The sequence below is a fragment of the Aquimarina hainanensis genome (assembly GCF_042684685.1).
GTDB lineage: Bacteria > Bacteroidota > Bacteroidia > Flavobacteriales > Flavobacteriaceae > Aquimarina > Aquimarina hainanensis.
In genome coordinates, this window is the sequence record NZ_JBHULX010000017.1 from 105419 (window position 1) to 220761 (window position 115343).

The 115343-nt window shown below is 34.7% G+C and carries 103 protein-coding genes and 4 tRNA genes (1 of these 107 cut by a window edge); 32 read left to right on the top strand and 75 right to left on the bottom strand.

What is annotated here, in order from left to right; all coding sequences use genetic code 11:
• The 7 genes from ACFSTE_RS10025 to ACFSTE_RS10055 form a co-directional block, all read left to right on the top strand.
• Nucleotides 1-658 (top strand): PorP/SprF family type IX secretion system membrane protein (locus tag ACFSTE_RS10025; RefSeq protein WP_378298125.1); only part of this gene is annotated, 658 nt, incomplete at its 5' end.
• 14 nt (nt 659-672) lie between these two features.
• Nucleotides 673-2634, top strand: coding sequence for an OmpA family protein (locus ACFSTE_RS10030; RefSeq protein ID WP_254883994.1), 1962 nt, complete (start codon nt 673-675; stop codon nt 2632-2634).
• Between the two features lie 130 nt (nt 2635-2764).
• On the top strand, nt 2765-3283 hold the full coding sequence (gene idi, locus ACFSTE_RS10035; protein ID WP_176029161.1) for an isopentenyl-diphosphate Delta-isomerase: 519 nt from the start codon (nt 2765-2767) through the stop codon (nt 3281-3283).
• Between the two features lie 30 nt (nt 3284-3313).
• On the top strand, nt 3314-3724 hold the full coding sequence (locus ACFSTE_RS10040; RefSeq protein WP_378256514.1) for a 6-pyruvoyl trahydropterin synthase family protein: 411 nt from the start codon (nt 3314-3316) through the stop codon (nt 3722-3724).
• Nucleotides 3725-3821: 97 nt separating this feature from the next.
• On the top strand, nt 3822-4802 hold the full coding sequence (locus ACFSTE_RS10045) for a type I phosphomannose isomerase catalytic subunit (protein ID WP_254883995.1): 981 nt from the start codon (nt 3822-3824) through the stop codon (nt 4800-4802).
• A gap of 31 nt (nt 4803-4833) precedes the next feature.
• The gene (locus ACFSTE_RS10050) at nt 4834-5100 is read left to right on the top strand and encodes a hypothetical protein (protein ID WP_176029163.1); all 267 of its coding nucleotides are present in this window, start codon (nt 4834-4836) and stop codon (nt 5098-5100) included.
• Between the two features lie 58 nt (nt 5101-5158).
• A tRNA-Thr gene (locus ACFSTE_RS10055) sits at nt 5159-5232 on the top strand.
• A gap of 120 nt (nt 5233-5352) precedes the next feature.
• Here the strand turns inward: ACFSTE_RS10055 and ACFSTE_RS10060 are convergent.
• The 5 genes from ACFSTE_RS10060 to ACFSTE_RS10080 are packed head-to-tail and all read right to left on the bottom strand — an operon-like array spanning nt 5353 to nt 11201.
• Nucleotides 5353-6075, bottom strand: coding sequence for a DUF4369 domain-containing protein (locus tag ACFSTE_RS10060; protein ID WP_176029164.1), 723 nt, complete (start codon nt 6073-6075; stop codon nt 5353-5355).
• Nucleotides 6076-6133: 58 nt separating this feature from the next.
• The gene (locus tag ACFSTE_RS10065; protein WP_176029165.1) at nt 6134-7438 is read right to left on the bottom strand and encodes a DUF819 family protein; all 1305 of its coding nucleotides are present in this window, start codon (nt 7436-7438) and stop codon (nt 6134-6136) included.
• Nucleotides 7439-7498: 60 nt separating this feature from the next.
• On the bottom strand, nt 7499-9394 hold the full coding sequence (locus ACFSTE_RS10070; protein WP_176029166.1) for a M61 family metallopeptidase: 1896 nt from the start codon (nt 9392-9394) through the stop codon (nt 7499-7501).
• 3 nt (nt 9395-9397) lie between these two features.
• Nucleotides 9398-10210 carry a Cof-type HAD-IIB family hydrolase gene (locus tag ACFSTE_RS10075; protein WP_378256511.1) on the bottom strand — a complete coding sequence of 271 codons (813 nt, stop codon included), beginning with the start codon at nt 10208-10210 and terminating at the stop codon, nt 9398-9400.
• Nucleotides 10211-10244: 34 nt separating this feature from the next.
• Nucleotides 10245-11201, bottom strand: coding sequence for an alpha/beta hydrolase (locus ACFSTE_RS10080; protein WP_378256509.1), 957 nt, complete (start codon nt 11199-11201; stop codon nt 10245-10247).
• Between the two features lie 203 nt (nt 11202-11404).
• Here ACFSTE_RS10080 and ACFSTE_RS10085 point away from each other — a divergent pair, with 203 nt between their 5' ends.
• Nucleotides 11405-12187 (top strand): S1/P1 nuclease, encoded by a 783-nt coding sequence (locus tag ACFSTE_RS10085; RefSeq protein WP_176029169.1) that lies wholly within the window; start codon nt 11405-11407, stop codon nt 12185-12187.
• Between the two features lie 2 nt (nt 12188-12189).
• On the opposite strand, the gene ACFSTE_RS10090 is transcribed toward ACFSTE_RS10085, so the two are convergent.
• Nucleotides 12190-13050, bottom strand: coding sequence for an AraC family transcriptional regulator (locus tag ACFSTE_RS10090; RefSeq protein ID WP_176029170.1), 861 nt, complete (start codon nt 13048-13050; stop codon nt 12190-12192).
• A gap of 98 nt (nt 13051-13148) precedes the next feature.
• On the opposite strand from ACFSTE_RS10090, the gene ACFSTE_RS10095 reads away from it, so the two are divergent.
• On the top strand, nt 13149-13664 hold the full coding sequence (locus ACFSTE_RS10095; protein WP_368660057.1) for a DoxX family protein: 516 nt from the start codon (nt 13149-13151) through the stop codon (nt 13662-13664).
• 303 nt (nt 13665-13967) lie between these two features.
• On the opposite strand, the gene ACFSTE_RS10100 is transcribed toward ACFSTE_RS10095, so the two are convergent.
• Nucleotides 13968-14819 carry a DUF6503 family protein gene (locus ACFSTE_RS10100; RefSeq protein WP_378256506.1) on the bottom strand — a complete coding sequence of 284 codons (852 nt, stop codon included), beginning with the start codon at nt 14817-14819 and terminating at the stop codon, nt 13968-13970.
• Nucleotides 14820-14948: 129 nt separating this feature from the next.
• The gene (htpG, locus tag ACFSTE_RS10105) at nt 14949-16835 is read right to left on the bottom strand and encodes a molecular chaperone HtpG (RefSeq protein WP_378258936.1); all 1887 of its coding nucleotides are present in this window, start codon (nt 16833-16835) and stop codon (nt 14949-14951) included.
• Between the two features lie 331 nt (nt 16836-17166).
• Here htpG and ACFSTE_RS10110 point away from each other — a divergent pair, with 331 nt between their 5' ends.
• On the top strand, nt 17167-18174 hold the full coding sequence (locus ACFSTE_RS10110; RefSeq protein WP_176029173.1) for a 3-oxoacyl-ACP synthase III family protein: 1008 nt from the start codon (nt 17167-17169) through the stop codon (nt 18172-18174).
• Between the two features lie 787 nt (nt 18175-18961).
• Here ACFSTE_RS10110 and ACFSTE_RS10115 read toward each other — a convergent pair.
• Nucleotides 18962-21319: a TonB-dependent receptor domain-containing protein gene (locus tag ACFSTE_RS10115; protein WP_176029174.1), complete on the bottom strand. Its 2358-nt coding sequence runs from the start codon at nt 21317-21319 to the stop codon at nt 18962-18964.
• A gap of 578 nt (nt 21320-21897) precedes the next feature.
• Between ACFSTE_RS10115 and ACFSTE_RS10120 the strand changes: the two genes are divergently transcribed.
• On the top strand, nt 21898-22260 hold the full coding sequence (locus ACFSTE_RS10120) for a CoA-binding protein (protein ID WP_176031105.1): 363 nt from the start codon (nt 21898-21900) through the stop codon (nt 22258-22260).
• Here the strand turns inward: ACFSTE_RS10120 and ACFSTE_RS10125 are convergent.
• From ACFSTE_RS10125 to ACFSTE_RS10135, 3 genes are all read right to left on the bottom strand, one after another.
• Entirely contained in the window at nt 22237-23748 is a 1512-nt protein-coding gene (locus ACFSTE_RS10125; protein ID WP_378256502.1) for a sodium:solute symporter, read from the bottom strand. The genes ACFSTE_RS10120 and ACFSTE_RS10125 overlap by 24 nt on opposite strands.
• 111 nt (nt 23749-23859) lie before the next feature.
• Nucleotides 23860-24546, bottom strand: a complete 687-nt coding sequence (locus ACFSTE_RS10130) for an ABC transporter ATP-binding protein (protein WP_176029176.1) — start codon at nt 24544-24546, stop codon at nt 23860-23862.
• A gap of 431 nt (nt 24547-24977) precedes the next feature.
• A complete protein-coding gene (locus tag ACFSTE_RS10135; RefSeq protein WP_378256500.1) occupies nt 24978-25856 on the bottom strand; it encodes an AraC family transcriptional regulator in 879 nt (292 codons plus the stop codon).
• A gap of 105 nt (nt 25857-25961) precedes the next feature.
• On the opposite strand from ACFSTE_RS10135, the gene ACFSTE_RS10140 reads away from it, so the two are divergent.
• Together ACFSTE_RS10140 and ACFSTE_RS10145 are read left to right on the top strand one after the other, a co-directional pair.
• A complete protein-coding gene (locus tag ACFSTE_RS10140) occupies nt 25962-26687 on the top strand; it encodes a phytanoyl-CoA dioxygenase family protein (protein WP_176029178.1) in 726 nt (241 codons plus the stop codon).
• Nucleotides 26688-26691: 4 nt separating this feature from the next.
• Nucleotides 26692-27522: a sugar phosphate isomerase/epimerase family protein gene (locus tag ACFSTE_RS10145; protein WP_378256498.1), complete on the top strand. Its 831-nt coding sequence runs from the start codon at nt 26692-26694 to the stop codon at nt 27520-27522.
• A gap of 7 nt (nt 27523-27529) precedes the next feature.
• Here the strand turns inward: ACFSTE_RS10145 and ACFSTE_RS10150 are convergent, their stop codons facing one another.
• The 5 genes from ACFSTE_RS10150 to ACFSTE_RS10170 form a co-directional block, all read right to left on the bottom strand.
• Complete coding sequence (locus tag ACFSTE_RS10150; protein ID WP_176029180.1) at nt 27530-28000, bottom strand: YdeI/OmpD-associated family protein; 471 nt, start codon at nt 27998-28000, stop codon at nt 27530-27532.
• Nucleotides 28001-28136: 136 nt separating this feature from the next.
• Nucleotides 28137-30566, bottom strand: a complete 2430-nt coding sequence (locus ACFSTE_RS10155) for a TonB-dependent siderophore receptor (RefSeq protein WP_378256494.1) — start codon at nt 30564-30566, stop codon at nt 28137-28139.
• 920 nt (nt 30567-31486) lie between these two features.
• Nucleotides 31487-31570: transfer RNA gene (locus ACFSTE_RS10160), tRNA-Leu, on the bottom strand.
• A 63-nt stretch (nt 31571-31633) separates the two neighbouring features.
• Nucleotides 31634-31706, bottom strand: a tRNA-Lys gene (locus ACFSTE_RS10165).
• 79 nt (nt 31707-31785) lie between these two features.
• Nucleotides 31786-31858: transfer RNA gene (locus tag ACFSTE_RS10170), tRNA-Lys, on the bottom strand.
• A gap of 133 nt (nt 31859-31991) precedes the next feature.
• Between ACFSTE_RS10170 and ACFSTE_RS10175 the strand changes: the two genes are divergently transcribed.
• Nucleotides 31992-32513, top strand: coding sequence for a shikimate kinase (locus tag ACFSTE_RS10175; RefSeq protein ID WP_378256492.1), 522 nt, complete (start codon nt 31992-31994; stop codon nt 32511-32513).
• Here the strand turns inward: ACFSTE_RS10175 and ACFSTE_RS10180 are convergent.
• Genes ACFSTE_RS10180 through ACFSTE_RS10190 form a run of 3 tightly spaced genes read right to left on the bottom strand, consistent with a single transcriptional unit; the run spans nt 32500 to nt 34028 of the window.
• Nucleotides 32500-33000 carry a phosphoribosyltransferase family protein gene (locus ACFSTE_RS10180; protein ID WP_176029183.1) on the bottom strand — a complete coding sequence of 167 codons (501 nt, stop codon included), beginning with the start codon at nt 32998-33000 and terminating at the stop codon, nt 32500-32502. The genes ACFSTE_RS10175 and ACFSTE_RS10180 overlap by 14 nt on opposite strands.
• 48 nt (nt 33001-33048) lie before the next feature.
• Nucleotides 33049-33636, bottom strand: a complete 588-nt coding sequence (locus ACFSTE_RS10185) for a methyltransferase domain-containing protein (RefSeq protein ID WP_176029184.1) — start codon at nt 33634-33636, stop codon at nt 33049-33051.
• Nucleotides 33627-34028: an RNA-binding S4 domain-containing protein gene (locus ACFSTE_RS10190; RefSeq protein ID WP_176029185.1), complete on the bottom strand. Its 402-nt coding sequence runs from the start codon at nt 34026-34028 to the stop codon at nt 33627-33629. Before ACFSTE_RS10190 ends, ACFSTE_RS10185 begins: the two co-directional genes overlap by 10 nt.
• Nucleotides 34029-34116: 88 nt before the next feature.
• On the opposite strand from ACFSTE_RS10190, the gene ACFSTE_RS10195 reads away from it, so the two are divergent.
• Nucleotides 34117-35088, top strand: coding sequence for an FKBP-type peptidyl-prolyl cis-trans isomerase (locus ACFSTE_RS10195; RefSeq protein WP_176029186.1), 972 nt, complete (start codon nt 34117-34119; stop codon nt 35086-35088).
• A 13-nt stretch (nt 35089-35101) separates the two neighbouring features.
• Here the strand turns inward: ACFSTE_RS10195 and ACFSTE_RS10200 are convergent, their stop codons facing one another.
• The 4 genes from ACFSTE_RS10200 to ACFSTE_RS10215 form a co-directional block, all read right to left on the bottom strand.
• Complete coding sequence (locus ACFSTE_RS10200; protein ID WP_378256488.1) at nt 35102-35503, bottom strand: DUF1801 domain-containing protein; 402 nt, start codon at nt 35501-35503, stop codon at nt 35102-35104.
• A gap of 215 nt (nt 35504-35718) precedes the next feature.
• Entirely contained in the window at nt 35719-38583 is a 2865-nt protein-coding gene (locus ACFSTE_RS10205) for a M16 family metallopeptidase (protein WP_378256486.1), read from the bottom strand.
• A gap of 67 nt (nt 38584-38650) precedes the next feature.
• The gene (locus ACFSTE_RS10210) at nt 38651-40825 is read right to left on the bottom strand and encodes a M3 family metallopeptidase (protein WP_378258933.1); all 2175 of its coding nucleotides are present in this window, start codon (nt 40823-40825) and stop codon (nt 38651-38653) included.
• A 19-nt stretch (nt 40826-40844) separates the two neighbouring features.
• Nucleotides 40845-43319, bottom strand: coding sequence for a M14 family metallopeptidase (locus ACFSTE_RS10215; RefSeq protein WP_378256484.1), 2475 nt, complete (start codon nt 43317-43319; stop codon nt 40845-40847).
• Nucleotides 43320-43436: 117 nt separating this feature from the next.
• On the opposite strand from ACFSTE_RS10215, the gene bshC reads away from it, so the two are divergent.
• Entirely contained in the window at nt 43437-45032 is a 1596-nt protein-coding gene (gene bshC, locus ACFSTE_RS10220) for a bacillithiol biosynthesis cysteine-adding enzyme BshC (RefSeq protein WP_378256482.1), read from the top strand.
• A 48-nt stretch (nt 45033-45080) separates the two neighbouring features.
• Here the strand turns inward: bshC and ACFSTE_RS10225 are convergent, their stop codons facing one another.
• The 3 genes from ACFSTE_RS10225 to ACFSTE_RS10235 form a co-directional block, all read right to left on the bottom strand.
• Nucleotides 45081-45782: a hypothetical protein gene (locus tag ACFSTE_RS10225; RefSeq protein ID WP_378256480.1), complete on the bottom strand. Its 702-nt coding sequence runs from the start codon at nt 45780-45782 to the stop codon at nt 45081-45083.
• Between the two features lie 51 nt (nt 45783-45833).
• Complete coding sequence (locus ACFSTE_RS10230) at nt 45834-46037, bottom strand: hypothetical protein (RefSeq protein WP_378256479.1); 204 nt, start codon at nt 46035-46037, stop codon at nt 45834-45836.
• Nucleotides 46038-46226: 189 nt separating this feature from the next.
• The gene (locus ACFSTE_RS10235) at nt 46227-46955 is read right to left on the bottom strand and encodes a dienelactone hydrolase family protein (protein ID WP_378256477.1); all 729 of its coding nucleotides are present in this window, start codon (nt 46953-46955) and stop codon (nt 46227-46229) included.
• Nucleotides 46956-47304: 349 nt separating this feature from the next.
• On the opposite strand from ACFSTE_RS10235, the gene guaA reads away from it, so the two are divergent.
• The 4 genes from guaA to ACFSTE_RS10255 all read left to right on the top strand — a co-directional run bounded on the left by guaA (nt 47305) and on the right by ACFSTE_RS10255 (nt 52284).
• Entirely contained in the window at nt 47305-48834 is a 1530-nt protein-coding gene (gene guaA, locus ACFSTE_RS10240) for a glutamine-hydrolyzing GMP synthase (protein ID WP_378256475.1), read from the top strand.
• 149 nt (nt 48835-48983) lie between these two features.
• Nucleotides 48984-51116, top strand: coding sequence for a LysM peptidoglycan-binding domain-containing protein (locus tag ACFSTE_RS10245; RefSeq protein ID WP_378256473.1), 2133 nt, complete (start codon nt 48984-48986; stop codon nt 51114-51116).
• A gap of 388 nt (nt 51117-51504) precedes the next feature.
• Nucleotides 51505-52038: a DUF922 domain-containing protein gene (locus tag ACFSTE_RS10250; protein WP_176029197.1), complete on the top strand. Its 534-nt coding sequence runs from the start codon at nt 51505-51507 to the stop codon at nt 52036-52038.
• Between the two features lie 21 nt (nt 52039-52059).
• Nucleotides 52060-52284, top strand: a complete 225-nt coding sequence (locus ACFSTE_RS10255) for a DUF3820 family protein (protein WP_176029198.1) — start codon at nt 52060-52062, stop codon at nt 52282-52284.
• An 85-nt stretch (nt 52285-52369) separates the two neighbouring features.
• Here ACFSTE_RS10255 and lysA read toward each other — a convergent pair whose 3' ends face one another.
• Nucleotides 52370-53599, bottom strand: a complete 1230-nt coding sequence (gene lysA, locus ACFSTE_RS10260) for a diaminopimelate decarboxylase (RefSeq protein ID WP_176029199.1) — start codon at nt 53597-53599, stop codon at nt 52370-52372.
• A 288-nt stretch (nt 53600-53887) separates the two neighbouring features.
• Here lysA and sucC point away from each other — a divergent pair, with 288 nt between their 5' ends.
• Nucleotides 53888-55081 carry an ADP-forming succinate--CoA ligase subunit beta gene (gene sucC / locus ACFSTE_RS10265; protein WP_176029200.1) on the top strand — a complete coding sequence of 398 codons (1194 nt, stop codon included), beginning with the start codon at nt 53888-53890 and terminating at the stop codon, nt 55079-55081.
• 160 nt (nt 55082-55241) lie between these two features.
• Nucleotides 55242-55574, top strand: a complete 333-nt coding sequence (locus ACFSTE_RS10270; protein ID WP_176029201.1) for a hypothetical protein — start codon at nt 55242-55244, stop codon at nt 55572-55574.
• A gap of 50 nt (nt 55575-55624) precedes the next feature.
• On the opposite strand, the gene ACFSTE_RS10275 is transcribed toward ACFSTE_RS10270, so the two are convergent.
• Nucleotides 55625-57238: a class I SAM-dependent methyltransferase gene (locus ACFSTE_RS10275; protein ID WP_378256471.1), complete on the bottom strand. Its 1614-nt coding sequence runs from the start codon at nt 57236-57238 to the stop codon at nt 55625-55627.
• Nucleotides 57239-57318: 80 nt separating this feature from the next.
• Entirely contained in the window at nt 57319-57573 is a 255-nt protein-coding gene (locus tag ACFSTE_RS10280) for a DUF1456 family protein (RefSeq protein ID WP_176029203.1), read from the bottom strand.
• Between the two features lie 164 nt (nt 57574-57737).
• Here ACFSTE_RS10280 and ACFSTE_RS10285 point away from each other — a divergent pair, with 164 nt between their 5' ends.
• Nucleotides 57738-58139, top strand: a complete 402-nt coding sequence (locus ACFSTE_RS10285) for a TerB family tellurite resistance protein (protein WP_378256470.1) — start codon at nt 57738-57740, stop codon at nt 58137-58139.
• Nucleotides 58140-58304: 165 nt separating this feature from the next.
• Entirely contained in the window at nt 58305-58748 is a 444-nt protein-coding gene (locus ACFSTE_RS10290) for an Hsp20/alpha crystallin family protein (RefSeq protein WP_176029205.1), read from the top strand.
• Between the two features lie 77 nt (nt 58749-58825).
• Here ACFSTE_RS10290 and ACFSTE_RS10295 read toward each other — a convergent pair whose 3' ends face one another.
• Together ACFSTE_RS10295 and ACFSTE_RS10300 are read right to left on the bottom strand one after the other, a co-directional pair.
• Nucleotides 58826-59230, bottom strand: a complete 405-nt coding sequence (locus ACFSTE_RS10295) for a response regulator (RefSeq protein ID WP_176029206.1) — start codon at nt 59228-59230, stop codon at nt 58826-58828.
• Complete coding sequence (locus tag ACFSTE_RS10300; RefSeq protein ID WP_176029207.1) at nt 59227-60288, bottom strand: sensor histidine kinase; 1062 nt, start codon at nt 60286-60288, stop codon at nt 59227-59229. The genes ACFSTE_RS10295 and ACFSTE_RS10300 overlap by 4 nt, the downstream gene beginning before the upstream one ends.
• 520 nt (nt 60289-60808) lie before the next feature.
• On the opposite strand from ACFSTE_RS10300, the gene ACFSTE_RS10305 reads away from it, so the two are divergent.
• The gene (locus tag ACFSTE_RS10305; RefSeq protein ID WP_378256469.1) at nt 60809-63892 is read left to right on the top strand and encodes an FAD-dependent oxidoreductase; all 3084 of its coding nucleotides are present in this window, start codon (nt 60809-60811) and stop codon (nt 63890-63892) included.
• A 116-nt stretch (nt 63893-64008) separates the two neighbouring features.
• Here ACFSTE_RS10305 and ACFSTE_RS10310 read toward each other — a convergent pair whose 3' ends face one another.
• The 6 genes from ACFSTE_RS10310 to ACFSTE_RS10335 form a co-directional block, all read right to left on the bottom strand.
• Nucleotides 64009-64404 carry a hypothetical protein gene (locus ACFSTE_RS10310; protein ID WP_378256468.1) on the bottom strand — a complete coding sequence of 132 codons (396 nt, stop codon included), beginning with the start codon at nt 64402-64404 and terminating at the stop codon, nt 64009-64011.
• Between the two features lie 11 nt (nt 64405-64415).
• On the bottom strand, nt 64416-64904 hold the full coding sequence (locus ACFSTE_RS10315; protein ID WP_378298128.1) for a hypothetical protein: 489 nt from the start codon (nt 64902-64904) through the stop codon (nt 64416-64418).
• 65 nt (nt 64905-64969) lie between these two features.
• Nucleotides 64970-65548 (bottom strand): Crp/Fnr family transcriptional regulator, encoded by a 579-nt coding sequence (locus tag ACFSTE_RS10320; RefSeq protein ID WP_176029211.1) that lies wholly within the window; start codon nt 65546-65548, stop codon nt 64970-64972.
• A gap of 239 nt (nt 65549-65787) precedes the next feature.
• Nucleotides 65788-66297, bottom strand: a complete 510-nt coding sequence (locus ACFSTE_RS10325; protein WP_176029212.1) for a hypothetical protein — start codon at nt 66295-66297, stop codon at nt 65788-65790.
• Between the two features lie 190 nt (nt 66298-66487).
• Nucleotides 66488-66904 (bottom strand): VOC family protein, encoded by a 417-nt coding sequence (locus ACFSTE_RS10330; RefSeq protein ID WP_176029213.1) that lies wholly within the window; start codon nt 66902-66904, stop codon nt 66488-66490.
• Between the two features lie 2 nt (nt 66905-66906).
• Complete coding sequence (locus ACFSTE_RS10335; RefSeq protein WP_378256466.1) at nt 66907-67833, bottom strand: 2-hydroxyacid dehydrogenase; 927 nt, start codon at nt 67831-67833, stop codon at nt 66907-66909.
• 107 nt (nt 67834-67940) lie between these two features.
• Between ACFSTE_RS10335 and ACFSTE_RS10340 the strand changes: the two genes are divergently transcribed.
• Nucleotides 67941-68360, top strand: coding sequence for an Lrp/AsnC family transcriptional regulator (locus tag ACFSTE_RS10340; RefSeq protein WP_378256465.1), 420 nt, complete (start codon nt 67941-67943; stop codon nt 68358-68360).
• A gap of 16 nt (nt 68361-68376) precedes the next feature.
• Here ACFSTE_RS10340 and ACFSTE_RS10345 read toward each other — a convergent pair whose 3' ends face one another.
• Nucleotides 68377-68784 carry a GNAT family N-acetyltransferase gene (locus ACFSTE_RS10345; protein WP_378256464.1) on the bottom strand — a complete coding sequence of 136 codons (408 nt, stop codon included), beginning with the start codon at nt 68782-68784 and terminating at the stop codon, nt 68377-68379.
• 379 nt (nt 68785-69163) lie between these two features.
• Nucleotides 69164-69652, bottom strand: a complete 489-nt coding sequence (locus ACFSTE_RS10350) for a DUF2867 domain-containing protein (RefSeq protein WP_176029216.1) — start codon at nt 69650-69652, stop codon at nt 69164-69166.
• A 91-nt stretch (nt 69653-69743) separates the two neighbouring features.
• Here ACFSTE_RS10350 and ACFSTE_RS10355 point away from each other — a divergent pair, with 91 nt between their 5' ends.
• Complete coding sequence (locus tag ACFSTE_RS10355) at nt 69744-70364, top strand: TetR/AcrR family transcriptional regulator (protein ID WP_176029217.1); 621 nt, start codon at nt 69744-69746, stop codon at nt 70362-70364.
• Between the two features lie 12 nt (nt 70365-70376).
• Here the strand turns inward: ACFSTE_RS10355 and ACFSTE_RS10360 are convergent, their stop codons facing one another.
• From ACFSTE_RS10360 to ACFSTE_RS10465, 22 genes are all read right to left on the bottom strand, one after another.
• Nucleotides 70377-71621, bottom strand: a complete 1245-nt coding sequence (locus ACFSTE_RS10360) for an acyloxyacyl hydrolase (protein ID WP_176029218.1) — start codon at nt 71619-71621, stop codon at nt 70377-70379.
• 58 nt (nt 71622-71679) lie between these two features.
• Complete coding sequence (locus tag ACFSTE_RS10365; RefSeq protein ID WP_378256463.1) at nt 71680-73791, bottom strand: M48 family metallopeptidase; 2112 nt, start codon at nt 73789-73791, stop codon at nt 71680-71682.
• Nucleotides 73792-74006: 215 nt separating this feature from the next.
• Entirely contained in the window at nt 74007-74546 is a 540-nt protein-coding gene (locus ACFSTE_RS10370; RefSeq protein WP_176029220.1) for an SRPBCC family protein, read from the bottom strand.
• Between the two features lie 485 nt (nt 74547-75031).
• Nucleotides 75032-76063: a hypothetical protein gene (locus tag ACFSTE_RS10375; RefSeq protein WP_378256461.1), complete on the bottom strand. Its 1032-nt coding sequence runs from the start codon at nt 76061-76063 to the stop codon at nt 75032-75034.
• Between the two features lie 74 nt (nt 76064-76137).
• Entirely contained in the window at nt 76138-76566 is a 429-nt protein-coding gene (locus tag ACFSTE_RS10380) for a nuclear transport factor 2 family protein (RefSeq protein ID WP_378256459.1), read from the bottom strand.
• A 171-nt stretch (nt 76567-76737) separates the two neighbouring features.
• On the bottom strand, nt 76738-76908 hold the full coding sequence (locus ACFSTE_RS10385; protein WP_176029223.1) for a hypothetical protein: 171 nt from the start codon (nt 76906-76908) through the stop codon (nt 76738-76740).
• A 171-nt stretch (nt 76909-77079) separates the two neighbouring features.
• On the bottom strand, nt 77080-77463 hold the full coding sequence (locus ACFSTE_RS10390; RefSeq protein ID WP_176029224.1) for a hypothetical protein: 384 nt from the start codon (nt 77461-77463) through the stop codon (nt 77080-77082).
• Between the two features lie 253 nt (nt 77464-77716).
• Complete coding sequence (locus ACFSTE_RS10395) at nt 77717-78376, bottom strand: thiol:disulfide interchange protein DsbA/DsbL (RefSeq protein ID WP_176029225.1); 660 nt, start codon at nt 78374-78376, stop codon at nt 77717-77719.
• A gap of 751 nt (nt 78377-79127) precedes the next feature.
• Nucleotides 79128-79928: an AraC family transcriptional regulator gene (locus tag ACFSTE_RS10400; protein ID WP_378256456.1), complete on the bottom strand. Its 801-nt coding sequence runs from the start codon at nt 79926-79928 to the stop codon at nt 79128-79130.
• Between the two features lie 120 nt (nt 79929-80048).
• The gene (locus ACFSTE_RS10405; RefSeq protein ID WP_378256454.1) at nt 80049-80762 is read right to left on the bottom strand and encodes a 3-ketoacyl-ACP reductase; all 714 of its coding nucleotides are present in this window, start codon (nt 80760-80762) and stop codon (nt 80049-80051) included.
• Between the two features lie 9 nt (nt 80763-80771).
• Entirely contained in the window at nt 80772-81050 is a 279-nt protein-coding gene (locus ACFSTE_RS10410; RefSeq protein ID WP_176029228.1) for a putative quinol monooxygenase, read from the bottom strand.
• Between the two features lie 541 nt (nt 81051-81591).
• Nucleotides 81592-82239 carry an SMI1/KNR4 family protein gene (locus ACFSTE_RS10415; protein WP_378256451.1) on the bottom strand — a complete coding sequence of 216 codons (648 nt, stop codon included), beginning with the start codon at nt 82237-82239 and terminating at the stop codon, nt 81592-81594.
• A 43-nt stretch (nt 82240-82282) separates the two neighbouring features.
• Complete coding sequence (locus ACFSTE_RS10420) at nt 82283-82690, bottom strand: ACT domain-containing protein (protein ID WP_176029230.1); 408 nt, start codon at nt 82688-82690, stop codon at nt 82283-82285.
• A 220-nt stretch (nt 82691-82910) separates the two neighbouring features.
• Nucleotides 82911-83357 (bottom strand): hypothetical protein, encoded by a 447-nt coding sequence (locus ACFSTE_RS10425; protein ID WP_176029231.1) that lies wholly within the window; start codon nt 83355-83357, stop codon nt 82911-82913.
• A 281-nt stretch (nt 83358-83638) separates the two neighbouring features.
• A complete protein-coding gene (locus ACFSTE_RS10430) occupies nt 83639-84100 on the bottom strand; it encodes a hypothetical protein (RefSeq protein ID WP_378298130.1) in 462 nt (153 codons plus the stop codon).
• Between the two features lie 513 nt (nt 84101-84613).
• Entirely contained in the window at nt 84614-85210 is a 597-nt protein-coding gene (locus ACFSTE_RS10435) for a hypothetical protein (protein WP_378256447.1), read from the bottom strand.
• The gene (locus tag ACFSTE_RS10440) at nt 85191-86090 is read right to left on the bottom strand and encodes a hypothetical protein (protein ID WP_176029234.1); all 900 of its coding nucleotides are present in this window, start codon (nt 86088-86090) and stop codon (nt 85191-85193) included. The genes ACFSTE_RS10435 and ACFSTE_RS10440 overlap by 20 nt, the downstream gene beginning before the upstream one ends.
• 86 nt (nt 86091-86176) lie before the next feature.
• Nucleotides 86177-86578 carry a type VI secretion system tube protein TssD gene (gene tssD, locus ACFSTE_RS10445; protein WP_176029235.1) on the bottom strand — a complete coding sequence of 134 codons (402 nt, stop codon included), beginning with the start codon at nt 86576-86578 and terminating at the stop codon, nt 86177-86179.
• A 636-nt stretch (nt 86579-87214) separates the two neighbouring features.
• Nucleotides 87215-87901 (bottom strand): hypothetical protein, encoded by a 687-nt coding sequence (locus tag ACFSTE_RS10450; protein ID WP_176029236.1) that lies wholly within the window; start codon nt 87899-87901, stop codon nt 87215-87217.
• A gap of 272 nt (nt 87902-88173) precedes the next feature.
• Nucleotides 88174-88365 carry a hypothetical protein gene (locus ACFSTE_RS10455; protein ID WP_378256444.1) on the bottom strand — a complete coding sequence of 64 codons (192 nt, stop codon included), beginning with the start codon at nt 88363-88365 and terminating at the stop codon, nt 88174-88176.
• 559 nt (nt 88366-88924) lie between these two features.
• The gene (locus tag ACFSTE_RS10460) at nt 88925-89689 is read right to left on the bottom strand and encodes a DJ-1/PfpI family protein (RefSeq protein WP_378256441.1); all 765 of its coding nucleotides are present in this window, start codon (nt 89687-89689) and stop codon (nt 88925-88927) included.
• A gap of 106 nt (nt 89690-89795) precedes the next feature.
• Nucleotides 89796-93446 carry a T9SS type A sorting domain-containing protein gene (locus ACFSTE_RS10465; RefSeq protein WP_378256439.1) on the bottom strand — a complete coding sequence of 1217 codons (3651 nt, stop codon included), beginning with the start codon at nt 93444-93446 and terminating at the stop codon, nt 89796-89798.
• 683 nt (nt 93447-94129) lie between these two features.
• Between ACFSTE_RS10465 and ACFSTE_RS10470 the strand changes: the two genes are divergently transcribed.
• On the top strand, nt 94130-94732 hold the full coding sequence (locus ACFSTE_RS10470) for a PAS domain-containing protein (protein ID WP_217704329.1): 603 nt from the start codon (nt 94130-94132) through the stop codon (nt 94730-94732).
• Between the two features lie 283 nt (nt 94733-95015).
• Here the strand turns inward: ACFSTE_RS10470 and ACFSTE_RS10475 are convergent, their stop codons facing one another.
• From ACFSTE_RS10475 to lnt, 5 genes are all read right to left on the bottom strand, one after another.
• Nucleotides 95016-96131: a nuclear transport factor 2 family protein gene (locus tag ACFSTE_RS10475; RefSeq protein ID WP_378256437.1), complete on the bottom strand. Its 1116-nt coding sequence runs from the start codon at nt 96129-96131 to the stop codon at nt 95016-95018.
• A 146-nt stretch (nt 96132-96277) separates the two neighbouring features.
• Nucleotides 96278-97318 carry a helix-turn-helix domain-containing protein gene (locus tag ACFSTE_RS10480; protein WP_378256435.1) on the bottom strand — a complete coding sequence of 347 codons (1041 nt, stop codon included), beginning with the start codon at nt 97316-97318 and terminating at the stop codon, nt 96278-96280.
• A gap of 51 nt (nt 97319-97369) precedes the next feature.
• The gene (locus ACFSTE_RS10485; protein ID WP_176029241.1) at nt 97370-97936 is read right to left on the bottom strand and encodes a hypothetical protein; all 567 of its coding nucleotides are present in this window, start codon (nt 97934-97936) and stop codon (nt 97370-97372) included.
• Nucleotides 97937-97951: 15 nt separating this feature from the next.
• Complete coding sequence (locus ACFSTE_RS10490) at nt 97952-99823, bottom strand: ABC-F family ATP-binding cassette domain-containing protein (protein ID WP_176029242.1); 1872 nt, start codon at nt 99821-99823, stop codon at nt 97952-97954.
• Nucleotides 99824-99962: 139 nt separating this feature from the next.
• Nucleotides 99963-101549 carry an apolipoprotein N-acyltransferase gene (gene lnt / locus ACFSTE_RS10495; protein WP_378256433.1) on the bottom strand — a complete coding sequence of 529 codons (1587 nt, stop codon included), beginning with the start codon at nt 101547-101549 and terminating at the stop codon, nt 99963-99965.
• A gap of 468 nt (nt 101550-102017) precedes the next feature.
• Here lnt and ACFSTE_RS10500 point away from each other — a divergent pair, with 468 nt between their 5' ends.
• Complete coding sequence (locus ACFSTE_RS10500) at nt 102018-102773, top strand: CDP-alcohol phosphatidyltransferase family protein (RefSeq protein WP_378256431.1); 756 nt, start codon at nt 102018-102020, stop codon at nt 102771-102773.
• Nucleotides 102774-102790: 17 nt separating this feature from the next.
• On the opposite strand, the gene lptB is transcribed toward ACFSTE_RS10500, so the two are convergent.
• The 4 genes from lptB to ACFSTE_RS10520 all read right to left on the bottom strand — a co-directional run bounded on the left by lptB (nt 102791) and on the right by ACFSTE_RS10520 (nt 105813).
• Complete coding sequence (lptB, locus tag ACFSTE_RS10505; protein WP_176029245.1) at nt 102791-103531, bottom strand: LPS export ABC transporter ATP-binding protein; 741 nt, start codon at nt 103529-103531, stop codon at nt 102791-102793.
• A 79-nt stretch (nt 103532-103610) separates the two neighbouring features.
• Entirely contained in the window at nt 103611-103967 is a 357-nt protein-coding gene (locus ACFSTE_RS10510) for a carboxymuconolactone decarboxylase family protein (protein WP_176029246.1), read from the bottom strand.
• Between the two features lie 3 nt (nt 103968-103970).
• The gene (tatC, locus tag ACFSTE_RS10515; protein WP_378258931.1) at nt 103971-104771 is read right to left on the bottom strand and encodes a twin-arginine translocase subunit TatC; all 801 of its coding nucleotides are present in this window, start codon (nt 104769-104771) and stop codon (nt 103971-103973) included.
• Between the two features lie 76 nt (nt 104772-104847).
• The gene (locus ACFSTE_RS10520) at nt 104848-105813 is read right to left on the bottom strand and encodes a KpsF/GutQ family sugar-phosphate isomerase (RefSeq protein WP_176029247.1); all 966 of its coding nucleotides are present in this window, start codon (nt 105811-105813) and stop codon (nt 104848-104850) included.
• Nucleotides 105814-106029: 216 nt separating this feature from the next.
• On the opposite strand from ACFSTE_RS10520, the gene recQ reads away from it, so the two are divergent.
• A complete protein-coding gene (recQ, locus tag ACFSTE_RS10525; protein ID WP_176029248.1) occupies nt 106030-108237 on the top strand; it encodes a DNA helicase RecQ in 2208 nt (735 codons plus the stop codon).
• 176 nt (nt 108238-108413) lie between these two features.
• Complete coding sequence (locus tag ACFSTE_RS10530) at nt 108414-109346, top strand: peptidylprolyl isomerase (RefSeq protein ID WP_176029249.1); 933 nt, start codon at nt 108414-108416, stop codon at nt 109344-109346.
• 69 nt (nt 109347-109415) lie between these two features.
• Here ACFSTE_RS10530 and ACFSTE_RS10535 read toward each other — a convergent pair whose 3' ends face one another.
• From ACFSTE_RS10535 to ACFSTE_RS10550, 4 genes are all read right to left on the bottom strand, one after another.
• Complete coding sequence (locus tag ACFSTE_RS10535; protein ID WP_176029250.1) at nt 109416-109976, bottom strand: thioredoxin family protein; 561 nt, start codon at nt 109974-109976, stop codon at nt 109416-109418.
• Nucleotides 109977-110212: 236 nt separating this feature from the next.
• Entirely contained in the window at nt 110213-112723 is a 2511-nt protein-coding gene (locus ACFSTE_RS10540) for a M14 family zinc carboxypeptidase (RefSeq protein ID WP_378256427.1), read from the bottom strand.
• Nucleotides 112724-112834: 111 nt separating this feature from the next.
• On the bottom strand, nt 112835-113224 hold the full coding sequence (locus ACFSTE_RS10545) for a PUR family DNA/RNA-binding protein (RefSeq protein WP_176029252.1): 390 nt from the start codon (nt 113222-113224) through the stop codon (nt 112835-112837).
• A 79-nt stretch (nt 113225-113303) separates the two neighbouring features.
• Entirely contained in the window at nt 113304-115061 is a 1758-nt protein-coding gene (locus ACFSTE_RS10550; RefSeq protein WP_378256425.1) for an ABC transporter ATP-binding protein, read from the bottom strand.
• A 140-nt stretch (nt 115062-115201) separates the two neighbouring features.
• Here ACFSTE_RS10550 and ACFSTE_RS10555 point away from each other — a divergent pair, with 140 nt between their 5' ends.
• Nucleotides 115202-115343, top strand: the 5' end (the start) of a protein-coding gene (locus tag ACFSTE_RS10555; RefSeq protein WP_176029254.1) for a Glu/Leu/Phe/Val family dehydrogenase. Its footprint extends 965 nt past the window's final position; the window shows 142 of its 1107 coding nt (coding positions 1-142); the start codon lies at nt 115202-115204; its stop codon lies off the right edge, out of view.

Consider the following 115343-nt stretch of genomic DNA (forward strand, 5'->3'; position numbering starts at 1 on the left):
TTATTTTGATATTGATTTTTCATATACAATACCTACTTCAGATGTTGGGAAGTTAAGTTTTGGATTAAAAGCAGGAGGTCATTTACTGAATGTAGATTTTCAGCGATTGAGCAAATTTGATGTTAATGATCCGAGTTTCGAAAATAATATAGACAATAAATTTAGTCCTAATGTTGGGATTGGTTTGTATTATCATACCCCTCGTTTTTATTTAGGATTGAGTGCTCCAAACTTATTGGAGACGGAGCATTTTGATGAGAGTGCTACGGTTGGGGGTAATGATTCTTCAGCCTTTGTAGCTAAGGAGCGTATTAATTATTATTTAATTACAGGTCATACGTTTGATCTCAGTAGTGATGTTAAATTTAAACCAGCTTTGCTGACAAAATTGGTCTTGGGAGCTCCTTTACAGGTAGATTTATCCGCAAGTTTTTTATTGTATGAGCGATTGAGTTTTGGAGTTGGTTACCGTTGGGATGCAGCATTGAGTGGTATGGTTGGCTTTCAGGTCTCAGATGGTTTGATGGTTGGTTTTGCTTATGATCGAGAGACTACTGAACTAGGTAAGGCAGTGTTTAATGATGGTAGTTATGAAGTATTGCTTCGATTTGAACTCTTTAAGAAATACAACAGAATGTTAACCCCTCGTTTCTTTTAAAAAAAAAGTGGAAGATGATGAATTTAAATAAGTATTTGGTTTTAGTAATATTAGTATTAGTTCCTAAGTTTTTTATGGCACAGGAACGACAATTAGAAAAAGCAGATTTAAAATTTAAAAGATATGCTTTTATAGACGCAAGAAAAATTTATTTAGATGTTGCAGAAAGTGGATATTCTTCTTCTGATTTATATAAGAAGTTAGGAGATTCCTATTATTTTAATGGAGAGCTGGAAGATGCTTCAAAGTGGTATGAACGCTTATTGTCAGAATATGAGCAGGAAGTAGGTACAGAGTATTTGTTTCGTTATGCACAGAGTTTAAAAAGTGTGCAACGATATGATGAATCTGACCGTATAATGGAAAAATTTAACGCATTGACTAATGCCGATACAAGAGCTTCACATTATATGAGCTCCAAAGATTATCTGAATTTTATAGAGTTGCAATCCGGTAAATTTGATTTGATCAAACTGGGAATTAACTCTAAAGATTCTGACTATGCCCCCAGTTTTACAAATCAGGGGACTTTGGTATTTGCCTCTTCTCGATTTGGTAATCCTATGGTTAAAACATTGCACGAGTGGAATGAAATGCGTTTTCTTGATTTATTTTCTTCTGAAATAGGAGAAGAAAATGAATTGACAAAACCTACAAAATTGAAAGGACGCATCAATACTAAATTTCACGAATCTTCAACTACTTTTAGTAAAGATGGTAAGACAATGTATTTTACCAGAAATAATTATACGAAAAGAAAGTTAAAAACAAATGCAGCAGGAACTACATTGTTAAAACTTTATAAAGCAACATTAGAAGGAGATAAGTGGACTAATATAGAAGAGCTACCCTTTAATGGTGATGAGTATTCAGTAGCTCACCCTGCTTTAAGTGCTGATGGTACAGTTCTGTATTTTGCCAGTGATATGCCAGGAAGTAAAGGGTTATCGGATCTTTATAAAGTAGCAGTACATGAAGATGGGAGTTATGGTACTCCAGAGAGTTTAGGAGATCTTATTAATACAGAAGGTCGTGAAACATTTCCTTATATCAGTGACTCGGGAAGATTGTATTTTGCTAGTGATGGTCATGTCGGATTGGGAGGACTGGATGTTTTTATAGCAGTTCCAGAAGGGAATGGTTTCTCTGTTCCTTATAATGTAGGACGCCCTGTTAACGGACCGGAAGATGACTTCTCTTTTGTATTGGATGAAGGGACGAAGATTGGATATTTTGCCAGTAACAGAGATGGGGGACAAGGAAATGATGATATCTATAGTTTTAAACAAATAGAAGAATTGATAACCAGCTGTAAACAATATGTCAAAGGAACTATTCTGGATGCAGCAGATGGGGCTGTAATACCAGATGCAGAAGTAGTATTGTTAGACGAGAATAATCAAGAAATACAACGAACAGTATCAAATACTTTTGGAGAATACCGATTTGATATCGAATGTGAAACTCTGTACATTGTAAGAGCATTAAAAGATACATATAAACCATCAGAGAAAAGGCTTACTACAGATAAGGTGTTAGAATTTACCCATGATCTCCCTATAACAATTGAAAAAGGAGGCTTAAGTGAAAAAGAAGCTGTGGAAGGAGATGATTTAGCAAAATTATTAGCGTTATCTCCAATTTATTTTGATCTTGATAAATCAAAAATAAGAAGAGATGCAGAGGTAGAATTACAAAAAATTATAGCTGCATTAAAAGAATATCCTCAATTAAAAATCGATGTCAGATCTCATACAGATAGTAGAGGGACTGATGCATACAACCTATACTTAAGTGATAGACGAGCCAAGAGCACCATCGCTTATATTATCAAAAAAGGAGGGATAGATCCTTCTAGAATAACTGGTAGAGGATATGGAGAAACAGCCTTGATTAATTCATGTACTAATGGAACTCCATGTAGTAAGGAAGAGCATCAATTGAATAGAAGAAGTGAATTTATTCTAGTGAAATAAAAAAAGAATATTATTTTTTTAAAAAACACCTTAATTATTAAGGTGTTTTTTGCATTTTGTAAAGGAACTTCTCACTTTTGCTGTTTATGAGTAGAGAAAGCGCAGGAGGACTTTAATAGAACTAATTAGGATGGAAGAAGAAAAGGTAATTTTAGTAGATACAAATAACAAGCAAATAGGATTAATGCCAAAAATGGAAGCACATGAAAAAGCGGTACTCCACAGGGCATTTTCTGTTTTTATCTTGAATGATAATAAAGAGTTAATGCTCCAGCAAAGAGCACTACATAAATATCATTCTCCAGGCTTATGGACCAATACTTGTTGTAGTCACCAGAGAGAAGGAGAGAGTAATATAGAAGCTGGTGTTAGACGATTGGAAGAAGAAATGGGATTTACTACTTCATTAAAAGATACTATCTCCTTTATCTATAAAGCAAACTTTGATAATGGATTGACAGAACATGAATACGATCATGTTTTGATAGGTCAATACGATAAAGATCCGGTAATTAACCCGGAAGAAGTGGCAGCCTGGAAATGGATGCCCCTTGAAGAGGTGAAAAAAGATCTGCAGGAATCTCCAGATTTATATACAGCTTGGTTCAAAATTATTTTTGATAAGTTTTATGAACATATTACCTTATAGTATAAAAAGAGGAAACAAAGCAAGATAAACATGAGAGTAAAAGTTTGTAGAAAAGCCCATTTTAATGCAGCACATCGACTTTATAGAAAAGATTGGAGTGATGCTAAAAATAATGAAGTATTTGGGAAATGTAACAACCCTAATTATCATGGGCATAATTATGAACTTATAGTAGCAGTGACAGGGGAAATAGATCCGGAAACCGGATTTGTGATTGACCTAAAAACATTAAAAGACTATATCAAAACAGAGATAGAGACTCCTTTTGATCATAAAAATTTAAATAAAGAAGTGGAAGAGTTTAAAGAATTAAACCCCACAGTAGAGAATATAGCAGTTGTGATCTGGAATCGATTAAGAGGAAAGATAAATGCTTCATGTGATCTCGAAATAACGCTTTATGAAACTCCCAGAAACTTTGTGATTTATGACGGGAAGTAATTACTGATCGTTTTTTAAAAGACTTTAGTCGAAAAAAAATAACTTTTACCTGAATTTATTTCAAATTGCACGTAACTAATATATGTAAATTAAAAAAATGGAACAAAAAGACCAACTGGATATATTGAAGTTTACTCCGATACTCAAAGAAAAAATTTGGGGAGGAGAGAAGCTAGGAAACTTATTGCACAAAGACTCGAAAAGTAGTTCATTAGGAGAAAGTTGGGAGATTAGCGATGTAGAAGGGAATTATTCTATAGTAGCAGAAGGTCCTTTCAAAGGGAAAAATCTACGGGAATTACAAGAACAATATAAAGAACAGTTAGTTGGAGAAAAGAACTTCAAGCGATTTAAGACTAAGTTTCCGCTGCTGATTAAGTTCATAGATGCCAAGGAAGCTCTTTCTGTGCAATTACATCCAGATGATAGTATAGCACTGAAGAAACACAATTCTTTAGGAAAGACAGAAATGTGGTATGTGATGCAGGCAGATGAGCAATCGAATGTAATTGTAGGGTTTAATCAGGATGTAGACCAGGCATTGTATAAGAAACATGTAGATAATAAGTCTATAAAGGAAATACTCAATTATGAAATAGTAACTCCTGGGGACACTTTTTTTGTATACGCAGGTTTGATTCATGCCATAGGAAAAGGAGTGTTATTAGCAGAGATTCAACAGACCTCTGATATTACATATCGAATTTATGACTGGGACCGGGCAGATGCCAATGGTAATTATAGGGAACTTCATCAGGAAGAAGCCTTAGAAGCGATTGATTATTCGACAAATAAAGAATATAAAGTATCGTACGATAAAAACCAGAAAGGAATAACTGATTTAGTTTCCTGTCCTCATTTTATAACCAATGTTGTTGCTATAGAAGAGAAACAGAAATTATCTCATGAACAACTGGATTCTTTTGTGGTATATATGTGCGTAGAAGGAGAAGCAATGATTAAAGGGCTGGATATATCGCTTACAGTAAGATCCGGAGAGACTCTATTGGTTCCTGCTACAGTAAAAGAAATAGAAGTTTTAACAAAAGGAGTAAAGTTATTACAGACTTATATATAATAAAATAGTAATTTTGCTCAAAAATATAATTATGGCAAATAAAAGAGAGCTTAAGAAGAATATTAATGATGCATTAGGAGAAATTATCTATCATGTCGAAGAATGGGAAAGAAATAATCCTGGAAAAAATACGGAAGCAGGGGAAGCTATTATTGATGAGGCTATAGACGTATTTGATTCTTTGATTCCTAAAGTAAATGCTAGAAAAATAGAAAATCCTTCAGCGCATTTTAAAGCTGTTAAAGGAGAATTAGAAACTGCGGCAGTGAGTTTGATAGAAAAATTAAATTCCCTGTAATTTTTTAAGAAAAGTATTTGCAGATATAAGAACAAAAATTATATTTGCAACCGCTTTTGCCGATATAGCTCAGCTGGCTAGAGCAGCTGATTTGTAATCAGCAGGTCGTGGGTTCGAGTCCCTCTATCGGCTCTTGAAAATTCCTTGTTGATTAAGGAATTTTTTTGTGTAAAAATTATGCTTAAAAAAACGCTCAGAGAATATCTGAGCGTTTTTTTGTTTAGCTAAAAGTGAGAAAGCTCACTTTTAGAATTATTTCTTGGATGGATCTTCTTTTTTCCTTTTCTGGATAAATTCGACGAGCTGCTTCCCGTATAATGATTTCTTTACAGAAGGAGTCAAAGAATTGGCTACAGTGTCAAGGTATTTAATATTTGCATCGAATACTTCGCTAAGAATGATATAAGGAGCAACTTCTTTGTCTTTATTATTTAATGCAAAGTTAATCGTGTATAAATATCGTTGCTTGATGAGGTTTTTATACATTTTATCATTCTTGATCAACTTTTCGTCATCATTTTGTTTGCTCGCTTCAAAATTATCTTTGATCAGCCTCAGGTTTCTATCATTAAATCGTTTGTTGATTTTCTTGAATTCCTGAAACTTGGTTTCATTTTTACCTCCGATTATTTTAATATCCTCTTCAAAATTGCGAACATTCGTAGTGATATTGATCTCTCCTGGTTCAACAAAAAAATCGACTCTGTCATTATGGATGATACCATCATTTTTATCCAGATATAAATAGTGAATTTCAGGTTCATCGACACTTGTAATCATCGTAAACATCGCATTGTCTCCACTGGCTACGATAACAGAATCTACATTAATAAGTACGGTGTCCTGTATTTTCTGAAGATAAATAGTTCCCTTTTTTAGGCCTTTAATATTACCTGTGATCGTTACATTTCCCTTTTTTGGGGAATTACAGCCAATAATAAAAATAAGCAGAAGTAAGGAATAAAGTTGTTTCATTAGTAATTCTTTAATTTAAAAATGTAAAAGTACAAAGATGCATAATTTGAATTAATTATCACCCTCCAGAAGCAATTTGCATTAAGATTGTACAAAGCAAGGCTCCATAAGTTCCTATGGCATATCCAAAAACAGCTAAAAGAACTCCTACTACAGCTAATGAGGGGTGAAATGCGGCAGCGACAACCGGTGCGGATGCGGCAGCTCCAACATTTGCCTGACTTCCTACAGCAAGAAAGAAATAAGGAGCTTTTATAAGTTTGGCAACCCCAATTAATAAAATTGCATGAATTGTCATCCATATAAACCCTACAGCGATTAATCCGGGGTCTTTAAAAATACTCCCTAAGTCCATTTTCATTCCGATGGTAGCGACCAATATATGAATACATACGCTTCCTATTTTACTGGCACCAGCTCCTTCATAGTTTTTTGCTTTTGTAAATGATAATAAAATACCAATGAGTGTTGCCAGCGTAACCATCCAGAAAAAAGTAGAGGTAAATGATGATAAGGATGAGCTTTTATCATTAAACACTTCAAAATTATCGGATAAAAATTGAGAAATGTTATTTGCTCCCCAGTGCGATACTCCTACCGCAGTAAAAGCAATCGATAGAATGATCATTAAGTCTGTCAGAGATGCTTTTCGAGATATATTTTCCGTATAGGTAGCTACTCTTTGTTTTAGGGATTCAATAGCGCTTGTATCGGCTTTTAGCCAGTTGTTTATTGCTTTGTTTTTGCCTATTCCTATAAGCAGTAAAGCCATCCATACATTGGCTACGACAATGTCGACAAGCACCATGGCTCCATATCGATCAGGGTTAAATTGATAAATCTCTAGCATAGCGGCTTGATTTGCACCTCCTCCAATCCAGCTTCCTGCAATGGTTGATAAGCCTCTCCATACAGCATCTGGACCAATACCTCCGACAATTTCAGGAGAAATCCAGGAGATAAATAAAACAGCAATAGGTCCTCCGATAATGATGCCAATGGTTCCTGTAATAAACATGATTAGGGCTTTGGGACCTAAACTAAAAATACCTTTTAGGTCAATACTCAGTGTCATTAATACCAATGAAGCGGGTAATAAATACCTGCTGGCTATATAATAAACATTAGATTGTTGAGGCGTTAATACTCCTTCTGCATTGAATGCTTTCCATTCGGGAGCAATTATTCCCAAAGAGTGAAAAATAGCTGGGAGTAAGTAACAGAGCAATAGGGAAGGGACATAGGTATAAAAAGATTTCCAAAACTTGTTTTGTAATGAAGAGGTGTAAAAAACGATACCTAAACAAAGCATCAGGATACCAAAAACAATAGTATCATTGGTAAATAAGGGAACAGTTTCCATAATTAAAATTTATTTCCTTTATATAATCTTTTGAGTTGTTTCCTTCAGATTACTAATTAGTTACTCATTGATCCATCCTTTTAAAACCTTAATTTGTTTTTCAGTTGGGTTAGAGATTGCTTTTATTGTAGCTTTTTCGATAGAAGGCGGTGTGACAATAGATTCTAAGGTGATTATTTCATTATTCCTTTTAATAACAAAAGTAATATCCTGTCCGTTTTTCCATTTTTTAGAATCACTAAAGAGATCATATATGTTTTTTAAGCTATATTTCTTATCATTAATAGCTAAGAGTACATCTCCTCCTTTAATGCCTATTTTTCTCAGGAAATTATTATGAGAGCAATCTTGTGTAAAGACGACTTCATTAGTCGTTTCTTCTCCTTTGATGTAGGGCTCCTGTTCATATATAAAATAAGAAGCAGCTGTTTTGGTAGTTCCGTATGTAATTCCTGCTTTATTCAGGAAGTAGTCGTATGGAATTGGTGTATTGGTTTCAACATATTTTTCGAGAAAGCTACTAACTTCAGGATATTCTAATTTCTTGATAATTTCGAACAGTTTGTCATCCTCAAAAGGAGTGTCATTACCAAACTCTTGCGATAGTTCCTGGACAAGATCAATAAGTCCTAGGGCTCCTTCGGTTTTCTCTCGTATGATAAGATCAATACACATGGAAATAAGTGCCCCTTTTTCATATACATTTCGGTAATTACTATGATAAGGTTCTTTAAGAATGTTTTGACTCATCTTTGTAAAAGGAATATGATCGTCATATAATTTTGCAGTATTTGTTTTTTCCAGAATTTGCTCAAAAAATTCCTCTTTAGAAATTAATCCCTGATTGATCTGGAATAATACAGAAAAGTATTCAGTAGTTCCTTCATATAGCCATAGATGACGGGACATTTTGGGGTTGTTGTAATTAAAATTATGAATTTCTTCAGAGTGAATACTTAGTGGTGTAATGATATGAAAAAACTCATGAGATACAATATTTTTAAGAGATTCGTTTAAGGTCTTAAGGGGGATTGATTCAGGGAGAACTACTACGGTGGAAGTGTTGTGTTCCAAAGCGCCAAATCCTTCAGCGTCTTGTTGTTTTGATGAAGCCAAGTATAGTAATACACTATATTTTTTTGTAGAATTAATAGTCCCTAAAAAGTTTTTTTGGGCTCGAATCATTCGTTCCATTTCCGGCATTAGTTGTGCAGCTCTATAGGTCCCACTGGGGGAGTATACACTTAACAAAACCTCAATGCCATTGACAGAGAAGATAACTTTGTTAGGTATTGAATACATAATAGGAGAATCTGCCACCTCAGCATACCTCTTGAATGAGAATAGATCGACCTCATATCTCAGGTTCTGATTTGATTCATCAAGTATTACCTTGGAGAGAGACGTAGATGCTTCTAATGCAAGGGGGTGTTTAATGAATAAATTGTATTTTTTTTCTTTCATCCCTCTGAAGTATCCTACAAAAGCATAGAGGTTTAATACGAAGTTTTTATCTCTTTTGATATTAGATCCGGTGGGGGAAAAGATATCATGTGTGTCTTCAGTATCAAATGTGTCATTAACCCAATAAGTGATTTTTTTTAGTTGTTGAGCATTGTTTATTTTCCATCTATTGTCTCCAAACTTTTGAACAAGAAGAGGGTTTCCATTGGCGTCAAATGCTTCGAAGTTATCTATAAACTTGCCATAATTGTTGTTTTGATAGGTTCCCGGTACTATTTTAGGGAGAAAATAACTAATGGTGTCAGAAGTAATATTCGCTGTTTTTACTTCTACCTTTACTTTGTCATTAATAACATTTACCAAATCAAGAGATACAGCAATAGGAGTTGTATCTATTTTTACGGGTTCTATAGAGGTTTTACAGTTATAAAGGCAGATGCTCAGGGTACATAGGTAAATAGTATTTCTAATGAGTTTGATTTGTTTTAACACAGTTTATAGGATGTTTTTTTTAATAAATACTGCCACACCATCTTCTTTCCCGGATAATGTAACTTCGTCGGCAATAGCTAAGGTTTCTTTTTTAGCATTTGCGACTGCTACACCGGTTCCAACCGCTTCTATCATTTCTATATCATTGTAATTGTCTCCAAAAGCAATAGCGTCAGATAACGGGATATTAAAATGAGAATTTAGTAATAGTTTAATCGCCGTTAGTTTAGAAATTGTTTTATGAGCAATCTCAATATACGTTGGTTTTGATCTATATAAATGTAGTGAATCTCCGAAGTTATTTTGAAGAAAATCATACATTTTATCAATATATGACTCTTCTCCCATGCACATTATTTTATGAGCCCCCAGATTGGATTGTGTCCATTCGGTAATAACTTCTTGAGTAGATTTTACAACAGGAGTTACTTTAGTATTATTAGCTTCTCGATTCGCCCAGAAATCCATAGCAGGAACGTACCAGGAATCATTGTTGTAGAGACTGAGGTGTACATTGTTATTCAATGTCTTGTTGAAATGGTTTATTTTCTCCAGCGCAGTAACAGGAATGGTAGTAGAATGAACGATTTGATTATTGATAATAACAAGTCCTCCGTTATAACATATAAGAGGTTGATTAGTAATGCCTAATTCTTCCTGTAAGTGTGTCATAGCACTAGGCATTCTAGAAGATATTAATACAACAGGAATGTTATCTTTTATTCTTTTTATTTCGGTAATAGTAGCTTCTGATAATTCTCTTTCTTTGTTTAGGAGTGTTCCATCTATATCAGAGAATACAATGCGATCTGGCATTATTGTTTGATTTTTTATTAGTACTAAAAAGAGGTTATTGATTCACAAAATCAGAGATTGTATCGATAACGGTCGGCATGATTTCCCTCCATTCTTCATCAAATGATTTTTGATTTTCTAACCGATTACCATTGATCTCTTTTAAAATGTGATTCATTTTTTCAAAAATAACATATTTAGCATTAGGAACAGCATCTCTTAATTTATATGATTCAGAGGGTTCTACATGAATATCTCTATCTCCCTGTATTATCAGGATAGGAATGGTGAGTTTGGAGATTTCTTCTGTAGGAGTATATTTCATCCATGACTTTATAAAAGGTTGTAAGTCTAATTTAAAAATTGATTCTAAAGCGGGGTCATAGGAAGTGGCTCTTCCTGTTTTTTTTAGTTCATCAAAAGCCTGAATCACATTTTTGCTTAATCCGGGAGCTTGTTTCCCTATTTGTTCGATTATGATTTGATCAATAGATTGCCCATTTCCTCCGACAGAAATAAAGGCATCCGTATTTTCTTGTGCGGCGATCATACCAACCAGGGAACCTTGTCCATGCCCCAGAATGATAATTTTAGTGTATTTGTCGTTCTGAGAGAAAAAAGTAACAACAGATTTAGCATCTGATATATAATCATCAAACGAGACTTCGTTTTCCTTAATCCCTAAATGTGTCATTCTAAAGAGCCTTTTGTCATATCGAAAGGTTGCAATTCCCTTTTTTGCTAATTCATATGACAAATTTTTAAACGTATTGTTTTTAGACATTCTGTCATTTCCATCCCGGTTAATGGAACCTGCATCCATGATAAAGATAACAAGAGGAACTTCTTTATCAGCATATGGAGCGACAAGTGTTCCTTCTATAAAATCATCGATTTTTACATATGCAGAGTTAAATTCTTTTTCGTTTTCTTGTGCGTGAGTGCATAAGGGTGAAATAAATAGCGATGCTACAGATACGATTTTTATATAAAATAAAACGGTTTTAATCATTGGTGGGGTAAAAATTTATTGTTTGGTGACTATACATTCTCTTATCTAGCAATATAAAAAATAAGATGATTACTCTATAAAATAGTTTTAATGTTTTTTTATTGTGTAAGCGTTGGTTTTTCTTGTTGATCAGGGAGAGGAAATGATAAAAATTTAACAAGGCTCTAACAGTGCTTTTTCTATATTTGCTCAAACTTATATTTATGAAGCGATCATCTTTTACAGCTACTATGCTATTTGTATTATTTTTTGTGTTTCAAGGAGTAGCAAATGACTGGGGGAAAACAGGGCATCGAGCTACAGGGGAAATTGCAGAGGCGTATCTAAAAAGAAAAACAAAGCGAAAGATAAAGGCATTATTAGAAGGGCAATCTTTGGCATATGTCTCGAATTATGCAGATGATATAAAAAGTGATCAGGAATATAGAAAGTATGGTCCATGGCATTATGTGAATTTTCCGTTTGATAAAAATTACGGAGAAGAAACCCCCAGTGAATTTGGAGATCTGATACAGGCAATTGAGATATGTTCCAGTAAATTAAAAGATGCGGATGTTCCTAGGAAAGAGAAGCAATTCTACTTAAAAATGTTGGTGCACTTTGTAGGAGATTTGCATCAGCCATTACATGTAGGGAGAGCTGAAGATAAAGGAGGAAATGATATTCAGGTACGTTGGTTTACTACCGGGACTAATTTACATAGAGTATGGGATAGTGATATGTTGGATTATTATGGAATGAGTTATACAGAACTTTCTATTACAGCAGATCGTCTATCTAAAAGGGAATTAGAGGAGATAGAAGCAGGGACAATTTTAGATTGGGTACATGAATCGAGAGCTTTGGCTAAAAAAGTATATGCTTCTGCATCTGTAGGGGAAAAACTAAGTTACCGATATATGTATGATTATTTTCCTATTGTTAGGATGCAATTACAAAAAGGAGGGATTCGGCTGGCAAAAATATTAAACGAGATTTTTCAGTAGTATTACTCGAGTTCTATAATTTCTTTTCGGTATTGCTTAGGAGACATAGAGAAGTGTTTTTTGAAGGTTTTGGTCAAATGACTTTCATCGGTATATCCTAGCTGATATGCTATTTCAGCAATCGTGAAATCAGTGTGTTGGAGTCTGTGTTCTACTAGTTTCATCTTGTATTTGGTTACATACTGATGAATTGATTCTCCTGTTTTTCTTTTGAAATATGTACTGATAGAGCTTTGAGACATATTAAAAAGATCCGCCAGATAATTAATTTTTGTAAGATCGTTATCGTACACGTTTTGGCGTATATGACTCAAAATTTGATCAATTTTGTTATCACCTACATTAATATCTCTTTGATTGGAGTTATATTTTTCAGAGATATTACGAACGATGATACTAAGGATAGTACTGATTGCGTTGGATATGATTTCCTGATAATAGATCTTTTCTTCTTTGAATTCTTTAATTACCAGATTGTGAATATCCCAGATGACTCTTCTGTCTTCTTCATGAGAAATCACATCTCCTGGAATGATATTGGGTTGATGCAGTAACTGTTCGATTCGTTTTAGCCAGTATTTTCTGTCGGGTAAGTTTATTTTGCAGGAGAAGAGTAGTTCTGTGAATTTGAAATAAGTAAAACGAGAATGTCGATCTACTTCAAAATGATGAGTGTCTTCCGGGGCAAGAAGGAAAATGTTGTTTTTTTTGTAGTTAATTTTTGTTCCATTAATGATGTGGTGTCCACTGCCACTTTCTATAAATATAATTTCAAAGTAATTATGTTTATGTGGTTCTCCTTCCCATTCGTCACTGGAATATTGTTGGACTACAAAGGTTTCGTGTAATGTGTATCGGTTCATTATCAGTTGCTTAACTTTCAAATGTACAAAATTATTCAAAAAGAAATAGGGGATTTTTTAGCTGTTTTTTGAAAATAAAATTAGGATTTTAGAGAATTATGGTATTCCCTTTTTTTGTACAAGTTATATGCGTAATTATACAAGAAAATACCAGAAATAAGTATAGACATTTGCACCGCGAAATTTTAGAACGTTACTTTTTGAAAATCAGAGTTTACTTGTATACTATAATAAGAGTTTTGTTTGGTGTACTGTTAGTTTTTCATGGAATTTATAATGTTATTAAATATACAGCCTTTTTGGAGCTAATGGAAAAAAGTTTCAGGGTGTCAAATGTATTCGGACTTGGTTTTGTCGAAGCATTTGTTTCTTTAATACCATTTATACAATTCGGTTTTGGTTTGTTTTTGATTCTAGGTTTTTTTACTAGAAATGTTCTAATATTCGCAGTTTTATTGCATGCTTTTTTTATGATTTTTTTATTGGAGACGGGAGTTGAAAATATTGCTTTAATACAATTAATGTTTTTGATAATTTCTGTAGGATTGTTGTTTAAGAATCATTACAACCTTAATTCAATGGATTATACAAGGGATATGTTCATGACCTTGTAGGGGTAAACAAAGAATATAAGGAGGAGAATGCATTATGTTCATGGGTTTGCAAAGAGGTAGCTGCAAACCCATGTTTCCTTTCATACGTTGGTTTTTTATTGGTTTACACGCCTTCTTTTGATAGTAAAGAAGGCGTTTTTTGATAAAAACTATTTCTACTTTAGTGTATGAGGTGTTTCATAAAGAACGAATATAAAAGGGAGCTGTATTTAGCAATATTCCAGTTTATAAAATAATAAAGCCACTCTTGTGGAGTGGCTTTAAATTTATTGGCATCGTCAGGGTGTAATACCCCGAGGCTGTTTATTGTAAAGGGATGGCATCAGGATGAGGAGTGAATAAGGAGTTATCATCTTCTATAAACCGGATATTTGATATGGAAGCATCTCCCAGTTTTTCTTTCAATCCTTCTTTTTCAGACCAGCCATAGAAACCCCACTGAGTAGCAAATGGAACCCCATTTATTTCTTTATACTGTTCGTATTTTATCAGGTGGGGATCTGCTTCTGCTTTGGAAATATCTCCATTATTACCATAAGTGACTATATAAGAAGCTGCTTGTATCTTTTTGTTTTCAGGATGTATAAAGGTGATATACCAGTCATCGGGAGCGTCTCCTGTTCCCTTTTTAAAGGTCAGTTTTGATGTTTGATAAATTGTATCATTCAGCTGACGGTCTTGCTGAAATTCCCATTGGGTTCCCGAGTCGCTTAATTTATATGGGAAGGCAAAAAAATAGGTCCATGTAAACATACCAAAACGTACTCCTTGCTTAGGAGTATTTTCGGGATGTATATAGATACTGTCATTAGTATATAAATGTGTACTTCCGTTTTTATTTTGGATTTTAATTTTAGAGGAGTTCGTAGCCATAGTTATAGTAGCATCCATTCGTACTTTTCCTCCGAATCGAACTGCAATATCAAAACTAACTGCTTTATGAGTTAAAAAAGTATTTTTATGATGTGCTTTTTCTACATCGTTTATAAGTTGTTCTCCTAGCGACAAAGCACCATCACCAATACCTTTATCCGATTCAATCTCTTTTTGATCGACAGTTGTTTTATTTGTTGTGTCTGGTAATGATTGTTCTTTTTTATTTTGATTACAACTACTTAATATTAGTAGTGTAATAAAAATCCATAAATATTTCATGTGTTATAATTTTGTTTGTGTAATAGGTAGGTAAAGTTAGATAAATCTTACAGTGAGTTTTCAAAAAAAAAGCATAAAAAAACCACCTTGTTTATTAAGGTGGTTTAAAAAAGTTAGTACAAATAAAGATTATTTGATCATATCAAAGCTTCTTTTTATAAACTCTGTTAATTCTTCTCCTTTTAATAAATTCTGAGAAAGTTTAGCAAGGTCTAGCGACTGCTTGATTAAACGTTCTTTCTTTTTATCTGTTTTGGTATTAAAGATTTCTCCGACTAGATCATGGTTTGTATTGACAACCAGGTTGTACATTTCTGGCATATTACCAAACATGTTCATTCCACCACCACCGGTTTGCTGCATTTCTTTCATACGCCTCATAAATTCCGGCTGAGTAATCATAAAAGGAGAAGCATTGCTGTCCATTGCCTCTAATTGTACGGTGTATTTATCAGATGGAATAACTTTTTCTAAATCTCCTTTTAGTGTTTCTTTTTCTTCATCTGTGAGTTTAGAAATAGTTTCCTCATCTTTCTTGATCAGATTGTTAATATGATCAGCATCTACACGTACAAAAGTGACATTCTCTTTGCTGGTTTCCAGTTTTTGTATCAGGTGTGATACAATTGGAGAGTCTAATAAAAGAACTTCGTATCCTTTTTCCTTAGCGGTGTTTATATAAGCGTGTTGCTCGTCTTTATTAGAGGCATAAAGGATTACTAATTTGTCATCTTTATCTGTCTGGTTGTCTTTTATCTTTTCTCGTAGTTCTTCAAATGTAAAATAGGTGTCGTCTACAGTTGGATATAATGCAAACTTGTCTGCTTTTTCAAAAAACTTATCTTCAGACAACATTCCATATTCTATCACTACTTTTATATCATTCCATTTTTGCTGGAAATCTTCTCTGTCGTTTTTGAATAAAGAATTTAGTTTGTCGGCCACCTTACGGGTGATATAGCTGGATATTTTCTTTACAGCTCCATCTGCCTGAAGGTAAGAACGAGAAACATTTAATGGGATATCAGGAGAATCAATAACTCCTCTTAGCATTGTAAGGAATTCAGGAACAATTCCTTCTACATTATCCGTTACAAATACTTGGTTTTGGTATAATTGAATACGATCCTTCTGCATATTCATATCCTGTCCCAGTTTAGGGAAATACAAGATACCTGTAAGATTAAAAGGGTAATCAACATTTAAGTGAATGTTAAAAAGAGGTTCTTCGAATTGCATTGGATACAATTCTCTGTAAAAACCTTTATAATCTTCTTCTTTTAATTCACTAGGCTGTTTGGTCCAGGCTGGATTTGGATTGTTGATGATGTTGTCAACTTCTTGCGTCGGAGCTGGATCTTCTTCTTTTGCCCCTTCTGGTTTAGGCAATGTTTCTGTTTTTGTTCCAAATTTGATAGGAACAGGCATAAACTTATTGTACTTAACCAGTAATTCACTGATTTTAGAATCTTCTAAAAATTCAGTTTCTTCTTCATTGATATGTAGTATAATCTCTGTTCCTCTTTCTGATTTGGAATGTGATTCCAATGTGTAAGAGGGAGAACCATCACACGTCCAATGAGCTGCGGGTTCATCTTTATATGACTTGGTGATAATCTCTACTTTATCTGCAACCATAAAAGCAGAATAAAAACCAAGACCAAAATGACCTATTATCCCGGAATCTTTCGCACTATCTTTATATTTTTCCAAGAATTCTTCAGCTCCCGAAAAAGCAACCTGATTGATATATTTTTCAACCTCTTCAGCGGTCATTCCAAGCCCCTGATCTATGATATGAAGCTGTTTTTTATCCTTGTCAATTTTTATTTCGATTATAGGATTTCCATATTCTATTTTAGCTTCACCAATATTGGTTAGGTGTTTAAGTTTTAATGTTGCATCAGTTGCATTTGAGATTAATTCTCTTAAGAAGATCTCATGATCAGAATACAAGAACTTTTTAATTAAAGGAAAAATATTCTCTACAGATACATTAATATTCCCTGTTGCCATTTTATACGGTTTTATATTATTGTCAATTTCTATTTGAAACTCTTTTACGACAAAAAAAATACCATTACTGATTTGCTGCCAAACTGACATCTGATTTTTGTAATTGCGACAGTTTTACATTTTTTTAAGAGGAGGTATAGGGAGTGGTTTTTAAAAAACAGAAGAGAAAATAGCTAATGATTTGTAAATCTTTCAGTTGCTATGCGTGCATATAAAATACATTCTCTTTTTTTTATCAAACTAGTAAGAATATCTATATTGTGATGTCATTTTTTGCAAATGATGTAAGAATTGCCAGTAGTTTTTAGAAAAATAATACTTAAGAAAATATATGTATACTTCAAGAATATCAGGATTAGGAAGCTATGTTCCGGAAAATATTGTAACCAATGATGATTTATCTCAATTAATGGATACGAATGACGAGTGGATTCAGGAGCGCACAGGGATAAAAGAAAGACGTCATATTAAAAAAGGGGATGGTAATAGTACGGCTAAGATGGGGGTTAAAGCTGCGAAGATTGCTTTGGAACGGGCGAAACTAACACCAGGGGATATTGATATGATTATTTTTGCAACCTTAAGTCCTGATATGTATTTTCCAGGGGGAGGAGTGCAGGTTCAGGAGATGATGGGGATGAAAACAATTCCAGCATTGGATATTCGTAATCAGTGTAGTGGTTTTGTTTATGCTATTTCTGTTGGGGATCAATTTATAAAGACCGGAATGTATAAAAACATCCTTATTATTGGTAGTGAAAATCATAGTGGTGGACTGGATATGACCACTAGAGGTCGGTCTGTTTCGGTTATTTTTGGAGATGGAGCAGGTGCGGCTGTTCTAACAAGAAGTGAAGATGCAGGGAGAGGAGTGTTATCGACACACTTGCATAGTGAAGGAGCACATGCCAAAGAGTTATCGCTGATCGGTCCCAGTACAGAAAGATGGGTACCTGAATTGATAGAAGAAAACCCGCAAGAGGAAATCCCATATTATCCTTATATGAATGGACAATTTGTGTTTAAAAATGCAGTAGTTCGTTTTTCAGAGGTGATTAATGAAGGGTTGCAAGCAAATAACTTATCTAGTTCTGATATTGATATGTTAATTCCTCATCAAGCTAACTTGAGGATTTCTCAATTTGTGCAGAAAAAGTTTCAGTTGTCGGATGATCAGGTCTACAATAATATTCAGAAATATGGTAATACAACTGCTGCTTCTATCCCGATTGCTCTGACAGAAGCCTGGGAAGAAGGAAAGATAAAAGAAGGAGACACAGTGGTACTGGCGGCATTTGGTAGTGGATTTACATGGGGAAGTGCTATTATAAAATGGTAGAATAAAAAAACAAGACTAGAATAGAAATGATAAATCGCGATGCAATTAAGCATCGCGATTTTTATATATAGGTTCCAGATTATTCATTATTAATAAACGGTTAATTCAAATAAATCGTAACCTGAAGTTGTATAGTAGACGTATAAAAACGCAAAACATTACAAGTAATTTTATTTTTTTTGTTAAAAAAAAATAGGTTCTCAAAAGGGTGGTTGATAGCGAGTGTTTTAGGTAAAGGGAAAGTATCTTCTTTCGGTCCGGCGAAGCCCTTTTTTAAAGGCTTCGCATATTTTTATCCATAAGAATAATTCTAAAGGCTAATTCAGAATTTATACAACAAACAATTCATTTATATATACGATGCCCAGGATCAGATGTTGCAAAAAAAGCAGAATTTAATTGAATTTTTTTGAAAAAAAATTGATGTAGGTAAACAGCGAGGTATTCTGAATGATATAATAGAATTATAGACTAAAAAAAAGAAGCCCCAAATAGGGGCTTCTCGTATGTCTTTATCTTTTGAAAAGTATATTTTCTCTAAAGGCTAATTCAGAAACAATAACTAATATTTTTACAGATAAAGACTATATAATATTATTGAAAAACTATTTTTTGACTTAGAACTAAGAGAGGAATTTTATACAATTGTATAAATATACCTTCTTGTCTTTAATTCAGATTAATATCTATCCAAAGAATATACTTTGTCTAACAAAATGTAAGGAACTTTGGATAAAGACGGATGAAAATGCGAAGTGTTACAAAAGTACATCACTTTTTTGAAAAATTATAATAATCCTCCTCCTGATTTTTCATTGTCATCTCTACGTTTTCTAGATACTTTTCTGTTTTTACCACCTCCAAATCGATACGACATTCCGACAAAGATTGTTTGTGTTTCAGCTTTAAAAGCTCCGTTTTGTCGATAAGGGTCTTCTCCTTCAAATCTGAATCTCATGGTGTTAAATACATCGTTGTAATTGAAACTAAGAGTTCCTTTTCCTTTCATAATATTATATCTGGCTCCTGCATTTACAAAGTAAAAAGGTTTTGTTTTAAATTGTATTCCCTCCTGATCTCCGCGATAAAAACCAAATAATTGAAATGTTAAATCTTTTGATACCTTGAAATTATTATTCATTCTGATACTATATATGGCTGCATCTACTTCTTTTTGTTTTCCATCAACGATTCCTTTTTGGGTTTGGCTATACAAATCGAAGCTGGCATTAAAGTTCCACCATTTTGCAGGTCTATAGTTTGAGGATAATTCTATACCATAGGCGCTGTTATTGTCAAAATTAGCAAATGTTAGAATTTGTCCATCTTCTACTTCAGGGTTTTTTATTAATGTTTGACTAATTTCATCATTTACTAATCTGTAGAATACTCCTCCTGTGATGGAACCTTTATTGAGTCTTCTTGTGTAATTTGCTTCAATGGAATTCGTGAATTGAGGATCTAATGAAGGGTTTCCTAAAGAAGTAATTCTTGGAGTGCTCCATTCTCGAATTGGGTTTACTTGATTTAACCCTGGTCTGTCCACACGTCTGCTATAGCTGATTTGATAACTGTTTTTTTCTCCCGGAGTATAGGAAATAAAAGCAGAAGGGTATACCGTAATATAATCATCTTCGAATACTTTATTCTCATTGAGAGTTGCTTCTACCTCATAGCTCTCTACACGAGCCCCAATCTGATACGCCCATTTCTCGAATGTGCTGCCATACGTAGCATATAAGAAATGAATATTTCTGTCATACTCATATTTGGAGCTTGGAAAAAAAGTAGAAGCGTATTGGTTATCCGTTCTTCTTATTCTCGCTTCGTATCCTAACTCTAGTTTTGTTGTTTCAGATAAAGGGTTGACATAATCCAGATTGATTGTAGTATTTTGTCGGTCATTATCAATAGTATCTACATACCCCCCTCTATTGTTAAAACTAAAGGCGTCATTCGATTCTCCTTCATAATCATTATAATCTATTTCTAATTCGATATTATGTCCTTCTTTTTCAAAATCGTGTTTGAAATCCAGGTTATAACTAGCACTTGTATTATCTCCATTATTTCGTAGGATTTGAGCAATATTGTTTTCTGGAGCAGACAAGAAGTTAATTTCTGTATCTACATTCGTTTTTCCATCATATATATTTTGATTTGTATATACGGATAAGGTGTTTTTATCATTGATGTAATAATCAACTCCTACTTTAAGCAAGTGAGACTTGTTGTTATCATTAATTAAAAAATCTTGTCGTGTGTTGTCATTTTCCTTGTAAACAAACCCGTAATTCTTACTCTTGGATGCATTTGCTCCATAACTACCATATACGTTGATTTTACCAGATCGATAATTCAAATCAATGTTACTGTTAAAACGGGCATTTTTTCGAACTTTTAATCCCATATTAATATTCCCGTTAAAACCAATATTACTGTTTTTGTGTAGAACGATATTGATAATTCCACTCATTCCCTCGGGATTGTATTTTGCCGATGGGTTAGTGATTAGCTCTATTTTTTTGATAGAAGATGATGGAATCTGTTTTAATAATTGAGAAGCACTTATATTGGTTGGCTTCCCATCAATAAGAATTCGTACATTTTCATTTCCTCTAAGAGCGATATTACCATCCTGATCTACATTGACAGATGGAATGTTATTCATTATTTCTGCAGCACTTCCTCCTGTCGTGGTTAGATCTTTCCCTACATTGATTACTTTTCTATCTATTTTTTGCTCAATAGTAGTTCGTTCTGCTACAATAGTAACATCATCCAGAGATTCTACCTGCTCTTTTAACAGAATCGTTCCAAGGTTGAGGTGACTGTTTTGTTTTGTAATTTGTATCTCCTGAGTATAGGTAGTGTAGCCAATAAATTGTACTTGTAGTGTGTATGTACCTTTTGGGATATCTGCTATAACGAAGGTTCCTCCTTCAGTTGTAATACCTCCACTGATTATTTTTTTTGAACTATCGTTTACTACAATAGTAGCGTAGGGGATAGGTTGTTTTAAATTACTATCGATTACTGTTCCTTTTACAGTTCCTAATATTGCTTCGTTTTTAGGTTGGGCAAAAACTACCAGACTAAAAAGAGAAAACAAAAACAGGAAAACATTTTGATTGATTGCTTTCATTTGTTCGTGTATTTTGATTGATGTTTTGTTATGCATTGTACTATGTATTGCATAATGCAAATTCATAGCTTTTTAGAAATGTTGATCAGACATTTATATAGGATATGACGATTATGCGTAAAGTCCGTTACATCAAAACCCCTTTTTTTAACATTTTTTTTAAGGTTAAAAAAGTAAGTTATTGGTAATTAGTGATTTGTGTGTTTTTGGTGATAAGTTGTATGCAAAAAGAAAAACCGCCTCTGCAGAGGCGGTTTTGTATAATAATCAAATCGAAACACTAACCATCAACTATGAATATAATTTGATTATTAAGTAACTAACTAACTAAATCTATGAAAAATCATATCTTATACCATATAAGACGAGATTACCTTTCTTACGTTACATAGATATTTGTTTTTTAACATATAAGAAGTTTTTTTAACATTTGAGAGGTGTAATTCCTCATTTTATAGATGAAATGCTGGATTATTGTAAGGATGAGAATAGATTAACGACCATTATGTTGCTTTGTATTTAGAAGATAAATTCTTGTAGAATAAAGAGAGATTAACAATAGCAACAAATCATTTTTAATTATGAAAAAAACACTTGTTTTAGGAGCTTCGTTAAAAGAAGACAGGTACTCTAATCGCGCCATTAAAAAATTAATAAATTACAATCATCATACAGTAGCCTTAGGAGCAAGAGAAGGAACTGTAGCTGGGGTGTCTATAGAAACGGATAAACTTCCTTTTGATGCAGTTGATACCGTTACAATGTATCTAAATCCGGAAAATCAGAAGGCGTATTATGATTATATTTTAGAACTTTCGCCTAAACGAGTGTTATTTAATCCGGGAACTGAAAATCCAGAATTTTACGAAAAATTAAAAAATGCAAATATTGCTATAGAAGAGGCTTGTACTTTGGTGTTACTTTCTACGGATCAGTATTAAAACTGAGGACGCTAATAGTCCAATAAAAGTAATCGCTCCATTAATTATTAATATTTCAAAACCAAATTGATAATAGGTGCTGGAAGCAACTTCAGCGGCTTCATTCCAGGTGCTTTTTGTAGAGAGGTAAACAAAAATCTGAAAAGAGAAGTTTATTACTATAGATAATAATACAGAAAAAATACATATAAAAGGAACCTGTCTGTCAGAAACTTTTAATGTTGTGAAAAGCCCAAATGCATATAGACCGAGTAAAGGACCGTATGTGAAACCAGCAAATTTGAAGAGTTTAGCAATTACACTTTCATCAGCTATGGCATATTTGAATATAATTATTACCAGGATGAGCAGTATGGAAAACAGAATATGAATTAATTTTCTGACGTTAACTTGTCGATCCGGAGCTATCCTTTTCTTTATGTCTATAATATCAATACTAAAGGAGGTGGTTAGGGAGGTGAGGGCACTATCAGCACTACTATATGCGGCAGCGATTAATCCAAGGACAAAGAATATGGCGATTCCTATTCCTAGATCACTTTGTGTAGCGATATATGGAAAGAGCTTATCGCGTTGTGCTTCTATTCCATTTTGAGAAGCATATTGTGTAAGTAATAGCCCTAAAGCCAGAAAAACGAAATTGACAAAAGTTAAAACGATTGTAAACCAAAACATGTTTTTTTGTGCATCTTTTAGGCTTCTGCAGGTCAGGTTTTTTTGCATCATGTCCTGATCCAAACCTGTCATAACGATTGCTATGAATGCACCTGATAGGAATTGTTTCCAGAAATATTTACTGTCTTTTATGTCTTCAAAAAAGAATATTTTGGAATTCGGATCATCCATTACATACGCAAGAATATTTGTTCCGTTTATCCCTAGATCTTGAGATACGTAATAAATAGCAACTCCAAGAGCTATAAGCATAAATAGTGTCTGTAAGGTGTCTGTCCATACAATTGTTTTTATTCCGGATTTGAAAGTATATAACCAAATAAGAAGAATGGTAATAATAACTGTAACCCAAAATGGTATATGGAGACTGTCAAAAATGATAGTCTGTAATACATTTGCCACCAGGAATAATCTGAAGCTAGCGCCTATGACTCTGGAAATAAGGAAGAAAGAAGCGCCTGTTTTGTATGCGTATAGCCCAAAACGAGTCTCCAGATAGGTATATATCGAAGTGAGATTCAGTCTATAGTAAAGAGGAAGTAATACAGTTCCAATTACTAGGTACCCCAGTGTGTATCCCAGGACCATCTGCATGTAACTGAATTGAGATGCTTCTACCCAGCCAGGAACAGAAATAAAAGTAACCCCACTAAGAGAGGCTCCGATCATACCAAAGGCAACTATGTACCATGGAGATTGTTTGTTCGCATTAAAAAATGTATCGTTTTCCGAGTTTTTTCCCGTAAAATGAGAAATGATTAATAGTACTATAAAGTAGGAAGCTATTAAGATAATAATGTGAGTGGGTTGCATACAATTTCGTTAATGGAACAAAAAATTATGTACCAAAATACAAATTAATATCTACTAGTATGTATAAATGCTATAAATGATTATTGATGTAGATGGGAGGGGGGTAGAATGTTATTTTTGATGAATATCGCTTTCTATGATACCATCTCGAAGGCGAATTACCCGATGCGCATGTTCAGCGATGTCTTCTTCATGAGTAACAAGGATTACTGTATTCCCTGCAGCATGAATATCATCAAATAGCTGCATGATTTCTACAGAGGTTTTGGAGTCAAGATTTCCAGTAGGTTCATCTGCTAAGATAATAGAAGGCTTATTGACCAGTGCTCTTCCAACAGCGACCCGTTGTCGTTGCCCTCCTGATAACTGATTCGGCTTGTGATCCATTCGATCTGCTAATCCTACATCGGTTAATACTTCTCCTGCTCTTTCTGCTCTTTCCTTTTTAGAAGCTCCTGCATATACCATAGGTAAGGCAACATTATCAAGCGCTGTAGTACGAGGAAGAAGATTGAAGGTTTGAAATACAAAACCTATTTCTTTATTCCGGATGTCAGCCAGTTCATTATCTGTCATTTTACTGACATCATTACCATTTAGCTCATATGTTCCATCGGTAGGAGTATCCAGACAACCAAGGATATTCATAAGGGTGGATTTTCCGGACCCAGAAGGTCCCATAATAGCAATGTATTCTCCATGTTTAATATCTAAATCAATTCCTTTTAATACATGAACAGTCTCTTGTCCAAGTTTAAAATCTCGTATGATTCCTCTGATTTGTATAACATTGCTCATAATTCAAGAACTATTATTTTTTACATTGAGTTAGATAAGAGTACTTCTATCTTTTTACATAGGACGCATTGTCGATAAAGTTGTTACAAATATGTTTTATAAAAATATGGGAATTCTGTTTTTTTTTGAAAAAAAGAGGAGTGTTGGGAATGGTATATAAATTTTTAAAAAACAAAAAACCATTCACCTAAATAAGAAATTAATCTTTAAAAAAGGTGAATGGCTTAACAATCCACATTCTATTTTTTGAGACTTGTGATCTGTGTTTTTCAGATCGGTAAATCGCATAGCTAAAATAGGCTAGAAAGAAGGGAAAAAGAAATAGTTTAGAATTATTTAACGCCTCTGTTTATCTGACCTAAGAGTAGTTTTTCTTTAATCTTTTGATTTTCTATCTACTGTGTGTTTTTATAGAAAATGTTAATGTTTTGTTAGCTGTTTCTTTTAGGGAATAACTTGTGCGAAAGAAGAAAGGATTTGGGAGTGATTCCTGTGAATTTTTTAAAGGAAGTAGCAAAATATTGGGAGCTGTTATATCCTAAGTCAAAAGCAACTTGAGTGACTGATTTTTTTTGAGACAAAAGGATTTTTGCTTTCTCTATTTTTATTCTGTTAATGTATTCTTTGGGGGTAATACCTGTATTTTTTCTAAACCAGGGTTTAAAATATCCGGTAGATACATGAATAAGACTAGCTAGTTCATCTACATAAATAATACGATGAAGATTGTCCATGATGTATTGATTAATGATCTCCAGACGTTCTGATGATGTTTCCTGAGTTGGGGTTTGCGCAAGATTTAATGTTTCTAGAAGTACATGAATCAATAAGTGGTTTATTTTTAATGCTGTTAGTGAGGAGGTAGGATTTTGTAGTTCGGTCATTAACTCCTCTAGTGAGGTTTTAAGGGAATGAGCTCCTTTAAAAATTATATCTGAATTTTTAGTGAGTTGGCTCAAAAGAGAGTTTGTTTGATGAGAGGGAAGGTTGCAGAGCAATCCTTCTTGTTCGTTAAGAGAGACCTGTAGCCAAAATAATTCACCTTTATCTTCTGGATAGGTGCCAGTACTGTGTTGTGTATTAGGAGAAATGATGATAATGTCATTCCCTTTTAATTGAAATAACTCGTTTTTGATGCGATAGAATTGTTGCCCTTTTAGAAAGAAGCATAATTCAATACTATCCTCATGAATGTGATTTTCCAGTTTGGGTTTAGCTTCTGTGTATTTGTAATGCCCGAATTGCAGAAAGCGATTGAATCCAAGTTTGTTTAGGTTGATAACGGTTCTTTCTGCTTTGTTGTTAGGCATATGATAAGTTTGTATAAAAAAGTAATGTAGTACAAATTTAGAAGACTTTAAAGCAGATACTTGTGAAATTTGTTTTTAGAATGTATAAATAAATTTTGGTGTGTTATGAAAAATAGATTTTTGACCTATGGTTTTTCCCATTTAGATGCATTAATATCTATAGATGAGGTGTATGAACTAAGAAGTACGTATAATGAGTTGTTGCTTGATAAAAAAAGGACGGCAGGGTTACGAAGTGATTTGTCAGGAGGAAAAGGAGTAGAAGAGGTAGAGCGAATTACGCAAATAATGAGACCAAGTAGTATCGAAGCATCTTTGTCTCAAAGTATCGCTTATCAGAGAGCTTTATTATGGGCAAAGGAGCTGTTAGGAGAAGATATGGAACTGGATTTTGATATGATGATAAACAAAGCTCCTTATACAGATACAGAAACCCCATGGCATCAGGATGCAGCGTATTGGATAGATATGCCGGATAAGCGTGCGGTAAGTTGCTGGATAGCTTTGGATGATGTGTATGAGGATAATGGTTGTATGTGGTTTAACCCTGTGGGACCAGATGAAGGTGTGTTGACACATAAAGCTTTGCCTAATGGAGGAGCTTTGTATTGTGATGCGGAAACAAATTTAGCACAGAGTATTCCTTTGAACCCGGGTGGATGCACGTTCCATAATGGTTTTGTACTTCATTATAGTAAGGGAAATGTAACGCCGAATCAAAGAAGGGCATTGATCCTTAATTTTAGACCAGCGGACATGATCGCCCTGGAAAGAAAACAAGGAGTAGATCATACAGGAAAAAGAGCATTTAGAAATAAACAGGGAAACTAAACGAATGGAGATTAAATTTATTTATCCTAGATGGGGGAGTGGAGATGTAAATTGGACTGAATTTTTTAAAAAAGTAAAAGAGGCAGGGTATGATGGCGTTGAGATAGACCTGCCATTGCGAGGAATCGAGAAATATGATGTCCTGAATCGATTAAAAGATTACGAGTTAGAGTTTGTAGGACAGCATTGGGAGACTAAAGATGTGAAGTTTTCTGATCACAAAGAGAATTTTAAAAGACATTTGTATAACTTAGTGGAAGCAGAACCTTTATTTGTTAATTCTCATACAGGAATGGATTTCTTTTCTTTTTCGCAAAATGGAGAATTACTGTTGTTAGCCGAAGAAATTGAAGATGAAACAGGGGTTCGAATTACTCATGAGACACATCGGTCGAGGTTTTGTTTCGCAGCTCATATAGGAGCGCTGTTTCTAAAAGAATTTCCTTTTCTGAAACTGACAGCAGATTTTTCGCATTGGTGTTGTGTAGCAGAATCTCTTTTAGAAAATCAGAAGGTTTCTGTAGAAAAAGCTATAGATCATAGCTTTCATATTCATGCTAGAGTAGGTTCGTCTCAGAGTCCACAAATCATAGATCCGAGAGATGAACTTTATAAAGAAGAGTTTACTGTATTTATGGGGTGGTGGAATAAGATAATAGATAAGGCATTATCCAGAAAAGATGATTATATAACAATTACTCCAGAGTATGGTCCTTTTCCGTATACATTATATGCTCCTAATACTACACAGGCTTTAGGGAATCAATGGGAGATTAATGAATTTATCCGAAAGGAAATTATGCTAAAGAGAAAACAAGTTCTTGGTAGTGTTTGATGTGGTTTTAGTGACAAGCTAATTCATCCATCATTTGTAAAATACGGGCTGCTTTTGTTTCGTCTTTTTTTGCAGAATAAATCCAATCTAGATAAGACTTTTTAGTTCCTTCTTTTAGGGATAAAAACTTTTGATAAATATCGTTAGATTCGTTTTGTAAACATTGTGTAATCTCATCAGGGATTAGAAGTGTCGTAGTATCTTTGAATAAACGTATTCTAACATAGTCACCGGCGGATTTATTTATTTTTTTTCGTATTACAGCTTTAACAGGGAGGAATAATGTGGTGTCTCCCATAGGCATTAATTTATGGTGTTGTAATTGATAATCGTCAATAGTGCCTTTTACTATAACCCACCCAAATGGAGTTGTTTTGTCAGGTTTTATTTCTGGTAAATGTGCGTAAGTCCATCCTCCTTTTCCTGGGAATTTCTGCAATAAATAGGTGTTGTCTACTAATGGGATTTCGTTATTCATCCTTGTTTTGAATTGAAATTCTACACTAAAAATAAAGGTTCTTTTTCTAAGAAATAGTAAATGAAATAAAAAAAACACCATGATGTCATGGTGTTTTCTTCATTATAAACTAGATAGTGCTCACTATGTGAGTGTGTTAGAATCTGTATGTTAAAATTGTGCTTATAGTAGCTGGGTTGATTCGGTTGATAAAAGCGGTTCTGTAAGCGTTAAATCCGGTTTCATTAAAAACATTGTCAACTAAGAAGTCGATGTTAAAATGTTCATTGATCCTGTAAGAAGCTTGTATGTTAACGGTTGTGTATGCTTCTAAGTCAAACGGTTTTACTCCAGGTTCAACTCCGGCATGAGTATAGCTTCGAGACCATACATTATGAGGGCGTTCTCCTAAGTAGTATGCTCCGACTCCTAATGATAATCCTTCAAGTTTATTTTCAAAACTATAACGTGCCCATGCATTAGCAGTATGTTCAGGGGTGTTTAATGGTCTGGAGTTAAAGTAATATGCCTGGTGATCTTTGTATTTGGCATCTAGATATGAATATCCGGCGATAAGTTGTAGGTTGGGAAGTACACGACCTATTAGTTCTACTTCTACTCCTTGTCTTACATCTTCTCCTCCTTGCTGATAGTATCCTAATCCATTACCTGCATCGTCAACAACCTGTAAGTTTAGGTTTTTGTTTTGTGCTAGGAATAGGGTAACATTAAATCGCAATGCTTCTTCCAGCCATGTAGATTTGATTCCTGATTCGAATTGATCCCAACGTTCGGTACCTAATTCTTCTCCATTATTATCTGTGTAGAATGAGGTTCTTGGGTCAGAGCTGCTGGCATAAGAACCAAATACTGTGATGTTTTCTGTTGGTTTTACATTAAAACCAACTAATGGGTTTAGTGCGTCATCTGTTTTGGAGCCACTTAACTGGCGTCCGATAAAGTTACCCCGGGTTCGTTCCATGGATGTATATCGCAATCCTAAAAATACGTCTAACCAATCAGTTACTCCTACTTTATCTTGAATGACAAAACCATATGATTTAAACTGAGATCCAGAGCCTCTGTCGGGATTAGCAGCAACAAGAACCCCTTGTGGTAACTCATTTGGGATTTTTGTAAAAACATCAATGATATCTACATAAGACCTGTCTCCCGGGTATGTTACATTATATGGAGTGCTGTTGAACTCGGAAGTTCTGTGGTCTACACCAATCTGGAAAGTATGTGATAAGAATCCGGTTTTAATATTTTTTCCGACTACATCAATTTGAAGTACGCTATTGTTATCGGCTCTTTCATCAGCATAATACGTTCTATATCGTTGATTAGAATCCAGGGCAGGTAATTGTTGTCTGGTACCTGTTGTAAGGTATGAGCTTTCTGTGTAAAGATCCAGTTCCGAGGAAAAATAACCAGCTTTCAAATCAATTTTATCAGTCAGTTTTCTGTCAAAACGGATTGCGTAAGTTGTGTTTTTTGTGTTTTGCCTGTCTGAAGCAAATCCTACAAATTGGTCGTTAGGTAATTTGTAGATGTTATTGGTGTCGTAACCTCCTAAGTTGATTGTTCCCTGATCAGGAGTTCTTCCATCTGTCAGATAATCCATTTCTACAATTATAGTTGTTTTGTCATCTGGTTTCCATGCCAGAGATGGATTGATGTATAAGCGTTCAGAGTTAACCCGTGTTCTGTAGCTATCTGCTCTGTCATAGGCCCCATTGATTCTAAAAGCAATGTTTTGTTTTTCGTTTAGGGGACCATAGAAGTCAAAAGCTGGTCGGACTCTGCCAAAACTTCCTGTTCTAAAACTGATTTCTCCTCCTTCGTGGAATTTAGGAGTTTTTGTAGCAATATTAATTACCCCTCCAGCAGATCCGAGGTCGGTTCCTAGTCCTTGACTAATTGCAGAAATTCCTTTCAAAATTTGGATGTTGTCAACTCCAGCCATATCTGTTAAGACTCCCACTCCTCTGAAGTCAGAATTGATTCTAACCCCGTTTTTTAGAATAGGAATTCCTCTAAAACCTCTTAGTGACATACTTTCTTTAGTATTACCATAGGTGGCAAAAGTGTATACCCCGGCTACGTTTTTTGTTACATCGCTTATGGTTAATGCTCCTTGTTGTTCGATAAGTTTGTGAGAAAGTACAGATATACTTTGTAGTTGTTCATTAGGAGCCAATGGTAATCTTGTTAGTGCTTCTATTTTTTCTGCTCTTTTATAGCGATCGCCAAAGACTTCTACTTCGTCTAACAAGGCGTCTTCTGATAATGTAATGGTGATGTTTGTTACAGTATTCGCTGTTACAGAAATTGCTTGTCGTGCGGTTTTATAGCCAATAGAACTTACTATAATAGTATATTCAGAAGCCGGAACATTGTTTATAGAAAAAACTCCGGATACATTAGCTTCTGCTCCAGCACCAGCTTCTTTTAGCTGTATAGTGGCAAAGGGAATGGGTTCGTTGTTCTCGTTAGTAATTAACCCTTCGATACTTCCTGTCTCTTGGGCATAAATAAAGGGGGTACTGCATAAAACAAGAAATGCAAATAGTACTTTTTTCATCTTATTTAAATTTAGACTTATTTTAAATTACGACAAAAGTACTTACTATTTATGGTTTGTTTGGATTAAATACTGTTAATGTTTAACAGTAATTTACAGCTAGCTTAACAGTATCTTTATATGGAGTTGGTTTAGAGTGTGCTAAAAAAAATCACACCCCGTAAAGAGGTGTGATTTCATTAAATACTACTACAACCCAATAAGATATTATTCAACAGAATAATGACCCTATTTATTTTTAATATTTTAAAAACGTCTGGTTCGAATTACAAATTCTAAAAAAAAAACTATACTATATCGATTTAATAAAAACCATTGCGTTTAATCAAGGTGAAGTTGGAAATGGTTTCGTAGAGTAGGAGTACTACTGTTTTTGATATTGAGAAAATATTGATTGTAAGAAAAGTATAATTGGTTTCATAGAGTAAGTAGAACTAGTGTTTGTTATTTTTTATGATTTTGTTGGTTAATTGTTTGATTCAAATTTAATTAGCGATTTTCATACACAGGGAAGTTTCTTGTTTATTAACTTTATTTTAGTAAATAGAGTGTTTTTATTTGTAAAAATTAACAGCTACTGGTTGGGTTGGGTTTGTTAGGTAAATTGTTGTTATTATAGTGTGTTTGACCTACGTTTCTTGTTAAGAAAAAAAGAATGCGAAAAATGAAGAAAAACTAATTAAATGTTAAAAGGAATAAATAAAAAAGCATTTTTCTTTATGTCTTAAGATCAAAAAAATAGGATATTTTCATGGATAGTAAAAATCGTGTTTTGTTTGTGATAAAGGGAAGGTGAACATTTGAAAAGAGGAAGATCTTCGGATGTTTCATTTGTTACAATATCAAATACGTTAACTGTTTGGTATTGTAAATATAGTGTTTGAAGAAAAATGAAAGTCAGATAATTGAAATGTATTTAGTGCCCAGAATGGGAGTCGAACCCATACGCCCTAATGGACACATGGCCCTCAACCATGCCTGTCTACCAGTTCCAGCACCTGGGCAGAATATCATTTTATTGAATATAGATAGTAATTATAGAATTACAATAGAATAATGATATGTTGTGACCGGGCTGGGGCTCGAACCCAGGACCCTCTCCTTAAAAGGGAGATGCTCTACCAACTGAGCTACCCGGTCATTTGATTAGATGTTGTCATCTAAATACAAAAAAAAATATTTTACTGAACTTAGTAAGATATGTTGTAATATCTTGTTGTGACCGGGCTGGGGCTCGAACCCAGGACCCTCTCCTTAAAAGGGAGATGCTCTACCAACTGAGCTACCCGGTCATTCATTCTGTTCCTTGAATGCGGGTGCAAATATACTATCATTAATTTATTTTTCAAGAAAAAAATGACATAAATTTGAAAATATTTTTAAATCGTACTTTTCTAAGTAGAAAATAAGGCTAAAAATTATAGTATGAATATAGTGTTAATCGGTTATATGGGGAGTGGTAAGTCATTGGTAAGTAGGTGTCTGTCGGAAACTATCGGTAGTGAGTATTTGGATCTAGATGATTATATAGAGGCAGAGGAAAAAAAAACAATAAAAAATATTTTTGAGGAGAAAGGAGAGGTGTATTTTCGAAAAAAAGAACATTTTTATTTAAAAAAGGTACTAGGTACCTTCGAAAATACGGTTATTTCTCTGGGAGGGGGAACGCCTTGTTTTTCCGGAAATATTGAAATCATAAACAAATTAGCAGAAGGTCGTAGTATTTATCTTCAGACAGGAGTTGATGAATTGGTGGAACGGTTGTTTGGTGAAAAGAATAAACGCCCTCTGATAGCTCATCTGGATACCAAAGAGGCGTTACAAGATTTTATTAGAAAACATCTTTTCGAGCGCTCGTTTTATTATAATCAGGCAGCTTATAAGATTATTACAGATAAGAAGGCGCTGAATGATATTGTAGCAGAAATTCAGGCTATTTTAAAATAGCAATGTCATTGTCTCCCAAAGTAACTTCTACATGCTCGTGTAAGGATGTTGAGAGAGAGATTCCTTTAAAATCTGCTTTTATCGGGTATTTCTTATGATTTCTATTTACCAAAACAGCAGTTTTAAATTTAGATAGTGGTACATCCAAAAAATGCTTTACTCCGTATATCAATGCTGTTCCTGAATTTAATACATCGTCAGCAAGGACGACAGATTTATTTTTGTATGCTTCAGAGGATAGAGAGGTTACTACAGTATTCTGAGGAGATATTTTATCCATAGTAACCTCGCATAAGGTCACTTTGATATCAGATATTTCTTCCAGAACCTTTTTTAGTTTTTGAGCAAAAATAAACCCATTAACTTTGATTCCAGCAAGTATAATTTCTGTTTCATAGACGTTTGTCTCATATATTTGATATGCGATACGTCTTATTTTGTGCTGAATTTGTTCATGAGTAAGAATGATATTGCTTTCCGATTGCATGCTGAAAAAAATTAAATACTGTGAGCTACAAATATACTTTATAGATTGCTATTCCTTATAGTTTGTAAAGATAAAAAAGAGCTCGTTATTCTTTCTCGGAAGGATAGAATTATAACAAGGAGCTAATGTTTTTATTGTCAGGTGTTTTGAAAATAAAGCCTTGTATTCATTAATGTTTCCCCCAAAAGGAGGTCCGGGCTGATCAAAGTGTCTGGAAAAAAGAACCCCGATGATTTTTCCAGTAGGAGTAAGTAGTTTACTGACTTGTTGGGCGTAGTTTTCTCTTAATTTGGGGTCAAGTGCACAGAAAAAAGTTTGTTCAATAAGTAAGTCGAATTTTCCCTTTAGATTAAAGAAATTATCACAGATTAAATGTGTGTCAGGAAATTCTGGAACTCTAGATTTGAAATTAGAAAGTGCTTCTTCAGAAAAATCGAGTAAATAAGTATTTCTAAAACCATTTTTATAAAGAAACTCGGCTTCATACCCATTACCACCTCCGGGAATAAGAATTGTTAGTGCTTTATTTTGTAGCTGTTCAAAATATTGAGTGATAGGAGGAGAAGGCTGCCCGATATCCCAACCTGTCAATTTATTTTGATACCTATTGTTCCAGTATTCTTGATCTAATCCCATTCCTGATTATTTGTGTTTTCTTCTTTAGGGTCTTCCATCCAATCATCAATATCTCTTCGGTCTTTTTTAGTCGGTCTTCCGGTTCCTTTTTTGCGATAATAATCTTTCGAGTATTTTAATAAGTCTAATTTTTGCAACGATTCTTCTGGAGTAACGTCTTTACGATATATATCGACAAGTTTGGCTCCGAGTCTGCTGTCGGGAGTGTCCAAAACGATTAGTTCATAATTGATTTGGTTTTTTCTTACGGATATTTTATCCATAGGATACACTTCCCGGGAAGGTTTTATAAGGTCTCCGTTAACTCTGACTTTACCTTCTTTACATGCTTTTGTGGCGATACTGCGTGTTTTGAAGTATCGAATACACCATAAGTATTTATCAACTCGCATAAATTTGTTTTAAAATGCGTTTTATATCAAATAATTGTCAAGCAAAAGTACAAGAAAATTGTATCTTGCGCCTTCAAAAAGTAATCAGATGAATCTAAAGAAATATGTTTTTGTAGCTTCACTTGCTATGTGTGGTTTGTATTCGTGTAAAAAAGATGATGATGGAGGAGTCACCATTCAACCACCACGAGATAGAGGAGAACAACAGATAGAAGATGATAAGTTAATACAAGAATATCTGAAAACTCATTTTTTGGTGAATCCTATAGATGAGAATAATAAAGAGGTTCTTTTTGATACGATTCAGGGAGTCAATAGTGAAAAAGAATCGTTATACGCTTCTAAGAACCTAATTAAAAAGACGATTAAAAGATTTGATGTAGAATATACGTTGTATATTCTTAGTTATAATGAAGGTGTTGGAGAACGAGGAAAAGCAACTTTTGCAGATTCTACATTTATTGATTATAAAGGAGAGCTGTTTTATAAAAAAGACATAGCGCCTGATGATCCTACAGGAAGGATATTTGATAGTACAGCAACCCCTTTGTGGTTTGATCTTCCTGGTGTTGTAGAAGGGTTTAGAGAAGCGGCTGTAGACTTTAAAGGAGCTTCTGGTTTTGTAGAAAATCAAGATGGAACAGTAACTTATAATAATGATTTTGGGCATTATACGGTGTTTATTCCTTCGGGCTTAGCGTATTTTTCAGAATCGAGAACAGGAATACCTGTATATTCCCCTATCATGTTTACAGTACAGTTATATGATGTAAATCAAGCAGATCATGATGCAGACGGAATTCCTTCTTTCTTAGAGGATTTAGATAAGGATCGATTGTTAGCTTCCGATCTTGACGATAATACAGATGGAGATCGTGCTTTTGACTATTTAGATAATGATGATGATAATGATGGGGTATTAACAAAGAATGAAATTACCGTAGAAGATAAGAATGGAGATGGTAAGATTAGTGAGGATGAAATTACGTACTATGATGATGACGGAGATGGAGTGAAGAATCATCTTGATTTTGACGATCGGGAAGAAAAAAATAAATAATACTAAGAAGGCTTCAATAGGGAAGCCTTTTTTTATAAGAAAAACTATTGTGATAAGATACGGTGATGAGCTGTTGTAAAATAGCTATGTTGATATCACTTATTTGCTTGATGTATAAGCAGTGTTTTCCTCTCTTGTGCTTTCCTAAATCAGAAAGTAAACCTGGGTAGTTGTGTAATCCAGAAAGAATATAAATCCGAATATAAGGGGAGTGATAAGAAAAACCAGTTTTGAATTGAGAGATCTCCGAACCATCTTTGTGGTTATATGTAGTGACTCCAAATCCAATTATATGATGTTCCCATAATTTTGGGGGATCTTCAGTGATAAATTCCATTAAGGAAAGTAATGTATTACAGTCTTCAATTCTGTCTTTGTCTTGTATACCTTGTATATACTGAGAAATAGATGTCATTGGGTATGCTATGAATATTAAACATGTAATGCTATAAAAGTTGGTATTTATAGTAAACTGCAAAAAAGGAGTATTTCGTATAAGAAATGGTTATTTTCTTAGAGGTGTGTGTAAGTGTTGAAGTCTGCCAGAAGAGAAATTAGTTAATAGTAAGGGGGGTGACGAATAAAAAAAGGTGCTATGTCAGCACCTTTTTTATTGTTAGAAATTTATTTCTATTTCTTTGGAGTTTTGTTAAGCAAGACAGGTGTCCCTAAACCAAGTTTTTCCAATGGCTTTAATTGTGTTTTGGCATCTCCTACTATCAGGTAGAGCATTTTATCGCCATTTAGGTAGGTGTTTGCTAATAGTTTTATATCTTCTACTGTGATATTTTGTACAATCTGTTCTCTCTTCTTTACATAATCGTAAGGGAAATTATATAAGCTGATATTAGTAAGCATCTCTAATTTATCCGTGAGCGTTTCAAATGCTCTGGCATTACTCTTTGTTAAGAAGCTTTTAGTGATATTAAGATCTTCTGTACTATATTTATTACCATAGCTATTCATAATTTCTCGGATTAATTTACTGGACTCATAAGTTACATTAGATCGTACTCCACTGGTAATGGTAAAAGGACCTGGGATTGTACTGCCAGAGAATTGAGAAAATATTCCATAAGTATATCCTTTGCCTTCTCTTAATTGCTGAGTTAATTCTGAAGCAAACCCCCCTCCTCCGAAACGGTAATTCATGATAGTAGCAGGGAAGTAGTCCTTATCAGTTTGTGCCAGTGCAGGAGCACCAAATCTCAATACCGATTGCTTGGCTCCAGGAATATCATAGAAATAGATAGCAGGTTTTTCTATTTTTTTAGGAGCCTTGATTTCAGGGAATATAACCTCTTTAGGTTTCCACTGTTTATTTAGGTCAACCATAGAAGAATTTACCTGTGCTTTAGAAATATCTCCTACTACATGAAGTGTAGTGATCGAAGGAGAGATGTTTTTTTGATAATACGTTTTTAGATCTTCCATTGTTATCAAAGAAACGGATTCCTCAGTTCCCAGATTGTTAAAAGATAAGATATGATTTTCTCCATAAATTAACTTTGCATATTGATTGGCGGCAACACTTCGGGGAATCGCTTTGAACTGTTGAATGTCGCTCAATGTACTTTGTTTAATCAGTGATAATTCTTTTTCGTCCCATCTGGGTTCCAGAATAATTTCCTGAATAAGTTTCATAGTCTTTGTGTAATTCCGGGATAAGGTACTTCCACTAATGACTATTGCTTCATCTCTAGCATATATATTGATATTGGCGCCAAGGCTTTCGATGGCATTTTCTAATGCTTCAGGTGTTTTGTTTTTTGTCCCTTTGCTGAGAAGTTCAGCAAGAAGATTAGAGACTCCGGTTTTTGTTTTGTCTTCTAATAGAAGCCCTCCTTTTATATTCATATAAAAAGCAACCAATGGAACCTCTGAGGTTTCTATTCCGTATACCTTTAATCCAGATGTTAGGTTATCTTCCCATACCTGAGGAACAATAATTTCGGGAGTAGCTCCATATGGGGGTTCTATAGATCGGTCAAATGAAGATGGCGTTTTTTCATAAGAAGCAGTAAGGGTAGGGTCAAAAGCATCTTCTGCTCCTGCAATTATTTTTTCTTCTGTAACTGCTGCAAGTTTGGAGTCTTTTAAGGCTAAATTACGTTGTCTCAGAGGTACAAAACTGGTAGCAATATGAGGTTTGTTTTTTATGTATTGATTATAAACCCTTATGACATCTTCTGTTGTGACAGCTAAAATGTTTTTAATATCTTTATTGATAAACCCAGGATCTTTAGCAAAGATTTGGTATTGTGCTAATTGAAAACCTTTCCCCAGAACACTAGACAGTCTATTGTAAAAGGTGGTTTCCTGACCAGCTTTAATTCTGTTGAGACTCTCCTCTGAGATACCTTCTTTCTCAAAAAGAAGAAATGCTTCCGTAATGGCATCATTCACCTGATTCAGGTTTATATTGTTAAAACCTCTGACAGATACAGAATACTGCCCGGCTAATTCAGAAGTTTCATTATACATGTTGACCGCGGAGGTGAGCTGTTTTTGTTCGACGAGAATTTTGTAAAAAGGAGCTTTTTTCCCCTCAGACAGGTAAGTGGCCAGTACCCGAAGGGGATAAGCATCTGGATGATATTGAGGTACAGATGGCCAGGTTAGGCCTAACTGTGGTAATTTAGCGAAGTTGTCCTCGTAATATAACCTTTTAGTAGCTGTTAATGTAACAGGACGTTTTTCTAAGGGAGCGATATCTTCACCTCTTTTAATCTCATCGAAATATTTATGAACCCATTCTTTTGCTTGTTTACTATCAAAATCTCCAGCAATTGTCAGGGTAACATTATTAGGAGTATACCATTTGTTATAAAAATCTTTTACATCTTGTAGGGTGGCGTTTTGCAGGTCTTCTAGAGAACCGATTACCTGCCAGTTGTACGGATGCCCTTCTGGATATAGGTATTTGTCAATCACGTATGATTCGTGACCGTAAGGGCGGTTGTCAACGTTTTGGCGTTTTTCATTTTTTACTACTTGTTTTTCCTTAGCCAGAACAGGCTCTGTAACTGTATTGATAAAATATCCAAGCTTATCCGCTTCTGCCCAGATCATTTTTTCCAATGCATCTTTGGGGACAGTTTGGTAATAATTGGTGCGATCTCTGCTGGTGGATCCATTGGCTCCTGATCCTCCAATTCGAGCGCTCATTTGATCAAGTCCTCCTTTTCCCAGGTTTTCAGACTCCAAAAACAGAAGATGTTCAAAGAGATGAGCGAAACCAGTTCTCCCTTTTTTCTCCCGTGCAGAGCCTACATGAGCGGTTAATGCTACTGCCACAACAGGATCAGATCGATCAATGTGGAATATTACCTGAAGCCCGTTATCCAAAGAAAAAGTTTCGTAGTCTATATTGAAATCTTTGGAGGTGGATTCTTCACTGGTGGGAGTTTTTTTTTCTTCAGAAATCTCCTTTTTACAACTTGTTGTGATGGTTGTAAAGATAAGAGCAATCAGTAAATAACGAGTTGTTTTCATGATTGAGAAATTTTATGATTTTTTAAAAAGGATACTCCCTTTTTTTGTTGAAAAGGGAGTGTTGAAATTATTTTTTAGGGATAGGAAATCCGCGGTCTTTCATCAATGCTTCAATAGTTGCGTCTCTTCCTCGGAATTGTTTATAAGCTTCTGCGGGGTCCACCGCATTTCTCGGAGAAAATAGATGTGTAACGAGTTTAGAAGCTAGTTCTTTATCGTAGAAACCTCCAGGTGCTTCTCCAAATGCTTCTGCAGCATCAGAAGTAAGAACATCAGCCCACATATAACCATAATACGCTGTAGCGTACCCTTCTCCAGAAAATACATGCCCGAAGTGAGGTGTTCTGTGACGCATTACCAATTCCTTAGGCATTTTTAATTCTTTTAGTGTCTCTTTTTCAAAAGTAGTAATGTCGATATTTGAAGGATCTGCCAGATGAAGTTTCATATCCATTAAAGCAGAAGCGAGATATTCCGTTGTCGCAAATCCTTGATTAAAGGTTGCGGCTTTCTTTATTTTGTTTACTAAATGTCCAGGAATAGGTTCTCCGGTTTTGTGATGAACAAGGAATTTGTTGATAACGTTGTCGGTAGATAGCCATCGTTCCAAAAGTTGAGATTGGAATTCAGTATAGTCTCTTACTCCGCTGTTTAGTGTAGGGTACTTTACATTAGAGGAAAAGAAGTGTAATGCATGCCCAAATTCATGGAAGAAAGTAGTAGCATCATCCCAGGATACTAATACAGGTTCTCCAGGAGCAGGTTTTACGAAATTGGAATTATTAGAAGCAAGTACTGTTTTTTTTCCATCAAAGGTAGTATGACTTCTATAGGTTGTCGCCCAGGCTCCTGATCTTTTCCCTGGTCTGGCAAAAGGGTCTAAATACCAAAGACCAATATGTGCTTTGGTAGATCGGTCCGTAACATCCCATACTTTGACATCTTCATGGAATACAGGAACACTCCCTTCTGGCACAGGAGTGAAATCATAATTGAATAGTTCTCCTGCTACATAAAATAATGCCTGTGTTAGTTTATTGAGTTGTAGATATTGTTTTACTTCGTCAGAATCCAAGTCGTATTTCTTTTTTCGAACCTTTTCTGCATAATATCGGTAATCCCAAGGGGCTATTTTTAAATTATCTCCATTGGTGTCAGCAACATTTTGCATATCGTGTACTTCTTCTTTTACTCTGGCAATAGCAGCAGGCCAGACGGCATTCATTAATTCCATGGCATTTTCCGGCGTTTTTGCCATTCGGTTTTGCAATCGCCATGCAGCATAATTATCAAACCCTAGTAATTGAACCCGTTCTTTTCTCAATGTTAGGATTTTTTTGATAATCTCTTTGTTATCGAATGTATCGCCATTATCTCCTCTGGAGTAATAGTTTTTCCATACTTTTTCTCGGATTTCTCTTTCGGTAGAATACGTAAGAAAAGGAGACATCGAAGACCGAGTATTAGTTATAGCGTATGCTCCTTCTTTTCCGTTGTCACTGGCAATTTTTGCAGCAGCCTTAATCATACTCTCAGAAAGTCCCCCTAACTGATCTTTCGATAAGTAGGTGATATAATTTTCTTCATCTGCTAATACATTATTAGAGAAGGTAGTGTATAGGGAAGAAAGTTCCTTATTAATGGCGGCGTATCTCGCTTTTTTATCATTGTTCAATTCTGCTCCATTCATTGCAAAATTGGTGTATATTAATTGAAGAAGACGCTGTTTATCTGCTTCTAAAGGTTTTTTTTGAGCTTCCTCAAACACTGTTTTTATTCGTTCAAATAAGAGACTGTTTTGAGAAATTTTAGAATAAAAATCAGAAAGCTCAGGAGCGAGTTTTCCTTGGATTTCTCTAAACTCAGGAGAGGAAAGGTTACTGCTTAAGATACTGTAATATGTCTGTACTCGATTTAATTCAGATCCTGCTTTTTCATATGGAATAATGGTGTTCTCGAAAGAAGGAAGTTCTTTGTTAGAAGTGATAATATCTATTTCTTCTAGTTGAGACTTCATTCCCTGTCGCATTGCCGGGATGATATCAGCAAGTTTCATTTTGTCAAACGCAGGAATTCCTCCGTAAGGTCCTTCCCATTCTTGTAGCAAGATATTGTTACTTGTTTTAGTAGTATCTGATTTCACAGGTTCTTCTTTTTTAGTCGTTTCCTGGCATCCTATTGCTAACAGCAGAAAGCATAAGCAAAAGGACTTGAGAAATTGAGTTGTTTTTTTTTGATGCATGGGTTGTAGATTGATGTAATTAGATTCTGAATTTATGGTTATTGGTAAAAAAAACAGCATTGACGAAAAATAGTTTCCCATTTTCCCAAAATGATCTGAAAAGAGGATTGTCTACCATGTAAATAATACTACCATTTCCTAATCGGCACTCCCCAAAGACCAGAGAGTTTTTTAGACCGTTTAAAGCTTCTTTACCGGCAAACCCGGAAACGTTCTCTGGCGTTTTTATATAGGATACATTATATCCTTTTTGTAAGAGTTTATAGGAGTCTTTACCTAGTTTTAGACTAAAATAAGTGTCTGGGTAACCAAAAGCCATAGGGTGTGATGTATCTATTTTTGTTTTGAAAATGCTTCCTGTTATAAAATTAGTTACACTTTCTTTTTCTCTTTGGTCGTATGGAATTAAGTTTCCTAAAGTATCTTTTGATTTTTTAGCACTATGAGGTGTTAGATCATACCCTTTTTGGTTAGAGAAAATTTCCATAGCGTTAGAAATAGCAATTACTTTTCCTCCAGAAGCGATCCATTGTTGTAATTTCTCTTTTGTGTTTTTGTCAAAATATGCACCGTAATAACCATTGGGTAGTATTAAAATATCGTATTGACGAAGATCAGTTTGTTTAAAATAATCTGTATCAATAGCCGTAATAGGATAGTGGAGCTGTTGTTCAAAAAAATGCCAGATTTCTCCGTAGTTTAATGAAGAGGTGCGTTTTCCTTTTAAGACTGCAATTTTTGCTTTGTTAATTAGTTTTACATCCGGAGAGCCAAAGTCAACTCCTTGATTAGCGAAACTTGTTATTGCATTATGAAGTTTTCTTTGATGTTTGTTTGCCAAGGACGTAACTACCTCGTCATAGTTGCTAAGGTTTTTATTGTCGCTTTTCGTGATGATGAGGCTTCCTTTTTTAAAAAAAATGTTGTTATTCGTGAAGTCTTTTTCACTGAAACGCACTTTAATTCCATTTTGCAGTAAATCACTTAAGAAAGAAGCGTCTTGTAAGCTATTCCATTTGCTAATGTATCCCGCGGCTGATGGGGAAGGAGTATTGTGTATGGATGTCGTATTTTTAGGACTATGGGGAATAAGTGTAGTCGAAGCGACAGCATCTAAACCATAAGCATATGGGATGCTCCAGGCAGTAATATCATACGTCAGAGGGTTGGTGAGTAATGCATTGGGTTCGAAAAGAACCTTGATCATTTTTCCTTTGGGTTGATTCGTATTTACAACCAGAGCTCCTTTAGTATTAATGCTTCCTTGTTTATTGGTTGAATACAGGTACCCTTTGACCTTTTCTAATGTTGTATATCCGTATTCAATTTGGTGTTTGTCTAATAGTTTTGTTAATGATTTTAGTTTATCTTCAGCTCCATTAAGTACATAGCTTTTGTATTTTAATGAGGTATTGTCAAAGAATTTTCTAAATTCTTTATTGAGCTTGGAAGCATTTTTAGAAGATATCTCTACAGTAGATAAGCCGGTAGTCGTATGATGAAGTGCCCGATCTTTTAAGGTTAATATATACCCTTCGTCTGTTTGAATACCTAAGCCGGCTCTTCCGTGACCTGCTTGTTCATAGGTCATACCTATAGCCCCCATAAAGGTAGGGTAGGTGTCTCCATAGCTAGGATATAGAAGGTCAAAACGTTCCCGAGTAAAATAAAGCCAGCCTTCTTTATCAAAATAAGTAGCGTGATTCTGACCAATTTGTGTTTGGAATTCTCTTTGCCATGGAGAAATGATCTCATGAAATGGCTCTGCTGCAGGAGCAAAATAATATGGTTCGTTAATTCCCTGTTCATGAAAGTCAACATGTATATGAGGTAACCATTGATTATAGATAGCGAGACGCTGAGAGGATTCTACCTGTGAAGCCCATGCCCAATCGCGATTTAGGTCAAACAAATAGTGATTAGGTCTTCCTCCTGGCCAGGGTTCGTGATGTTCTGAAGCATCTTGATTTGTATTAAATGGAGTGCTCTTTACCTGATTATACCAATTAACATATCGGTCTCTTCCATCTGGATTTAAACAAGGATCTATAATAACTACAGTGTTCTGCAGCCATTCCTTTTTTTTAGTAATCAATTCATACAACGTAATCATCGCTGCTTCCGTACTGGAGGCTTCATTACCATGTACATTGTAGCTTAGCCAAACAATAGCGATTTCAGGAACTGTATAAGTATTGGAGTGTTCCGTGTTCTGTAAGTGACTTGTTCTTATTTTTTCCAGATTTTGGATGTTTTGCTCACTGGATATAACAGCATAAGTTAGCGGTCTTCGCTCATTGGTGGCACCATATGTGTGATATGTGACTAATGGAGAGTTGTTTGCCACGTACTCAAAGTAGTTGATGACATTAGCGTGGCGTGTAAATTGACTCCCTATTTCATATCCAAGAAAATCCTGTGGCGATTGTATCTTGTTCTGAGCGTAAGAAATACAAACAGAAACGACTAAGAAAAATGATAATATTTTTTTCATTAATAGAATTTTAGATCGGTAAAATACTGCCTTAAAATTAGGATATATTTTGTATTAACTAAATTTTAGGATTTGAAAATGTAATCTGCCGTATCTTTAGAACCCAAAAAAAAATTTATGCCTTGTACCAGTATTCCATTTAGAGATACCCATTACTTTTCTTCTTTTATTTGTGATTATTTAGATCAAAAACCCGAACTGAAAGCGTTTTATAATCGATTTCCGACGTTAGAAAACTTTGGGGATCAGATCGAAGAGAAGCAATATCGTTTTTCTGATGCGCATAGGGATATTCTGGCCACTGCACTAGAAAAACAGTATCATGGAGTTGTGACTTCTGAGGCAACTTTGCAGCATATAAAACTGTTAAGAGAAGGTAATACTTTTACGGTAACCACGGGACATCAACTGAACTTGTTTACAGGACCTTTGTATTTTTTGTATAAGATCTTATCTACGATTAATCTGTGTGAAACCTTAAAAAAGCAGTATCCTTCTTATAATTTTGTTCCTGTGTATTGGATGGCTACCGAGGATCATGATTTTGATGAGATTAATTATTTTAGACTTTTCGGAAAAAAAATCCAATGGAATAAAGAAGCAGGAGGTGCTGTAGGGAATTTTACTACTGAAGGTTTGGATGAGGTGTTGACGTTTTTTTCTGCTGAGATTGGAAAAGGAAAAAATGCAATGTACCTAAAAAATCTTTTCGAAGCAGCCTATATAAAACACGATACATTATCAGCTGCAACAAGGTATCTGGCAAATGAACTTTTTTCTTCTTATGGTCTCGTTATTGTTGATGGGGATGACAAAGCGTTAAAATCGATGTTTATCCCTTATGTAAAAAGAGAATTGGAAGAACAACTGTCTTATGAAACAGTTCTTCCTGTAGGGAGAAAATTAGTGGATCAAGGGTATAAAATGCAGGTAAATCCCAGGGAGATTAATCTGTTTTATTTGTCGGAAGGGGTGAGAGAAAGAATTGTAAAGGAAGATCATGTATATAGGGTATTCGGAACCTCTATTCGATGGAGTAAAGAAGATGTGCTTAAGCATGTAGAAGAGGCTCCCGAACGATTCAGTCCGAATGTAATCATGAGACCATTATATCAAGAGGTGATTTTGCCTAATTTATGTTATATAGGCGGAGGAGGGGAGTTGGCGTACTGGTTAGAATTAAAGCAGTATTTTGCCAAGGCAGATATTCCGTTCCCAATGTTGCTGCTTCGAAATTCAGTATTGGTTCAGACGACCAAACAAGCAGAGAAAATAAAAAAACTGTCGATGACTGATCAGGAACTTTTTCTGAAACAACATGAATTGATCAATAGGAAAGTTCGGCAGATATCGAATATAGATATAAACTTTGATGCGCAACGATTGATTTTGAAAGAACAGTTCAAGGAGATGTTAGAACTGGCAAAAGAAACAGATGTGTCTTTTGCTAATGCAGTAAGAGCACAAGAGACAAAACAATTAAAGGGATTGGATGTTTTGGAAAAACGATTGTTAAAAGCCCAGCGTAGAAAGTTGAGTGATCAGGTTGTACGTTTAACCAACTTGCAGAATGCGCTTTTCCCAGGATATGGACTTCAGGAAAGAACAGTTAATTTTTCTGAATTGTATCTGGAGTTTGGAGAAGAGTTAATAAAGGTGTTGAAAGAGACTCTTGATCCTTTGTTGGGAGAGTTCCTGGTTATAAAACAATAACTGCTGCCTTCTTAGAGCAGCAGTCAATATGTGATTTATTATAGAGCTTTATCCTTGTTTTTTAGGATAGATTAATTCTAATTTTTCTTTCCCCTGTTTAATGATTTCTTTTCCTTTGGCAATAGAAGCTTCCAGGGCTTTTAGTTTAGTAGCGACATTGTTTATCGTCGTTTCTTTTTCAGCAATAGCTTCTGGGGTTAAAGCTTCTTCTCCTGTAAGCTCTTTTGCTTTGGCTAATCTGTTTTTTGCGGCTGCAAGCTTTTCTTTTCCAGAAGTAAGCGTAGCATAGCTCTGTTTTAGTTGTTCTTTTTTTTGAGACAATATCGTCTTGACATCTGCGATATGTGCTAACCCTAGCGCTTTTCCCGACAGTCCTTCTTTGCTTTTTCTTGTGATTTCTTCTTTAGAAGCATTAACCTTATCTTTTATGGCTGCCGTTTTATTGGCAGCGTCGTTGATTTTTGTATCGGTTTGCTCTTTGATTTTGTTAATTTTTTCTGAAGCAGCATTCCCAGCTTCATTTATTTTGCTTTCAGCAGCATTTTTAACGTTTTCAGTTTTGGTAGTAAGCTCTTTTGTTTTCTCAGATATCTTCTCTTGGGTATCGGTGATTGCCTTTTTTTCTGCTTCCGTTGCTTTTTTAGTAATTTTCTGAGTGGCTTCTATTGTTTTTTCCTGTGCTTGGATTGACAGACTGTTTAGTATAAAAAAACATCCCGAGAATAGGACTATTGATTTAGTGAACTTCATAATTAATGATATTTTTTAGATGTATTTTAATTGGTGTGGAATAAGAAAGCTTTAGATGCTGTCCAGGTCTTTTAAAACATTTTCAAGTTCTTCTGTTTTAGATAAGATGTCATTAGATACTTCATTTAGCTCTTTCTCTATAGCTTCTACCTTTTCGATAGCAGCTTTCGTTTCTTGTTCTTCTTTTTTCTTGTCAGCACAAGAGATTAATCCGATTAAAATAACAATCAGGGATAATTTGATGAATAATTTCATTTGTTAATCAATTAGTTAGTGAGTAATAAAGTTACGCTTTTATATTGTATTGTAGAAGGAGAAGAGCGCAAAAAACGTACTGAAATGAGCAAAAGAAAAAAGGGTGTGGGGTACCCTTTTTTCTTTTGTGGTTTTTTGTGCAATAAGCAAAGATGTTATTGTGTCGAAACTTGCCTCTGATAGCATGTGTTACCAAATAGTGTTCTGTAACCATGGGATGCTTGAGTTTAAATCTTTGATATAATCAGCAGGTGTTATGTGTTTTTCTGTTTCAACTTCTGTAAAAAGAATGTTACATCCTTTGGATTTTGCATCGATAATATTTTTTCTCGCTTTTGAGATCGGAAAGAATTTGTCTTTAGTTCCCTGGATAACATGTATTGGAGTCGAAAGTTTATTTTTGAATTTAAAATTAGAAGCCATTATGATTAAGGCAGAGAATGTTGTATCGTTGTTCTTGATTAAGTTAATGGCTTCCATAGCTCCTCTACTATATCCGATTAATACAATTTTTTGAGGGTCTACGGATAAGTTTTGAGTAGCAGTGGCGATAAAGTCTTTGATGATTTGTTCCAATTTAGCAGCAGAATGACTTTTCCAGGAGATAGAGGGGCTAAAAATGATTCCGTTAGCATTTTCTAAAGCAGGAGTAATTAAGCTATTTTTAAAATCAGTAAACTTTTTATTTCCTACCCAACCTGGCAAAACGATAAATAAAGGGACTTTTTTGTCAGAAGAGGAAGCAGTGATGTTAAGATCATATTTTCCTTCATATTTCTTGTGGAATTCGGCGATTTTATAAGTAATCGCATCAGAATCATTTGCTTGGATTGTATAGCTTAAGCTTAATAAAATGATTAAAGCAATGAAGAATTTGTTATTGTTATTGAATCCGAAATTTGAAATTTGATAAAACATGATATTAATTTTTGAGGCGTTGTTTGATACAAATATATTATGGGTAACAGCTTCCCAAAGAGGATTCTCGTTTATTGGAAAACCACTGTCGGTGAATGGAATGTTTTTGTAGGTGAGTGTTTTTAACGATATGAAAACCTTAACATAAATAACTTTTTAGAACCTGAAACAAGTCTGTTATTTGTCTCTGAAAGCGTCAGATTTTTGTTTTTTTAAGAAAAGAGGGAAAAATAGCTGATTTTTACTACTGTAAGTTATGAGGAATTATGAAGCGCTGATAAGGTTAAATAAAGTGTAAAAAATATCGGTTTAAGATTTCAGAATTTTTAATTTAATTTTATTTTTGCCTATGCAAAACAACGTACTTATTTTAGATTTTGGATCGCAGTATACTCAGTTAATTGCGAGAAGAGTTAGAGAGTTAAATATTTATTGTGAAATCCACCCATATCACAAAATTCCGGAGAATGTTTCCGAATTTAAAGCAGTAATTTTATCCGGTTCTCCGTTTTCAGTTAGAAGTGAAGATGCACCACACCCTGATTTGTCAGAAATTAGAGGTAAAAAGCCATTATTAGCGGTTTGTTACGGAGCGCAATATCTAGCGCATTTTAGTGGAGGAAAAGTAGCGCCTTCTGCTACGAGAGAATACGGTAGAGCAAATCTTTCTTTTGTAAAAGAAGATGAGTTGTTTTTCGAAAAAATATCCATAGGTTCTCAGGTGTGGATGAGTCATAGTGATACAATTAAGGAGTTGCCAACCGGAGCCGTTAGACTGGCGAGTACAGCAGATGTAGAAAATGCAGCTTATAGAATAGATGGAGAAGAAACTTATGCAATTCAGTTTCATCCCGAGGTGTATCACTCTACAGATGGAAAGCAGTTGCTGGAGAATTTTCTGATAAAAATAGCTTCTGTAACACCAAATTGGACTCCGGATTCTTTTGTGGATACTACTGTTGCCGGTTTAAAGGAGGAATTAGGAGATGATAAAGTAGTATTAGGACTAAGTGGAGGAGTAGATTCTACAGTTGCTGCAATTTTGTTGCACAAGGCAATAGGGAGTAATTTACATTGTATATTTGTTAATAACGGTTTGCTTAGAAAAGACGAATTTTCTTCGGTATTAAAGCAATACGAAGGAATGGGGTTGAATGTAAAAGGAGTAGATGCTTCGGCACGTTTTTTGGATGCATTGGCAGGAGAAAGTGACCCGGAAGGAAAAAGGAAAATTATAGGACGTGTGTTTATAGAGGTGTTTGATGATGAATCAAACCAGATAACAGACGCAAAATGGTTAGCACAAGGGACCATTTATCCAGATGTTATAGAATCTGTTTCTGTAAATGGACCGTCAGTAACGATAAAATCACATCATAATGTAGGTGGATTACCTGACTTTATGAAATTAAAAGTTGTAGAGCCTTTGAGAATGCTGTTTAAAGATGAGGTGAGAAGAGTTGGAGCTTCTATGGGAATAGATAAAGAGTTGTTGGGAAGACATCCTTTTCCAGGACCGGGATTAGCGATACGTATCTTAGGAGATATTACCGCAGAGAAAGTTCGGATTTTACAGGAAGTAGATGCAATATTTATCAATGGTTTAAAAGAGCATGGATTGTACGACAAGGTATGGCAAGCAGGAGCGATTTTATTGCCGGTGAATAGTGTAGGAGTTATGGGAGATGAAAGAACCTATGAAAAATGTGTAGCACTTAGAGCGGTAGAAAGTACAGATGGAATGACTGCTGATTGGGTTAATCTGCCTTATGAGTTTCTGCAAAAAACATCAAATGATATAATAAATAAGGTCAAGGGCGTTAATAGAGTAGTCTATGATATTAGTTCAAAACCACCTGCGACGATTGAGTGGGAATAATATAATATTGAGTAAATTACCTCGATACAAATGTATGAGGCGTCATAAGAAATGAATTTTAATTCCGAGGGGAGTTTCGGAGTGTTTAGATCTCGATGATCGAGTAAAAAATCAAGATTAATATAAAAGTTTTTTAAATATACAGGGGAATGAATAAAGTGTTGATGTTCGTATTGTTGTTGTTTGTTACTAGTGTTGGATTGGCACAGCAATACAAAAGTCATAAGGTAGCCAAAGGAGAGAATGTGTACCGCATAGCAAAGCGATATAATGTAACTCCAGAGGTGATTTATAAGGTAAACCCGACGGCTAAAGATGGTATAAAAGAAGGTGAAATTCTGGCAATACCCGTAGCAAATGATAAGGAATATAAAACACATTTGGTAGAAGAAGGAGATACTGTTTACAGTATTTCTAAAAAATATGGGATTACCCCCGAAGAGATCTATAAACTAAATCCTGAAGCCAGAGATGGAATTAATATCGATCAAATCCTGAAAGTAGGGATTGTTTCTACAGAAAAAACAGGAATAGATACAGGAGATAAAACAACGGTATCTGTTCCTGTAACAGAAGAAACAGGACGTACACCTGTTAGTTTTAGAACGCATAAGGTCAAGAAAAAAGAAACATTGACAGGGATTGCAAAAGCATATTCGGTGACTATCGATGAGATAAAGAAACACAATAAGCGATTGTATTCAGAAGGGATTCGAAAAAAAGATAAACTTAGAATTCCTGTATATGAATCTGTAGCTGCTGGAACAGATGAAGGAGGAACCCCAGTAGGAACAGTTTCTCAGGTGACTACTTATGTTGTAAAGCCTAAGGATACTAAATTTGGGATAGCTAGAAAACACGGAATCACTATAGAGGAGCTAGAGCAGTTGAACCCGGAAATGGATCCGGATTTTCCTATAGGGATGGAAATTAAAGTTCCGACATCTGTTTTTGTAGAATATGGAGATGTATTAGAAGAAGGTTTTGAATTGTATAAGATTCAGCCAAAAGAGACAATGTTTAGTCTGGTGAGACGTCTGGATATTTCTTCTGATTCTTTGATGAAAATGAATCCGTATATAAAAGATGGATTAAAAGCTGGTATGGTGATAACCATTCCAAAACAAAATATAAAAGATTCCTTGTCTTTTGATTATGCCGAAGGAAAGACAATTAACTTAGAACGTAAGTTGTTTAACTTTAAACAAAAGAAAATAGGAGTAATGCTTCCTTTTAGTTTGGAAAGTATTGATATTAATACCCGAAGCAAGACAGAAGAATATCTGAAAAGAAAGCAAAGCCTGAGAGTGGCTCTGGATTTCTATAGTGGGATTCTGATAGCAGTGGATTCAGCTAAAACCAGAGGGATTTCTACAGAACTTAGTGTTTTTGATACAGAGAAAGATAATAATGTAAAGGGAATCAAAGAGATTATGGTAGAAGCGAATTTTGATGAGATGGATGCAGTTATAGGGCCATTGTATCAAAGCAATGTAGAGCTCGTTACAGCAGAGTTAAAGAAATATGACGTGCCTGTTTTTTCGCCCGCTTCTAAGAAAGAGTCTAAGTTATATGGAAACTTTTTTCAAACCAGACCTAGTAAAGAATTGCTAGAAGATAAGTTGATATCGTATGTAGAAAAAGACTCTACAGATAAGAATATTATTATCATTGTGCAAAGAGGAACAAAGCATGAAGCGTTGAAAAATAAATTAATTGCTAAATTTCCTAATGCAAAGATTGCTAAAATTCAAAAAGGGAACTATCTTTATGAAGTTGATTTAGCGAGAATTCTGGATGCTAAAAAGCCAAATTGGGTGTTTTTAGAGTCTAATGATGTAGCGATGATTAGTAATGTGATTCCGTTATTGAATGCGAAGGCAGAAAGCCATAAAGTGACACTGTTTACTACAGAAAAGAACAAGGCTTTCGATAATGATAATATTAAGAATGAACAATTGTCAAAAATGCATTTGCATTACCCTTCTATTGATAAGGAATACGATGTAGAGGAGATGAAGCTTCCTTTTGTAGAGCGATACAAAAAGAAATATGGAGTGGCACCTAATAAGTTTGCGGTAAGAGGGTTTGATATTGCTTATGATATTTTGATGAGATTGGGAACAGCAGATGATTTATATCATGCAGCAACATTCGAAGGAACTACGGAATATGTGGAGAATAAGTTTAATTATGCAAAAAAACTCTTAGGAGGATATTATAACAAAGCATCTTATATCATCAAGTTTGATGATGATTTGAAACTTACAGTAGTTGAATAATTCAGTATAATGATTATGATTTTTTAGGGGCTTACCTAAAAAGAACGTATTTTAGATTGAATAAAAATACGTTTTCTTAAAATTTAATAATGATAAAATAGATTTTTTTTTTATTATTATTGTCGAAACAAATTCAAAGGAATGTTATCAATATTTCATAGCATGGAATTGGTATGGAAGTTGATAGGAGTATTATGACAATAATTGTAGAGTAACGTTTTTTAAAACATTTAGATTATTGAAGAGCAGACTGATGTGCGGTCGTACTGCGAAATAAGGAAAAGAAGCATATCTAAAAAAAGTTGATCAATGCCTAGCCCCGTGTTGATTTGTTGTTTAGATAAATGAAGGGAAATTGTGATTTTAGCAGGGCATAATTGTTGTTATTATGAATAAATTCTTAGCTGTTATTTTATTTTTGGTTTTTCCAAATGATGGTTATGTCGAAAAATTCTCATATGCAGAAAAGAGTAAGTTAGATTGGAGTGACTTTAGGGGAGAGCCGGACTGGAACAGTGATTTTGATGCGGTGGTGATTACGGGGATAACGTATCAGTGGTCTTATGGAAAAGATGAAGGTGAGATAGCTTTGGATTATAAGGTAGATAGTTTCTGTTATCCTTCTCAATCTTGGGCAAAGATTGGGCAGCGAACAGACTACTTATTAAATCATGAACAATTACATTTTGATATATCAGAACTACACGCTAGAATTCTTCGCAAAAGATTAAAAGATTACAAGCCTGGAAAAAATATTCGTAGAGATCTTAATAAAATGTATAAACTCGTAGAGCGTATGCGTACCAATATGCAGGAGCAATACGATATTGAAACAGAGCATTCCAAAAATAAAGAAGCACAAAAGAGATGGGAAGAAAAGGTGAAGACGCTAATATGGTACTATAGAGCGTACGAAAAATAATTTTCTTCAGAACTACCCTGTATGACTTTAGAACCGCAAAAAGAATTCCTGCTTAAATTGGCAAAAGCAAAAATGCCTTTCGGGAAGTATAAAGATAGATATTTGATAGATCTTCCAGAGTATTACATTGTTTGGTATAGAAATAAAGGATTGCCCAAAGGGACTCTGGGGAAACAATTAGAGACTGTGTATGAATTGAAGTTAAATGGGCTAGAGCATTTAGTGCGTAACCTTATGAAGATGTGATCTCTTAGAAAAAAGATAATAGAATAAAAAAAAACCTGATATAGATTATCAGGTTTTTTTGTTAGTTCGTTAAGAAAAACAACTGTTATGCTTTTTCTGTTTCTTTAGAAAAAATATCTGTAGTAACTTGGTTGTGTAGTAAGTCTTCAAAAGTTTCTCTTTTTCGTATTAAATGTGCTTTTTTATTATGCCATAGTACTTCTGCTGGTCTGTATCTGGAATTGTAGTTGCTGGCCATAGAGAAGCAGTAGGCACCGGCATTTTTAAAAGCAATAATATCTCCTTCTGTAATCTCATTAATTCTTCTGTTGGTAGCAAAGGTGTCTGTCTCGCAGATGTATCCTACCACAGAATAAAAACGTTCTTTTCCAGTAGGATTGGAAACGTTTATTATTTCGTGATGAGCGTTGTAAAACATAGGTCTTATCAGGTGATTGAATCCGCTGTCAATTCCTGCAAAAACAGTAGAGGTAGTTTGCTTAACTACATTGACTTTGGCTAGGAAGTACCCTGATTCGCTCACTAAGAATTTACCAGGTTCGAATCCAAGAGTTAATTGTTTTCCGTATTCTTTGCAGAAATCATTAAAACGCTTTGATAGCTTCTCACCGAATATTTCGATATTAGTTTCGATATCCCCTTCTTTATAAGGAACCTTGAAACCGCTACCAAAATCTATAAAATCTAAATCTTTGAAATGCTTGGCCGTGTCAAATAAAATTTCACTGGCATATAAAAATACATCTACATCCAGAATGTCACTACCCGTGTGCATATGAACTCCGTTGATTTTCATTCCTGTGTTTTCTACAATTCGGAGTATGTGAGGAATCTGGTGAATTGAAATGCCAAATTTGCTATCGATATGTCCTACAGAAATTTTACTGTTTCCTCCAGCCATTACGTGAGGATTGATTCGGATGCAAACAGGTATGTTAGGGTGTTTTGTTCCGAATTGCTCAAGGATAGAAAGATTATCTATGTTAATCTGAACTCCCATAGCAGCAACTTCTTCAATCTCTTCGAGAGAAACCCCATTAGGCGTAAATACAATGTCTTTGGGAGCAACACCAGCCAATAACCCTAACCTTACTTCTTGAATGGAAACCGTATCAAGTCCGGCACCAAGAGATTTCATAAGCTTAAGGATGGAAAGGTTAGAAAGTGCTTTTACAGCATAATTCAGTTTTACCTGTTTGACCTTTTTAAAAGCATTGAAAAGACGATTGTACTGTGATGTGATCTTTGAGGAGTCATAAACGTAAACAGGACTCCCATGTTCTTTTGCGATTGCTAATAAATCTGTGTTCTCCATTTTACTTAATAATTTAAGGTTGCAAAATTATCAATTCTAGTTTAGAAAATAACGATAGAAATAGAAAATAATATATAAAATATAGAAGAAGGCTTTAAGAAAGGAAGGAGTTCTTTGTCTGTTTTTTGAGCTATCGTAATTGTGGTTACGGAATAAAAACAGCAGGAAGGTTTTAGGATATTGAAGCTTGTATATGAAGAACCCGCTTTTTTAATCGAAAAGATTGGGACAGTAATTTCACTTTTCCTATTTTTGAAACTCCTATTTTAAAAGGTTAAAAATAATATTATGAACTTACACGAATATCAGGGTAAAGAGATATTAAGCAGCTTTGGCGTACGTATTCAGCGCGGAATTGTTGCCCACAATGCGAATGAGGCAGTAGCCGCTGCGAAACAACTAACAGCTGAGACTGGTACAGGATGGCATGTTATAAAAGCACAGGTGCACGCTGGTGGACGAGGAAAAGGAGGCGGTGTAAAACTGGCTAAGAATCTTCAGGAAGTAGAAGAAATCGCAGGACAGATTATAGGAATGAACTTAGTAACTCCTCAAACTTCTGCAGAAGGTAAAAAAGTACATCAGGTATTAATCGCTGAAGATGTATATTATCCAGGAGATAGTGAGCCAGAAGAATACTATATGTCGGTATTGCTTAATCGTGCTACAGGACGTAACATGATTATGTATTCTACAGAAGGAGGAATGGATATCGAAACAGTAGCAGAAGAAACACCGCATCTGATTTTTACAGAAGAGATTGATCCTGCGGTAGGATTGCTTCCATTTCAGGCAAGACGTGTAGCTTTTAACTTAGGATTAAGCGGAGCAGCCTTTAAAGAAATGACGAAATTCGTATTTGCACTATATACAGCATATGTAAAATCAGATTCTTCTTTATTTGAGATTAATCCGGTATTAAAAACCAGTGATGATAAAATCATGGCGGTTGATGCTAAGGTGACATTAGATGATAATGCATTGTATCGTCATAAAGATTATGCAGAAATGCGTGACATCAGAGAAGAAAATCCTGTAGAGGTAGAGGCAAAGTCTGTAGGATTGAATTATGTGGACCTTGATGGAAATGTTGGGTGTATGGTAAATGGAGCAGGATTGGCAATGGCAACTATGGACCTGATCAAGCAAGCAGGAGGAGAGCCGGCGAACTTCCTTGATGTAGGAGGAACTGCTGATGCAAAACGAGTAGAGGAAGCGTTTAGATTAATTCTTAAAGATGAGAACGTAAAAGCAATCCTAATCAATATTTTTGGAGGAATCGTTCGTTGTGACAGAGTAGCACAGGGAGTGGTTGATGCATACAAGAATATGGGAGATGATATAAACGTACCAATTATTGTGCGACTACAAGGAACAAATGCTGATATAGCAAAAGAACTTATTGATAATAGTGGATTGGATGTGCAAAGTGCTGTACAATTCCAGGAAGCAGCAGATAAAGTACAAGCTGTATTAGCGTAAGTATTCAATAGGTACTTAAATACGATAAAAAATGCCTTTCAGGTTTTTCTGAAAGGCATTTTTTGTTTGTTAATGCAGTGTTAAATATGAAATTAAGTGTAACAAAACGCTTTTTAGTGTCGTCTTATAAGCATCAATTAAATAATAAAAACGAATAATTATGAAAAACTTAAAAGTAGTATTAGTAGCCTTTGCGTTAGTAGTTAGTGGAGTGATGAGTGCATCAACTGTACCAGGAAAAGATAAGAGAAGTGTTAGTGCGGAAATAGGAGAACTATTAAAGAGCCCATCTTTTAAAATTAAGCAAGATATTAAGGCAGAAGTAACCTTTACATTAAATAAAGATAAAGAGATTGTGGTTCTTTCTGTTGACACAAAAGATGAAAAGATAGTTGATTTTATAAAAGCACGATTGAACTATAAAAAAGTAAGTGGAGTACTTCCTTTAGGATATGATGAATATATAGTACCTGTTCGTCTTAAGAAAGAATAGGTGTTCGAACAATAATCTATAAAAGTCCGGTCTAATCAACCGGACTTTTTTTATGCTCCTAGAATATAGTGGATGCTTACTGTGGCAATTTCTGAATCAGGAAATCTGTGGAAGTGTTTTTCGTCACTTCGTAGCCCTATTTCATTAATTACTTTTAGGAAAGAATCGATTTCCAGAATATATTGATCAGAAAATCCATGTGTTGCATCATAAGCAGTTGCAACTGTTTTTCCGATATTTTTTGAAGCTATCTTAGGAGGAATCGTGTGTAATTCGATAACAATTAAACCATATTGAGCAATGTAGGGGCGCCATTTATTAAAATGTTCCTTTAAGTTTTTTTCTACTTCGTTGTTAGGGAGTAAGGCTCCTCTATAAGCAAATGCGCCGGTAGAACTGCTAGGGGTGTTTAATTTAGTAGCGGGCATTGGAGGATTCCAGATTCTGTTGTGATCTAAAAAAGTTCTTACAGAAAGAAGGTCTTTTAAAGAAATGTTGTATTCTTCTTTCAGATCTTTTGCTAATGCTTTAGGATCACTAATATCTCCCCAGATGACTTTGGCCCAAATATCTGCTTGTATAAGATTGGCTCTGGTCACTTTTAATGCAGTTTTGTTGTAGTCGGCACCGACCAAGAATAAAGGATAATCATCCAGCATTTTTCCTCGTAGTGTTTTGGATTCGATAACTTCAAACAGATGAATTAAAAAGGCTCCGTTTCCGCATCCCATGTCCAGAATTCCTTTGGGTTGTTCTTCTATAGGTTTGTTAAATAAGCTGATGATGATTTCATCTATTTTTTTGAAATAAGCAGCATGCGCTCCTCCACTGCCCCAAACATTCATTTCTCTGTCTACATGAGACTCCTCTGTCTGCGAGGCAGTATTCCAGAGTATGGAAGGGTTACCAAATAGTAACTCTTCAGTTTGACGGAACATAGGAATGTAAGAAACGGTTACTCCGTAGGCTGTAGCTCTTTTAGCAAAGAATAGACCTTTAGGGGTGAAGGTGTATTTTCTGTTTTGACGTTTGAACCATCCTAATTGGCTTAAAAAAGATAATATAACATCAAAATGCTCAGGAGCACTGTGGTATTCATCTGCACTGAAAGATGCTTCCATAAAATATTTGTGAAACATACCTCCCATACCGAGATGAACAGTAGTAGGACCAATTAGAATCCCTTCTATGTGTTTTATAATTTGATGTTGTATACTGAGAGTTTGTTTATCGGTAGTGTCAGTAATGTCGAATTTTTGTTCATATTGCTCGAAAAGTGCTTTTAATTTTAAAAAAGGTTTTTCTTCGAATTTTCTTCGGTGAAACTTTCCGGAATATTCTAATAAGGAAACTACATCTTTATATAGGTAGAAATGAGAAAAAGCAATCTCAGAATGCTCGTTTAGGGCAATGAAGATATCATTTTCCTTAATTGAATAAGTAAGCCACCCTTGGGAGCTAATCACACGAAGTGCTACATTGAGATAGCCTTTGTTGGCTTTGAAAGCGATAGAAAGATCGCTGATAGATGTTTTTTTGTATTGTAATAGATGTGTGGTAATGCCGTTTTTAAAAAGTGCATAGGCAATAGGAGCAACAGCAATTCCATCTAAGTGCCGGAATAATTCTTCTCTGAATATTTCTTTTTCTTGTTTAGTAAGCATGGGTACCTTAGTTGAGTGAGCGGGTTGTATACTAAAATGTCTTTCTCTTCTAAGGTAAGAATTATTTTGTTTTTTAATGGCTATTTATGATCCTTTTTAGGAGGTTTTGGAGGCATAGGTCCTCTAAGGTGAATCACTAGTCCGTTTAGAAAATTACGAAGAATCTGATCCCCACATTCTTTGTATTTTGGGTGTTTCTCGTTTCTGAAAAAAGCCCCTAGTTCACTTTTGGTTACCTTGAAATCTACCAGTGCTAATATCTTTACAATATCATCATCTCTAAGTTTGTGCGCTACTCGTAGTTTTTTGAATATGTCATTATTTGTTAATCCCATGTCGCAAAGGTACTTTTTTTAGCTTATAATTACAGAGAATATTTATAGCTTTTGAACAGGTGAGTATAGAAGAAGTGTAAAAATGATGTTAATGCAAAAGTTGTATTTGGTAGGCATACTTGGTTTTTGTTATTTTCAGTCCGATTTTAATATAAGAAAGAAATATGTATACTAAAGGGGAAAAATTAAGTTTGCTTTCAGAAATGATTGCTTTGGCTAAATCTGATAAAGAGCTAAAAGAAAACGAATATGGGTTTATTTTAGCTGTTGCTTCTCAATTGGGGGTGTCGGAGAATGAAGTAGTGGATTTGATGGAGAAAAAAGTAGAGAAAAAGATATTGCAACCAGAGGCGCAGCGTATTTTGCAATTTCATAGATTGGTGTTACTAATGAATGTTGATCAGGAAAGTGCTCTGGTAGAGATAGAGAAAATTAGAGAAATCGGACTTTCAATGGGATTGAGACGAGAGGCAATCGATACAGTATTAAAAGAAATGCATTCTTATAAGGATAAGGTAATCCCGCCTAATGAATTGATTGAGATATTTAAACGTTTTTATAATTGATTTTTATTAGAAGAAGTTGTTTTGTCGGGTGCTTTTTAATAGAAAAATGACTTTTTGACATGTATTCCTGGTGTTTTTGTGACATTTTGTCTTTGTTTTGATGATGGACTTATAGTTGCTATATAGTAATCGTAACAATGATTAATAACAATAAAAAATACTATAATGAGATTCGTAAAAAACACAGAAAGACTACCATTACAATTAGACGATTTTTTTAATACAGATTGGTTTGGAGGTGCTACTGCTACCAAGAGGGTTGGAGTAGATATTCCAGCTGTAAATATCAAAGAAACAGATGCTTCTTTTGATTTGGAACTGGCGATTCCGGGCTTTTCCAAGGAGAATTTTAACCTAGAATTAGATAAAGATGTATTGACTATTTCGGCAGCTGTATCGGATGAAGAAAACGTATCGGAAGCTACAGAAAAAGGAACTTATTCCCGAAGAGAGTTTAGGTATGGGGCTTTTAAGAGATCATTTACCTTGCCGGATAGTATAGACAGAGTAGCTATAGAAGCCTCTTATGAAAATGGAATTCTAGGGGTGAGCCTTCCTAAAAAGGAAGAAGCCAAAGAAGCACCAAAAAGACTTATATCGATTTCATAAGAAGAAATATATGTATCTACTATATCTGTTGTAATTAAATAGATATAGTAGGTATCTTTTAGAACTGTAAGAAAGCTTCAGAATTCTAGTAGTTCTTTTAAAATTGATTCATTGATAGGTTTGGTGAGATAGCCAGCAATATTTTTATATTTTTTAGCTTTCTCCAGATCATCCGGGTTTTGAGATGAAGATAAGATATAGATATTTATTTTTTTTTCAGGAGTAGGAGTCAATTTGATATATGCATTCAGAAAATCCCATCCATCCATAATGGGCATATTAATATCCAGTAAAATAACATCAGGAAGTTGTTCTTTTTGATTCCATATGGATTCAATAAAGAGAATAGCTTCTTCTCCATTAGAAAAGGTAAGCAATTTATTTTGTTGAGATGAGATTTTACTAATCAGTTTTTTTACAATAAACTGATGAATCGTATCATCATCTATCAGATACAATGTCGTATTATTTTCAGTAATCATGCTAGGTTTATGATAAACGTAGTTCCTTTATTAACTTCACTGGCGATGGAGATATTTCCATTGAGTGCTTCTATTTGAGATTTAATTAAGAAAAGCCCAAATCCTTTTGCTTCAGGATTGTTGTGGAAGGTTTTACCGAACCCAAAAATATTGTTCCGATGTTTTTTTAAGTCGATTCCAATTCCATTGTCGCTGAATAACAATTGAATGGTGTTGTTAACTTTTCTGGATTCGATATGAATGGTAGCAGGGCGTTCAGAAGACCTGTAGGTGATTGAATTAGAGATAAGATTAAAAAAGATATTGTGGAGATATGCTTTGGAGTATTGGATGTAGTTACCTTGTTCAAAATCATAGGTAAGATTAATATGATATTTAGTTAATTTGTCATGAAGTAATTCAGATACTTCTTTACAAGTTTTTTTTAGTGAAATAGAACGTATTTTTAATTCAGGGAAAGAATTAATTTGTATTACTCGTACCAGGTCATCAATGGTTTTGTTTAATATTTCTGTAGAAATCTTAATACGGGAGATATATTCATCCTGTTCCTGATTGGTAGTTGTCTCTTCCAGAAAATTCGTAAGAGTAAAAATATTAGCAACAGGAGATTTTAAATTGTGTGAAGTGATATAGGCATAACTTTCGAGCTGCTTTGTTTTTACACGTAGTTGTTTGAGCATTTTTCTCAATTTTAATTTTTGTTTTTTGTCAATTGTTTTATCTCGAACAATGGCAAAAAACTCATGCGTATCATCTTCAACGTCAGTTGTATTCCATTCTAACCATATCGTTTGACCATCTTTGGTAATAAACCGATTTTCAAAACGGGAAATTACATTTCCTTGTGCTTTCTTTTTGGTGATTAGTGCTGTTTTTCTTTGATCTTCAGGGTGAATAAGAGAAATAAAAGGATGGTTTAGTAATTCCTCCCTGCTGTAGCCTAAAAGCTCTGTCCATCGATTATTAATTTGCTTGAAATACCCATCGATACCTGCAATAGCAATTAAATCCTGACTTAGACTGAAAAGATTTCTATATTGTAAATCAAGTTCCATAGAAAACGGTTTACCTTTCTTTAATATAAATAATGCCTTGTATGCGAAAAGACATATAGACAATACTTTGTCCTGTCGTTACTGATATTGATATAGAGGGAGGGGGTAAGTCGTTAGGTGTTGGTAAATATTTGTTATTCAGGTTTTTTGGTTTTAGAGTTATACTTTAAATTTAGCTATTTTTTTGAGAACAGTAAAAAAAATGACCATATAATTTTTATGGTTTTTGCATTGATATTTTTAGTTCACAAGCTTTTTTTAAAAGAATAAAAGAGCCGTGAAATCTCTTACAACTCCTGCCTTTAAAGGGAAAAACATATGCCGATTTTAGATATGTTATCAACTAATTTATAGTGTGTATAAATTGTAGGAAAACAACGACAGTAAACTCTTCCTTTTCTTAAATAAGAGATTTAAAGAAAGATAAATGTTTTTTTGCCGTATATATTTTGCGGTGGTTAAGATGTTGGTTATTAGGTGTTTTTTGTAAGTTTAATTCAATAACCAATTGAATAAATATATGAGGCACACACAAAAAAATGATCACTTTGATGTTATTGTAATCGGAGGAGGACCAATAGGATTGTCAGCAGCGTATCATATTAATAAGGAAGATAATACTAAAACAGTAGCGGTGTTAGAGCAGTTTTCTTTTATTAATGATGAAGTAAGCTCTTCAGGGAAATCTCGGCAATTCAGGGTTCAATACGATACGGTACCTATGGCACAATTAGCACTTCGGGCAGAAAAACAATGGAAAGCATTGAATGCCGTATCAGGTACAAAATTATTAGATCAGGTAGGAGCATTGTGGTTTGGTGACCCAGAGGCAACATCATCAGAAGGAGGGATAGAAAAAGCAATAGAAGTAATGGATGAATTAGGAATCCCTTATGAGGTATTAGAAGATGGAACAGCTATTATGGAGCGGTTTAATTTTTCGAACATACAAGATGATTATTCAGGTTTTTTTCAAAAAGATGGGGGGGTTCTCAATATAGAGGCTACCCAGCAGTTTTTATTAGATCAATTGTCAGTACAGGATCAGGTGCAATTATATGATTTTGTAGAAGTATACGATATCGTTTCTCTGGAGGGAGGAGAAATACAAGTGTATATTCAGAACAGTAAAACAAAGGAAGCATTAGGGTATTACACCACCGAAAAACTAGCTATTATTCCAGGACCGTATGTCAATGATTTAGTTGCTAATTTCGGGATAAAGGTAGGGATTGATATTTGGGAGATGTCTTCTGCCTATTATAAAATAACAGATCCCGAATTAGCGGAGAAATCAACTACCTGGTATGTCTTTCAGGAAGATGCTAATACCAGTGTTTTTTATGGGTTTAATGAAGTAGACTGGTCACATCCGGGCTATGTGCGTGTGGCTCCTGCAATTCCAGATCGTATTATTGACCACCCTTCTGAACGAACTGGTATTCCCAGTGATATTAGTTTAGGATATAATACGGACTGGGTAAAAGCACATATGCCAGGCTTGGAACAGAAGGTGTCATATCCTTCGACCTGTCTGGTAGCGTTGTCAAAGACATCACAGGAACTATTGTTGGATTACCTGCCAGCTACGGTACCAAATCATAAAAATATTGTAGTGTATACTGCAGGATGGGCAGGGAAATTTATTCCTACCATAGGGGACTTGGTGGCTAAAATGGTTACAGAAAGACTTACAGAAGAAGATCAGTATTTTTTAGATCAGTTAACGATTGATTGGATATATGATTTTGATAAGTATGCATTGCGCCTTCATGCGCCTAAGCATCTGTTAACAAAAAGTAGAGAGAAGAGCGAAAAACCTGTAATGTTACCCAAAGGGCATAAGGGGTTTATTAGTAAACCCGAAGATGGTTTGGAAATTGATGTTGCAATTATAGGAGCAGGAGCCTCTGGTTTGTATTCTGGTTACCGGTTAAAGACAGGGGTAGATACCGAAGGGCGACCATTACACAAAAATGTGCAAATTTTTGAAGCTAGTGATCGTATCTGTGGACGTCTGGATTCTATACAGCTGCCGGGAATGAATGTAACAGGAGAATTAGGAGGAATGCGTTATATGGAGCATCAAGAGATTATTAATGGATTGATTAATCAATATGAAAGTCAAGGGTTGCTGACTTCGATAGATTTTAACCCTTCTAAAGAGGAAGAGCAGTTGTATTATTTGAGGAAACAGCGATTTCAGGCAAAAGATATCACTTCAGATTTTAGAACTCGTTACTATGTAGATGCACAATTTGAAGGAAAAAGTGCAAATACAATTTTTAATCAAGTTATAGATGAAGTGCTACAAGCAGATGGAACGAGTATTGAGGAAATTCAGAATAGTCCAGACCCACAGGAAACCTGGAGAACAGTAAAACGCACATTGAGATATAATTTTCCGGGACCTTACGAAGGAAAGTATGTTTACGAAATAGGGTTTTGGAACCTACTTAAAGATAGGAGTTCTCAGGAGTGTTATGAGTTTTTAGCAAATGGAGGAGGATATTATTCCAATACTATTAATTGGAATGCGGCAGAAGCTTTTCCGTATATGGTAGGGGATTTTGCAGATGATGATGTTAGTTATAAAACGATTGAAGGAGGATTTGATAAAGTACTAAAAGTGACAGCTCATAAATTTATATCTTCCGGAGGAACTATTCGCCCTAATAATGCCTTGGTAAGCTTTGAAAAGGTGACAGATGGAGCTTCTACGAAAAAGTATAAATTAATTTTTCAACATATTGAAACCGGAGTACGACATAATTTTCAGGTAAAAGACACAAGCAAGCAGTGGGTAGTGTATGCAGATGAAATTATTTTGGGAATGCCCAGAAGGTCTTTAGAATTATTAGATCAAAGTAACTTTTTATTCAACCCTTTTAATGAAGTTAGTAAGCCTTTGTATGATAACATAAAAACTGTGATGGGAGAACCCTCCTTAAAAATTTTGTTAGGGTTTACATATCCTTGGTGGCCAGATCAGTCTCCTCATTCAATAACTGATCTGCCGATGCGTCAATGTTATTATTTTGGAACAGACCCGGAGAATCACCATTCATTGTTTTTGGCAAGTTATAATGATATGCGTACAGTCTCGTTTTGGAAATCAATGGAGAATGATGCTCCTTTTGAGACTGTTCCCACTCCATTGTTACAATCCAAGCCGTGGTTTAGAAAACAACTAAAGGATTTCTTAAACAAAGATATTCCACCGGCAACAAAGTCGATGGTAGCAGAAGTGATGAAACAAGCTAGAGAAATGCATGGGGATAATATAGATATTCCCGAACCATATACATCTGCATATAAAGATTGGAGCGAAGATCCGTATGGAGGAGGGTATCACGCATGGAAAGCAGGGTTTGTTGTAGCTGATAAAATGCCGGAAATCAGGCAGCCACAAGCAAATGAAGCAGTTTATATTGTTGGAGAAGCATACTCTGATCAGCAGGGGTGGGTAGAAGGTGCTTTCTGTGAAGCAGAAAAAGTAATGCTTCATCGATATAATTTACAGCGATTACCCTGGGTGCAAAGTAACTATTACCTGGAATGGGGCGGGCAATATGAAAAACACTTAGAAGATGTTGTGATTTAAGGTGTTCTTAGCAAGAGTCAGTAAAGAGCTGTATGAAATTTTCATACAGCTCTTTTCATTAGCACCCGGATATTGTGTCGCCAGGGTGTTATGTTTTGAGTAGATCTCTCTTATGGTTAGTAAGTACCCCAATAAATACACCCACTTATGAGAGCTAGTAATATCCATTGTCCTAGGCGGAGATAATTTTTGGGAAAAGATGCCGAGATGGAAATGATAAGAAACCATACGAAAGCATACCCCATAAAATAGATACACCCTAATTGAAGAAGGATGTCTTCTGCAGGAAGTATTTCAGAGAAATTGATTAATGCCAAGCCAATAGTAGCAAATAGTAAATCAAAAGAAATCCAATGCCATCCGCAGCGGCTCATAGTCCAACGTTCTGTTGGGGTGTTGTCATCATCTTGGTATGCCGGAGCGATACTACGTATTTCTTTATCTCCGATAAAAGTGTGTAGAATAAAAGCGATTAGTGTGAGTACATTTGCTGCAATAAGAGGGATGCTCATTATAAAAAAGGTTATAGTAATTGTGTCATTTTGCCTAGTTTCATTTTAGAAGCATGAGTGAAGCTAATAGGGCGAACATAAGTCATAGTGTTCCATAGGTACTGATGCCCTTTAAGCATTCTTGTTCTTTTCATCCTTCTTCTCAGTCGTTTTAATTCTTCTTCAGTTGCAAGACGTCGTTCTCCTAATTGACCATATAATTTTATAGCAGGGTGTTTTTTAAAACGATTAGAGAATAAAGAATAGATCCAGAACCAGCGGTTGCTATTGACAGCTAATACACATACATTGGTAGTGTTTTCAAAATGCGAAGCAATAGTCGTTGCATATTTTTCAAAATAAAAACCAGTAGCTTGTTCTCTGTTTAGAAAAAAAGTACCAATCGGAGTGACGTCAGGAGATTGAAGCGCTCCAACCGTAGCAATAGATACGTGGAGGTTTGTGGTAAAGCTTTCCCGGAAATGTTTTCGGATTTGAGACCAGTTTTTTAATAACTCCATAATAATCGGTATCATTGGTTGTAGACAAAGTTCGTGATCCGACCTTAGAATTCATTTGATATAAATCAAATTCGTGTATTGGCTCTTATTCTGCTTAGAGTTTCCTGGGTAATACCTAGGAAAGAAGCGATATCTCTCAGAGAGGCTCGTTGAGTAATTACAGGAAATCGCTCTAATAAGTTTTCGTAACGTTGCTGAGCTGTTTCAAATTGTAGAGATACAATTCGTTGTTGTAATTGCAACATTGTTTTGGTGCAGCTAATACGTCCCAGGCGCTCGAAATCGTGATAATTGTCACAAAGTAAATTCATTTCTTCTCTGGTGATACTTAGTAAATGCACCTCCTCCAGAGTTTCGATATAATGAGGGCTGGGAACCTGTAGAAAATAACTGGTGATAGCACACATAAAATCTCCTTCAAAAGCAAACCAGTCTGTGACGTTTTTTCCATCTTTGAGATAATATGCTTTGATAGCTCCTTTGACAATATAATATAGCATGTCAGAATATTGTCCTTCCTTAACCAGGATATATCCTTTGGGGTAGGTACGTTGTTTGATTAACGATGCCCAATGTGCTATGGTTTTGTCAGATAAAGGAGTGTATTCTTTACTGATTGTCTGTAAGATTGATGTTAGTGACATGAGTTGTATCGAGGATTGAGAGGGAGAAAGGTAAAAATAAAATATTGTAATCGTATGTCATTCTTTTGAGAAAAAATCATTTTAACCTTCTTTGTATTCGAGTCGAACAGGTTTACTAGTGACTGTGGGGTAGGAGAGAATAAAAAAATCCGATAGATCAGTTTTATTGATTATCGGATTTTCTGATTGAGTATATGTAATAATAGCAGATGTTATGTATTATTTTATACTCCGGGGGATTATTTGTATACGGTATATTGAATTACACAAGAATTGTTTTGTCTGTCTCTACATTCAAAGTATACAATGTCAGCATTGATATATGCAGCACTCCCTACAGAGTTGATGATTTGATTTACATGTGTTTGTAATTCATCTTGGTAGTGATCGAGATTAATATCGCTATCACTGTCTACATAGTAGATCATACTTTTATAAAAAGTAGACACACTGCCACTTGGAGGCCAGGAGCGGGGGTAGTCAGTACATTCTCTTACATAACGTTCGAATTCAGAAGAGGCTCCGTCAGAGCATCCGGTATCTCCGTCCAGGGTGCAATTGGTTTTTAGAGAAGGACGAGTTAATTTGTTTAATTCCTGTGTAGTTGCTGTACGATGTGTAACCGTTCCAACCAGGCTTAAATATTCATTCGTTACTGTTGTGTCGTCAATTTCTGTAGTATCACTACAGGAGATAACAAGAAAAAGAATAATACTTAATAACGAAATAAATGCGAATTTAAATTTCATAGGTTTTAATTTTAGGTTTAAAGAGCTTACAAGTAACTAAAGATTAAAACCGTCTCCTAACGATGGGGTTTAAGTATTTGTTATACTATATTCTGAATATTGGGATATATTTCATGGTTTGATAATGTAAATATAAAGTTTTGGTATAGAGTTGTTTGCGTGCTGTGTTTTGTAGAGGGAAAGATTTTTTTTAGCTGAAAATTTCATGTTGATTTGTAAAAGATTTAAACTCAATAGGATTGTTGCTGGGATCCAATAAAAACATTGTTAGCTGCTCTCCTTTTTTGCCTTTGTATCTGATTTGTGGGGGGATGATAAATGGAATATTGTGAGTTTCGAGTTGCTGTTTAATTCGGGTAAACTCATCTCTGGAAATAATGCATCCAAAATGGGGGATTGGTACCTGAACTCCATCTACTGAGCCACAATAATCAAGTGGTGGGATGTTATCTGACAGGTGAGCTGATGCCTGATGACCAAAAAAATCAAAGTCAACCCAGGATGCAGTCGACCTCCCTATGGAGCAACCCAGGATCGTATGATAAAAAACAATGGTGCTTTCTATATCTTTTACTGTAAATGCATAGTGAAATATCGAAGAAGTCATAATTAGTATTCTTTTTGTAATGAGACTGTATGTAGTAATGTTTTTTGGGAACGAAACAGTTGATAGTTTTGGACAATTTGAGTGATGCAGCTATGAATATTGGTAATACTGGCGATATGGGGTGTTATCTGAATATTATCGTATGTCCAGAAGGGGTGTTTGTCAGGTAAAGGTTCCGTTCTGAATACATCGAGGGTAGCACCGGATAAGTGTTTGCTTTCTACTAGTGTTATCAGGTCTTGCTCAACCAGGTGTTCCCCTCTGCCTACATTTATTAGATATGCCTCTTTGTTAAGTTGAGATAATATTTCTTTTCTCAGGATATTTTCTGTTTTTGATGTCAAAGGAAGAATATTAATAAGAATATCTGTATGCTTTAGGAATGAAGAAAGTGCTGCTTCTCCGGCATAGGTATCTACTTGTGGGAGTTCTTTAGGGCTGTTTGACCATCCTTTTACCCGGGCTCCCAATGCTGCAAATTGGGAAGCGACATGTTTTCCGATATTTCCAAGTCCCATAATAGAAATGGTCATATCCTGTAATCGTTTATAAGGGAGCGGGGTCCATTGTCGATGTTGATTTGCCAGTGTATAGACGGCGGTGTTTTTTAGTTGGGACAATACGATGGAAAGAAGGTATTCCCACATGTCATTGGATAAATGAGGGTCGACAATCCTGGATAATGTGATTTTATCCGGATCTAATTGTTGTGTTCTGGTAATATGGTCGACACCAGCTCCAGCGGATTGTACTATTTGCAGATTAGGGAATTGTTTGAGAAGCTGAGGTTGTGGTTTCCAACATACAGCAAACGATACAGTGTCGGGATTGGTAGCAGGACTATATATTTCTACTTTCGTATTAGGTAATGATTTTTGGAGTGCTTGTTGCCACGGAATAGGATCTTTTTGATTGAAAATAAGTACCATCTGTAATTTTTGTTCAAAAGTAGATAGTTTTTGTGCTTAGCCAAAGTGGATTTGATTGCAAAAGTGTTAATTTAGTGTTGAAAAAAAAGTAATAATTTAATTTGTGTATGGATTCAATAGTTGATGATATAGATATAGCTATAATAAACATTTTGGAAAAAGAAGCCAGAGCATCTTTTGCAGATATTGCCAGAAGATTAACTCTTTCTCCTTCAGCGATTCGGGAACGGGTTCAGCGACTCGAAGATCACGGAGTTATTCGTCAATATCAGATAGCGTTGGACTATAAACAATTAGGGTATGATATTGAAGCGTTTATTTTAGTGAAAGTATTCCATGGAAAACTACAAAGTTTTTTGAGGGTGATCAAAACCTATAAAGAAGTGAAAGATGCGTACCGAATTACCGGGAACTACAATGTGCATCTGAAGGTTATCTTAAAAGACAGGATGCACCTTCAGGATTTTATAGATCATATTATGGTTTATGGAGATACGCACACTTCTCTAATATTGTCTGATATTTAATGTATCAGAAAAATGATCAATGCTCTTTGCCTTTATAAATCCACATAGCTTGTGTGTTTCCTGCTTTTTCGAATCCATTTTTTTTATAGAACGAAATGGCTTCCTGATCTGCAGTGAGCATTTGCATATGGAATTCTTTATATTTCTCTGTAAGTTTTTCCATAATGATCTGTCCGATTCCTTTGTTTTGATATTCCGGTAATATCAGTAAGTGTGGGAAATATACGACTAGATGCCCATCAGATATAGCATTTCCTAAACCGATCAGCTTTTTATCATCCCATGCGGTTAATACTGTATGAGACCCTAATAATGCATTGTATAGTTGTTCTGGTTTTGCTGCTGCGCTCCATTGATTAGCTTTGTATAACTGAACTACATCAGCAATTGTGAATCCTTTTTTTTCGGAAATAATAATTTTCATAATATGTGTTTATCGTATAACCAGTTTCTTCTGGCGCTAAAAGCTTTTTGTTTGTTGAGTGTGTCTTCGTCCTGATAATCAGGATTTTATATTCTGTATGCTTGTCTTGAAATTATAATTATTTCAGGCAAATGTCATGAGGTGTTTAGTGATGTACGTTGTGGTACATCAAAATCACCTGATATACTCTTGTATAAGATGTGTAAATATACCTTAAAACAGCATGGGGATAGAATACTTTTATGATGTTGTTAACAAAATAAAAGAGTAGGGAAGTCAGAATGATGGCTTCCCCATAGATGAAGGGATAAAAAGACATTGATGCCTTGAATAATGAATGATTCCGATCAGTGAGATGTTATTTAGAAGATTAGGAAAATTACAAAGGGTGATATGCTTGTTTGATCATGTTTTTTACTACTATTTTATGAAAAGGTTTTACGAAAAACATATACACCCTGCCAATGGTTTTATTATAGGTAACTAAGGTTGATACTTTGATATTGTATTCTTTTTCTTTGGAATCAAAAATGCTTACTCGGAAGTTGAGGTGTGTGTCATCTTCTCCGAGGAGAATCTCATTATCGGTAATGCTATAGATTTTAAAAAAACCTATATACCCACCAACCTTAAATTGCTGTTTGCTTTCATCAGGAATCACTGTATTAACCCCAATGAATCTGACGAGGCTATTTCTAAACTTCATTAATGCAATCACCCAGGGAGGAGCAGAGCCAAAAATATTTTGTGTTACTTCAGTAATCGTATCCCGATGATTTGTTGTACTAAATGTATCCCCAAAATCGGTTGATGGTAATAGGGGTTTTGTCGCTTTGGTTTCTATTAACTGTTCCTGTTTTACTTTCATAGGACATTAGGCTTGAGAAGTTGTAAATGACTAACCTAGTACAAATGTACTATTTTTTTAGTACAGTACTACTAATTCTTATATTTGTGGCATGAACATGACCAAAGTAAGAATATTGGCACATAGCCTGCAGTTATTTAATACCTATGGAATAGGAGCAGTGAGTCAGCGAAAAATAGCAGATACATTAGCAATAAGTCCAGGGAATCTGACATATCATTTCAAGAAAAAAGAAGATATTGAAATTGCATTGTATGAACAGTTGGTAGATAAGGTATCTGTTGTAATCGAAGGGGCACTTGATAAGCGTTTTGAATTAAGTTCTATGTTTGAGATGACAAAAGGGATTCTTTCGCTTTTTTTTGAATATCGCTTTATCTTTCTTGATTTTGTGCAGCTTATGCGGGGCAATCAGAAAATAGCTACTCATTATTCTGCATTGATGAAACAGAGAAAAGAACAATTTTTTTACGCGATTCATCAGTTAGAAAACAATGGCTTGATCCGGGAAGAAGAGCTGCCTGATGAGTATGAGTTTTTGTATGATCGATTTCAGATTTTATCTGATTTCTGGATTGCCTCGGCAGAGTTTTCTACGGGCAATGTTACTGCGAAAAATCTGAAGCGCTATACCCAGGTTATTCTGCAATCGATATACCCGTATCTAACCACTAGAGGAAAAACTGAATTTTTAAATTGTTTGAAATCATAGGCTGTGGTAGGATTATTTTTTTGCAAACCGATGTACATATCCGATGCTGATTTCTGAAAAATCTGCCTGTCCTAAATTCGCATTGATGTGTGCTGAGACAAATACATTGTGTTTTGGAGATGTATTTGTGTTGCGTAGGTAGTATTTAATCCCCATTCTGCTAGAGACGGTTCGTTTTATTTCATAATACCAGTTAAGGTCTTCTTTGTAATACGTGTCATTAGCATAATATCCTTGACTTAATTGCCAGTCTATTTTATAAAAGGGCTTGTAGATGTTAAGTCCGATTTGTGTACTGAGACCTACGTGACCAAGTAATAATTCAGCACTGGCAAATACTCCGAAGTTAGTTGCATAACGAAAGGGGCTTTCTCTAAAAAAGGGAACCTGTTCCTCGATTAATTCTTCATCGTTTTTTATATGGTCATAATAGTGTTGGTAAAAACGATAGTAAAATCCCCCACCAAATTTGAAAGTGTTTTTATAGATCTTTCCGGCACTAAAGGCTACAGAGTATACTTCTTTTTGAGCGTTAAACGTTTGTGATAATACATTGTATCCAAGTCCGAACCTGCCTGATATGAATGTTGTACTTCCAGGCGTGTTTTCTTTTGTTTCAGATACTTTCCGAAAAGAGGGGGAAACTTGTTTTGTTACCGGAATTATAGAGGAGACACTCGCTACAAAAGAATTTAACCCCTGATTAGGGAGTCTGGTATGTCCGTTAGAGTGATGGATGTATCCGAGTCCCATGCGCCAATCCATGTGATTAGTGCGGAAAATATCATAATACAGAAAAGAACGAAAGGACCAGTTGATCTTGGTTGTAATTGCTTTGTTATATGGGTTATCTACAGGGTGGTATTGCGTATCCATATACGATGCTCCCATTCCTACTTGTAGGTAAATAGGGTGTTTTTTTTGCGAAAAAAAAGAAGTTTCTAGAAAGGGCATAACAGTATATGCTTTTCCTATTTTTTGAGTATTTCCAAAATCGGTAATACTCAAGGAGATTCCTGTAGTGGGATACCCTAATTGTCTTTTCCATGCTTTTTCTTTATTAGTATTAAACCCCAGGCTTACAAAGAATGCTTTTTGTATGGAAGTTTCAGGAAACCCCTGATTGGCTTCCATTGTTTTTCCAATGGCGATCTCCGGAGCAATATATATCAAAGGCTTTTGCGATTTTTTAACAGGTTGTGCGTATATTTTTAAGGTTATTAATAGAGGGCATAGTAAGTAAAATGTATATTTCATACAATTGGTTATTTTTTCCTCCGTGAAAATAACTTTTTTTAGGAGATAACAAAATAAGCTAGTTTGGGGTAGGGGATATTTGTAGCTCTTTGTGATAACTGAGAATTTTACCAATGCTTTTTTGATCAATACGTTGACAATGCACCATTGCTGTTTCCAAAGCATTGATAATTCGGGAAAAACCCCCATTGTCAAAGATAGGACCGATTTCTTCTCTAAACCTCCCTTTTTCTATGATGGCTTCTTTTAACTCTTGGGCGGTTTCTATATTAGGTAGTGGCGTAAAGGTAAGATGATCCAATTCCTTGATTTCTGTATTTAGTGATTGAATCAATTGATTTATTTTTAATTGAAATCCACTAATTTCTGATTGAAGAATGTCTTCTTTGGATTGCAAAACTTGCAGTTCCTGTAAGATAAAACCTTTTGTTCGGCTGATGGCTCTGTAGATTGTACTTAGCACAGTATGTTGTTTGTATAACTGTATCAGTTTATCTGTGGTATTTGCTTGTTTAGCCAGAAGTAGATGGTATGCGCAGAATCGAGTGTCCCAGTCTATAAAACTCTCATTAAACAATTTTTCTCTTTGCTCCAGTAAAAGAGTATATCCTTCTTGCAGATTTTTCTTATTGTACCGAATACCATTAAACGAGAATTGATTTTCTTTGGTGGTGCCTTCTGAGATTTGCCGTGCTTTTAGTAACAGTTCCTCAATTTCTTTAATAGGTTTCATGAGGAGTACTAATTCTTCCTTTAATACGGTTAGCGAATATGAATTGTTTTCAGCAATTTTATAGGTTTCTTGTTGTAAGCGATCCATCGATGGGATGTGAAGATACCTGTTTTCAAAAGTATGGTGATATTCTTCTAATAATTCTTTGCCTTGATTTTCCGCAGTGATGAATGCTTCAAAAGCTTTTTCGGATACAAAATCAGTTGGTCTTTTTTGTAGGTATTGCGAATATATCAACTGCGTCATTTTCTGCTGAATCGCTTCTTTGGAATCAAATAATATCCATGGAGATCTGTTATCTTCTTCACAATGGATATATGGAGTTTTGGCATTGTCTTCTCTAAGATTATTTGGAGGGTGGCTGGCATACATATTTACTTTAGAGTTTTCTGCTGCACTGAAGTATTTTTTTCCTCCCCGGATATCTGCCGGAAGATTATTGATAATTTCTTTTTGAGCCTCACTGGCTTTTCTAACAGCTATCGTATGATGTGTATATAGGTTCTCTACATATATTTTTTTCTGAGCAGCGAGATAAGCGTGTTGTATAGTAGTATTCCACAGTGTAAACCCATCATTTAGTTTGAATAAAGAAGCGATAATGGCTTCACTTCCAGATGTGTGAATTGCAACTTTATCTGCATTAAATTCCATTTCTCTGGATAATAAGGAATACATGATGTTGAGAAACTGGTAAAAGAGGTTTAATACTTGTCTAATTAACCATATAACGGGAGTAATAATCCAGGCGGCAATAGAAACCCTGATATCTGAGGCTCTCCATTGTTCTAAGGCTTCATCCCATTTATCTCTGGAGAAGATCATATCATGAATAATAGTATTGGCAGAAATAATATAGCTTCCGATTTTCATACTTCGTTGAGCGAAATGACCAAACTCATGACTCATAACTGCTTTGAATTCAGATAGATTCAGACAGCTGATTAATCCCAGACCTATGGTGAGATCTTTCTTTACTGGGAAAATCAAGCTAAGCCACATATTATTATAGGATACATATGCATTGACATCAGGATCTGCATAGATCGATTTGGGGTTTGGAGCTCCTGTTTCGTTACAAATTTGATGAATAAAATTCCATAAATTGGGATGATTTTTCTGATCTAGTTTGATTCTGTTGGAAGGAGTGTGGTTTTTTAGTTTTAAAACAAACTTTAACGTAAATAATAACAACATAACAGCTCCGGCAATAGCTCCTGCTTTTAATAATACGGTGATTTTATTAATAGATCCCATAGGGTAGCTAAATGCATACCAAACCAAATATCCTATTGTACATATCAGTATAGAGTATAAGATGAAAAAAAGCAAAATCGACAATACTGCTAAACTTGCTTTTAATTGATACGAAAAGGGAAGTTTTGTTAATTTTTTTGGGACATGGGTAGGGCTTTTAGGGTAATAGTTTGGTGTCATTTATATTGGTTTATTAGTTGTCTAGCTTGTTGCTTGATTGGGGAGGGTACAATATATAAGCTATTCGTTTTAAGGGAAAAAATGAATAGCTTTAAAAGCTAAAATAACAAAACCATTTAGTTTTTTTAGGAAACTATTAATTTACTAGTAATTTTTAACAAAAAAAGACCCCGAAAACAAAAAGTAATCGGGGGGATATATTGAAAAATGAAAAATTATTTTTCCAGAATATTTTTTAAGTTTTGTAAACCGGTATTGAGGTCGTCTCCAATCATTTGTTCGAAATCCATGAAGAGCATCATAAGGTTCATAGGGTAATCCATATGTCCACTGAATCCCCATTTCACTTTTGTTTTATTTCCGGATATTGCTTCTGTAATCATATAGGCAGGTTCCGTTGATTGAAAAGGTGTCAAAAAACGAAGTTCATAATCAATACGTTCTCCTTCCGTAATTTTTTTTATTTCCTGTTCTCCTTTTCCGACTTCTTCATTTTCACTATCCCAGGCAGCGATAAACCCTACCATACCATCAGTACCACTATATGTTTTTTTCATTTCAGGATCCATCAATGCCCATTTGCTATATTGATCTTGATTTTTGAGATACTTTACATATTCAAAAACTTCCTGTTTGGGTTTGTCGATGATGACTTCTCTTTCCACATCATACTCTTTTTTTACAAATAATGCAGTAATGAGGGGAATGGCTATTAGAATAGCAATAACGAGTAAAATTTTTTTTAAAATTCCCATGATAATTTAGTGTTATGTTATTGATTTGATTGGTTTTAGATATTGTTATGGTTTCTTTAAAGATAAATGTAATTTTCAAGAACCTCAAATATCTGTAGGTCAGATCATGTAGAATGTCAATTAAAAAAAGAGGATTGGTGTTATTTTTTTAATTTTTTTTAAAAAAAGTGTAAGGCTTGTCAAAAAAGCCCGACTAAGGTGGTGTCGGTTTTCAAAAAGACAGAAGGATTTATGATGAATTTAGAATGTAAAATCGATCGTTTTCTACTTTTCTTAATCATCTTTATCCGAATCAAAATAAATTACTCTTGTTAAACATTTGCCAGTGTTTACTAGGGAATCTATCAAAAGAAAAGATAAGATGTTTCATAAGAAGATAGATTCCCTTTTTTATGTTTTACCCGATAATTGATGGATAGATACTTAAGGAGTAGCTTTTTGAATTATTCTTTTCCCCATAGATATTTCTCCTGTTTATATTAATCCTATTCTTGTTTATCGGTAGTGGTTGATGGTGTCAATGCGGTTACAAAAGCTTCTTTCTGATCTACAGCTAAGGCAATTCGGGTAACTGTTTTATTTTTCCCATATAATTGATGTATTGTATATGGTTTTTTAAGGTCGATAAAAACAGAATGACTATCCAGGTCTCCAAGAGGAGAGAGTTTGGTTGTTTGGTGTTCTCCTTCTGGAATTGCAGCACTGCTAATGGTTACGGCAGCAATGTCTTTTTTCAGAATATTTACCTCACTAAGAATCCCGAATCGCAATAAAAGTGTATCCTGTTCTATGCGAATTGGTCTTTTGATAATTGCTTTTGAAATCCCGAAAATCTGAATAGCAGAGTAACAACTAATTCCACTGAGAATCCAGGCAGTAATCAGACTCCATTTTTCTATCCAAATGTGCAATACATATGTTTCGATTCCTATGATAAAGATAAATGCAAATAACAAAGTGATGATGCCACTGTTTTTGTGATAGCTAAAAGTTGTGGACGTTGTTGGTACAGGTTTCCAAAACCAAAATCCATAATATATAATTGCAATCTCTGAAGATAGCAGTGCAGCTATTTTTTTAGGTACGATTTGTTCACAAGTTTCTCTTACTGCCGTATAAAAATCAAGTTGTTTTTTGTGTACTTTTTTAAACTTTTTGATAGTAGTAACCACTTTATAGATAACAGTGAGTACTATCGTAATTTCTATAACAGGTAGTCCCCAGTTTTTAAACGCGATTAAATATTGCTGATGCGCTTCCGGAAGAATATATGAACCGGTTATCACACCCAGTACAAGTACTGGTACCAATGTGGTTTTTGGGATATTGGTTTTTCTTATTAATAAAAAATAGACCAATGGTATTGTTAGTAGAAGGTCAAGTGTAATTCCCAGAGATAAGGTGGCTGTATGTGCAGTAAAAAATGGAGAATATGGAATGAGAATTACAGCTGTTAATAATACTATCGGAATACCGGCGATAGCAACTTTATGAAGATTGGTGATAGCTGGTTTCATACTATTTGTCTTAATTGTTAGTATTGTGGTGATGGTTCATCTTATAGAATGATAAGATGATTTATTTTGATACACTATTGTTTTGGTTTTCTGACAAAGCGTACTTCTGATATTTTTCCATATTCAATTGTGTAGATAGCTAATGCCTCTCGAATTTTTGATTTGTCTTTCCCTATACCTGTCAAGGCTTCTTTGTCTATTACGACATTACCATATACAGTTCTGGAAACCACTTCGCAATGAAGGTCCGGAGTTCTTTCAAAAAAACCGGCATATCGTTTCCTCATGGTTTCTTTTCCCTGATATCTCAATTCATTAGGGTAGGTATATACTTTGATACTATCACTATATGGAATCAGGAATTCGTCTATATTTCTCTTGTTATAAGCTTCCAGTTGTTGTTGTGCCAATGCACGGGAGATATCCTCTATGTTTTCGGTTTGAGCATATCCTGCAAAACTTACTATACATAAAAACAGGGTAGGTATTTGGTATCGTTTCATTTGTTTACTGTATGATTGTTTCTTTGATTATCGAGATGTAAATGATTCGAGACTTCCCTCGAAATGAGTGTTTGTTTTTTTATGTAACGCCTCTGGTGCTAGCACTGAGGGAGGTATCGTACTATTACTGTCATCAGGAGGACTAACCTGATGTATTTATTTAATACGTTTTTATGATTTAATAGGAGTGTTTTCTAATTCAAAAAATCCCCACACTAAACTGGAACCAGAGATAAATCCAAAAACATTCGTTGCAATTCCCTCTCCAAGTACGATGTTATAACCACATGCTATACTGCCAAGGACTCCCAAAATAAGAATAAGATATCGAGTGTTTTTCATAAGTTGATTGTTATTTATTATCCTATTCTATAAGTATCTTTTTTGGGAAAAATGTTACAAAAAAAAAGATCTTTTGTGCTATAAAAGAAGTCGTTAAATGCGATTGGTAATAGTGTGTTTTGTATACCACAGGAATCCGATCAGTATGAGACTCTCTTAAGAAGTAAAAAGTTAATAAAGTCTTATAGAAGATTGTTGCTCTTTATGGGCAGCAGCACGTTTTTTTCGTTTGCGTCTTTGTTGCTTAAAAAATTGTTTCCTGATTCGCCAGATGATTCGTTCTATAATAAATGCATATAACATACAGTTAAGTAAGAGTCCCGTAAAAAAAGTAAAAGCTCCTCCAATATGAATATAGGTTCCTGCAATAGTATGCGTAGGGAAACGTAAAAATTCGAAAATCGGGATAAAAAGTAGCCAGGGAGAATCTTTATCCAAAATTCCTTCTTCAGCTGCGAAAACAGAAAGAAAACTAGGAACCAATAAAGTGAGTAATACAATGATAACCAATGTGAAAATGGTTTTGTCGAAGTGTTTTAAGTGTAGTTGGGTCATGGGGCGATGGTCGTTATTTGGTTAGTTTCGTTATTGAATTTCAGTATCAATAACAATGCCTTTCTTTGTTTTTCGAACTTAAAAAAATGTGAAAAAAAAGCTTTTTTTCAGAGATAATGGGTAAGGAGTAAATAGGTTAAGGGTATCCCGTTATGTAAAAAAAAGAACCATCACCCATTAATAAAAAGTGATGGTTTGTTATATGGTACTTTTTTTATGACATGGAATACACATTTGAGCATATTCCGCAGAATTATTTGTTTAATAAGAATTTTATCAGGTTGAGGTATTCTTCCTCGGAATTGAGATTCGAGTATAAAACAAGGTATTTATTATTTACTAAGAAATTAGGAACCATAGTTAATCCAGCTTCCTTGAAGGATTCATTAAAATTACTAACCATGGAATCAGTTCCAAAACTGGTATAAGCAGCATCGTAATCTCTTGGATCAATTCCGGCATCTATAAAAAGTTGACGGATAGCAGACTCTTTCAGTTCTTGTTCCTTTTTATGAATGAGATCAAAAATACGAGGAACAATTTTTTCGGTTATGTCAAAACTCATCGCTATAACATATGCCTTACTGAGATAATATGCTTTATTTCCTTTTTTAGAAGCGACAGGAATTTTATTAACGGTTACTTCTGAGGGAATTTCTTTTTCCAGGCTTTTTAGTAATGGCTGAAACTGGTAGCAGCGGTCATCAAAAAACGAAAAAAAATGTTTTAGTTCCGGAATGGTGGATTTAGGTAACGACAATTCTTTGTAATGTACTCCTTCTTCAAACGTAGTGTTGCTACAAACAGCTGAGGTTGATTTGATGTCTATACAGCTATTTGATGTTGCGATAAGTGCATTTGTTTGTATCCCTACGAACACCATGCACAATACTGTGATCATTTTCTTTTTCATGAGGGTATAGGTTTTAGAGTTAAGTAGTGTATCAGAAAAACGATAAGTTTTTTATACACAAATTTAGTTAGGTATCGTTTTGATTCATTCAGTAAAATTTTAATGTTTCGAGGAATCTACCCCGAAGTCGTTACTAGGTCTATTTATAACTCTTTTTGTAGTTATGTTATTGTATATTAGAAAGATATGCTATTTTTTAGTAAAAGAAAATAGGTTATTTTACTTATTTGTAAGTGTTTGATAATCTTGTGTTAAGGAGTTATTGTGAGCGTGTTATTATGGAGTTCCCCCAGGGCATACTGAGGAGGGATGTGTGCGAATAATTGGCATTAATAACCAAAAACGTCAGATTTCATAATCTACCTATGGATTTTTGTTGTTTTTTGAAGAGAAAAGCTACTTTATAGGCAGTATAAAATAGCTTTTCTTTACTAGGTGATTCAGGGCTGATACATATCTATGCCCCTAATACAAAAACAAGCCCTGTAATATCTCAAACGGAATTTATTGTTTACAGAAGATATATTTCGGGTTGTTTTTTTAGTGTGTAATATATAGTTAAGATTGATTGGTTACAATATATAAGGCATCCCTTTATACCTAGGGATATCCAATAGAGGATTTGCTGCGAAAATAGAATTTTATAACCAAATAGTATTATGGGAAACCGTAATCGTTTAATTGTTTTATAAGGAATAATCCATAACTACTTGTACGGTATTTTTTTAAGAAAAAAATACTTAGAAACAGATCAGATACTTTTGTAATAAAAATGGTGTCCAGCTTTTTTTGTTTGCAGATATTCAACGGGAGTTTGTCCTGTAAAAACCTTACATTCTCTTATAAAATGGCTTTGGTCATAGTAGCCATAGGTAAGTGCAGTCTGCAGGTAGTCGGTAGTATGATTTAATAATAATTTTTTTATAGTTGTCTGGAACCGGGCAATACGATGAAATTTTTTAGGAGAAATCCCAAACCGACTACCGAAGCATCGCTCAAAATGACGAAAGCTGATTCCTGCTTTGGAAGAAGTTGTTTCTAAAGTGTTTGACTGAACATTTTTATAAAGGTGGTGTATAATAGCATCCCAATCAATCGTCTCTTTTTGCCGATGTTTTATAAGTTGCAATAATAAAAAAGATTCTATGGCTTGTATTTTAGCGGTGATATCTATAGAAGTATCTATTTTTTCCTGTAGTAATACTGCTTCTTTTCCCCAGATATCTTCTGTAGATAGATATGTGTCATTAAGGAGTTTGAACGGAATGTCACAAAAATGTCTGAATGTACCGCTTTTAAAACGAATGGAAAGAAAATGAACATGTGAATTGGCATCAATTCGCGTTTTTTTTCTAGGGCAAAAGGTATGCGCTTTCTGGAGTGTATTACGAGCGATTGTATAGGGTTCGCCCAGATGAAAAATAATTTCAAGCCCAGTACCGGCTAAAACCTCTGGCATTTCAAAAGTTTTGCCATTAGTATATTCCCATACATAGAAGCGATCTATATACGGAACTAATAATGGAGTGGGTTTGTAATGTGTTTTTTTCAAAAGTAAAATTAATCTGGATGCAAAAATACAAAGTCTTTTTGGGCTACTATAATGCACCAGTCCCTTTTCTTATTATAAGAAAGTTTCCTGATGCATTGTAGGATATATCTATTAGTAACATTATGGATTTGTAGACCAGATTCCTGCTGTGTTGATAAATACACGTCTGTTTAATTGTAGATGTGCTAGTACCAGTTCGGCTATATCTTCCGGTTGCATTACTTTTTCCGGGTTCCCATCAGTAAGGTTTAAATCCAGTGCCATATCTGTAGCCACTGTACTTGGAGTAAGTGCTGTAACTCTGATATTGTGTTTTCTTACTTCTTGCATAAGTGATTCTGTAAGACCGATTACTCCAAACTTGGAAGCGCTATAAGCACTTGTGACAGCGGCTCCTTTTAAGCCTGCAGTAGAAGAAATATTAATGATATCCCCGCTTTTTTGAGCAATCATATTAGCTAAGAAAGTTCGAGTCACATGATAAGTTCCCAATAGGTTGATATTGATTACTTGTTGCCAGTCTTCAGGAGGCATCTCCAGAAAATTACCAAATCGACCAATTCCGGCATTATTAATCAGGATATCAATCGAAGTGAATGTTTTATAAATTGTTTCGGCAGCGGCAGTAACCTCTTCTAATGAAGAAATATCCGCTGTGGCAATCACGGTTTGTACTCCATGTGTTGCTGCTTCCTCGGCTACTTTTTTTAGATCAGTAACTGTTCTGGCTAGTAAGGCTACATTGACTCCTTCTTTGGCTAAAGCGATGGCTATCGCTTTTCCTATTCCTTTTCCTGCTCCTGTAATCAGGGCATTTTTTCCTTTTAGGTTCATTTTTTTTAATTAAAATACTTCGATGACAGGAGCTGATGAGAGCATCTCTGTAATCTTATTAATAAAAGTGTTAAAATGTGTTGATGCATTGTGAGCGTCTACAGCTTGTTGATCTACATACTCTTCATAGACAATAAAGCGTCCATCAATCCCTACTTCTTCGAATAAGCGATAGGTAAGTGACCCGGCTTCTGCATTACTTTGTTCTACCATGATGGCTGCATGTGATAAAAATGACACTCGATGTTTCTTTTCTACATCTAATCTGGCAACAATTGTTTTTTTCATCTTGCTTTTTTAGTCTTATTTTGTTTGCAGCAACAAAAGTAATTTTAGAAACCCTTCGAGTATTGTAAAAAAACGACATCAGGTAGTTTCTGAATTATATCCCTTTACTTATTTTCCGAAATGCTTGGGACATTACTTTTTTATCAGATATACGTAACAGAAAAAAATCGTGATACGAGATCACGATCTTTTTCTAGAATACTATATGGATAAGTAGGGGTAGTATCAGAAAGGGGGAAAATTTCTGATATATACGGTTGATTATTAAGAGCTTTTTGAATACTGTAACAGTATTTCTGGGAACAAATGTAAACGCTTTTATCAAAGTAAAAACATGATTATGAGATATTAACCTATTATTGGGATTTCCTTAACGATAGTCTGTTGTTTCCTACTAGTAAAAGCTTTTATTATCGGTTTTTTTGCTTGATTATAGAGGTGTAAATATGGAGAAGCTTGTTGTGAATTAACATTTATATGCTAAAAAGGCTTCATGTCTCTTGCATTGATGTTGTTAATGATAGAAATTGGATATAGTTAATTACTTATTGTCAATCATTTTTTTTAAGTAATCGGTCAGGTGTGCCAGGTCTCTCAGGTTTTGCGGAGAAACATTCTCGTCAATCATATGTTTATTGACCAACTTAAAAAAGAGGTCGATATCATTTCCTAATACATAATGATAATCTTCATCGGCTCCGTAGTTAATAATTTGCCCGATAATTCCACGAGGACCCGGATCTAAATCAATTGCTATAAAATTTCCTGTTTGATCGGAGATAAAAGGAATCCATTTCGGATTGTAATACATTTTTTTGATAGCTCCTTCAGGAACGATTGGATCATACCATGACAGGTTAAAGGTTTCATTAGTTTCCCACATCTTTCGGGTAGTACTTAGTTCTTTATCAATTTGTTCCAGAGATAATAGTGATAGGCGTCGGATGTAGCCTGTTCCTTCTTTTTCTCCATTATGTAATTGATAGAATTTTTTGAACGCAGGAGGAAGAGTAATGTCAAATTTATGTTCGAAATCTGTAAGTTGTTGTTTGCTGACTCCCGGGTGTAACTGGTCTGCCAGTTTTGGGAAACGTTCTTTGATAAGTTGTTTATAGGCTTTCCAATGAGGAAATTGATCGGTCATTTGACAAGAAAAGAGTAGTGTTATAAGAACTAGTGTTTTTTTCATATTTATCGGATGATTGTGAAATTATGTACCAGTTGCAATAGATCTAATTTTGTAAAGGGGTTTTGCTAAGTGCACGAAGGACTTTTATTGCTTTCTGCGCATCATTTTTATGGACAAAAATATGATCGTGATAATAGGCAGCTATTACATTACAGCTGATTTGATGTTTGGCCAGCTCGTTAGAAAATAAAGCGGTAAGTCCCACAGCATCTAATGAAGAGTGAATGTTTAATGTAATCCAGGAAGCAACGTAGTCGTAAGTTAATCCTAGTGCATCCGCTTTTTGTCTCTCGATAACCAAGGTAGTTCCTTCTGCTTCTTTGAATTTTGATATAATGCTATCTTCATTGATAGGGATTGGTACTGTCGTAGTGGTGAATACATATTCTCCCGGATGGAGCACAGGAGTCATATCTTTTATTAGTACGGATAAATTTGTTTCGCCTGCCATGGTATTTTATTAGTAAGAGAGGTTAAAAATAAGTAGCAATCCCATAATGGGACCTATTTGAGTGAAGGTAATGAAAACTTATCAGAAAGGAGAGGTTTCTTACAAAAAGTAATGTACGTATGATACTTGCTTATTCGAATTTCAATACAGGTGAAGTTATTTTTTGATGAGAACCAGTAAAAAGTAGTTTAGAAAGGCTCTAGTATGTAGAGGAAAATAACTACTTTCTATTTCCTGCTTCGAGTAAGGAATTTCGAATTGCTTTTTTTCTTTCCTCTTCCCTAACTTGACTTAGGTCAATAGCATGGGTTTTTTCGTTGTTGGTTTTAAAGAAAACGGTATCAGCTGTTGCATGTGTTTTTTTGATGTCAGGAAGCAAAACAGTACGGATCGCATCAGTATTTTTTGTTCGGTATACAATTTTATCCGGTGTAATCGAGATAAAGAGTTTCCGGGCCTTAGGGATAAACGATGTAGATCGAATGAGTAAAAAAAAACCTATGACAATACCCAACGGTTTGTCCCAATCTCCTGGGAATTCAGTTATAAATTGATCGTCAGCCAGTGAATTGTATGATTTATAGCCAAAAGCTATGATTAAAAATACTCCAGTAAGAATGAATATATACATCGTTCTTGGAGCTCCTTTTTTTATGAGGTATGTCATAGGCTGAAGATACTAAATTATCAGCAGACCAAAAAAGCGTAACTGTTATTGGTTTAAACTTATAGATATGGTCATAGCCTTATGATAGGTGTTGCCCTGGAATACATCTTTGGTGTTTTTTTTATGGTAGTGAGGGCGCTTTTTATTCTCATAAAAATATACCAGCTCTAAGGGAACTTTTATCTACAAACATTATTCGGTTTTTCTTTCTCTTCTAGTACATAAGAGGATTTGATAATATTAATGTTTTATAGAGGGAGCATACATAACTATTTTAATACTCATTGTTTATGATTAGAAGTTGCGGGAATAGATCCTGAATACCAATATTTATCTATTTTGTTTTTATCATTAAAGCTATTTTTCCAGAATACGTTATATACATTACTGATCTCTGGTACATAAGCTAAAAAATATTTTTCATTGAGATAAAAAATAATACAATTCCCAATATCACTATTGCTGATTATTTTTTGCACCCCAGTTTTTTCATATTCCGTAATAACCTCTTTGATGAAGTTATAGGTGTACTGGTGCACATCATTATTGTTTTTGATATTACTGGCTTTTATAAAACCATCTATATCGAATTTCTTATTTGTATGTTTTTTAAAACATGTGGAGTCGTTTAATTTACAATTGAATAAAGATAAGTTAGGGAGTAAAAATTTCTTTTTATTTATTTCTTTAGTGAAGAAATAGGCTATTGGCTTATCTTTTTGATGATTTCTAGCTTGAATCATAATGTTCTTAAATACCCTAAAATTACCAGATTTAATTCTGTGTATTGCTTCCGTATTATTATCAGTATTAGCACAGCCTAAGAGAAAGATTGCTAAAAATATATAAACTATGGTTTTCATCATTTAAAATTTAAGACCAAATGGGAATTTTGGAATAAATTTAGTGTCTTTTTTAGGGTGGTAATGTGTTGATATAGTGGTGTTTTTATTGGGTTTAAAATTTTCTGCTTTGTTGATTGTTCAGGATTAAATAATGTATTAGGTATGACTATAATCCCTAATATCAAAACTATTTTTATTTTTAATTACTTCACGTGTAAATTTCCATTCAGGACCAAAATCCCATGAGTTCATTAAATCATTATAGTAGTGTTTATAAAAATCATTCTTTTAAAATATTCATACAAAACTTATAAAATCAAAAATTGATATGGTGAAAGAATCTCATCAATAATTAATCGCCTAAAATTACTAGATTCCTTTTTTAGAGAGAATAATCAAACTTCACTTACTTCACTTACAAACATTATTTGGTTTTTCTTTCTCTTCTAGTACATAAGGGGATTTGATAATATTAATTTTATTGATATCTACTTTACAAACAAAACAGTTCCATGCAATAAAATCATTTAACCTATTTGTATTTTCAGATGCTAAAACAATATTATCATCTTTTATGAGGTTGTTTTGCTTTAGTTTTTTTAAAACATGCTCTTTGTTAGTGTTTGTCTCAGATTCATTATAGAAATAAATTACATTCTTTCCATTATAGTTAAAGATGGAAAAATCATAAGGTATTTGATCATCTTTTAAAAGTTTATCAAAAACATATATCGAAAATTCATAAGTTTCCTTGTTTTCTTTTTTGAGTAATACATTTACATATAAGGGAGTGTCTAGCTTTTTTCTCATTTCTTTGATGTAAAGCTCCGCTTTTTGCTTCATTAAGTCATGTAGCTTTTCGGGTATTACCTGAAGTACTTTCTTTTTTTTTCTAAACTTTATGTCTTCTTTTTCAGTAGAAGGAGCCTCAATACAAGAAGAAAAAACTAAGACTATGATGTGTAATGCGCTAACTAGTAGAGGTTTGTTAATTTTTCCAAATATCATATTTTCCGTTTTTTCGTATAAACCCTAAATCGTTCCAACCTCCTAAGATAACCCCAGGAACTCCAACTTTTTTTGTGAAATTTATATCTCCTTGAGAAGGTCTAGCATTTCCATATCCTGCGTGTATAATTCCAGGGTGTGTATGAAACCAACTATTAGCTCTTTCAAAATTATAGCCTATCTTATATATATTTCTATTAATAAAGTTCTTTCCATTATTAATAAAAGAGACAAGGGAGGGAGCGGAATTGAATTTGTTTTCTTTATACGGAGTGATATAAATATTGTCGAAATTTTTATAATCATCAAATATAAACCCACCAATTTCTTTATCTACAGCAATAGATAGATCAGAGATTAGATTTATATAAGAATGAAAATCTTTTTTGTTTAAAACATCTAGATAGAGTCCTTTGTTTCGAATATTTAAACCATCTGATAAAAAACCTTTGTTAACAGTGCCAATTTGTACAGATTCAGAATCAAGCAGTCTATCAAAATTGTCATTAGTAGTTTTTATCAATTCAATAGATCCATCTTTATTAAGCCGATAATCATCCTCTGGTTTAGATACAGAAGATTGATTTTTTTTTGTCTTATTATTAAAGAACCATTGGATTTCCTTATCAACAGTATTGGTGAAATAGGAAGAGATATAATTGCTTAGGTCTCGTTTGCTATAAAATAAATTTTTATATGTTGTTTGAATTTGGAATAAAGCATGAGAATGGGCAGCGCGAAGGCTGCCTTTTAATTTTTTACGTGTCAAATCAACCTCTCGCTGATTTTCTAAACTATTGTTCAATGATCGCTTTATCGTACCTCTTAAAATAGTACGTAATTGAATGTTTGCTTGTTGTAATTCTATAGATGTTTTCACGTGTTTGTCATTCAATGATGTGTGTAAAATTCTTGGTGAACCTTTCTATAGAGAAGAGGTTTTAAGTGTTTTGGCTAATACAGTGATTATGCACTTGGCCAATTATTGACATGCTCATCATTTGCACCAATTTTAATTCCTTTGGCACTAATGTGTAAACTCACAGACATAGGTGTTTCATCTTCTGCGTCAAAATTTTTGTTGTAACGCAGGCAGTATGCTTCATTAAATTCGATGTTTTGCTCTACAGACATGGAATTACTTTTTATAAAAGTAATTTTTCCTCTTTTATGTTCATTAGGAGATAAAGCCCATTGTGCAAGCATATCATCTGTTTGGCGGTCTACCTGTAATCGAATGGTAAACTGTCCGGCAATTGGTCTGGCAGAAGGTCGACCGGTTACATCACTGTCTTGAGCAATATCTATCGAACAATTGAGAATAACAATCTCTTTGCCGTCAATTTCTAATCTGGAATAAAAAGACATAAATAATAGTATTTAAAAAAGGGTTAACATTATATTGTTTTGGCAATTGTGCATACGATGCCATCTTTTTTATACTATAGATATGCGCGTTTATAGAGGGGTAAACATTCACCTATAGTATGTTCTTTTGTTTTTCAGAAGTGGCTCTTTACTATTGATATGTATGCGTATACCATATCGATCATTCATTAAGCATATCGAATGTAATCATATCAATAGCTGTACTACATAAAAGAAGTGTACATTTCACTTTTTTTAGGGAAAGAACACATCCGATAAACAAGGAATAAAGAACGTAAGCTAAAAATACTTTATTTATAAGAAGGAATCAATAAAAAATGACTTTTTTCGATCTAATGATGTATTGTATCGATAGAGGTCAGGTGTCTATCTTATTGGATGTAGGAATTTCTTTAAGTTTTTTTTATAAAATATAATGGTTGTTATGTCAGAAAAAACTGTATAGGTTTGAAAAAGAGAAGAAAAGGTATTTTCCGAGGAAACGCGATACAGTAAAATAGATATAGTATACTACAGAAAAAGTCAATTAAACAATAAAATAGGTATGAAAAAAAATCTGTAATATACTATATCGTGTTAGGGTAGGGGTGATTGGGAGGTAGCATTGAGAGTTGATTAGTTTTCTATGTTATAGGTGTTTTCTGTTTCTACCTGTTTTTCCAGCCATGCGATTTTGCTAGGTTTGTTATAAATCGTATAGGTGTTCAGGTGAGGTAATCCAATAAATTTAACCTTATTGATTCCAAATGCATAGGAACTCTTAATAACCCATCTTCCCTGACCACTACTTTCATCATGTGTATCGATGACAGAATAGTTTCTGTTGTAATAATGTTCTTTTATTTTTTCGAAGGTGAGCTTCCCGAAAGTGATGATAATTTCCGGATCTACAATTTTTATAATTCGATCTATAATGGCCAATGATTTTTCCAATTCGATTTTATCAATTTTAGGCTTATTATATGTTCGATACATAAACAGGTGGGTAATGCATAATTCCTGAAGATCCATGTTTAGGATTTTACCAATGGTTTCGAGATTTTTTTTGAACCGATGCGTTTTTCCGTTTTCCCAATCTGCCACATAGGGACGGTAGTTATCGGTTTCAAAGTGTGTTAAAGATTCCAAAATAGTAGTAGGAATCGCATGAGGATCTCCTCCGGGATTAAGCCCAATCATAAGAAACTTCCCCTTTTTCAAGGAGCGGGCATGACTGTATAATAGTGTTCCGCTTTTATGAGCAGTTTCTCCTAGAGTGGATTTTACAAATTCTTTAAAATCATTTAATTCTGATGTATCCATATAGACGATTTTTTTCTATCAATAGCATCAATCGTTTCAGAAATAATACTACTGCGCAATCTTTTTATCTAATAGTTATTATTACTAAGCTATAACTTGCTGTTCATTTTTTCTTACGGAAAACCGTAATGCAAAAAATTATACAAGAGTTAGCAAAGTGTATAAGGCGTCAGTTTATGAGGATACAGGTTGTGGGGTACAAGCAGATCACAGGTTATTAGTAACAGGCTTAGGTTTTTATACAATAATATATGAAATAGAAACAGGCTTTATTATAAAGGAAAGCAATCTACGCTAACCATTACACATGTTTTATAAATATCCGGGAGGTTGTGATATTGAGCACAGGTGACCACTACAGGACCATTGTATTCAGAACAACGGTTTCTATGAATACCTCCACAAATGAGTTTCTGTTCGGATTTTGATAATTTTCTTGCTGATTTTAAGAGTAAATCTTTCATAATGTGTTAAAAAAAATAAATAGTGTGTATCGTATATTGATGAATATTGATTCTTTTTGCAGGAGCTATGTAGCAGGTGTTTTTGACAAAGCTTGCAGATTTTTCAAATGGTTCTTGTACAATATGTATTGTTTGTTTTTTGAGTTTTTAGATTTGAAAAAAGAGAGCGTGGCATCAGAGCTGACAGGGATACCAATTTCTAGTAAGAAACTTTTATACGATTTGGGAATATAGCAGTTGCCATGTAGGTGTAATAAGGAATATTTCTGTACAGAAAAGAATTGATTCAGAGTTCTTTGAATACAGGATATGGTTACCCCTTTAATTAAGGAATTTACTATTTGTCTTTTCATTTAGGTTTATTAGTTTTTTAAATAAAAACACTGTTGGGGTATGATTTCCATTATAAATATAGGCAAGATTCTATTATTTTAGAAGGATTTAACGTTTTATTATTAAGACAGATAGAGAGTTTTAGTGTAATAATAACAAGAATGTCTTCCAAAAACATCGTGGAATCCCTGTAAATAAAGGTTTCTCTTTTTGTATCAAAAACTACTTACTTGTTAATAAGTAAATAAGGAATTTTATCCAAATTCCAATCGATGACTAGTCCCTTGGCTAATGATTTAGCAATTGCTGTTCCGTATAGATATTCTGTAAGATATAAGGCAGCTTCAAAACTTTTGGCTCCTCCGGAAGAGGTGATATATTTTCCGTCATGAACAAAAAACACCTGTTCTCTTATATCCAGATGTGGGAATTTTTGACGCATTGTATCAATATCTCCAGGAAAAGTGGTAGCGACCTTACCATCTAATAATCCGGCTTGTGCCAATACAAAAGCTCCATCACAATGCGAAGTGACAAAAGAAGCTTGCTCCGCAGCTTTTTTTACAAAATCAATCATATCCGTATCATCTAAGTCAGTATCCAGATGATGTTCAGCACTGGGGATTACCAGAATGTCGATATGGGGTAATGTATCTTGTCTGTAATTAAAGTCAGGGAGTAATCGCATCCCTTCAAAAGTTGTAATAGGTTCATGAGTATTTGCCACTGTAAATACATTCATCGGTTTTATATTTTTCCTGAATATAGTATGCTGGAAAATGTCATATGGAGCTGTCAATTCTGTATTGTAAGTTCCATCCATGATTAAAAATGCGACATTGTATCGGTTAGGAGCTAATGTAACAGTAGAGGAGGACTGCTCTTTTTGTTTTTTAGGAACCTCCGTACAGTGACTTAAGAAGAAAAAAAATAATAAAAACCATAAAGAAGATACGTTGTTAGTATTGATTATTTTATAGAACAGTTTCATATGGCTGGATTAAAATGTCAGCACTAAAGATACAATTTGTACTAAAAAATAGAAAAGTGCTGACATCTTATGTCAGCACTTTTAGGTGCTTAGCGAAGCTAATGTATCAACGTTTTATTATTTTAAAACGTTCCTGGAATGTATTTCCTGATATTTGTATAATATAGATACCAGGAGCTACATTAGAGGCATCCCATGTCCATCGTTCCTTGAGATATACATCTTTATAAGTAGCAATTTCATTTCCTGAACTATTGAAGATCTGAATACTTGCTTTTGTTGCTCTTTTTTGTTTTCTCAACCCTTGGACATCAATAACAAATTGACTGGAAGAAGGATTAGGCCAGACATACTGACTGTTCAAAGTAGTTAGTGGATGTTTCTCCTTGTTAGGTATATCTCCTTCTACAGATCCGAATAATTGGAAGATGTGGTCTTGAGGTTGTTGCCCAAGAACAATGGAGGCGGGTGTCCATTCCTGGAAAATACCACTTCCATATAGATCTATATTTGATCGGAAGTTGGATTCGTGCCCAATACTGCCTTCTTGTGTTGTCCAGTTCCATTCCAGGTAATACGGATAAAAGTTAAGATGTGGTTGTACAGATATCCAATAATGACCAGAAGATAAAGTAATAGGCTCTGAGAAGTTGATGTGTATATTGCTTTCTTCTGTAGTAAACGAAGAATCAGTAAGGTCTTGTTTGATAACTTCTTTTCCAGGAACTCCATTGTTGTCTTCATATATGACAAATGTCACTTTTGAAGCTTCTATAGCAGTTCCGAACCCATGAGCTACAACTTTTTCTATATTCCAGCTACTTCCTTCCGGGACGATCAAATCATCGGCACATTGCGTATATGTATTGGTATCTGTATGAAAGTTAGACGATATTATGAATGTCGGAGCATCAATTTGTTCGTAGATCCCTGAAGGAATTACATTGACTGTGAATCCGGTAGTGGTCTTTTCTTTTTCTGAAGAGGCGTGTAATTCAATGCTGGATTTTCCAAAAGTATCTTTGGTATAGGTGATTGTTAATGTATTGTCAACCAGCTTTGTTTTTACAATCTCAGGATGAGAGTTGTTAACTTTTATTGAGATTGGTTTTTGCTGACTATGTTTGAATACATCTTGAATGTCTATCTCAATAGTTCCGTCTTCTATCCCGTTCACAACTTGGTTTTCCAGGAATTTATTCACTTTTAAGGATGGGGTAGGGAATGGAAAAATCATGGGGAGTTTTGCGCTATATACACCATTTCCATGAACCGCCAGTGCAATCAACCCATCTTTTCGAACTTCAATATCCTCAGCTATATTATTTCCAATTCTGAAAGATTCTTTAAACCACCTGGTGTTTTTGCCATTTATATAAGTGCTGTAATATAAACCTGTACTGGTCGCTACGATTATTTTTTGGAAATACTGACCAAAAGACTGTTCGCTGCTCCCAAAAAAAGCTGCAGCTCTAACAGAAGGACCATTTCCACTGCCGTCAGGGTGTTCTTCTAGGTTACCACTGATATCTGTCCAGGAATCACCGGCATCATCTGACAGAAAAACACTGGGAATACCATAGTTAGAGAAAACAGCAATAACACGATCTGCATTAGAAGGATCAACAGCAATGTGGTTGATGAATCCAGTTGGGAGTTCTTTATCTGTTCCTCCAACGGATACAACCTGATAAGTGTCCAGGTTCGCATTGTCTATGCGGTAAATATTCCCATGGATTGTTCCGTAATACAGCCGGTTGGCAATAGGGTATGTAGAAACCGACAGCGCAGAAATAAGCTCGTTTTGTGGAAGTTTTGTTTGTTTCATAGGACTCCAGTTGATCGGAGTACCATTTCTGTTGGCATAATCTGTAGGTGGAATTTTGTCTAGATTATTATTGCGCCACATCATGTTATTTACAGGTAGATACATGATGTTGTCATTATTAGGGTCAAGCGCAAACTTAGTGTGAAATAATCCGGAAAAAGGAGCTGCAAAAGAAGGTTTGACATTGGTTTCAGAGGTTTGTTTTCCTGTGTCATTATATGTTTTCCTGTATACGCCTCCACGTTGTACAGACATATATTTTGTTTTGCCATTGTCAGCAAACGCATTATCCATTCCATCTCCTCCAAAAATCTCTTCCCAGTCTGTTTTGGGAGTATTGGTATTGGTATACCATGTTCCGTTATCCTGAAAACCTGCTATGATGTGATCCGTTTTACTTTGGTGATTAATTGATATAAAATAGGGCTGTGTAGTGATATATCCATTGTTTAAGGAGGTCCAGGTTACAGGAAATCCTTGATGTGTAGCCGTGATATCCTGTGTAATCTGTACTCCTCCGTCATTTCCTGATAATACTTTATTGGGATTAGAAGGGTAGAATACAAGAGCGTGTTGATCCGGGTGTTGATTTTTATATATGTAAGAGGAAGTAGGATCATCAGGATCGAGTATGGGGCTATATCCTCCAATCCAATCTTTATCGGTAATCGGAGTAGCAAAACCATCCGTTGATCGATATAGATCTGTTCCTCCTAAAAAGATAAGTTCTGGATTCGTAGGGTGGATTTTTAAAACCATGTTATATCCTCCAAACAACTCCAATCTACCAAACCCTCCATTAGTAGGGAGGTTTTGTGTATAATCAATCCATTTTTTTTTGTCGGCAAGGTATTTGTACAAAGCTGCCTGGATATATGGAGGCTTATTTTGATTCGCAAAAGAGAGAAAATAAACAGTGGACTCTAGAGAAGGAGCAATAGCGATAACGGATCTTCCATAGGTAGCCGGGAACCCTTCAGGGGTGATATTAGTCCAGGTATCTCCATGATCATCAGAGGAGAAAAAGCCTGAATTCTCCCCATTACCAGATGAAGTAGAGGCATATAAAAGACCTGTAGTACTTACTGTAATATCTGTCTGACCGTTTTGGTCGATCGGAAGGATTTCTTCAAAAGTTTTTCCTTCATCTTTTGACCGTAGAATCCCTTTTGCGGTGGCTACATAAAGATAACCATTTACAGGGCTAACAATAATAGAAAAAGATATTTCAAACAAAGAAGTCCCAGGGGTGATATCATTGTCATAAGTGGCAGGAAGTAACGACCAGCTCTTTCCTCCATTTGTAGATTTATAGACTCCGTCACCTTCATAAAAAGCTCCAACTTTTCTGGCAGAATTACCTAGGGCTTCTCCAGAAGCATAATACCAAATATGTTCTTTTCCAGGTCTGGGATCTTGTGTGATACAAGTAATACTGGGAGATTGATCCATTCTGGTGACTTTTTTCCAGTTTTTTCCACTATCAACAGATCTCCATAATCCTCCGGAGACTCCTCCTGCCAGAATTATGTTCTCATCGGTTCTATCAATAGCTAATGCTCTGGTTCGCCCTCCAACATTATAGGGACCTCTGTTTTTCCAATAATAGTAATGACCATTTTTAGTTTTGGAAGAAGACATCATTTTTTGTATGTCTGTTCCAGAAGGAATTTTTGAAGAGAAAGAAAGTTCTTTGCTCCTGATACTCGAAGGAATTTTATTGGTTAGTGGATTCTTTAACCTTTCATACTCGAACTCCATCCGCTGGATTGCATTATCTCTCCGGTGAGACTCTTTTGCTTTTTTTGATTGAAGTTGACTGTCGTACAGTTTTTGAGCAGGTTGTTTTTGCGCATGTAATGAATATTGCCAGCACATTAGTAAGGCAAGGTAGATACAGCTTTTGAGATTTATAAATGATTTGTGCATGAAAAAAATACTTTTAAGGGGTTAATGTTGAGATAAAATTATAGAATCAAAGGAGGATAAAAAATGTTGTAATTCGCTATTTGTTAGTTATTTAACATTTGTTTGGGCTTAAGCTCCTTTCGTTTTTTAGAAATTAAAAAGAAGGAATTAGAAAGGGAGAGCTATAGAAAAATAAAGGGAGTTACACTTTTTTAAATAGTTGAATTATAGTCTTTTGTGTCCGTGGAAAATGAAAAAACCTTTTTTTTGAAGTTTAACAAAGTTTAAGTTTTTTTAACGATAACGGAAAACATATTTACAATAAAATTATTAGGAAAAATAATGCAAAAAGGGAGTTTTTTTTGTGTAACTGTCTGTTAATTAGTTGGTGAGTTGCTGTTTTTTAATCGTTTTTAAAGAAGGAAGATACTTTGGAATGCTATTGTATTAAGAAATTTGTTTTACCTGATACTTATTACTAAACGATTTTTTAGGAAAAAAGAAAGGGAGTTTTTTTCTTTTAGTATACTGCATTCTGTTCTTTTTTTCTTTTGAAGGAAGGTGTTTTATAAGAATCGTGCTGATTTGTTTTGGTAATATGGCATATTCATTTGTTAATATTGCTTAAATATGATTTATGTCATAGTCCTTCCTCTATGTTCCTCATAGTTTTGTAGTCTACTAATTAAAATCTGATAGAAGATATGGAAACTATGAAATATCCAACCCCATTGGATGAAGAGATTATTTTGGATCCACAAGAAACAATCATGAGCAAGACAAATCCGCATGGAACGATTGAGTATGCGAATGATTATTTTATGAATATATGTGGATACGAAGAACATGAATTGATTGGGAAACCACATAATATTATCAGACATCCTGATATGCCTAAAGTTATTTTTAAATGGCTATGGGAACGTCTCAAAAAGAAAGAAAATATTCATGCATTGGTAAAGAACCTGGCTAAGGATGGTCGTTATTACTGGGTGATAACCGATTTTGAAGTGAAATGTAATGAATATGGAGAGATTGATTCTCTTTTTGCCAGAAGAAAAGCACCTCCAAGAAAAACCATCCAGCTAGTTAGAGAATTGTATAAAAAACTGCTGGCAATAGAGAAAGCAAGTGGTGTAGAAGTCTCTGAGAAATATTTAATCGGTTTTCTGGAAGAAAAAGGAAAAACCTATGATGAATTTATAGAGGAGGTTTGTTTTATGGATAAGGAAAAAGAAAAGCCACTAGATCTTAAAGATCTGCAGTATCACAAAAGAAAAGGGCTTTTCGTAAGATTGTTTAGATAATATAACCATTGCTAATGATGAGTTGATGATTACTTTTTGAAATAATAGCCATAGCACATAGTGAATGCATGTTATCTGAATGCCATAATAAGCTATTGGGATAAACTGATTGATCTTATGATCTGAGGGGTCATCAGTTTATGAAGTACAGTAGGATTGTTCTTTTACTTTCTTGTAAAAATCAAAATACCCTTTTACCCTTGAGAGAGGAATCCGTTTGTGTCTTCACAGTTCAGATAATGGCGAAACAGCAAGTATGTACATACTTGCTGTTTTTTTTGATTTATGATTTTTTGAGTAATTCTGTGATTTTTTTAGCAACAGCAGTGGATGATTGCGCATTTTGACCCGTAACCAGACGTTGATCCACTTCGATATGAGGAGTATTTCGTTTGGAAAATTTAAAAATTCCCCCATGGTTTTCGATAGTCTTTTTGATCAGAAAAGGAAACTCTTTGAAATAAGGAGCATCTTTTCTTTCGTAGTCATCAGGATATCCATTGACTCGTTTTCCTGATACGAGGTATTTTCCATCTTTTGTTTTGAGGTAGGCGATTCCTGCGGTACCATGACATACAGATGAAATAATCCCTCCTTGTTCTTCATAAACATGCATACTTATTTTTTGAATCTCCTTATTGGTAGGAACTCCGTACATAGCACTTCCCCCACCTACATAATACACCGCTTTATAGTTAGAAGCTTCTATCTCTATCGGTTTTTTTGTGTGTCCCAGGGCATACATGAAGTCACTGTTATATAAGTATTTTTTATACATAGGTATAGAAGTATTGATGTATGAAACAGGAATGGGACCTCCATCTGGACTGACGAAATCTATAGAATACCCCTCGCTGGCAAATACCTCATAAGCATTGACAATTTCAGAAAAACTGTTTCCGGTATAAAGATCAGAAGTTCCGTAATGATCTGCATTAGATACAATAAAGAGGATGCGATCTCCTTGTTTATTGGAGTTTTCTTTAGTCGCTGATTTACTCATGATTTTCCATTGCCCATCCAGTTTTTTTAATAAAAACAAGTCAGTGAAACGAATGTTCTTTGCTGGAATTAGAATTTCTACTTTGGCTGTTGCGATGTCGTTTGTTTGATCGATAGAAATGATGTTCCCAATACGTCCGTTAAACTTCCCTTTGCGAGCATCATTGTCAAACCAGGAGATGTATTTTTTTGAGGGGACAACCCTTAAAGCATTGTCTTTTCCGGAGAGGTAGAGGTTTGCATCTGAATAAAAGGCAGCAGCGATACGCCCGATGTTATTGTACGAGGTTCCCTGGATATAATGTTGTAAACAGGTATATATTTCTTCTTTCTCACTCTGGGCATTACTCAGATAGAAAAAGAAAGACATAAGAAGTAGGCATGTGTAATTTTTCATTATCGTTTATTTTTTGTTACGACAATGGTACTGCTTAACAACTTGTTTTAATCAATAAATTATAATTCTGTAGTACGGATTTATAATTTAGTAATGTTTTTTTTTTTTTTTAATGGGTAATGATTTGTTTTTTAGTGAGGTATGGTCTAAGGGGCTAAGTTTTTTCTAAAAGAGGCAGGTGTCATTCCGGTTATTTTCTTAAACGTAGCATAAAACGTAGATTTGGAATTAAAGCCGCATTCATATCCAATAGCTTCTATTGTCAGTTTAGGTTGATGTTCTAATAGGTGTGTTGCTTCCTTTATTCTGTATTCATTGATATACGAAGAGAAGGATTTTTCTGCATTATCATTGATTAATTGAGATAATTTATGAGGAATAATATGTAGTTTTTTTGCTACTTCTGGAAGCTTTAAATTCGCATCTTTATAGAGTTGCTCCTCAGTCATAAGACACGCTAATTTTTCTAATAATATAGAAGCTTCTTTATTGTTTATTTTTTTATCAGCATATTTAATAGAAGGGGACCTGGTAATTACAGATTGTTTTTTTCTATAGAAAAAGGTCAGTAATAAAAACAAGTATATAATAAAAGAAAAAGACAAAGCGCCTGCTATATACGAAGTGTATGATGTTGTGTTATAAGCAACCCAGATAAGGATGTTACCAATGTAAATACTAATGATCCAAATATCAATACTTTTTCGGGTATTTTTGAGAAAAGAATAAAAAGTATGTCTTAAAATGTATCCTGTGGCAATAATATATAACAGCCATTGCAAATAGATGATTTTGAATATATATGTCTGCCATGGGCGAGGGTATGTCTCGTATGGATATAGAATTCCCATAAGAATAATTAGTAGCAAAATGGGGGTAAAATGATATCCCCAATATATTTTGGTAGCTCCATTGTTAAGCATGGATTTGACATAAAAAAATAAAGAAGGTCCGATAAGGAAACATGCCGATAAGCCTATTTGCAAATATATTTTGGCTAATTCGGGATTGAAATAATAAAAAATAGACTTGCCAATCCTAATACTGAGACTGAGTAACAAAACTCCTAAAAAATAGTTAGCTATTTTTTTAGGTCTGGCATATACAATAAAATAAATACCTAATAATATTCCGTTAAATGCCCCAAGGGCACTAAAGAAAAATAGTAATTGATTACTCAATTGCATATGGTGACTATTCTATATTTGATTTGAACAATAAACAGAATAAAGGTAAAATTATTTTCGTATTATAAAATCCTCTTTTGCCTGTTCTTTCCTGAAAAAAACAAATCCCAGATTAAAGGTTTCTATTGTTACTCTTGTTTTTGCATGTGTTTTTAGTTGTTGCCATTGATCGATCGATTGGGAAGACTGGTGTATATTAGTTATAAGTAAAACGGTATCATTATGAGTTTTAGAAATGAGCTGATCTAATAGTTGCGGAGTAGCAGATTGTCTATGGACACAAATCATGTCATAGTGCACGTCGGAGTTGATTTCTGACGTGACAGTAAGTGTGTTTTCTATAGTTACAATAGTCGATATGATAGGGGAATCCTCTATGATCAGAACTGTTTTGCATCTTAGAAAACGTGGAAGTCGGTTTAGTAATCGGGCGGTTTTTATAGTCAGCTTTGCCGGTTTTCTTTTTCGAAATAAAGAAGCGATTGCTCCATATGATGCATGTGTGGTTTTATCATAAAAACATCGGGTGACCAGCTGATAAATAAAAGGGGAGTGTACCCCATGTTGATTGGTAGACCTGAGAATAAACCGGAAATAGTGTTGTAACCTAAAAAACATATAAATGTAGTGGACTTATAAATCCATTTTTTCTGATAGTTCTAACCATCTCATTTCTTTCTCTTCAATATCATTGATGATTACTTTTAGTTTTTCAGATTCTTTGCGAATGGTATCGGTATCCAGGTGTTCTTCCAGAAACTTATTTTCTATTTCCTTTTTCTGAAGTTCTAACTTTTTTAAATCTCTTTCTATTCTGTTGTATTCTTTTTGTTCGTTATAGGACAACTTGGAGTTTGCATCTTTCTTCCAGTTGTTTTTTGTTTTTGGAGTTTTTATTTCTTCTTTAGAAGGTTGCTCCGGGGATTTACTATTTTCATAAACTCTGTAATCGGTATAGTTCCCTGGGAAATCCTGAACAATCCCTTGACCTCTGAAGACGAATAAGTGATCGACAATCTTATCCATGAAATAGCGATCATGTGATACCACAATCAGGCATCCGGGAAAATCCAGTAAGAAGTTTTCTAATACATTAAGAGTAACAATGTCCAAATCGTTTGTTGGTTCATCCAAAATCAGAAAATTCGGATTTTGGATCAAGACAGTACATAGATAGAGTCTTTTGCGTTCACCACCACTTAGTTTTTCGACGAAATCGTATTGCTTTTTTCTGTCAAAAAGGAATCGCTCTAATAATTGTTGTGCTGATATCTGTCGTCCTTTTTTCAAAGGAATATAATCCCCAAACTCTCGGATGACATCAATTACTTTTTGACCTTCTTTGATGTTGATTCCTTTTTGGGTGTAGTATCCGTACTTTACCGTATCTCCTACGATTATTTTTCCCTGATCAGGAGGGAGAGTCCCGGTAAGCATATTGAGAAAGGTGGATTTCCCAGTTCCGTTTTTACCAATAATTCCAATGCGCTCTCCTTTTTTGAAAACATATTCGAATTGGTCTAAAATAACAAGATCTCCAAATTTTTTAGAAACTTTATGAAGTTCAAGGATTTTACTTCCCAGACGTTCCATGTTAATTTCTAATTGAATTTGATGATCATTTCTTCGTTGATGTGCTCGTTTTTTTATCTCGAAAAAATCATCAATTCTGGATTTGGATTTGGTAGTTCTGGCTTTGGGCTGACGACGCATCCATTCCAGTTCTTTTTTATATAGCTGTTTTGCTTTTTCTGTAGCAATGTCTTCATTCGCTATTCTGGCTTCTTTATTGTCCAGATAATAAGCGTAGTTTCCTTTGTAGCTGTATAGTTTTCCGTTTTCTAATTCTACAATTTCATTACAAACATTTTCCAGGAAATAGCGATCATGAGTCACCATAAATAAGGTGAAATTTTCTTTGGCAAAATACTCTTCGAGCCATTCGATCATTTCCAGATCAAGATGGTTGGTAGGTTCATCCAAATATAAGAGATCAGGCTTGCTCAGTAGAATATTAGCTAGTGCTAATCTCTTTTTTTGTCCTCCGGATAAGAGACCTACTTTCCGGTCTAATTGTTCGAGTTTTAATTTGAAAAGTACCTGCTTATATTGAGTTTCAAAATCCCAGGCGTTTAATGCATCCATCTGTTCGAAAGCTTTTTGATACCCTTCCTGATCGTCTGGGTTTTTTAATGCATTTTCATAATTGTTGATTACTTTGAGAATGTCATTATCTGCAGCAAATATGGTTTGCTCAATAGTTAATTCAGGGTTGAGGTCTGGTTCCTGAGATAAAAAAGCAACTTTTAGATTTTTTCTGTAGACGACTTGTCCTTTATCAGGCAATTCTCCTGCGGCAACTATATTGAGTAAGGAGGTTTTTCCAGTTCCGTTTTTAGCGACAAAACCTATTTTTTGCCCTTCGTTAATACCAAAGGATATATTCTCAAATAAGACACGTTCGCCAAATGCTTTTGCTATATTTTCTACTGATACGTAATTCACAAATTCGCTTTATTAATCTTGAACTTTTATAAGTGCAAAGAAACTACAAAAAAGCATGAAATCTAAAGAATTTGCATGCTAAGTGAGATTTAAAGATGCTAACGCTTTTCTGAAAGGAACTTATCGTTAATGAACGATGTTAGATGTTTAGCGGTTTTTTTCTTCGCGTGACAGAAAAGAGAAATATAAATAGTGTAAGAAACAATCCAATCCTGGGAATAAAGTTTCCGGTTTTAGCATAGAATGTTACCTCGTTATTTGTTTTGATGACACCTCTTAGGGCACCCTGTTTTTCATATGATAAGGAGTCTAGAACAATTCCTTTTTGGTTGATGAAAGCAGAAATTCCAGTATTAGCACTTCTGGCAATGCTTCTTCTGGTTTCTACAGCTCTTAATTTGGCATATGCCAGGTGTTGACGATGTCCTTCAGTATTGCCCCACCAGGCATCATTGGTGATAATTGCCAGAATGTTAGCCTGATTTCTTACATAGCCAGTAATAAATTCTCCATAGATACTTTCGTAGCAAATAATTGGAGCAATACCAAGACTATCTTTGGTAAAAAAGACCTCTCTTTCTTTTTGGGTAGTTTTTTTTGCTACAGTTCCTCCAAGATCAATCATTGCATCCCCTACAATTGGTTTCAGAATACTTTGATACGGGAAATTTTCAACCCCTACTACTAATTTTGTTTTATGATACAATTCTGTAGCGCCATCTGGGCGAACCCAAAAGGCAGAATTGTAGTCGTCATAAAAATCGTTTTCTCTAATAATGTTTGTCTGAGAATGAACTCTACGGGGATCTCTAAAGCGATCGTACATAGATATTCCTCCCAAAAAATGCGCTTTTTTGCTATTTTCAATAATTTGCTGCCCTGTATTTTTGGCAATAGAATAAGAAAACCTTTTGAGTTTATTATTATCTGCAAATACCGTTTCAGGGGCGATAACGGCATCAGTACTATCTGTAATTTTTTCTGTAGCTAACTTGTGCAATAAAGCACCTATTTTTTGATCGGTTGTATTGTATTTTTCGGTATAAGGATTAATATTTGGTTGTAAAACCACTAGCTCAATATCTTCTCCTTTCTCTTCATATGTGTAGAAGATAAGAAGTGAAATGCTTAGAGGGAGTATGATGAGTAGTCCGTTTTTTACAGCAGCTCGATACAAAATGGTTTTTTCCTGGTATTTCTGAAATAAGAGAATGCTTTTAAAAATACTGATATTGAGAATCCATACCCATAGAGTGCCTCCAAAAGTACCTGTGTATTCATACCATTGTACCCAGGAGATGAAGTCTGCAAAACCATTTCCCAGATTAAGCCATGGCCAGGAGAATTCCCAGTGTAAATGCATGTACTCAAAACTCATCCATAGGCAGATTAAAAACAAGGTACTTACTGTAAAGGTTGTTTTTTTTGCTACGCTGTGATATATAAGGATAACAGTAGACATCAGTAAACTATTGGTGATGACAGCAATCCACATGCCAAGGGCAGTCGAATTATAGATCCACCAGGTTGTTGCTATATTCCAGATAAAGAAGGATAAAAAGGAAAGTCCGAATATTTTTGCTTTTTTCATGTTGGCAGTCCGTAGTTGATACTCAGCAAGTAGTAAAGGAACGAAGCCGAAAAATAAGAAAATAGGAAAACCATAGGTTGGCCAGCTGATTGTCAGTAATACACCGGATAGAATTGCTAAAAGAATCTTTTTCACCCTAAAATATGTTTTAATCCCCTTCTGAGGAATACAGAAGGGTTTAAATTACAAACGAAAGTAAACTTATTTTGTGACAAAGTGAAGATGTGGAGTGCTAAAAAATAATGAAGAAATAAAAAAGAAGGTTAAGAAAGTTTTTTTAAAAGAAACGATGTGGTTGTATTGCGAACTGTTGGTTTGGTATGTTTTTTTTTTGAGGGATATAGTAAAAATAAAAAGATGGGTTTTACTTAGTGAATTTTGTTTTTGTATGATTTTTAGGGATATAAGTATTTAATATTTACTTCATGACTTTTTGCCCAGATTGATATAATTGTAATCTCTTGAGATGTGTTCTGGAATTCAAAATTTGTTTCTAGTTGATGACCTATGTGTATGTACAGAAGAAGTTTATGGAGAATAGGCAAAATAATAGTAGGAATAGACTAAAATAGTTTACTATTTTTACACAAAATCCGGTTTGATATGTGGTTAAAAAAACAAGTTCCTAATGGTATTACATTGCTCAATTTATTGAGCGGTTCCATAGCAGTTATTTTTGCTGTTCAGGAGCACCTGGAATATGCAGCTTTTTTTGCGATGCTTGGGATATTCTTTGATTTTTTTGACGGGCTTGCTGCAAGATTACTCAATGCGCAGAGTGCTTTAGGATTACAATTAGATTCTTTGGCTGATATGGTCACCAGTGGAGTTGTACCGGGAATTGTGATGTATCAGTTATTAACTAAAGTATTTGGCAAACCTTTTTATGTAACACCTCCAACCTGGAATACAAATCAGGTATTTGCCAGTATAGATGCATCCTATTTTTCTTTACTGGGGTTGCTTGTTGTTTTGGCATCGGCATATCGATTGGCTAAATTTAATATTGATACGAGACAAACGACCTCTTTTATTGGGTTGCCTACTCCGGCAAATACGCTGTTGATCATAAGTTTACCTTTGATACTAAAATTTCAACATGAGGGATGGGTCGTTGCTATAATTCTTAATAAGTGGTTTTTGATAGTATTGACGTTGGTGAGTTGCTATTTGCTCAATGCAGAAATTCCTCTGTTTGCACTTAAGTTCAAAACGTGGAATATACAGGATAATAAAATCAGGTATGCATTTTTGGTGCTTACTATCGGTTTCATTGCCTGGTTGAAGTTTTTATCCATTCCCTGTATAATCCTTCTGTATGTAATCATGTCGCTGTTAGTCAAAACAGGTGACCGTTAATAAAATATACAAGTGCTCTAGAAGTCCAGTTTCTTTTTTCTAAGCTCAAAGTTTTGTCCGAGGTATACTTTTCTAACCATTTCATCTTCGGCTAATTCTTCTGGTACTCCAGCCTTGAGAATACTTCCTTCAAACATAAGGTAAGTGTGATCTGTGATGGCTAGGGTTTCCTGTACATTGTGATCAGTAATTAGAATACCTATGTTTTTGTTTTTTAATTGTGCTACAATACGCTGAATATCTTCTACCGCAACGGGATCTACTCCGGCAAAGGGTTCATCTAGAAGAATAAATTTGGGATCTGTAGCTAATGCCCGAGCAATCTCTGTTCTTCTTCGTTCTCCTCCGCTTAATAGATCACCTCTGTTTTTTCTGATATGCCCGAGACTGAATTCATCTATTAGAGATTCCATTTTGTGCAACTGCTCTTTTTTAGAGAGTTTAGTCAATTGTAATACGCTAAGGATATTATCTTCTATACTTAGTTTTCTAAAAACAGATGCTTCTTGTGCAAGATATCCGATTCCATTCTGCGCTCTTTTATACATAGGGAATTTGGTAATGTCTGTACTATCCAGAGAAATTTTCCCACTATTGGGTTTTACCAACCCTACAATCATATAAAAAGAAGTTGTTTTCCCTGCTCCATTGGGACCTAGTAGTCCTACAATTTCTCCTTGGTTGACTTCCAGAGAGATTCCTTTTACTACTTTTCGACCTTTGTATGATTTGATTAAATTATCGGCTTTTAATTTCATAGTAGAATGACTTCTTTATTTTTAAAGCGTTGCTAAATTTGGATTGGTAAATGTATAATTTTCTTAACACATCAGAAATTTATGAAGAGGCTTCTTTCTTTTCTAATGCATCCCAGAATTCATATGCTTTTCTCAGATGTGGAATAACGATGGTTCCCCCTACCAATGTAGCAATACTTAATGCTTCCATTACTTCTTCTTTGGATAAACCTTCTTTATAAGAAGTTTCGAGATGATATTTGACACAGTCATCACAGCGAAGAACCGCAGAGGCGACTAACCCTAAAAGTTCTTTTGTCTTTACATCCAGTGCTCCGGGCATATAGGCATTGGTGTCCAGATTAAAAATACGCTTGATAATTTTATTGTTGTCCTCGAGAATACGAGAATTCATTTTTTCTCGGTATGCATTAAATTCATCTACAATATCGCTCATGATTTATTTTGTTGTTAGAGAGGTGTTTTTTTCTTTTTTGATAACCATCTTGGTTATATAGATACTCGCTTCGTATAATATCAATACTGGGATTGCTACAATAATCTGACTCGCAATGTCTGGAGGTGTGATAATAGCGGATAATATAAGGACAATTACCAGGGCATATTTCCTATATTTTCTTAGGAACTCTGGAGTTACTAATCCGACTTTAGCCAGGAAATACATAACAACTGGTAACTCAAATATGAGTCCACAGGCGAGGACAGAAGCACGTAATAAAGCAATATAACTGTCAATATCAAATTCATTAATTACTTCTTTACTAACCTGATACCCTCCTAGGAAATTAATAGATAATGGAGTGATGATATAGTACCCAAAAAGTGCTCCCGTAAAAAATAAGGCAGAGCATACGATTATAAACCCTCGGGAGTGTTTGCGTTCATTGTCATACATAGCTGGAGCGACAAATTTCCAAAACTGATAAAGTACATACGGAAAGGCAATAATAAATCCAGCAGTGATAGAAGTCCATATATGTACGGAAAATTGCCCGGCTACTTTTCGACTCTGAACACTAAAAGGAAGCTCCTTGAAACACAAGCTTTCGTCTAATCCTAATAGCTTAGAAATTTTGCAAAGTCCTTTATATGTAGGGAAGTCCGCTTTTTTGGGACCGAAAACAATAACGTCAAAAATAAACTCTTTGGCAATAAAGGCAATAATACCTGCTATGAGCACAGCAGCAGTAGCTCTGATTAAATGCCATCGCAAATCCTCTAAATGATCCAGAAAAGACATAGTCTGAGGATTCTTTTTTGGGTTATTTTTCAATGTTTTATTTTTTTAAAATTAATAAGGTTAGACGCTTGGTGGTTTATAAGATACCCTCTCTCATCAGATCATGAATATGAACAATTCCACGATAGGTTCCGTCTTTTTCTGATAGCAAGTGAGAAATCCCAAATTCTTCCAGTTGTTCTAATGCATCAATCGCCATTGCATCATCATTGATGCATTTAGGAGAAGGAGACATGATTTGACTAGCTGTTAGTCCTTCAAAAGAACTGTTGTTTGTCAGCATTCTACGAAGGTCTCCATCAGTAATAATTCCAATGATTTTTCCATTGTCAGTAACTGCAGTAGCTCCTAATCTTTTTTCTGTCATCTCTACAATAATACTATTGACATTGGCATCATGAGATACCTGTGGTTTCTCATTTCCAGCAGTAATATCGCTTACACGTAGATATAATTTCTTCCCCAGAGTACCTCCAGGGTGATATTTAGCAAAATCCTTACTGGAAAACCCTTTGAGATTTAATAAGCAAACAGCCAGGGCATCTCCCATTACAAGTTGTGCAGTCGTACTGGTTGTGGGAGCCAGGTTATTAGGGCAAGCTTCTTTTTCTACATATGCGTGTAGTACATAGTCGGCATGTTCTCCCAGAAAAGATTGTTTGTTAGAAGTGATAGCGATTAACTTGTTTCCAAAGTTTTGAATTAAGGGAACCAGTACTTTTATTTCAGGGGTATTACCGCTTTTAGAGATGCAAATAACAATGTCATCTTTAAGGATGTTTCCCAGGTCACCGTGGATGGCGTCTGCAGCGTGCATAAATACCGCAGGGGTTCCTGTGGAGTTCATTGTAGCAACTATTTTAGAAGCGATAATGGCACTTTTACCAATTCCGGTAATGATAACTCTCCCTTGAGAATTGTGTATATTCTGAACTGCTTCAGAGAACTCGTTGTCAATCAGACTTTCCAGGTTAGAAATGGCTTGAGCTTCTTCAGAAATGGTTTTTTTGGCAAATGAAATTATAGTGTCCTGCGTATTCAAAATTTTTTAAAATTGCGTGTTATTAATTGAAGATTTTATTATCTTTAATAAATGCAAAGGTATGTAATACCTTATGAATTTTAAATATTGTCAAAAAAAAGGTTTATAATTATCTTTGACATGCTAAAAATAAAAAATTTAAGGATTCGTTAAGCCAATGTTTGGGGGAATAAAGGTTTAATGGCGGTAATTTATTGGAATATAAAATAGTGATCAATGAGTATGAGTGAAAATGACTTACAGGGAGCTTTAAAAAAGCACTTTGGCTTTAGTCAATTTAGAGGATTGCAAGAGAAGGTAATTAGAAGTATTCTGGATAAAGAGAATACATTTGTAATTATGCCTACAGGAGGAGGGAAGTCTCTCTGCTATCAATTACCTGCTATAATGAGTGATGGAACAGCCATTGTCGTTTCTCCTCTTATTGCTTTAATGAAAAATCAGGTAGATGCAATACGAAGTATTTCTTCAGAGTTTGGTATTGCACATGTTTTAAATTCATCATTAAATAAGTCTGAAATAAAAAGAGTGAAAGATGATATTGTCAATGGAGTAACCAAATTGCTTTATGTGGCACCGGAATCTTTGACAAAAGAAGAATATGTAGATTTTCTCAAAGAACAGAACATCTCATTTCTGGCAGTAGATGAAGCTCATTGTATTAGTGAGTGGGGACATGATTTTAGACCTGAGTACAGAAACCTTAGAAATATTATAAAGCGAATAGGGGAAGAAATTCCTATTATTGGCTTAACTGCGACAGCAACCCCCAAGGTGCAGGAGGATATTTTAAAGAATCTGGGAATTCATAATGCTAAAACATTTAAAGCCTCCTTTAACAGGCCAAATCTATACTATGAAATCCGCCCGAAGACCAAGAATGTAGATGCTGATATTATTCGTTTTGTAAAACAAAATAGTGGTAAAAGTGGTATTGTTTATTGTCTGAGTAGAAAACGGGTAGAAGAACTGGCGCAGACCCTTGAAGTGAATGGGGTGAAAGCGGTTCCCTATCATGCAGGATTAGATGCCAAAACCAGGGCGAAACATCAGGATATGTTTCTGATGGAAGATACGGATGTTGTTGTGGCAACCATCGCCTTTGGAATGGGGATTGATAAACCAGATGTGCGATTTGTAATTCATCACGATATCCCAAAAAGCATCGAGAGCTATTATCAGGAAACCGGTCGTGCAGGAAGAGATGGAGGAGAAGGACATTGTCTGGCCTATTATTCGTATAAGGATATAGAGAAGCTAGAGAAGTTTATGAGTGGGAAACCTGTAGCGGAACAAGAAATAGGTCATGCACTCTTACAGGAAATGGTTGCTTTTGCAGAAACTTCAATTTCCCGAAGAAAGTTTATCCTTCATTATTTTGGAGAAGAATTTGATGAAGTGAATGGAGAAGGAGCTGATATGGATGATAATGTTCGTAATCCGAAGAAAAAGAATGAAGCAAAAGAAGAAGTAAAGACCTTATTGGAGGTTGTAGAAAAAACAGGAGAAATTTATAAATCTAAAGAGGTTGTGAATACCTTGATAGGGAAGAGTAATGCTCTGATTATCTCTCATAAAACGCATGAACAAGGCTTTTTTGGTTCTGGAAAATCCAAAGATGATAAATATTGGATGGCACTGATACGCCAGGTACTGGTAGCAGGTTATTTGAGAAAAGATATTGAAACATACGGAATTATTAAGGTTACTGATGCAGGGAAAGAATTCGTCAAGGGAGCTGAAAGTTTTATGATGACAGAAGATCATATTTATGATCAGGCAGCAGATGATACTGTAATTACTACGGCAAAAGCACTTAATAAAGGAGGAAGCGGAGATGCAAAATTAGTGGAGATTCTCAAAGATCTAAGAAAGAAAGTAGCAAAGAAGTTAGGAGTCCCGCCATTTGTGGTTTTTCAAGACCCTTCTCTGGAAGATATGGCATTGAAATACCCTATTTCTATCAGTGAATTGGCGAATGTTCATGGAGTAGGAGAAGGAAAAGCGAAGAAATATGGGAAAGAGTTTGTAGCTCTTATTGAAAAGTATGTCGAAGAGAATGATATAATGCGCCCGGATGATTTTGTGGTAAAAAGTACCGGAGCGAATAGCGGATTAAAACTGTATATTATCCAGAATGTGGATAGGAAATTGCCATTGGATGATATTGCTGGGGCTAAAGGGATGGAAATGGATGATTTTATCAAGGAGATGGAAGCAATTGTCTATAGTGGGACTAAACTAAATATAGATTACTGGATTGATGAAATATTAGATGAAGATCAGCAAGAAGAGATTCATGAGTATTTCCTGGAAGCGGAAAATGATAAGATTGATGATGCATTGGATGAGTTTGACGGAGACTATGATGATGAAGAGCTTCGATTGTATCGTATTAAATTTATTAGTGAAGTCGCTAATTGATAGAAAGATAAAACAACAAAGAAAGAAGAGGCTGTTTCTGTATTAGAGACAGCTTCTTTTGTTTTATTAGAGTTCTTTTGGATAAAGAAGTTTATTGAGGTAAAATATTCGATAATCGAGAGGCAATTAAGTATCTTTGTGCTTTAAAAATATAAAAAGCTAAAAAAGACGCTGTTATGCAAGACGGATTATACGCAAAATTTAATACATCAAAAGGAAGTATTCTGGTTAATTTGGAGTTCGAAAAAACCCCGGGAACAGTAGGAAACTTTGTAGGATTGGCAGAAGGGAACTTAGAAAATGAAGCAATTCCTCAAGGAAAACCATATTATGATGGATTGAAGTTTCATAGAGTAATTGCAGATTTTATGATTCAGGGAGGAGATCCACAAGGAACAGGTGCTGGTGGTCCAGGATATAACTTTGATGATGAGATTCATGACGACTTAAAACACGATGGACCAGGAGTGCTTTCTATGGCCAATGCAGGACCAGGAACTAATGGAAGTCAGTTCTTTATTACACATGTAGCGACTCCTTGGTTAGACGGAAAACATACAGTATTCGGAAAGGTAGTAGAAGGACAGGATATAGTTGATACAATTGCACAAGGTGATGAGATTACATCGATAGAAATCCAGCGTGTAGGAGCAGGAGCAGAAGCGTTTAATGCAGTTGAATCATTTAGACAATTTAATGGAGCAAAGGCAGAAAGAGAAGCTGCTGCAAAGAAAAAAGCAGAACAACTATTAGAAGAAATAGCTGTAGGTTTTGAAAAAACAGAAAGCGGTCTTAGGTATAAGATTACAGAAAAAGGAGCTGGAGTAAAAGCAGAAAAAGGAAAGACTGTTTCTGTGCATTATAAAGGAAGTTTAGTAGATGGAACTGTTTTCGATTCTTCCTATAAAAGAAACCAGCCAATTGACTTTCCTCTTGGACAAGGACATGTGATTCAGGGATGGGATGAAGGAATTTCATTATTGCAGGTTGGTGATAAAGCTAGTTTTGTAATTCCTCCACATATGGGATATGGTGAACGAGGTGCAGGAGGAGTAATTCCACCAAATGCAACACTTGTTTTTGATGTAGAGCTAGTAGATGTAAAATAATTTTTAAAACAGCATAAAAAAACGTCTTTAGCAAAGCTAAAGACGTTTTTTTATTAGTATAAAGTCTTTTTATTGTTCTTTCCATTTAATATTGCACCCAATACTCGGTTTCTGTAGATCACTTACTTTACTGTTTCTAAGGACAGCATCCAATGCTTCTCTGAGATCTCTTCCATTTACCGGAATCCCATTCCCGGGTCGGGAATCATCTAATTGTCCTCTGTAGATAAGGTGTAAATTGGCGTCAAAAAGGTAGAAATCGGGTGTGCAGGCTGCATCATATGCTTTGGCTACTTCCTGAGTCTCATCGAATAAGTAGGGAAAGGTGTATTTGTTTTTTTGAGCATGTTTCCACATTTTATCCGGAGCATCATCCGGATATTTTTCTATGTCATTGCTGCTAATTGCTATAAAACCAAATCCCTGAGACCTGTAATCATTGGCAATTCGAACTATTTCTTCATTCACGTGAATTACAAACGGGCAGTGATTGCAGATAAACATAATTACCGTTCCTTTTTCTCCTTTGATTTGTTCCAGAGCTACAGTATTGTTGGTGACGGTATCTACCAAAGAAAAATCAGGAGCAACTGTTCCAAGAGGAAGCATATTAGAAGGTGTTCTGGCCATAATAAATGAAATTTCTTAATCCTATTAAATGTTCTAACTAGGTTAGTGTTTAAAAATGGTAATTAGTTACAAGTGTACAGGTGACTATCGTTTGTTTTCTCTGTCAAAAATAAAGAAATCATACGTTTATTTTAGTGAGTTTCGTTATTAAGTAATAGCGAATGCCTGAAAGTTTATATCGAATTTAGAGCATATACTAGCCATATGAGAGCGCAATGTTATTATCCTTTCGTTGCTTACATAATATTCCCAAAAAAGATAGCGTTCATTAATAACTTGTTGGTTCCGTACCAAAATGCTCTAAAATTAGTATTATCAGTAAAGAGTAATACATTTCCTTTTCCTGAGTTTTGGTGTCTGAAAGCAACTGTATTTTTTATAGATGCTAGATTGTCCTTGTTGATATAGCCACTTAGTAGAGGTTTACTGGTGTACTGAATAGGGTTTTTATAACCGTATGTAGTAGGTTTAATGAATAAAGTGGTATTTTTAAACAATGCGATATTTTCGTTAGTATATCCAAAGTTAATAGGATGAGAACGATCAATTTTAGCATTAAAAATGGCTCCTCCAATTCTTTTAGCACCATAAAAGTCGGCTCTTTCTCCAAATGTAACATCAGTTGCCTTTATTTCTGGTTTATTGTATTCAATATTCATGAATTCATGATTTTTAAAGAAATTAGCCACATTTCTATATCCGATTAAATTTCCTCCTGCATGTACCCATGATTTTAACTTGCTGATCATTTCTTTGTCAAAAACAGTACCTCTGGTATTACACATGATAATATGAGTGTACTTTGATAAATCCCTGTATTGAATGTGTTCAGTGTCTAATTTGGTAATTGGAATATCATATCGCTGATCCATTAGATGCCAGATTTCTCCAGCGTCATAAGATGTAATTCCCTGACCGGTTAGTAATGCGATCTTAGGAAGGAAAAGTGTCTTGAATTGGTTACTCCCCAGATCGATTCCTTGTGTAAGACCTGTTGAAACTGCTGTGATATCAATGTGATTTGAAGATGAGACAGTCTGAAGTAGCTGATGTAGTTCTTCTTGATGTGCTCTTTGATTTTGAACGGGGATTAGGAGTGTGCCATAATCGTATTTTTTGCCTTCCAGGGAAAAAGGTTTCATTCCTACTTTTACGCGTATTCCTTTTGATAATAGTTGGTATAGTGCCTTAGGGGTATAATATTCATGCCACTCCATCAGGTAGGCATACTGACTATTGCTTACTTTTTTAGGATTTCTGGGGCGTAAATCTGTGATTTCAGGTCCCATATGAGAAGAAGCATTCTCATTGAAATTTAGATTAAAAGCTAATGGGAAATTCCAGGCAGAGACATCGTAAAAAAGGCTATCGGTAAAAGAAGTTCTTTTCTCGAAGATAGCTTCAATAACCTTACGTTGTCTCTGGTTTTTAGGAACGATGTAGCTATATCCTTTTTTGTACGCTTTTCCTTTACTGGAAAAGTCATTTTTTACATCATATATTTTTACCTGATGTCTTTTTAGTATTTCTGCCAGGTGATATGCAGAAGCAGCATCTTTTTCACTTCCAAAAACATAAGATTGGTTGTTTTTTGTTTTTCGTATGTCGTTGTAAAAATCCCTTTGGTATGCCAGTAATTCTTTTCTCATTGATTTTGCAGCTTCGAGAGTGGATAAGGCAGTAATAAACTGGTTTCGTATCGTAAAAGGGAAGGTGAGGATTCCATTTTGGGTTTTTTGTGCATGACCTCTGGAACTTCCTTGTTCAAACAAGATACCGACTCCTCCATTAATATCGGGAAAGGTAGATCCCTTGCCGTAATAAAAATCATCAAAGTTTTCTTCGGTAAAATATAAAGATCCTATTTTATCAAGTGCGTTCGCATGGAAATTTCCTATTTTCTTAGTTAGCTCCTGGTTTAGTTTAGGGGTTAACGGGTGCGTTCTTGATTGAACTCCTGGTTGAAAGAAAAAGGTACTATTAGGTCCCATTTCATGATGATCTGTAAGGATATTAGGGTACCATTGATGAAATGTGTGTATACGTGCTTTGGATTCTGGTAGCTGTACAGGAAGCCAGTCTCTGTTCATATCAAACCAATAATGGTTGGTTCTTCCTCCAGGCCATATCTCGCTGTATTCACGGTCCTGAGGGTCTGTACTGATGTTTTTGCTTTTATTGGTATTTGCCCAGTAGGCGAATCGTTGGATTCCGTCAGGGTTTAAAGCAGGATCAAATAAAACAACAACATTGTCGAGTAACTGGTTTATTTTTTCTCCCTCTCCGGCAGCCAGATAATAAGCAACTAATAAAGCAGCATTTGTTCCACTGGGTTCATTTCCATGGATAGAAAATCCCTGATATACAACAGCAGGCATGTTTTCAATAGCTAATGAATATGCGTTTTTTTCGGTTAGCTGTCGGTGTTCTTTTTGTATTTTAGAAAGTTGTTGTTGATTTTTCTCAGCAGTAATGGTAAGTAAAATAAGCGGTCTGTCTTCATAGGTGTGTCCCCTGTTTTCAAGATGTACTCTTGGAGACGCTTTTGCTAATGCAGTCATATACTGGATGAGTTTATCGTGAGTGACATGCCACTTTCCAGGAACATAACCAAGTACACTTTGAGGAGTAGGGATATTTGGATTATAAGAAATATCACCGGGTAGATAGTAATCTAAAGAAATTTTCTCCTGTGAATATACTAGGAAATTGATTATAAGGAGTATAATCGTAAAACAGTGTTTCATTTTCTTTGATTTGCGTGTTCGTAATAGTTTATTGAGTAGGGAAGATAAAAAAAACCGCTTCATTAATTGAAGCGGTCCTTGGAATTTAACTTAAGCTTAAGTTTATTCTTTTTAAATATCCTCGAAATTTATATCTGTAAATTCCCCGGCGGATGCTTCAACTTTTTCGTTGTTATTACTGTAAGAAGATGTTTCATATGATTTTTGATAATCCTTCTGATGTCTTTCGCTGATAACTTCTTCACCTTTTTCATTAATAACATAAGAAGTCATTTCGTTTAATATATCTGTAAAGCCAGCAAAGTCTTCTTTGTATAAATATATCTTATGTTTTTTATAGTGAAAAGAGCCATCATCGTTAGTAAATTTCTTACTTTCCGTTATTGTCAAGTAATAATCACCAGCTTTGGTGGATCTTACATCAAAGAAATATGTTCTTCTTCCTGCTCGTAAAACCTTTGAAAAAATTTCCTCTTTTTCCATCATTTCATTATCGCTCATAATCCTTATTTCTTAATTGATTAATTATAATTGAGTGAATTCAAAAATCCAAAAAAATTGTTAATCATACAACTAATTATCAATTTTCTTTTTCACTTAGTTGTTTTAAATACAAATTTTTATAGTATCCTTCTATGGTTATTAGTTGGTTATGAGTGCCTTGTTGGATTATTTGACCATCTTCCAAAACGATAATTTTATCCGTGTTTTTTGCTGTAGAAACCCTATGTGTGACAATAAAAGCTGTTTTATTTTTAGAAATTTTATTAAGATTATGAAGAATTTGTTCTTCAGTTTCAGTGTCTACAGCAGATAAACAATCATCAAAAAGAAGGATTGTAGGATCTTTTATAATAGCTCGTGCAATAGATACTCGTTGTTTCTGTCCTCCGGATAATGTGATCCCTCTTTCTCCTAATACAGTTTCATATCCTTCTTTGAAATTAATGATGTTTTTATGGACCGAAGCACTTTTTGCAGCTTCATAAACTTCTTGATCCGTAGCTTCTTCCTTTCCGAATTTAATGTTGTTTTTTATGGTGTCACTAAATAAAAAGGAATCCTGAGGGACATACCCCATATTTTTTCTGAGTTCCTCTAAATTCATTGATTTTAGGGGAGTGTTGTTGATAAGAATGTCTCCCTGAATCACGTCATAGGATCGACCGATAAGATTTAAAATAGTAGATTTTCCAGAGCCTGTTTTTCCGATAATCGCAATTGTTTCTCCTTTTTTAGCTTCGAAACTTATATTTTTTAAGGCGGTAATACTAGTGTCTTCATAGGTGAATGATACATTTTTGAAAACAATATTTCCTTCAATAGGAGTATGAGAAGAAACTGTATTGACGATTTCAGGTTTCTCATTTAAGAATTCGTTTATCCGAACCTGAGAAGCTTCAGCTTGTTGTATAATTGAGGTGACCCAGCCGACTGTTGCTACAGGCCAGGTAAGCATATTTACAAACATGATGAACTCCACAATGATACCAAAATCTTTGATTGTCCCGTTGACAAACTGATTTCCTCCAATAAAAATAACCAAAAGGTTACTGACTCCAATTAATAGAATCATCATCGGAAAAAACAAAGCTTGTACTTTGACCAGATCAATGTGTTTGTCTTTACTGGTATTTGCTAGTTTAGAGAACCGTTCCTGAGTTTGTTCTTCCAGTCCGTATGCTTTGATAACAGAAATCCCACTAAACGATTCCTGAGTATAAGTGGTAAGCTTAGATAAAAATTGCTGTACCAATGTACTGCGTTTATGTATAGAAACACTTAGTTTGTAAATGGCAATAGATAAGATAGGAAGCGGTGCTATTGTGTATAATGTTAGTTGTGGAGCAATACTAAACATATAACTAATTACTACGACAAATAAAGTGATTGTATTGATACTGTACATTAGAGCTGGTCCTAGATACATTCTTACTTTAGAAACATCTTCACTAATACGGTTCATAAGATCTCCGGTACGGTTTTTTTTGTAAAAGTTGACAGAGAGTTGTTGGTATTGCCGGAAAATTTCATTTTTTAGGTCAGCTTCTATGAACCTGGATACGACAATAAAGGTTTGGCGCATGAGAAATGTAAAAAAGGCTGTAATAAGAACAGACCCCAGAATAAAAAGGATATTGAGAATGAGTTTTTCTTTGACAACTTCAATGTCGGTGACGGAGTTATTTATGTATTGCTCGACAATATCTACGGAATCTCCTACAAATTTAGGAACAGCAATAGCAAAGAAACGAGCAATAACTGTGATGATTACCCCTACTAAAAGGCGGTATTTATATTTGAAAAAATACTTGTTTAAATGGCGTAATGCACGCATAAATCAGCTTCGTTGAAAATGAGTATAAATTAGTGAATTCTTAAAATTTAACTATCTAAAATAGTGTTTTTGTAAAATTACATTATTTTTGACCCTAAAATTTGATTATTGTATAATAATAACATAAAAAACATTTAAAGATGATAACTGAAATACTTACTGCAGATCAGCTAAAGAAAGAGGCTCCTGTTTTTGGGCAACTTTCTTTTAATGATCATGAACAAGTTGTTTTCTGTCAAGACAAAGATACAGGATTAAAGGCAATAATTGGAGTGCACAATA

Bases quoted from the DNA above. Each gene is read 5' to 3' on its own strand.
- ACFSTE_RS10030 (WP_254883994.1), top strand. From the start codon at position 673: ATGATGAATTTAAATAAGTATTTGGTTTTAGTAATATTAGTATTAGTT.
- idi (WP_176029161.1), top strand. From the start codon at position 2,765: ATGGAAGAAGAAAAGGTAATTTTAGTAGATACAAATAACAAGCAAATA.
- ACFSTE_RS10040 (WP_378256514.1), top strand. From the start codon at position 3,314: ATGAGAGTAAAAGTTTGTAGAAAAGCCCATTTTAATGCAGCACATCGA.
- ACFSTE_RS10045 (WP_254883995.1), top strand. From the start codon at position 3,822: ATGGAACAAAAAGACCAACTGGATATATTGAAGTTTACTCCGATACTC.
- ACFSTE_RS10050 (WP_176029163.1), top strand. From the start codon at position 4,834: ATGGCAAATAAAAGAGAGCTTAAGAAGAATATTAATGATGCATTAGGA.
- ACFSTE_RS10060 (WP_176029164.1), bottom strand. From the start codon at position 6,075: ATGAAACAACTTTATTCCTTACTTCTGCTTATTTTTATTATTGGCTGT.
- ACFSTE_RS10065 (WP_176029165.1), bottom strand. From the start codon at position 7,438: ATGGAAACTGTTCCCTTATTTACCAATGATACTATTGTTTTTGGTATC.
- ACFSTE_RS10075 (WP_378256511.1), bottom strand. From the start codon at position 10,210: ATGCCAGATCGCATTGTATTCTCTGATATAGATGGAACACTCCTAAAC.
- ACFSTE_RS10080 (WP_378256509.1), bottom strand. From the start codon at position 11,201: ATGATTAAAACCGTTTTATTTTATATAAAAATCGTATCTGTAGCATCG.
- ACFSTE_RS10085 (WP_176029169.1), top strand. From the start codon at position 11,405: ATGAAGCGATCATCTTTTACAGCTACTATGCTATTTGTATTATTTTTT.
- ACFSTE_RS10090 (WP_176029170.1), bottom strand. From the start codon at position 13,050: ATGAACCGATACACATTACACGAAACCTTTGTAGTCCAACAATATTCC.
- ACFSTE_RS10095 (WP_368660057.1), top strand. From the start codon at position 13,149: ATGGTATTCCCTTTTTTTGTACAAGTTATATGCGTAATTATACAAGAA.
- ACFSTE_RS10100 (WP_378256506.1), bottom strand. From the start codon at position 14,819: ATGAAATATTTATGGATTTTTATTACACTACTAATATTAAGTAGTTGT.
- htpG (WP_378258936.1), bottom strand. From the start codon at position 16,835: ATGGCAACAGGGAATATTAATGTATCTGTAGAGAATATTTTTCCTTTA.
- ACFSTE_RS10110 (WP_176029173.1), top strand. From the start codon at position 17,167: ATGTATACTTCAAGAATATCAGGATTAGGAAGCTATGTTCCGGAAAAT.
- ACFSTE_RS10115 (WP_176029174.1), bottom strand. From the start codon at position 21,319: ATGAAAGCAATCAATCAAAATGTTTTCCTGTTTTTGTTTTCTCTTTTT.
- ACFSTE_RS10125 (WP_378256502.1), bottom strand. From the start codon at position 23,748: ATGCAACCCACTCACATTATTATCTTAATAGCTTCCTACTTTATAGTA.
- ACFSTE_RS10130 (WP_176029176.1), bottom strand. From the start codon at position 24,546: ATGAGCAATGTTATACAAATCAGAGGAATCATACGAGATTTTAAACTT.
- ACFSTE_RS10135 (WP_378256500.1), bottom strand. From the start codon at position 25,856: ATGCCTAACAACAAAGCAGAAAGAACCGTTATCAACCTAAACAAACTT.
- ACFSTE_RS10140 (WP_176029178.1), top strand. From the start codon at position 25,962: ATGAAAAATAGATTTTTGACCTATGGTTTTTCCCATTTAGATGCATTA.
- ACFSTE_RS10145 (WP_378256498.1), top strand. From the start codon at position 26,692: ATGGAGATTAAATTTATTTATCCTAGATGGGGGAGTGGAGATGTAAAT.
- ACFSTE_RS10150 (WP_176029180.1), bottom strand. From the start codon at position 28,000: ATGAATAACGAAATCCCATTAGTAGACAACACCTATTTATTGCAGAAA.
- ACFSTE_RS10155 (WP_378256494.1), bottom strand. From the start codon at position 30,566: ATGAAAAAAGTACTATTTGCATTTCTTGTTTTATGCAGTACCCCCTTT.
- ACFSTE_RS10175 (WP_378256492.1), top strand. From the start codon at position 31,992: ATGAATATAGTGTTAATCGGTTATATGGGGAGTGGTAAGTCATTGGTA.
- ACFSTE_RS10180 (WP_176029183.1), bottom strand. From the start codon at position 33,000: ATGCAATCGGAAAGCAATATCATTCTTACTCATGAACAAATTCAGCAC.
- ACFSTE_RS10185 (WP_176029184.1), bottom strand. From the start codon at position 33,636: ATGGGATTAGATCAAGAATACTGGAACAATAGGTATCAAAATAAATTG.
- ACFSTE_RS10190 (WP_176029185.1), bottom strand. From the start codon at position 34,028: ATGCGAGTTGATAAATACTTATGGTGTATTCGATACTTCAAAACACGC.
- ACFSTE_RS10195 (WP_176029186.1), top strand. From the start codon at position 34,117: ATGAATCTAAAGAAATATGTTTTTGTAGCTTCACTTGCTATGTGTGGT.
- ACFSTE_RS10200 (WP_378256488.1), bottom strand. From the start codon at position 35,503: ATGACATCTATTTCTCAGTATATACAAGGTATACAAGACAAAGACAGA.
- ACFSTE_RS10205 (WP_378256486.1), bottom strand. From the start codon at position 38,583: ATGAAAACAACTCGTTATTTACTGATTGCTCTTATCTTTACAACCATC.
- ACFSTE_RS10210 (WP_378258933.1), bottom strand. From the start codon at position 40,825: ATGCATCAAAAAAAAACAACTCAATTTCTCAAGTCCTTTTGCTTATGC.
- ACFSTE_RS10215 (WP_378256484.1), bottom strand. From the start codon at position 43,319: ATGAAAAAAATATTATCATTTTTCTTAGTCGTTTCTGTTTGTATTTCT.
- bshC (WP_378256482.1), top strand. From the start codon at position 43,437: ATGCCTTGTACCAGTATTCCATTTAGAGATACCCATTACTTTTCTTCT.
- ACFSTE_RS10225 (WP_378256480.1), bottom strand. From the start codon at position 45,782: ATGAAGTTCACTAAATCAATAGTCCTATTCTCGGGATGTTTTTTTATA.
- ACFSTE_RS10230 (WP_378256479.1), bottom strand. From the start codon at position 46,037: ATGAAATTATTCATCAAATTATCCCTGATTGTTATTTTAATCGGATTA.
- ACFSTE_RS10235 (WP_378256477.1), bottom strand. From the start codon at position 46,955: ATGTTTTATCAAATTTCAAATTTCGGATTCAATAACAATAACAAATTC.
- guaA (WP_378256475.1), top strand. From the start codon at position 47,305: ATGCAAAACAACGTACTTATTTTAGATTTTGGATCGCAGTATACTCAG.
- ACFSTE_RS10245 (WP_378256473.1), top strand. From the start codon at position 48,984: ATGAATAAAGTGTTGATGTTCGTATTGTTGTTGTTTGTTACTAGTGTT.
- ACFSTE_RS10250 (WP_176029197.1), top strand. From the start codon at position 51,505: ATGAATAAATTCTTAGCTGTTATTTTATTTTTGGTTTTTCCAAATGAT.
- ACFSTE_RS10255 (WP_176029198.1), top strand. From the start codon at position 52,060: ATGACTTTAGAACCGCAAAAAGAATTCCTGCTTAAATTGGCAAAAGCA.
- lysA (WP_176029199.1), bottom strand. From the start codon at position 53,599: ATGGAGAACACAGATTTATTAGCAATCGCAAAAGAACATGGGAGTCCT.
- sucC (WP_176029200.1), top strand. From the start codon at position 53,888: ATGAACTTACACGAATATCAGGGTAAAGAGATATTAAGCAGCTTTGGC.
- ACFSTE_RS10270 (WP_176029201.1), top strand. From the start codon at position 55,242: ATGAAAAACTTAAAAGTAGTATTAGTAGCCTTTGCGTTAGTAGTTAGT.
- ACFSTE_RS10275 (WP_378256471.1), bottom strand. From the start codon at position 57,238: ATGCTTACTAAACAAGAAAAAGAAATATTCAGAGAAGAATTATTCCGG.
- ACFSTE_RS10280 (WP_176029203.1), bottom strand. From the start codon at position 57,573: ATGGGATTAACAAATAATGACATATTCAAAAAACTACGAGTAGCGCAC.
- ACFSTE_RS10285 (WP_378256470.1), top strand. From the start codon at position 57,738: ATGTATACTAAAGGGGAAAAATTAAGTTTGCTTTCAGAAATGATTGCT.
- ACFSTE_RS10290 (WP_176029205.1), top strand. From the start codon at position 58,305: ATGAGATTCGTAAAAAACACAGAAAGACTACCATTACAATTAGACGAT.
- ACFSTE_RS10295 (WP_176029206.1), bottom strand. From the start codon at position 59,230: ATGATTACTGAAAATAATACGACATTGTATCTGATAGATGATGATACG.
- ACFSTE_RS10300 (WP_176029207.1), bottom strand. From the start codon at position 60,288: ATGGAACTTGATTTACAATATAGAAATCTTTTCAGTCTAAGTCAGGAT.
- ACFSTE_RS10305 (WP_378256469.1), top strand. From the start codon at position 60,809: ATGAGGCACACACAAAAAAATGATCACTTTGATGTTATTGTAATCGGA.
- ACFSTE_RS10310 (WP_378256468.1), bottom strand. From the start codon at position 64,404: ATGAGCATCCCTCTTATTGCAGCAAATGTACTCACACTAATCGCTTTT.
- ACFSTE_RS10315 (WP_378298128.1), bottom strand. From the start codon at position 64,904: ATGGAGTTATTAAAAAACTGGTCTCAAATCCGAAAACATTTCCGGGAA.
- ACFSTE_RS10320 (WP_176029211.1), bottom strand. From the start codon at position 65,548: ATGTCACTAACATCAATCTTACAGACAATCAGTAAAGAATACACTCCT.
- ACFSTE_RS10325 (WP_176029212.1), bottom strand. From the start codon at position 66,297: ATGAAATTTAAATTCGCATTTATTTCGTTATTAAGTATTATTCTTTTT.
- ACFSTE_RS10330 (WP_176029213.1), bottom strand. From the start codon at position 66,904: ATGACTTCTTCGATATTTCACTATGCATTTACAGTAAAAGATATAGAA.
- ACFSTE_RS10335 (WP_378256466.1), bottom strand. From the start codon at position 67,833: ATGGTACTTATTTTCAATCAAAAAGATCCTATTCCGTGGCAACAAGCA.
- ACFSTE_RS10340 (WP_378256465.1), top strand. From the start codon at position 67,941: ATGGATTCAATAGTTGATGATATAGATATAGCTATAATAAACATTTTG.
- ACFSTE_RS10345 (WP_378256464.1), bottom strand. From the start codon at position 68,784: ATGAAAATTATTATTTCCGAAAAAAAAGGATTCACAATTGCTGATGTA.
- ACFSTE_RS10350 (WP_176029216.1), bottom strand. From the start codon at position 69,652: ATGAAAGTAAAACAGGAACAGTTAATAGAAACCAAAGCGACAAAACCC.
- ACFSTE_RS10355 (WP_176029217.1), top strand. From the start codon at position 69,744: ATGAACATGACCAAAGTAAGAATATTGGCACATAGCCTGCAGTTATTT.
- ACFSTE_RS10360 (WP_176029218.1), bottom strand. From the start codon at position 71,621: ATGAAATATACATTTTACTTACTATGCCCTCTATTAATAACCTTAAAA.
- ACFSTE_RS10365 (WP_378256463.1), bottom strand. From the start codon at position 73,791: ATGACACCAAACTATTACCCTAAAAGCCCTACCCATGTCCCAAAAAAA.
- ACFSTE_RS10370 (WP_176029220.1), bottom strand. From the start codon at position 74,546: ATGGGAATTTTAAAAAAAATTTTACTCGTTATTGCTATTCTAATAGCC.
- ACFSTE_RS10375 (WP_378256461.1), bottom strand. From the start codon at position 76,063: ATGAAACCAGCTATCACCAATCTTCATAAAGTTGCTATCGCCGGTATT.
- ACFSTE_RS10380 (WP_378256459.1), bottom strand. From the start codon at position 76,566: ATGAAACGATACCAAATACCTACCCTGTTTTTATGTATAGTAAGTTTT.
- ACFSTE_RS10385 (WP_176029223.1), bottom strand. From the start codon at position 76,908: ATGAAAAACACTCGATATCTTATTCTTATTTTGGGAGTCCTTGGCAGT.
- ACFSTE_RS10390 (WP_176029224.1), bottom strand. From the start codon at position 77,463: ATGACCCAACTACACTTAAAACACTTCGACAAAACCATTTTCACATTG.
- ACFSTE_RS10395 (WP_176029225.1), bottom strand. From the start codon at position 78,376: ATGAAAAAGAAAATGATCACAGTATTGTGCATGGTGTTCGTAGGGATA.
- ACFSTE_RS10405 (WP_378256454.1), bottom strand. From the start codon at position 80,762: ATGAACCTAAAAGGAAAAAATGCCCTGATTACAGGAGCAGGAAAAGGA.
- ACFSTE_RS10410 (WP_176029228.1), bottom strand. From the start codon at position 81,050: ATGAAAAAAACAATTGTTGCCAGATTAGATGTAGAAAAGAAACATCGA.
- ACFSTE_RS10415 (WP_378256451.1), bottom strand. From the start codon at position 82,239: ATGAAAAAAACACTAGTTCTTATAACACTACTCTTTTCTTGTCAAATG.
- ACFSTE_RS10420 (WP_176029230.1), bottom strand. From the start codon at position 82,690: ATGGCAGGCGAAACAAATTTATCCGTACTAATAAAAGATATGACTCCT.
- ACFSTE_RS10425 (WP_176029231.1), bottom strand. From the start codon at position 83,357: ATGACATACCTCATAAAAAAAGGAGCTCCAAGAACGATGTATATATTC.
- ACFSTE_RS10430 (WP_378298130.1), bottom strand. From the start codon at position 84,100: ATGATTCAAGCTAGAAATCATCAAAAAGATAAGCCAATAGCCTATTTC.
- ACFSTE_RS10435 (WP_378256447.1), bottom strand. From the start codon at position 85,210: ATGATATTTGGAAAAATTAACAAACCTCTACTAGTTAGCGCATTACAC.
- tssD (WP_176029235.1), bottom strand. From the start codon at position 86,578: ATGTCTTTTTATTCCAGATTAGAAATTGACGGCAAAGAGATTGTTATT.
- ACFSTE_RS10450 (WP_176029236.1), bottom strand. From the start codon at position 87,901: ATGGATACATCAGAATTAAATGATTTTAAAGAATTTGTAAAATCCACT.
- ACFSTE_RS10455 (WP_378256444.1), bottom strand. From the start codon at position 88,365: ATGAAAGATTTACTCTTAAAATCAGCAAGAAAATTATCAAAATCCGAA.
- ACFSTE_RS10460 (WP_378256441.1), bottom strand. From the start codon at position 89,689: ATGAAACTGTTCTATAAAATAATCAATACTAACAACGTATCTTCTTTA.
- ACFSTE_RS10465 (WP_378256439.1), bottom strand. From the start codon at position 93,446: ATGCACAAATCATTTATAAATCTCAAAAGCTGTATCTACCTTGCCTTA.
- ACFSTE_RS10470 (WP_217704329.1), top strand. From the start codon at position 94,130: ATGGAAACTATGAAATATCCAACCCCATTGGATGAAGAGATTATTTTG.
- ACFSTE_RS10475 (WP_378256437.1), bottom strand. From the start codon at position 96,131: ATGAAAAATTACACATGCCTACTTCTTATGTCTTTCTTTTTCTATCTG.
- ACFSTE_RS10480 (WP_378256435.1), bottom strand. From the start codon at position 97,318: ATGCAATTGAGTAATCAATTACTATTTTTCTTTAGTGCCCTTGGGGCA.
- ACFSTE_RS10485 (WP_176029241.1), bottom strand. From the start codon at position 97,936: ATGTTTTTTAGGTTACAACACTATTTCCGGTTTATTCTCAGGTCTACC.
- ACFSTE_RS10500 (WP_378256431.1), top strand. From the start codon at position 102,018: ATGTGGTTAAAAAAACAAGTTCCTAATGGTATTACATTGCTCAATTTA.
- lptB (WP_176029245.1), bottom strand. From the start codon at position 103,531: ATGAAATTAAAAGCCGATAATTTAATCAAATCATACAAAGGTCGAAAA.
- ACFSTE_RS10510 (WP_176029246.1), bottom strand. From the start codon at position 103,967: ATGAGCGATATTGTAGATGAATTTAATGCATACCGAGAAAAAATGAAT.
- tatC (WP_378258931.1), bottom strand. From the start codon at position 104,771: ATGTCTTTTCTGGATCATTTAGAGGATTTGCGATGGCATTTAATCAGA.
- recQ (WP_176029248.1), top strand. From the start codon at position 106,030: ATGAGTATGAGTGAAAATGACTTACAGGGAGCTTTAAAAAAGCACTTT.
- ACFSTE_RS10530 (WP_176029249.1), top strand. From the start codon at position 108,414: ATGCAAGACGGATTATACGCAAAATTTAATACATCAAAAGGAAGTATT.
- ACFSTE_RS10535 (WP_176029250.1), bottom strand. From the start codon at position 109,976: ATGGCCAGAACACCTTCTAATATGCTTCCTCTTGGAACAGTTGCTCCT.
- ACFSTE_RS10540 (WP_378256427.1), bottom strand. From the start codon at position 112,723: ATGAAACACTGTTTTACGATTATACTCCTTATAATCAATTTCCTAGTA.
- ACFSTE_RS10545 (WP_176029252.1), bottom strand. From the start codon at position 113,224: ATGAGCGATAATGAAATGATGGAAAAAGAGGAAATTTTTTCAAAGGTT.
- ACFSTE_RS10550 (WP_378256425.1), bottom strand. From the start codon at position 115,061: ATGCGTGCATTACGCCATTTAAACAAGTATTTTTTCAAATATAAATAC.